Source organism: Idiomarina sp. UBA4520 (assembly GCF_002388365.1).
GTDB lineage: Bacteria > Pseudomonadota > Gammaproteobacteria > Enterobacterales > Alteromonadaceae > Idiomarina > Idiomarina zobellii.
Window position 1 is genome coordinate 173015 of sequence record NZ_DGMK01000020.1, and the last position, 114872, is coordinate 287886.

Genomic DNA, 114872 nt, shown 5'->3' on the forward strand with positions numbered 1-114872 from the left:
ATTTGGTGAATTAGCAATAACCTTTGAGTCAATGAAAGGGGCTGTGTCTGAGCGTGAACGACGTATATCTTTTCAAGCGACGCACGATCAACTGACTCGGCTGCCGAATAGAACCCAGTTTGCCGCCGATTTAGAAGGGTTGCTTAAGGCCGGCTCAGTAGGAACATTACTGTTGGTCAATATCCGTAAATTCCGAACATTGAACGATACTCTCGGCCAAGAGGTCGGGGATCTTGTGTTAAAACAAGTTGCTCAGCGGATTATAGATTTTGATGAACAGTGCCTATCAGCTCGTATCGGCGGTGATGAGTTTGCCTTGGTTTTTGAGCAGGAGTTATCAGAGAAACATAAGCTTATTCAGAAACTTTACTCATTCCTGGAAAAGCCCGTAAAAGTAGGTGAGAGTGATTATCCGGTGTCTTTTAATGTTGGTGCTGTCGAGTTTCCTCGACAAGGCAAAGCCTTCGATACGTTGTTACGCCGAGCGCAGGTGAGTGCGCAGGAAGCTAAACGACAACATGACTTTGTGTTCTTTTACACTGAAGGGCTTGATGAGCAGCACATGCGGAAGCTTGATATCCTGGAACACCTGGACTACGCGGCTGAAAATGATGAACTGACTTTGCTTCTTCAGCCAAAAATAGAAACACAAAGCGGAAAAACCATAGGCGCGGAAGCCCTATTAAGATGGAACAGTGAAAAGCTTGGTTTTGTCGGGCCTGATGAATTTATTCCACTGGCTGAACAGTCAGGGCTAATAAAAAAGCTGACGCAATGGGTATTCAGGCAGTCTGCGGATTACCTACGGCATCTTAATGCTCCAGACGGTTTTAGTTTAAGTATTAACCTTTCTGCCATTGATTTGCTTAGTGACGAAATTCTTTCTGTTATCGCTGAGCTTGAAGAAGATATGCCCGCACTGAATAGACACTTGGTCCTTGAAGTGACCGAAAGTGCCATTGTGAGTGATCCGGATGCGGCGATTGAACGATTAAACTGGCTTAGGGAGAAAGGTTATCAGGTTTCTATTGATGATTACGGAACGGGTTATTCGTCACTGGAGCAAATGCGACGTTTGCCGGTAACCGAATTAAAAATAGATAGGGCTTTTGTTCAATATCTAGTGAGCAGTCCGGTTGATCAATCAATTGTTCGGTCAACAATTCAACTTGCCCATGAACTCGGGTTAAGAGTCGTTGCGGAAGGAGTTGAAGACACTGAAAGCTGGGAATGGCTGAAAAAACAGAAATGTGATGTTCTTCAGGGTTTTTACTTTAGCAAGCCAATTTCTTTTAATGATTTTAATAACAGACTACAGGGAGAGTCTTGTGATTAAACGAGGATTATTGAGTGCAGCCGCTTTGGTACTTGCAGTGTCACCGTTAACAACTTTTGCCGATACTGGGTCAAAGCTACTGGCGACAGGCGGCGCGTCGACTATTGAGGGAGCCGGAGGTGGTGGTATTGTTCCCTGGGCGACGCTCAGCTCCTACGCAGATACTGGAGAGTGGGGAGCGACCGTTAATATCAGTGAAGTCTCTGTTGATGATTTTCGACTTAGCGTTCAGGGAGCCAGCTTCTCCTGGAGCAATCGTGTCGAACTGTCTTATGCTCAGCAGACATTCGACCTATCGACGATAGGGGGAGAGCTCGAGCAGAAGGTAGTGGGTGCAAAAGTTCGTCTATTTGGGAATCTGGTTTACGGTGACTGGCCTCAATTAAGTGTTGGAGCACAATATAAGAAAAATCAGAAATTTGCTCTACCTAGCGCGGTTGGCGCGTTAGATGACAGTGATACTGACTGGTATGTCAGTGCTGCTAAAGCTTGGTTGGATGGGCCATTTCATCGAACTTGGGTTGCTAACTTAACGGTACGTCGCACGCGCGCAAACCAGATTGGTCTATTGGGTTTTGGTGGTGATAATGAGCAGAATGCCAAGTGGGTGGCTGAAGCTTCTGTGGCCGCATTTTTAAACCGGTATTGGGCTGTCGGTGTTGAGTTCCGGGAAAAGCCCGATAACCTGAGTTTCGCTAAAGAGAACGCATGGAAAGATGTTTTTGTGGCGTACTTTCCATCAAAGGCGGTTTCTGTCGTAGGCGCATACACCGACTTAGGTTCTATTGCAGGTCTAGATGACCAAAATGGCTGGTATCTGTCATTGCAAGCAGCGTTTTAAAGGAAATAGCTATGAGAATATTAAGCTTCGTGTTTCTTCTTCTGTTATCGCCTGTAGTCTTGGGGCAAAGTCTTTATCAGCAATTAGGAGAAAAAGAAGGAATTTCTTCAATAGTTGAGGAGATGTTATACCGGGTTGGTGGTGATGAGCGTATTGTGCATCATTTCGATGGCGTTGATATTGTGCGCGTTCATAAACTCATTACTGAACAGGTTTGTGATGTGGTTGGTGGGCCATGCGACTACAGTGGGGATACCATGAAAGTATCCCATGAAGGCATGGGAGTAACTCATGCCGATTTTAACGCGTTGGTAGAACATTTGATCATTGCAATGGCAAAGCACAATATCCCTGTTTCTGCTCAAAACCAGTTACTGGCAAAACTTGCTCCAGTGTACGGGGATATAGTAGAAAAATAAAAAAAGCCGCTCAAAAGGAGCGGCTTTGAAGCAGTAGTATTACATTCTTAGACGTTAAAGCGGAAGTGTATGACGTCACCGTCTTTAACAATGTAGTCTTTGCCTTCCAGGCGCCACTTACCGGCGTCTTTTGCACCTTGCTCGCCGTTATGTTCAATGTAGTCGTCATAGCCGACGACTTCAGCGCGGATAAAGCCTTTTTCAAAATCGGTATGAATACGACCAGCGGCTTGTGGTGCTGTAGAACCGACTTTCACCGTCCACGCGCGAACCTCTTTAGGACCGGCAGTAAAGTATGTTTGCAGGTTAAGAAGCTCGTAACCAGAACGAATAACACGGTTAAGTCCAGGCTCTTCCTGACCAATCTCCGACAGGAACTCTTCTTTGTCGGCGTCGTCCAGCTCAGCAATTTCTGATTCAATGGCCGCACAAACCGGCACAACAACGGCATTCTCGGTTGCCGCTATTTTGCGAACTGTGTCCAGGTGGGGGTTATTTTCAAAGCCATCTTCATTGACGTTGGCAATGTACATAGTTGGCTTCAATGTCAGTAAGTTGTATGAGCGAATGGTTGCCCGGTCTTCTTTCGTCAACTCTACTGAACGAGCCATGTGGCCTTCGTCCAATGCCGGCTTTAGCTTTTCCAGTACGGCAATTTCAGCCTTGGCCTGAGCGTCGCCACCTTTGGCTTTCTTGCCTAAACGGTGCAAAGCTTTTTCGACGGAGTCTAAATCGGCTAATGCTAATTCGGTGTTAATTGTGTCAATGTCATCAGCAGGGTTAATTCCGCCGCTCACGTGGACGATGTTGTCATCTTCGAAACAGCGGACGACGTGTCCAATAGCGTCAGTTTCACGAATATTAGCCAGGAACTGGTTACCTAAGCCTTCACCTTTTGAGGCACCCTTTACCAGGCCTGCAATGTCAACGAACTCCATGGTCGTTGGCAGTACTTTCTCTGGGTTAACAATTGAAGCTAGTTTGTCCAGGCGAGTATCCGGAACCGGAACCACACCGGTATTAGGTTCAATTGTACAAAAAGGAAAGTTTGCTGCTTCAATGCCTGCTTTAGTCAGTGCATTGAACAAAGTGGATTTACCGACGTTGGGTAAACCAACAATACCACACCGAAATCCCATGATGAGTTAACCTTTCTGTTGAGGACGGTAGCTGTGGAGGCGTTGAAGCGCATCCGTCCAGCCTTGTTCCATTAATGTGTCAATACTGCGACTGGCTTCATCGATACAGTCATCAATGAGTCGCTGTTCAGTTGCTGGCGCTTTACCCAGCACAAAACCGGTTACTTTCGATTTGTGCCCAGGATGCCCAATGCCAATTCGCAGTCGCAGGAAGTCCTGGCTGCCAATTTGCGCGATAATATCTTTAATGCCGTTATGGCCACCCGCACCGCCGCCTTTTTTAAATTTCGCTATGCCAGGAGGTAGGTCGAGTTCGTCGTATGCGACGAGTATCGACTCTGGCGGAATTTTATAGAAATTGGCGATATGTGCGACAGAAAAGCCGCTGCGGTTCATGTAGTTCTGGGGTAGAACAATGCGCAGATCGTGAGCGCCTTGCTGATAACGACCTATTAGTGCTTTTGATTTGGTATCGGCGGATAATGTAACGCCGTGTCGTCGACAAAAGTCTTCAACTAACCAAAAACCCGCGTTATGGCGGGTTTTTTCGTATTCGGGGCCTGGATTCCCCAGGCCCACTAACAGCTTAATGCTTGTTCCCATAGCTAGGACTAGTGCTTACTCTTCGTCAGCAGCGTCGTCTTTGCTCTTCTCTGCAGGAACTTCATCCGGTGCTACTGTTTCTTCTTCGTCTTCTTCTTTCTCTACGCGAGGAGCTGAAACAGAAACAACCGCCTGGTCGTGGTCTTCACCTTTAGTCAACTCAACCAGCTCAACACCTTTAGGAAGGTTCAAGTCAGTTAGGTGAATAGTGTCACCAACGCTCAGTTCTGCGATGTCAACTTCCAGGTACTCTGGTAAGTCTTTTGGAAGAACCAGGATTTCAACGTCATTGACGTGGTGAACAACAACACCACCTTCTTCTTTAACGCCTTTCGCCGTTGTTTCATTCAAGAAGTGAAGAGGTACGTTAGTGTGCAGCTTCTGGCCTTTCTCAACACGTTGGAAGTCCAAGTGAGTCAGCTTAGGCTTGTACGGGTGACGCTGCATATCTTTTAAGATGCATTGTTCTTTTTTGCCGTCGATGTCTAACGTCAGAATGTGTGAATAGAAGGCTTCGTAGTCAGCCATGTTGTTCACTTTGTTGTGATCCATTTCTAACGCTACTGGCTCACCTTTACCACCATATAGGATGGCAGGTACTTTATCCGCATGACGCAGGCGGCGGCTCGCACCTTTCCCCTTGTCCCCACGGACACTTGCTTTAATTGTGAAATCTAATTCAGCCATGATATTGGGCTCTCATTGTTAAATGTTTTAATTTGTCAGCACTCGCGACCAAGCTGCTGACCCAGATACTCAGAAACCGACGACGAGGCCGGTTTCCAAGGGCGCGCAATACTAGCACTGAAGTCTCAAAAAAACAACTTTATCAGTACTCGAACATTGCAGAGATAGACTCTTCATTACTGACGCGACGAAGTGCTTCAGACAACATGCCGGAAAGTGTCAGTTGACTCACTTTTCCTGTCGCCTTCATTTCTTCGCTAAGTGGAATACTGTCAGTAACCACAAGTTCGTCAATCGCCGACTCTTCTATATTCTTAACAGCGTTACCGGAAAATACCGGGTGTGTTGCATAAGCAAAAACGCGTTTAGCACCATGGCTTTTAAGCGCTTCCGCTGCTTTACAAAGTGTGCCGCCAGTATCAATCATGTCATCGACAATAATGCAGTCGCGTCCTTTAACATCCCCAATAATGTGCATGACCTGAGAAACATTAGCAGAAGGGCGGCGCTTATCGATAATTGCTAAGTCGGTGTCGTCCATTAACTTGGCAAACGCGCGGGCACGAACAACGCCACCGATATCCGGAGAAACAACCACTGGGTTGTCGAATTGCTGTTGGCGCATGTGCTCAAGTAATACCGGTGTGCCAAATACGTTATCGACCGGAACATCGAAGAACCCTTGAATTTGTTCAGCATGCAAGTCAACGGTCAGAACGCGGTCAACACCAACGCTTGATAAAAAGTCAGCAACGACTTTCGCAGTAATAGGAACACGAGCAGAACGAACGCGGCGATCCTGGCGAGCGTAGCCAAAATAAGGCATTACAGCGGTAATACGGCCTGCAGATGCACGACGCAGTGCATCAACCATGACGATAAGCTCCATGAGGTTATCGTTGGTAGGTGCGCAGGTGGATTGCAAAATAAAGACATCGGAACCGCGGACATTTTCATTAATAGCGACACTGATTTCGCCATCACTGAAACGTCCAACAGACGCTTCACCCAGTTTAATGTATAAACGATCGGCGATTTTCTGCGCTAGCTCGGGGGTAGCGTTGCCAGCGAAAAGTTTCATGTCAGGCACAACATACCTCGACTTTTATTGGGTTAATGTTTGGAATAGTGGTGAACGGTTCTGGCCTTGAGCAATAAATGAACACAGTTCCTGAGGAATGTGCTTTTGAGCTTCCTCTGCCGCTTGTCTGCTCTCGAACGTCGAAAATAGACATGCTCCACTGCCAGTAAGCCGAGTCGGAGCGTATTCTAGCAAGGCATCGTGTAATTTAGCAACTTCAGGATGCAGAGCACAGACCACTGGCTCGAACACATTTTCATGGTGGCTTTGTTCCCAGACAGCGGCTTCAACCGATTTACAGTCTCGCCTTAGGTCCGGGTGATTAAAAAGTTCAGCGGTGGAAATATGGACGTTGGGTTTAACAACCAAGTACCAGGGAGTAGGCGGCTCAACATCCGTGAACTGCTCACCAATGCCTTCTGCGAAACATGACTTTCCATGGATAAATACGGGAACGTCGGCGCCTAACTCGAGGCCTATTTGTTGAAGCTGCTTGTTCGACAAGCGTTCTCCCCATAGGTAATTAAGACCAACGAGCGTTGTGGCAGCGTCCGATGAGCCGCCGCCTAAGCCTGCGCCTTGAGGTAAACGTTTCGTAACTTCAATGGTAACGCCAGGCAACTGACTAATGCCTTTATTTAGATGCTCCTGGCGCAGCCGCTCTAAAGCTTTCCAAATTAAATTGTCTTCTTTGGCAATTTGAGACTTGCTATCTATGAAATCGAACTGGTCGTCCGGCGCTGGTTGAAAACTTATGGTGTCGCCGTAGTCCAAAAATTGAAAAACAGTTTGCAGTTCGTGATAGCCGTCATTCCTGCGTCCGGTTATGTGCAAAAACAGGTTCAGTTTTGCCGGCGCTGGTAGCGTTAGTTGCTGGTCTGCCATTCGTTCATTTGTACCTTTATTTTTAATGTCGGGCTTTCAATGTGCACCTGCTCGGGGAGAGGGAGCTTTGTTTCTGCTTCTAACTTATAGAACCATCGAATACGCCACTGTTCATCATTTTGAATAACTGAAGCACTGGCTAGCGTTCCGTCGTTGTAATACGTGAGTTTTTTCAGTTGTGACGTTTTTTGACCGACAACCCATTGATGCAGATGCTCAAAAGGAATATAAACCGGCAATACATCCGCCAGAAGAGCAGGGGCACTTAACGCCGAGCGCATGGCTCCGTTAGAGTCTACTAACGTTGCCTGTTGGTTGCTAACGGTCAGCCTTGCCAGTTGACCTTTTAACGGATGTGAAAAGCGAAGTTCCTGATAAGTCGGTTGATATTGCCAATTAACATAAAATGAGTCGCGCTTGTCGAGCTCTTTCTGAATAAGCGCCATGCGACCTGACATCGACCAGCTATTTAACGTGTTCAGCTTATTTTGGTGTGCTTTGACAAGCTCAACATTGACTTGTCGGCTACTGTCCTGGTGTGACGGTGTTGGTATTGAGCAGCCTGCGGAAAGCAACACAGCCAGCAAAACCGCAAATCGAGTTAGGTATTGAATCATATTTTTCTATTGGCGTAATCGATGGATCGTTAGTTGACCAGAAAGCGCTGTGACTTTCAATGATTAGGGCTTTCACGTACAATCACTGCCACTTAATATCATGACCGCGTTGAGATAACGAGTTACACAATCCGATGACCATTTCAGCTCTGGGAATAAACCACAAAACAGCCCCCGTTGATTTGCGTGAGCAAGTTGCTTTCAATACCGAGCAGCTCGACGCCGCATTGCAGGCTGTGCGTGGTTTACAAGGCGTGCAGGAAGCGGTCATTGTCTCGACGTGTAACCGTACCGAACTTTATTGCCGTGGTAATGTATCAGACGATTTATTGCTCGGTTGGTTCACGGGTTTTCACAGCTTACCTCCCGATGCTTTGCAAAATCATCATTATCTGTTTAAAAATGATCAGGCTATCAGTCATTTAATGTCTGTTGCCAGTGGCTTAGACTCGCTAGTGCTTGGGGAGCCGCAAATACTCGGGCAAGTAAAACAGGCGTATCAAATAGCGAAACGGCAGGCGGCTGTCGGCGGTATTTTAGAGCGTTTGTTTCAGCAAACATTCCGTGTCGCAAAAACTGTCCGTAATGAAACCGCCGTTGGGCAAAATGCCGTGTCAGTGGCTTACGCCGCAGTGTCTATGGCGCGACATATCTTTTCGAACTTAGCCAAGTCTAAAGTGTTATTAATTGGGGCTGGAGATACTTCTGAACTTGTCGCCCAACACTTAAAGCAGCAAGGGGTGACGGAAATAACAGTCGCTAACAGAACCTTGCAACGCGCACGAGAGCTGGCTGAGAAAGTGGATGGTGCCGCGCACAGTTTGTCAGAACTGTCTGAACTTCTCCCTGACGCTGATATTGTGGTGAGCTCAACTGCCAGTACCTTACCAATAGTGGGTAAGGGCACGGTTGAAAAGGCATTGAAGAAACGTCGCCATAAGCCGATGCTACTGATTGATTTAGCCGTGCCCAGAGATATAGAAGAGCAGGTTAATGAGCTTGATGATGCCTATTTGTATACGGTTGACGACTTACAAAGCATTATTAGTGAAAACATAAGAAACCGAGAGCAGGCAGCAAAAGAAGCGCAGGTAATTATCCGTCAGCAGGCGCAGGAATTTACTGACTGGTTGCAGTCGCTCAACAGTGTGGAGTTGGTTCGGTCATACAGACAACACACGAAAGCTGTCGCCGATACTCATTTAGAACGAGCCTTGGCTCAACTGCAGCAAGGTAAAGCGCCGGAAGAGGTGCTGAAGCAATTTAGCCATAAACTGGTGCAGCAACTGACGCACCAACCTACCAATTTGTTAAAATCAGCAGGTGAGAACAATGATCAGTATACACTTGCGGTGTTACAGCAATTGTGGTCAGGCGACGATTCTGACCCTTTAGAAGGCAAATAAAAGAATATGTTGAATCCATCCATTGAACGAAAACTTGAAGGTTTGCTTGAGCGTTACCAGGAAGTTCAGGCGCTGCTGGGTGAACCGGATGTTATTTCCGATCAGAACCGTTTTCGCGGGCTATCGAAAGAGTATTCACAGCTTGAAGAAGTCGTGGACTGCTTTGAGAAATATAAGCAAAACCAGGAAGACCAGGTCGCTGCTAAAGACATGGTCGAAGAAGACGACCCAGAAATGCGGGAAATGGCTCAGGAAGAGCTAAAGCAGGCGAAAGAAAACGAAACTGAGTTGGAACAGCAATTGCAAATTTTGTTGCTGCCTAAAGATCCCAACGATGATCGCAATTGCTACCTGGAAATTCGAGCGGGCGCTGGTGGTGATGAAGCTTCAATTTTTGCTGGTGACCTGTTTCGTATGTACAGCCGCTACGCAGAAAAACATGGCTGGAATATCTCTGTAGTCAGTGCCAATGAAGGTGACCACGGCGGCTATAAAGAAGTTATTGCACAAATGAATGGCGATGGCGCTTATGGCCGCATGAAATTTGAGTCAGGAGGTCATCGTGTGCAGCGCGTACCTGAAACTGAGTCACAAGGTCGTATCCACACATCGGCCTGTACGGTGGCTATTCTGCCAGAAATTCCGGAAGCCGAAGCCATAGAGATTAATCCGGCGGACTTACGTGTCGATACTTTCCGCGCATCGGGCGCCGGTGGTCAGCACGTTAACCGAACGGACTCGGCCATTCGTATTACGCACTTGCCGTCAGGCGTTGTTGTTGAATGTCAGGAAGAGCGTTCACAACATAAAAACCGAGCCAAAGCGATGTCAGTTCTGCAAGCTCGATTACAGAAAATCGAGGACGAAAAACGTCAGCAAGAAGAAGCAAGCACCCGTCGTAACTTAGTGGGCAGTGGTGACCGTTCAGAGCGTATTCGAACTTATAATTACCCGCAAAGTCGTGTCACTGACCACCGTATTAACTTAACCTTATATCGGCTGGATGAAGTGTTGCAGGGCGACTTGGATTTGATTATGGATCCGATTATTACTGAGCATCAGGCGGATCAGCTGGCGGCATTGTCTGAAGGACAAGAATGACCATAGAAGAAGCGCAACAGTGGGCGCGTCAGCAGCTAGCGCATAGTGATGACGTTAGGGCTGACGTTTTTGCGTTGTTGAGCTTTGTGTTGGACAAAAACAAAACGTACATAATGACATGGCCAGAGAAAGCCTTAACAGAAGTGCAATGGGAACGCTTTCAAACCTTGGTTAGTGATAGGGTTAAAGGTAAGCCGATAGCCTATATTACTGGGCGTAAAGAGTTTTGGTCGTTAGAACTTGAAACCAATGAAAGCACATTAATACCCAGGGGAGACACAGAAACTCTGGTAGAAGCAGCCTTGAGTTTAAACCTACCCGAGAACGCAAGAGTGCTGGATTTAGGCACCGGGACTGGTGCTATTGCTTTGGCGTTAAAGTCAGAAAAGCCGAATTGGCAGGTGCTTGGTTGCGATAAGAACGGAGACGCAGTGGCTTTGGCATCTCGCAATGCTAGACGTAACAGCCTCGATGTTGAGTTTTTTCAAAGCGATTGGTTCTCTAACGTGCCAACAGATAAGCCATTCGACTTAATTGTGTCTAACCCTCCTTATATTGAAGAAGCTGACCCGCACCTTAGCCAGGGCGATGTGCGGTTTGAGCCGTTAAGTGCTTTGGTAGCAAAAGGTGATGGTTTAGACGATATTAAGAACATTGTTGTTGGTGCATCATCATATCTTGTAAATGGCGGTTGGCTATTACTTGAGCAGGGATGGCAGCAGGCCGATAGTGTCATTGAGCTACTCTCAAAAAATGGTTATAAAAAGGTTAACCGCTGGCAGGATTATGCTAGTGTAGAGCGAGTATCAGGTGGACAATACGTCACGGCGGAGAGAGACAAGTAATGAGCAACCAGTTCATGTTTGCTGATGAAGCCAGCCAGCAAAATACAAAATTACCGACAGAATACTGGAAAATTCTAATTGTCGATGACGAGCCAGAGGTGCATGCGGTCACTAAATTGGCGTTGAACGACTTTAATTTCCTGGGGCGAGGTCTGAAGTTTTATAGTGCTTTTTCCGGGGAGGAAGCGAAAAAACTTATCGACGAGCATCCAGATGCGGCAATTCTCTTGCTGGACGTTGTTATGGAAACCGATGACGCGGGGCTTCAGGTTGCTCGTTATATTCGTGAGAAAGCGGATAATCATTTTACTCGCATTATCTTGCGAACAGGCCAGCCCGGCCAGGCGCCTGAGCGCACCGTTATTGTTAATTACGATATCAACGACTACAAATCGAAGACTGAATTAACCGCGCAAAAACTCTTTACGGCAGTGATGTCCTCGTTGCGTTCCTACCGCGATATTATGTCTATAGATCAAAGCCGTCATGGCTTGGAAAAAATTATTTCAGCATCAACAAACTTATACGCACTGCAGCCTATGAATAGTTTTGTTGATGGCTTAGTTCAGCAGTTAAGCTGGGTTATTGGGGGGGCGAAGCAAACCCTTTATGCGACGGCCAATGAAGAAGGAACGTCTTATAAAGTGTTAGCCGCGCATGGTGAAGACTCTCAGGTTAGTGTCGGGCAAACTCTGCGGTCGGTTATTCCCTCAAAAGCCTTAGCCGAGCTAGAAAACGTGATTGCTAACCATGGCTCGTTTTACGGTGATGACTTTGTACTGCTGTATTGCCGCAGTCATTGCCGAGCACATGGTTCGGTTTTATTTATTGGTGGCCGTTCTCGTACGTTAACAGCCGATGACCATCACGTATTGCAATTGTTTGCGGAAAACGTGCAGCTGGCGCAGGACAATGTTGTTTGTTTAGAAGACTCTGATCATTTCTTGGCGCGCTTAGCCGACCAGTTGATGCTGCACAATGCGAATCATTTTAATAATGTGCTGGATGGAAGCAGAGAAGGGCGCATAGCTTACCGGTTGTCACAAGCGGTTAATGCTGACGAGGCGGAAGCAACAGCTTTAGCCTGGTCGTTATTTGCACAAGCTCGGCCGTTGTTAGATTGTGCTTCGACGGCTGTTGCTGCTAACGAAACGACTTGCCAGCAGCGTGTTGCTCGTTCATTAAAAGCACTGACTCATGGTCAACATGACGCTACCCAAAAAGCACATCGTGCGTTAATGGAACGGTTAGAGCGCTGGGACGGCTTAGGTCTTCCTGAAGGGAAGCAAGGTAGCGATATTGCATTAAGCACTCAGGTGTTGTTACTGACCGAGCAGCTTGTGGACTGGTTTAAAGAAGAAACCAGCGATGCGGATATCAAAACACGACTCGATGATGAAAAAGGCCGTTACTACTCACCGGAATTTCTGGAGCAGGCTCTGAAGCTACTACCCGAACTTAGAAATCTTTAATTTATTATAAAGGGGTTATACTGTGTACGTTGTTTTTAAACACCTGCATGTTTTATTTGTTTTCATTTCTATTATTTTATTTCTATTCCGCTTTGTCTTGCGGTTGTTAGATTCTCCTGCATTACAGAAAAAATGGCTAAAAATAGTTCCTCACGTTAACGACACACTTCTACTGGCGAGTGCTATTGGCATTATGGTGACTGTCGGTATGTATCCAATAGAAGTGCCTTGGTTAACCGATAAAGTCATTGGTGTTATTGGCTACATTATTTTTGGTATTTTCGCCATGAAAGGCCAGTCTGCTGTGACGCGCTGGGTTGGTTTTGTTGGTGCTTGCGGCTGGATAGCGTTTTTATTGCATGTGGCTATGTCTAAAACACCATTAATTGCCGGCTAATTGAAAGGGAGTTTGTATGTTAGCACCGGAAACTGCAGTAACAGAGACTAGCGCGCTTATTACCAACGACGGCGTTATCGTCGGTTTATTAATGGCTATTTTGGGGTTCGTTTTTTATACCAATAATAGCGACCACCCGGCGTTTAAAAAGTTTTATCGCTTTGTTCCTGCGCTGTTACTTTGTTACTTCCTGCCGTCGTTACTCAATACGTTTGGAATTGTTGACGGTAATGCGACAGCAGTAACTGATATAACAATGGACTACTTACTGCCGGCCTGTATGGTGCTGCTAACCTTAAGCCTGGATTTAAAAGCGATTCTGGGGCTGGGGTCGAAAGCGCTAATACTGTTTCTAACCGGTACGTTCGGTATCGTGATTGGCGGCCCGATTGCGCTGCTTTTGGTGTCGCTCATATTTCCTGAAATGTTGGGTGGTGCAGGGCCAGACGCTGTTTGGCGCGGCATGACAACCATTGCCGGCAGCTGGATAGGCGGCGGTGCAAACCAAGCCGCAATGAAAGAAGTGTATGAAGTCGGTGGTGATATTTTCTCTGCTATGGTGACGGTGGATATTATTGTCGCTAACTTGTGGATGGCGGTATTGCTATATATGGCGGCCAATTCCAAGAAAATTGACGAGCGTACAGGGGCGGATACCTCGGCAATTGATGCTATTCGCCATAAAGTTGAAAAGTACGAGGCTGAACACGTTCGAAATCCTAGTTTGAGAGACCTAATGCTTATCTTAGCTATTGGTTTTGGCGTGGCTGGCATAGCTCACTTGTTAGCTGACTGGATTGCCCCCGCTATTGGTGAACATTACCCCGCGCTGAGCAAGTTCAGTTTAGATAGCTTGTTCTTCTGGGTTATCGTGCTTGCAACCGCAGGTGGTATCGCGCTGTCTTTTACTCGGGCACGCTCGTTGGAAGCGGCAGGGGCCTCTAAAATTGGTTCTGTTTTCGTCTATGTACTAGTAGCCAGCATTGGGCTACACATGGATGTGACTAAAATTGTGGAAGCACCCAAATATTTCCTTATTGGCGCTATCTGGATGATTATTCATGCGTCATTAATGCTGTTTGTTGCTAAACTTTTACGCGCCCCTGTTTTTTATATGGCAGTTGGCAGCCAGGCTAACGTTGGCGGAGCCGCTTCGGCTCCGGTGGTTGCATCAGCCTTTCACCCATCGTTGGCTCCGGTTGGGGTCTTGCTGGCAGTCATGGGCTATGCCCTCGGTACCTATATGGCGTATTTCTCGGGTCAAGTACTGCGTGTTGTTGGCAGTTAATTAAAAGGAATGACCATGATTTCAAAGTTAGCGTTAAATGATATTGAAATAGCCAATGACAGTCCCTTTGTTCTGTTTGGTGGAATGAATGTGCTGGAGTCTAGAGACTTGGCACTGCGAATCGCAGAACATTATGTTGAAGTAACGGACAAGCTTGGTATTCCTTACGTTTTTAAAGCGTCTTTTGACAAAGCAAACCGTTCATCGGTGCATTCCTTTCGTGGCCCTGGACTGGAAGAAGGGCTGCGCATTTTTGAGGAAGTAAAGCAGCAATTCAATGTGCCGCTTATAACCGATGTGCACGAGCCTCATCAGGCTAAGCCAGTGTCTGAAGTTGTCGATATCCTTCAACTACCGGCGTTTTTAGCGCGTCAAACAGACCTGGTTGTTGCTATGGCTGAAACGGGCGCCATGATTAACGTGAAAAAGCCTCAATTTTTAGCGCCACATGAAATGAAGCATATTATTAGCAAGTTCGCAGAAGCCGGTAATCAAAATATCATGCTGTGCGAACGAGGCTCGTGTTTTGGTTATAACAACCTGGTGGTTGATATGCTGGGTATGGATGAAATGAAGACCATGGCCCCGGTCATTTTCGATGCGACTCACGCGTTACAGCGCCCGGGTGGCCGCAGCGACTCAGCTGACGGACGCCGTGCTCAAGCAGCACAACTAGCGCGCTCTGGCATGGCTTTGGGTATTGCGGGCTTGTTTATTGAAGCACACCCTAACCCCGATGAAGCCAAGTGTGACGGGCCATGCGCTTTGCCACTACGCGCATTAGAAGATTACTTAAAGCAAATGAAAGCCGTTGACGACTTGGTGAAGTCATTCAGCGAATTGGATACGTCTAATTAGTCATGTCGCTTCAGGCCAGCAGCTCGCTTAAGCAAACGCCGCTTGATAAACGTCAGGCGATAAAGCTTCTATTAAAAGCCGTAGGCGGATTGCTGGCGCTGCTGTCTTTGGCATTACTGGCGCCATTTGTTATGGCCGTTATTAATGCGGAAAAAGAGCAGTGGACGTATTTAACATTGGCTATCATTGGTTTTGTGATTGGCGTTGCACTTTTCCTGCAGCCGGTTGGCGACGCGAAGCTTCGGGCCCGGCAAGTCTTTCTATTAACCACCTTGTGTTGGGTGTCGGCGAGCCTTTTTGCCACGCTGCCTTTTATTTTTGCCCAACCTTATCTCGATTTTTCCAGCGCATGGTTTGAGGCCATGTCAGCAATTACCACAACGGGAGCTACCGTTATTTCGGGGCTTGATGACCTGCCATCCAGTGTACTGTTGTGGCGAGCCATGCTGCAGTGGTTAGGCGGTATTGGAATCATCGTTATGGCCATGGCCATACTACCGTTTTTGCAGGTTGGTGGTATGCGTCTGTTCCAGGCTGAATCTTCCGACATGTCGGGCAAGTTTATGCCTCGCTCAAGCCACATGGTTTTAGCCATAGGCCGTGTTTATTTAATACTGACTGTTGCTGTTATTGCCTTATATCTTTTAGGCGGTATGAAAAGCTTTGATGCCTTTGTTCATGGTATGACAACCATAGGCACAGCCGGTTTCTCTAATTATGACGCCTCTTTCGGTCACTTTTCTGACACGCCATTTTTGGTCATAACGGGCACACTATTTATGGTCGCGGGGGCATTGCCTTTTGTTCTCTACATTCGAGCGCTGAAGGGCGATTATGAACCACTTTGGAAAGATACGCAGGTACGTGCCTTCGTGACCTTTCTAATGATTGCTATTGCCCTTATCACTCTAGTGCAGGTGGTGAAAGGCCGAGAGTTTGGTGACGCCCTCATGCACACCGCATTTAATGTTGTATCTGTGGTTACCACAACAGGGTATGCGACGGAAGATTATGGCAACTGGGGCAGTTGGTCTCTGATGGTTTTCTTCTACCTTATGTTCATTGGGGGGTGTACCGGCTCTACGGCCGGAGGCATGAAGATATTCCGTTTCCAGTTGTCACAATTACTGCTCAAAAAGCAGTTTAGTCAGCTTATTCATCCAAATTTAGTCAGAGTAGAGACCTACCAGGAACGAAGAGTTAACGACTCTTTGCTTGGCTCTATGGTGGCGTTCTGCTTTATGTACTTTTTACTTATAGCGGTTATTGCGTTAGGTCTGTCATTGTTTGATCTCGATTTTCTAACCGCTATTTCTGGTGCTGCATCCGCTGTGGGGAACGTTGGTCCGGGGCTTGGCGAAATTATTGGACCCGCAGGTAACTTTTCAAGCCTGGACGGTGGTGCCAAACTATTGCTGATATTTGCTATGTTAGCGGGGCGTTTGGAAATTATGACGGTGCTTATTTTATTCCACAGACATTACTGGAAGCACTAAAATAAATTTCAGCGAACACTTGCACGCTGAAACCACATGAATTAAATTAAACGCATGTTTAAATCATGCGTTTATTTATATCATGGCAGCACGCATTACGACTCAACAAAAAATACTCAACGCCGCTGAAGCGCTGTTTGCGCGAGACGGCTTTGAACAGACCTCTTTACGGCAGATCACCCACGAGGCGGGAGTGAATCTGGCTTCCGTAAACTATCATTTCGGCTCAAAAAAGGCGCTGATACAGGCAGTCATTGCCCGTTACCTAAGTGTTTTTATGCCTGCTTTAGAGGAACAGCTAAACGAAGCTGAAGCCCAAAAAGACTTAAAAACACAGGCGTTATTTGAGCGTTTCAAACTTCCGCTTGCTAAGTTGACTCAAATCAACAAGCGCGGTCCCGATACTTTTTTACGATTACTGGGCTTTGCTTATTCTGAAATACAGGGGCACTTGCGTAAGTACACTCAGCAAGAGTACGGCAATGTATTACAACACTTACTGCAGCTTTTAAAGCGCACAAATCCGCATTTAGACGAGCAACAAATGTTTTGGCGTCTGCATTTTGTGTTGGGCTCTGTGGTCTTTGCTCAGGTATCCGGGCAAGCACTTATAGAAATAGCGCAGGCTGAGTTTAATCAGCAAATTGGCGCACAAGATGTTATTGACCAACTTATTCCGTTTGTGTCTGGCGGGCTCGAAAATTCGTAAATAAACTGTCGTAAGACTGAGATTTGACTACACTTTCATTGTGATGGTGCACTGGAGATAACCATGGAAATTCTCATTTTGTTGTTGGTTTTAGTAGTACTGGTATTTGCAGTCGGAGATATCCGTCGCAGCCTTATTACAAAACCTGTTTTTGCTATCTTTAAGCGTATTTTGCCACCAATGTCGGATACCGAGCGAGAGGCTATGGAAGCTGGTGACGTATGGTGGGATGGCGAGCTGTTTAAAGGTCGCCCAGACTGGCAGAAGCTGCTGGATATGCCCCAGCCGAAGCTTACTCAGGAAGAACAGGACTTTATCGATAACCAGTTGAATACCTTGCTGGATATGATCGATGACTTCAAAATTGTGCAGCAAGACAGAGACTTGCCAAAACAAGTATGGGACTTTCTGAGAAAAGAACGTTTCTTTGCCATGATCATTGGTAAAGAGCATGGTGGTTTAGACTTTTCTCCAGCGGCTAACTCGTACATTGTGTCGCGTATTGCCAGCCGTTCAATTAGCGCCGCAGTGTCGGTTATGGTGCCTAACTCACTAGGCCCGGGCGAATTGCTGACGCATTATGGTACTAAAGAACAAAAAGAGTATTGGTTGCCTCGTTTAGCCGATGGTACCGATATTCCATGCTTCGCCTTAACGGGCCCTGAAGCCGGGTCTGATGCAGGCTCCATTCCGGACGAAGGCATTATCTGCAAAGGTGAGCACGAGGGCGAAGAAGTTGTTGGTATTCGTCTGAACTGGTCAAAGCGTTACATTACTCTGGCTCCTTCAGCTACGGTTCTGGGTCTTGCGTTTAAATTGTACGACCCGGAAGGTTTAATGGGCGACAAAAAAGACATAGGCATTACTTGTGCGCTTATTCCAACCAGTCACAAAGGTGTGGAAATTGGTGACCGCCATTTCCCATTGAATCAGGCGTTTTTAAACGGTACGACTTACGGTAAAGACGTATTTATTCCGCTGAAATGGATTATTGGTGGTGAAGACTACGCCGGTAAAGGTTGGCGTATGCTGGTCGAATGCTTGTCAGCTGGTCGGGGCATTTCACTGCCAGCACTGGCAACGGCATCGGGTCATGTTACTCAACGAATGACAGGTGCATATGCCTACGTACGCCAACAGTTTGGTCTGCCTATTGGTATGTTTGAGGGCGTGCAGTCATCAATGGGTAAAATTGGTGGTACGAACTATATTCTTGAATCCATGCGCCGCTTAACAATTTCATCGTTGTGCCAGGGCATGAGCCCGTCAGTTGTGACGGCAATGACCAAGTATCACATGACGGAAATGGGGCGTGAAGTTATTGAACACGCAATGGATATTCATGCCGGTAAGGGCATTCAGTTGGGGCCACATAACTACCTGGGCCACAATTACATGGCAACGCCGGTTTCTATTACGGTAGAAGGAGCTAACATTCTAACCCGTAACCTGATGATTTTTGGTCAGGGGGCGACTCGTTGTCACCCTTATGTGCTCAAAGAAATGCAAGCTGCAGCCAACCCGAATGAAGACGAAGGTATGCGAGAATTTGACGGCTTGTTGATGAAGCACATTGGCTTTGCCACCAGCAACGTATTTGGAAGTCTGTGGTTGGGTCTAACAGGCGCACGTTTTGGTGAGTCTCCGGTTAGCGGTGAAACGGCTCAGTATTACCGTAAACTGGGTCGTATGAGTCGCGGTTTAGCATTAGCGTCAGATATCTCAATGCTGATGATGGGCGGTGACTTGAAGCGTAAAGAAATGATTTCTGCGCGTCTGGGTGACGTTTTAAGTCATTTATACATGGGCTCTGCGGTGTTGAAACGCTTTGAAGACGAAGGGCGTCAGGTGGCTGACTTGCCGTATGTGCACTATGCATTGCAACATCACCTGCACAGCATTGCTGAAGCGTTTTATGGCTTCTTCGATAACTTCCCGAATCGCACTGTCGCCTGGATGATGCGCTTAGTGATATTCCCGCTGGGTAATCACTTTAAGAAGCCAAAAGACGACACCTTGCAGGAAATTAGCCTAAGCATGATGGAGCCGGGCGTCACGCGTGATCGCCACACCTTCCTGTGTTACTGGAAAGACGACAAGAACGATCCGACCGGTCACATGGAAAAAGCGTTTTTATCAATGCTGGAAATGAAGTCGGTTTACAAAACGCTTCGCAAGGCTCAGAAACGCGGTGAATTGTCGGCTAACCTAAACGGTCAGGAACTTGCCGATGCCGCTTTAGAAAAGGGCTTAGTGGATAAAGAAACTGCTGAGAAGCTGGCAGAAACCGAAGAGCTGCGGTTGCTTGCTATTGGGGTCGATAGTTTCGCGCCGGGCATTCTGGAAAATAACCAGTTTTACACGGCAAAAGGTGACTTGAGAAAAGCGGCGGTCAGAGACTGACCACCGCATTTATTTCAACTTAATAAAGTGTTCGACGTTTGTCTTTTAAGTTGAACACTGGGTCCACAAAAGAGCGCTGTTGAGCGCTCTTTTTCGTTTCTGCGCTCGCACTTGCTGTTGCCGGACAACTGCCTGTTTCAATATAGCTGTATGCCGCACCGGTCAGCGGATCTTGCTCGCTTCCCCAATCCGCAATAATTTGGTCCTCAACTTCACAGGTAGGAGCCAAGCCGTCGTAATACTGGCCCTCGCCCTCAGCGTTCACTGTTTCAAAGTTAATAGCGAAAGTCACTTTGTCACACAACTGTTCAGGCTGCTGGCCGACAGGTTTACCACACGTATTTTCACCAATAGTGACAACATTCACGTAAGGTTTTAAAGAGTTAATGATAATTTCCGAAGAAGAGCAGCTGCTGCCAGTCGTTAAAACATAGACCGTATCTAAGTCGAGCTGCTGCGTGCCGTCGACTAAGCGGAACGGAAGAGTTTCGTTTTTATCGCTGTTTTGCTCATTAAAGCGGTAAGTTAAAAAGGTTTCGCCCAGTACGTTATTGCCTGCCGCCTGGCTGGAGGTTTGGTTGGCGTAACGAATGAGGCCACCACCGTTGTAGCGCACATCGATAATTAAATGATCAACGCCTTCGCTTGCGAACAAGTCAAAAGCTTCGTTTAAGTCACTGCCCGTGCGGTTAATGAAGGAGTCGAGAGTGAAGTAACCGGCAGTGTCTCCGTTATCGAGCACTGTGGTTTGTGCGCCCATGACAGTGTTGGTTTCAACTTCAACTTTGCTTAGAACATCGGTTTGCTCTGTACCGTCTGGTTTTTCCCAGGTGAGTTTCTTGCTCAGACCTTCTTCGTTTGGCCCTAAGGCATCATCAAATTCGCCGCTGGCGATTAGCTCAGCGACTGGCACATCGTCAATGGCAATTAGTTCGTCGGCGCGTTCTATGCCCGCCGTAGCAGCCGGAGAGTCGTTATAAACAAAGCGAATTTTCACGCGAGTATCGCTTATTTGCTCCATCGAAAAACCGAACCCAAAGTAGGTGGCGTTGACAAACAATTGTTCGTACTCTTCCTCGGTTAAAATGTAGCTGTAGCGGTCTTCCGGCACACGCAACTCTTCAAGAACCGCATAAACATCGTCAAAAGCTTCCGGGTCAATACTGTCCTGTAGTTGGTCAGCCCAGAAGTAGTCCTCTTTCATGTAATTGAAAAAGCGTTGGTTTTGGTCTTCGACAGAGCAGGTGGCGTAGTTTGAGTCATCAGAGCCGCCAGAACCACCAGTTCCGCCGGTATTTGAGCTGCTGTCAGAGCCCCCACAGGCTGATAACGCACCAGCCATGCTTAATAGCAATAAGGATTTATTAAAGGTCATACTGCGTCTCGAGTGTTGTAAAAATGTTAACTGACAATTTACCACAGAGAACGAAAAGATGAACACCCAGCGTGGCGCTTTTTATTGCATCGTGGCACACTGCCGACACTGACTATTGACCGTTAAACACAGACGGAGAACAACGACGTTATGGCACAAGTCATGATAGACATTGAGGGCACCGAGCTAACGCCAGAAGACAAAAAGCTTTTAGCGCAGCCTTCTGTTAATGGACTGATACTGTTTACACGCAATTTTGCGTCAGCCGAGCAGTTGGTTCGTTTAACTCAGGAAGCACGTATGGCGGCCGCTAAACCATTGCTTATTGCGGTTGACCACGAAGGCGGGCGTGTACAGCGGTTTCGCCAGGGTTTTAGTGCGATTCCGGCAATGGGGTCGTTGCGCCGCATTGAGAATGCGGACGAACGCCACCGCGCTGCACGAGACTTAGGTTGGCTCATGGCAGCAGAAGTACAGGCTGTCGGCATAGATATTAGCTTTGCGCCGGTGCTAGATGTTGATGACTGCAGCGAAGTGATTGGCGACCGGGCATTTTCTGATGTCCCTTCAGAGATTTCTGAGCTCGCCTCTGCGTTTATTGAGGGCATGCATGAAGCCGGTATGGCCTCCACCGGCAAACATTTCCCGGGGCATGGCTCGGTGCAGGCTGACTCACACATTGCTATTCCGGAAGACGACCGCACACTGGAGCAAATTCGGGCGCATGACTTAAAGCCGTTTTTGTCATTAAGCCAAAAGCTTGATGGCATAATGCCGGCACACGTTATTTACCCGAAAATTGACCCACAGCCCGCTGGCTTTAGTGAGTTTTGGCTGCAACAAATATTGCGTAATGAACTGCAATTTAACGGCACCATTTTCAGTGATGACTTGTCGATGCAGGGCGCGACTGTCGCGGGCGACATGCAGCAAAGGGCGTTGGCCGCATTGAATGCAGGCTGCGATATGATACTGGTTTGTAATGACAGAGCAGGGGCTTTACAGGTACTCGACGCAGAGCTTCCGGCAACCGAGCCAGAAAGTGCTCAGCGTGTTCAACGTATGCTGATGAGCGAGTCCGCTGTTGGTCTGGAAGAGTTGAAGCGCACCGAGCGCTGGCAACAAGCACAGCGCTGGCTTTCAGTGGCTAATTAAGCTTCGTAAGGAATGGGGTCTTCAACGCCGTTGGCAGCGAAGGCCTCTAAACGCTCCACACAGGCACCACACTTACCACAAGCTTTGTCACGACCGTTATAGCACGTCCAGGTTTGGCTGTAGTCCAGGCCCATTTTCAGGCCATCGGCTAAAATTGCGTTTTTATCGACGTCTAAATAAGGCGCATGAACAGCTACCGGTTCGTAATTGGCCATTTTACTGACCACATCCATTTGGCGCACAAACTCCGGGCGACAGTCCGGGTAAATAGCGTGGTCGCCTGAGTGAGCGCCGTAATACACCGCAGAAGCTTCCTGAGACACCGCATAACCAATGGCTAGCGACAACAAAATCATATTGCGGTTGGGTACCACCGTCGACTTCATCGACTCTTCTTCGTAGTGTCCCTCGGGAATATCAATGTCGTCGGTTAATGAACTGCCGGACAGTAGTTGGTTAATGGCAGTAATATCGACTACTTTATGCGGAATTCCATGCTGTTTACAGACGTTAGCGGCAAGTTCTAGCTCTTTCACATGGCGCTGACCGTAGTTAAACGACAGTGCCAACACCTCATTACCTTCCTGCAATGCTTTGTGCAACACCGTAAACGAGTCCATTCCACCTGAATAAATAACAACGACCTTTTGCGACATGCTGTAACTCTCCGTATAATCTGCGGTCTATCCACCTTAATAGAAGCTATTTTAACGAAAGCTATGTCTTACCGCATCAACGAAATTTTCGAGACCCTGCAGGGCGAGGGCACCTTTACCGGTGTGCCATCCATATTTGTGCGCTTGCAAGGCTGCCCAGTGGGTTGTCCGTGGTGCGACACCCAACATACCTGGGAAACCAACGACAGCGACAAAGTTAGCGTCGACGAGATGATGGCAAAAACCGCAGCCTCCTCCAAATGGGCAGAAATGACTGCCGAAGACATAGTGAAACGCTTTGAACAAGAAGGTTACGCCGCCAAACACGTGGTCATAACCGGCGGCGAGCCCGCTATGTTCGACTTGCTGCCACTAGGTGAAGCTCTAGAAGCCAAAGGCTACCAGCTGCAAATAGAAACCAGCGGCACCTTCGAGCTAAAAGTGACCAACAACACATGGGTAACAGTGTCGCCTAAGTTAGATATGCCGGGCGGCTACCTGGTGCGCCCAGACTGCATGGCGCGCGCTAACGAAATAAAACACCCGGTTGCCATGCAAAAACACATAGATGCTTTAGATTCACTGCTAAAACGTTGCCCCCCCAAAGCCGACGCTATTATTTGCCTGCAACCCATAAGCCAGCGCCCACGCGCCACCGAGCTTGCTATGCAAACCTGTATTGAACGCAACTGGCGCTTGTCCGTGCAGATGCATAAATATCTCAATATTGAGTAAGACATTGACTACTCGTGCTCTGACCCTCTGAAAGTCGATCTATACTTCCTGTCCTAACTCGCCAAGTAAGGCAAATTTTGACAGGAGGTTTTATGAAACGGAAGTCCATTTCACGCAGTCGCGGTCAGGGAATGACCGAATACATTATTATTGTTGCGCTTATTGCAGTAGCTGCAATTGGCGTCTATTCACTGTTCGGCAAAGCTATACGTAACCAAGTTGCTGGCCTGGCTCAGGAAATGACCGGGCAGTCATCTAGTCAACAACTCAACAGAGCCAGACAGTCGTCCCGCCGTGCAGGAACTGTTGCTGACACTGATGTAAACCTCGGCAATTATGACGAGGCGACCGAACAGGGCGACAACTAAAATGTTGGGCTTTCGAAAGAAGCAAACAGGGCAAACGTTGGTCATGATGACCGGCGTTTTGCTCTTGGTCGCAAGTTTACTATTTGCTGTGACCGATATGGGCAAACACGCACGCCAACAGTTTTACCTGCAAAGCGTCGCTGACAACGCTGCATATAGTGCCGCAGTAGCCATGTCGAGGCAGATGAACTTCATGGCTCTTACCAACCGAGCGCTCATAGGCAACCAAGTTGCAATTGCCCAGTGGGTTGGCCTGGCAAGTTATCTGGCCATGTTGGATCGCACCGCAGAAAACCTTGAAACCATTACCTCGTTTATTCCTTACGTAGCTCAAATAACCCGAGCTATATCGATGATTGTTGAACGCATTGAGGAGAGCTTTGCGGAAGTGGCTAGTCGGTTGGTTGCGTTTCAAACCTTTGTCATTCGGGGTATATCGTTTGCCCAAAGAGCACTGGATGCAAATTTTGTTATACAGCTACCTTTACTGATAAATGATGTGGTTTCAGAGCACTCCGAAGAATTAAATTGGAATGCTTTCCATGGTGGAGGAGTTCTACCCTTTCCCAGTTTGTGGTCGTTAAAAGCAGACTATAAGTCTACTGAAAATGAAGAAAACTCTCAGTTCCTTGAACGCCTGACTATAAAAAGCTTAGACCCTTTTAGCCTAACCAGAAGTTATGACTGGGTCGATTTATATAGCTTTAAAGTAGCTAAAAGCGGTGGAACAGAAGTAACCAGAAATAATAACGGTGGTTGGGATTGGCATGGACTTGATTCGGTGTCGCTTCATACGAGACGGTGGTTAATTGGTGGCTTCCGTGAAACGCTTCCTATGGGGTGGGGAGCAAAAGCCCAAGATCAGCGCAGATACCGTCGGTCAAATTATGGCGGAGCTTTTTCGGTTAACTCTATGTCCTCCAGTTTTGGGCTCTCTCAAATGGGATCTCTTAACGTGGAGCAGGATAGTTTTGGCTACATGAGGTTAAATAATTTACTAGTTTCTAGCATGGATTCGGTGATAGTGAAAATCGATAACGGAGAGCAAACTGCTTATGCCAAGGCGATGACCAAATTCACTAGGCCTAAGCATATATTTCCTCGCTCCGACTCAAGAGTCGAAATGGATAACTTATTTAACTCACTTTGGGAAGCTAGCTTGAAGCCTCTGAGTAGCATAGATAAGGCGGTGTTTGGTGGACAAGAGTTTATCTAGATATGTATTTGGCCAAAGTGCTACAGAATGCTTAGTGGCTCTTAGTTTACTTGTCGTTATTTTAGGATCGCTTAGTGGTTTATTAGTTCCAGCATCAGAAGACAGTGAGAAGTTGTTAAAACTATCCAGGCAGGTTGTGTGGGAGAAAGTTAGAGATCGTGAAAAAACTCAAGTAAGCGGGAACTATCGACTAAACAACTATTTGGGCAGTGTTATTGGACTTATTGATGACTTAGTTCCAGTTGAACTAGAAGGTACAAACTTAAGAATGACAAAGACAAACTATATTCCGAAGTTCGGGATGGTTCGACTGACTGATAGTTGGGAGCCTAAACATCGAGATGGCCTAGTAAAGCGTCCTGCTTCACTAGTAATTAACAACGTACTTTCTGGAGAGGTTATGGAAACAATTCAAGACGGTCTTGGAAGAGCCTTTTTAGCAAAAGAGTTAGAGTCTGACTCGTTAATATTTGGTCACATCGATCCAGATGTGGTTCCGGAAAGCTCGATAAGAGAGAGGTAGTTATGGATTTACCAGATGTATTTGATGATTGGTCGTGGAGCCAACAGTCAATCAGTTCCCTTGAAAGTATAGTTGCTTACCATCTTGAGGCTCCAAGTGAACCTAACTGGGATAAAATTGAGGCAGAATATCCTGGCTGCATAGGTGCAGAAACTTCCATGTGGATGTGCCTTCAAGAAGATTCCCATCTGACATTATTCGAGCCGACTGAGGGACGCTGGATATTGGCTTCAGTGCCATTAGTTTTCAAAGAAAACTCTATAGAAGGGCCAATGATGCCGCTGCACTTTGTGGAGCGTGACGATGAGAAAGTATGGGCCTATTACTCCCTTTTTAATATGCAAGGCACTAAATCGTTTATGCGCTTTGAGCACGGTAAAAATGTCGAGTCTGTCAAATCATCTGAAACAGAGGAAGATATTTGGTTGCTTAAAGGTGATTTGGGCAAGCTTACCTTCTCGCAGCAAGGCGAGTTAGTAATTGTTACGCATGCCGTGTCAGCTGATTCAACAGTTTACTCTGAGAACCTTCGTGATGAACAAACAGACGTTAAAAGAGACAAGCGGCCGTCCTTTTTTGATGACTGGTCATGGTCTCAAAAATCGATAAGTGCTCACGAAGAAATAATGGGGTACCACCTAGATAATCCTCAATATCCAGATTGGGAAGAAATTAGAAAAGACTATCCATGGTGTGTAGGTGGTGATGTTGTTCCTTGGATTTGCGACATCGACGGTGTGGAGTGGACTTTCTACGAAGGAAAAAATGGTCAGTGGGTGTTAGTTGCTAATAACGACTATATAGGGCCTGACGTAGTAGAAATGCCGAACATGAGGATATACCAAGAATCGAATGAAAAAGAAGATATCCGAGTGTACTTATCCCCTGGAGATATGGAGCTTTCTCAACAAGGACTGCTTTTTGTGAATAATCAAAAAATTGAGTCTTTCGAATCTTTTAAAGTAGATAACGATGTGTGGAATTTGCGGAATAACTTGGGAAGAGTAACTTTTACCCCAGCTGGAAAGTTTGTGGTAGTTGTTCATAGCGTTCCAAAAACAGCGAATTAACTTAGCGATAAAATAACGAGCAAACTAAGAGGGAACTAAGAGGGAACTTATGATTGCTGATATTCCAACAGGGTTTGATCAGTGGCAGTGGACGCAAATGCCAGTAGCAAATAATACCGGTGCGAAAGCCTACTTTTTACAAAATCCGAAAATACCAGACTGGGAACTTCTAAAAGACTTTTATCCATATTGCGACCGCAATAAGTTCGATTTTTGGTTATGCCAAATTGAGAATAAAAACTGGACCTTTTTTAAAGGAACAGATGACACATGGGTTCTTAGTAAAATTATTACTACGGATATTGAAGGGGCTAAGTTAGTTGGCCCATTTTTCGTGTTGTCGCAGACCGAACAAAATGGCAAGGAAGTTTGGGTTTATGTATCGCACTACAGTCTGGGTGATGTGCAAAAGATCTTAAAACTTAAATACAGCCAGAAGATACGTTCTTTTCGCTCCATAGAGATGCCGAATGATCTGTGGGAGTTTAAGGACGGCTTAGGTCGGTTGGTATTTTCTCAGCAAGGCGAATATGTCGTTATGGTTCATGTGATATGACTGCGTATCAACGCGGACAGGCATCGGTTGAATGGATGCTTCTTTCGATACTCGTCATGTTAGCGCTGGTTGTTGTAGAAGATAACTGGTCAGTTATTGATTATTTAATAGAGACAGGGAATAGAGTCAGGGAGTTTTACGATTTTATCTGGCGTCATTTAGTGCTCATTCCAGGAGGGGGTTCGTGAGTAAAAAAGCAAAAGGGATATTTGCAGTCATTTTTAGTTTAATTATTTCTTTAATTACTGTTTTCATGATTAATGAATACCTCAACACGGAAACTCAACGCCGTGTGGAGCAAGCATCAGCTGATACTCACTCTGTTGTGGTTTTCGCTAACGATTTAACTGCAGGAACAATTGTATCGGCAAAAGATTTGTTGGTTCGGCAATATCCTAGCCATCTAATTAATCATAATTGGTTCTTACAGAACGAAGCCGGTCTCATTATTGGTCAGGAACTTAGAGTAGATGGAAGTAAAGGAGAGCCTGTATCAAAGCGAGGTTTATTAAACCAGCAAAATACCGGTTTGTCGCGTCAGCTGCCTGATGGGCATTATGCAATTACAGTTAGCACCGATAACCTGGGGCTTCACAATGCTTTATTGAAGCCTGGAGATGTTGTTGATATCGCATTTGTGGGTGAACACTTTGAAAGCGGTATCGCGACCGAGTCGTTCGAGAATATTGAGGTGTTCGATATTCATGGGCTTAACGATGGCTATGGAAGCTACGCGTTGACTTTACTTATCAAGCCAGACGATGTTGACGAGTTTACCCGGGCTATGGGCAATGGAATGCTGGTTTGGGCAAGAAGTTCATCAAGTTCGAGAAAAGATGTTTGGAACACGGAAAGTTTAACTTCAAAGGTGATGTCATGGACGACATATTAAGGTACACACGACCGATTATTTTTCTGCTTTTAGTTTTATCGGCTTTTAATGTTTTAGCCAGTGATATTGATAACCACGTTATTGAGCTTGGTGGTTCGACTTCAATTAATATTTCGCCAGGGACTAACGTGCTCGTTAGCGACGAAAATATCATAAAAGCGAAGCTCCTCAGTAATGAGCAAATTATTCTTAAAGCGGTGAGTGTAGGCAGTACAGATGTCTGGCTTAAGCATGGTGACAAAAGCAAAAAGGTTTTAGTAACTGTCGTACCGTCGAATAAAGGGGTACTGAAAGAGCGAGTCAAAGCATTGTCTGCGGTTGAGGATGGGCTTCATCTAGAAGAGCGTAATGGTCTTATGGTCCTGTCAGGCTCTGTTTCTTCCAAAGCCTATAATCTCATTAAGGCGTTAGCTCAGGGGGAGTCGAATATAATGAATTTGACCTCTATGCAAGAGAGTGAAGAGCCGATGCTCACGTTGCGAGTAAATATACTCGAAACAAAGCGACAAGCTTTGGAAGATATTGGGATTCGCTGGCAAGGAGCATCAGAGGGACCATCTATATCAAGCGCAGTTTCTGGTTTATTTGACTGGGAGCTTGATATCGCCTCCCAGCTCATGTTTATGAAACGCCGTGGTTTAGCGAAACTTTTGGCCAACCCAACGCTTTCTACTCAGAGTGGCGAGAAAGCCAGCTTTTTGGCTGGGGGTGAGCTTCCCATTCCTCAAGTCGTTGCCCAGGGTATGCAAGATGTGACTTTCCGTGAGTATGGCATTCGGCTCATAGTTGAGCCTGTTGTTTTAAAGGATGGGCGTATTAAAACAAAGTTAAGTGCTGAACTGAGTAATATTGATCCTGCGGTTTCTGTGGCGGGAGTACCCGGTATTTTGACCAGACGTACTGAATCTGTATTTCTTTCTGAAGACGGCGACACTATGGTTTTGTCTGGCTTATTAAATGTGGATAAATCTAACCAGTCGGATGAAATGCCGGGTTTAGGAGAGCTTCCGGGGTTGAATCGAGTATTCGGGAGTCAGCAACACCGGGAGCAAACAACAGAGCTTGTGGTTATGGTTACTGCTGAAAAAATGTCATCGGCTGACAAACGACGTTTAGATAAAGAGCAAAAACGGGAAGAAAGAAATAACTGGTTCAAGGACGAGTCAGTATTACAACTAAGGGAGCTGGTTCATGAAAATACAACAAGCCATTGAAACTCTGCGAAACCGTCTTGATGTTCGCGACAGTCAAATTGAAGCATTGGACGAAACAGGGCTGCGTGAGTATGCGCGTCGCTTTCTACAAGAAGCCTCTGACTTCGAACCCAGAGTCATTGAAGACGCTATTGCTGAAGTTATTGGTTTAGGGCCTATAGAAAGGCTTTTAGCCGATGATTCCGTCAGTGAAATAATGGTCAACCGTTACGATAAAATCTTTGTCGAACGCAGCGGTAAATTACAAAAAGCGGTTGAGGTATTTACCTCAGAAGATGCACTAAGAAGAGCAATTGATCGCATTGTTTTGCCGTTAGGCCGACATATTGATGATGCTTCTCCTATGGTCGATGCCCGTTTGCCTGATGGCTCTCGTGTTAATGCTGTTATATCGCCCCTGGCGACAAAAGGTGCTTGTCTTACTGTTCGGAAATTTTCTAAACAGTCATTAGGAATTAACGATTTGGTAAACAGCGGCTCTTTGACTCAGCAAGCGGCTGACTTCTTAAAGCTGGCGGTACGTTGCAGGCAAAACATTATAGTGTCCGGGGGCACGGGAACTGGTAAAACGACGTTGCTCAATATTCTGTCGCACGAAATTCCTGAAGGGGAGCGCGTCTTAACCATTGAGGATGCTGCGGAGCTACAGTTAAATCATGACAATTTAATTGGCCTGGAGTCTCGCCCTAAGAACCAGGAAGGCACCGGCGATGTGGGTATTCGAGAATTGGTGATCAACGCTTTGCGAATGAGGCCAGATAGATTAGTGGTAGGTGAGTGTCGAGGTGCAGAAGCCTTGGATATGTTACAGGCAATGAATACCGGTCATGCTGGCTCTCTTTCCACAGTTCATGCAAATAGTGCCCGTGATGCGCTCAGACGGCTGGAAGTTATGGTTTTAATGGGTGGAATAGAGCTACCAGTCAGCGCTTTGAGGCAACAAATATCAAGTGCTGTAGATATTATCGTGCAAATTGCCCGAGCACCCGATGGACGACGGTTAGTTGTAAGCATTGATGAGCTCACGGGTATTGATGACGACGTTTTACAAATGTCGCCGTTGTTTAGTCGGGAAAGCGCAGAACATTCCCTGACCAGTAATCAAACGTTGTGTCGCTTTGCAGAGCAGCAGTCGGATGATATTCGAGAAAGCCTGTTTAAAACCCTGATGGGTGATGAATCATGTATATCGTCTTTTTAGTACTGCTTATTACTCTGACTGTATCTTGTTGGTTTTGGCTATTTTCACATGCGACACCAGACAAGTATCAGGAGTTCGAGAACAAGTTAAAGCTATCAACCGTTCGCTCTCTGGAAGACTTTTTTCTTAACCTTCCGGTTAGCTGGCTGGTTCGTGGTTACTTGCTATTGTTAGTTATTCTGCCAGTTATTGTTTGGCTTACTTCCCCGGTTTTGTGGGCTATTTGTAGTTTTGTTCTTACGCTAATTGCACCGCCTTTCATGTATCGCTTTCTTAAAAAGAAACGGTTCGAGAAGTTAGAGAAACAATTACCCGGTATGCTCATTAGCTTGAGCAACCAAATCCGCAGCGGTGCCAGTGTCAGCACTGCTTTTAAAAGCTTTAAAGGCAGTATGCAGCCTCCGCTTGGGCAAGAAGTTGATGAAATGCTTCGTCAGGAAAAAGTTGGGCGGCCTTTCATAGAGTGTCTTGATGACTGGCAACGCCGGGTCCCGATCTTTTCCGTCAAACTGGTTGCTCAAGCATTAAAGCTGGGGCTGAAAAGTGGCGGACAGCAATCCGATATATTCCTGAGGCTGGCGGAAAATATTCAACAGCAACAACATATAAAAGAGCGGCAACTGACATTAACGTCACAAGCAAGAATGCAGGCGAAGATACTCGTGTTAATGCCAGCTGGTTTGTATTTTTTATTAGGATGGATAAAGCCTAATCACACTGCTGTTTTTACTGAGTCGTTTATTGGTATGGGAATGCTCGCTGCGAGTTTGTTATTGATGATTTTAGGCGGGTGGATGGTTAAGAAAATAATGAACCCGGATGATGATTAATGTTGTTACTTTTTATATTGATATTTTTTGTCAGTACAGCGGTTTTCTTCGGTACCTATAAATTATGGAGTTACCTTCAATTAAGTTCTGTTCTGGACAGAGAAATAAACCACTTATGGCAAAGAGCACCGGATAAACTGAAAGTCGTTGTCGAACGTTATTTGGTTCTTAAGTTTGCGGGTAATAAAGCACACTTATCATTTTTTGTGTGGTTACTCCTGGCTACTATAAGTGCAGCTACTTCTATCATAAATAGAGAGCCGTTGGTGTTTATGTTTTTTGCTCTCGTTTTATTGATGGTCTTCAACAAAAGACGAACGTTATGGCTAAAACGAAATAAAACCTTAGTGAAGGAGTTACCTGACTTTTGCGACCTTATTTCTATGATGATGGCATCTGGAGTTCCGTTAATTCTTGCGTTGGAAAAAGTTGCAGACTCATGCAATGAAAGACTTTTAGCCTCTGAAATAAACGCTGTTGTACAGAGGTTACGTCGCGGCAATGGGTTTGATGCCTCAATGAAGGCTTTATCTGATGGTTGTGATGCTAAACCGATTAAAGAATGGGTAACAATGTTGGTTAAAGGGCATCAGCAGGGAGCCAGTCTTACTAAACCCTTAAGGTTTTTTGCGCACCAGCTACGTCAGGAGCTGCTTAATAGCGCTGAAAAGAGAGCTCAGGAAGCACCGGTAAAACTCTTATTTCCATTAGTGACCTGCTTTTTTCCGGTTAACTTTTTGGTCATCTTAGGACCTATTATTTTACAAATGAGCCAGGGAGGGTTCACATGACGAAAGAGCAACCAGTCATTTTATGGACTGATGTTCGAAAAATGTCGAAATTTCACCAGAGGTTAATTGGGATGTTAGGAGAGGACCAGCCAACGTCGGATATGGCTTACTGGTTCCCTTATTGCAAATCGATTCATACCTGGGGGATGAAAGAGCCTATAGACGTTATCGCGTTAGATAAACAGCAATGCATAATGGAAGTAAGACGCTTCATCTGTCCCAACGAAGTTCATTGGTTTAAAGGAGCACACAGTCTAATAGAAACGGTGGCCAGTAGTTACTGGCCGTTAGAGTCCTGGCTAGGAAAGCCTGTCATATTTAATAAAAAGCAAGGAGCGCCTCGTGAAAATTATCACTTCGATTGCAGTATTAACCTTAATTGTTAGCCTCAGTGGTTGCAGCGCAACTGTTGCAGAGCAAAAGCAAAGCTTAAAAAGCTTTGAGAACGCTAAAAGCTGGTATTTATCTGGTGATCTCGATTCAGCTGAGCATCATTTACAGTGGCTTCACAGTAAAGGGCTGGCTAGTTCCCAGAGTTGGGCTTTACTAGGAAATATCTACTTTAGGCAATACCGCTTTGAAGCCAGTGAGCAGGCATATTTGCGTTCACTTGAGTTTGATTCATCAAATAACGATATCTGGTTTAACCTTGCACTGAACCAGCTTAGGCAGACAACCAACACGTTAATGGATGCCCGGGTCCAGCTTAAAGAAACTGATGACCAATTAGATGGACTTCTGAAAGATCTTTTAGCTCTACAAAAGCTGTCTATTGAGGAGGTAGGAGCTCAATAGCTATAAATATATAAGTTGTATTTTATTGATTTAACAATTAATGAGTTGTACCTTTGGTTGATAAGTATGCTAAAGGTACAGCTCAATGAAAACGTTAAAGGCCATTTCAGAAAAACTCGTTGAAGAGCGAAAAAGACGAAACTTGTCTCAAAAGGACATGCGCCTGCTTATTGGTATGTCCCAGCAGCAATATCAGCGGGTGGAGGCAGGGCAGGATGTTCGACTGTCGACCCTGTTGCGTATATTGGCCGGGTTAGAGTTAGAGCTAGAATTTAAAGACGCTAACGAGTTAGAAGTTAAGGATCCTGATGCCAAATATAGCAAGTATGACTTTTGGGAAAAGCACCAGAAGCATTTAGAGGACTAGGCGGTTATGTCGAGCGTAAAAAGAGTCGAAAAGGTAGAAGGGCTTAGACTGACCTTGCAAGGACAAGAGGTCGGTGTGTTGGCTCATTATACAGGGGGGAAGAATATTCTGACTTTTTCCCCTGACTTTGTGGCGCTCGAAAATAGTATGAGACCAACGTTTACTCTTACGCAATTAACGCAACACGACTATTTCAATGAACCACAACTTAGTTCCCAGCGCTTATCACCAGTGCTGTCAAACTTGCTACCCGAAGGCGCTTTACGAGAATTTATTAGCCGCGAACTGAAAGTCCACTCGGAAAATGAGTTTCCGCTTATGGTTCATTTAGGTGCGAATCTTCCTGGGGCAATTAAAGCGACTCCTATCGCTGCGGGAGAGTTGCCGGCTTGGGCACTTGCTCATAGAGAGCGGGTAGAAGCTGTACAGGTTAATATCGACAAAGCCACAAGCAAGCAGTCGCTTGCAGGCATTCAAATGAAGTTTTCGTCGGTAAGAGCGCCTGACAAGCGTTTTAATATCAATGAAGAAGATAATGCCGATAGCTGGATTATCAAAGTACCGTCTAATGTTTACAAACAGGTTCCGGCGAACGAATACACAGCTATGCGCTTAGCGGAGTCAGTGGGTATCGACATACCGGAAATACAGTTAGTGAAACTGACTCAGTTGCACAACCTGCCCGACATTCGACTGCCCGATGAAGAGTATGCTTACGCGATACGACGGTTCGACCGTAGTAAAGGTAAACGAATACATACTGAGGACTTTGCCCAGGTATTTGAGCTGTATTCTCATGAGAAATATGAGAAGAAAAACTACGAGCAAATAGTTAATGCTATCTATTTACACAGCCCACAAGGTTTAAAGAATGCCAAGCAGATGGCGAAACGGTTGTTGGTGAACGTTCTACTCGCAAATGGTGATGCGCATCTTAAAAACTGGTCGTTGATATACCCAGACGGAATAACGCCTCAGTTATCGCCGGCGTACGATATTGTGTCCACCTTGCCTTATGTGAAAGGTGAAAACGGGGCAGCGCTCAATATGGCGAAAGTTAAAAATTGGTATGAAACCAATATGGAGACCTTTAAAAAGTGGGCTGAGCGAGCGGATGTACCATGGCAACCTATAGCGGTTCACTTAAGTAAAACTATGGAGCAAGCAAGAGAGTTGTGGCCAATAATGCTCAATGAGTTACCTATGCTGGAGTCCAGTAAACAGGTGCTCAAAGAGCATTGGCGTAAGTTGCATTCAGACTTTCGAATTGGCTGATGCCTTAGCTAACACCTTAACTAAAACCTTAACGCACCGAATGCTTCAGTATGCGTGACTTCTGGCGTTGCCAGTCACGTTCTTTCACGGTGTCGCGTTTGTCGTGAGACTTCTTACCTTTGGCCAGGTGTATTTCTAGCTTGGCCCAAGGGCCTTTCCAATACATGGCGGTTGCCACAATGGAGTAGCCTTCGCGCTCGGCGGCACCAATGAGTTTGTCGAGCTCACGGCGTTTTAGCAGCAATTTACGGCTACGGTCGGGCTCGCAGTATACGTGCGAAGACGCCTGGTTCAGCGGCTGTATTTCAGCGCCCAGTAAATAGGCTTCGCCGTCTTTAATAATGACGTAGCTGTCGCTTATGTTCGCTTTACCGGCGCGAATACTTTTAATTTCCCAGCCTTGCAGACTAATGCCTGCCTCGAACTTGTCTTCGAGGAAATATTCATGGCGGGCTTTTTTGTTCAGCGCAATGGTATTAGACGATTGTTTTAGTTTCTTTTTGCTCATAAGCGCTATTATACCTATGCACACTGAAAAGAAAATTGCTTTAAGGGCTTCAAAGCATATCTGGTTGCGTTATTATTGCGCAGTCAAATTTTAGCGGTAGAGAAAAACATGCCCAGTATCGAAAAAAGTGCGTTAGTTTCATACAGTGCAGAGCAAATGTTCAACTTGGTCAACGACATTGACTCGTATCCGGAGTTTGTTCCTGGATGCGCGGACTCGCGTGTGGTTGAGCAAAATGGCGACTATAAAGTAGCGTCGCTGCAAATAAGCAAAGCCGGCATTCAAAAAACTTTCACTACGCGTAATAAGTTAGTAAAACCAGAGCGCATCGACATGGAGCTGGTTGACGGTCCGTTTAAAAAGCTAACTGGCGGTTGGGTGTTTAAACCATTGTCAGACGACGCTTGTAAAGTAGAGCTTAAGTTGGACTTTGAGTTCTCTAGTCGGTTATTAGGCATGGCGTTTGGCAAAATCTTTAGTGAAGTTACGTCGAAAATGGTCGATGCCTTTGTAAAACGTGCCGAGCAGGTATACGGAAACTAATATGGCGAACACGCTGACGATTGAAGTGGCCTACGCCACACCCGAAAAGCAGCTTATTCTGACAGTGCATCCGCAAGAGGGCGCAACGGTAGAAGAGTGTATTTTACAGTCGGGTATTAAAGAGCACTTTCCGGAGATTGATCTTAGTACTCAGAAAGTGGGTATCTGGAATAAGGCGTCAAAGTTAGATGCCACGCCGCGAGACGGCGACCGCATTGAAATTTATCGCCCACTTATTGCTGACCCGAAAGCGGTACGTAAACGCCGCGCGGAAGAAGCAAAACAGTCTGGACGAGCTGACAAAGTAACCGGTGGCAGACCGGATGCTAAGCGCAAAGCGCAGGAGTCGAAACCCGAATGAAGCTGTACATAATGCGTCATGGAGAGGCTCACTATCCGAAAGGAAGCTACTCAGACAGAGAGCGTCGCCTGACTCCAGAAGGCGAGCGTGAGGTACTCACTACAACGCGATGGCTGGTTGAGCGTCACCGTGAGGTAGACTGTGTGTTTGTGAGCCCGTATTTACGAGCGCAACAAACAGCAACGGTTTTGTTTTCAGAGCTGAAAACTAAACACCGAGAGAATTGTGACGCAATTACGCCTGACGGTCACGCAGCGGCTGTGGTCAGCTGGTTAGCGGCGGAAATAGAAACTCACGGCTATGAAACTGTAGTGTTGGTGTCTCACATGCCACTGGTTAGCTACCTGGTGCATGAGCTTGATGCCAGTGTACAACCACCTATTTTTCCAACGGCAGGTATTGCGGTTATTGAATTTTCGCCAGAAACCTTAACGGGTAAATTTCAGCAGTTAATGATTGCTGAAAAATGCGCGGGTTAATTGTCATTAACGCGAAGTAACACCAGTAACGATGCGTCGCCGCCCCATTCGCGGGGAGCCTGATGAAAGGCTCTGACTAACGGGTGCTGCACCAACCAATGCGGCACCTGTTGTTTTAACTTGCCGCTACCGTGTCCATGCATAATGCAGCAACAATCAATACGTTCTTTTTCACAGGCAATAAGCAAAGCGGCGAGCTCCTGGCGGGCGGTTGCTAAGGTCATTCCGTGTAAGTCGAGCAGCAACTCTGGTGTATAGTCGCCACGCCTTAGCTGCTTGGTTAAGTAAGTCGACTCACCTTCGGCAGTAAATTGCATAGCGCCTTCGCTAAAATGTGCTTCAAAACCGTCTGAAAAATACTGGCTGGCTTCGCGGCTGGCTGCGGCTATGTCCTGAGGACTGTTGCCTTGCCTTTGTGTATTCCGTCGCTTTAATTCAGAAACTTTGGGTGGCTCTGGTGGTCGCTTGTCCTGCTCAATAGGAGCTGCACCCTGAGCTGCCTCGCGAAAAAGCGCGATATCGTCTTCTGACAGTGAGGGTGAAGAGCTTTTCTTTGCGACCATGACTAATGAAAACCGAGTGAAATTAAGGTATCTTTAACACCAATAAAGACCATCAGTATAAAACATTCGTTGTTCAGGAGACAGCCCTTGCACGTTCGAAATCGGGAACAAGCCATTGAAGAACTTCATAGTATCGATGATTTGATACGCTGGAGTGTCAGCCAACTTAACCAGTCTGACGTGTATTACGGGCATGGCACGGACAATCCTATTGATGAGACTCGCGCGCTTTTAAGCTATGCCTTGCAACTGACTACTGAGCAGTTGGCCGCTATGGGACACTGTCGTGTGCTGACAAGCGAAAAGCATGAATTCATTGAGCTGTTAAACCAGCGTATTGAGCACAAAATGCCAGCTGCGTATTTAACCCACCAAGCGTATTTTGCGGGGTTACCGTTTTACGTGGACGAGCGAGTGTTGGTGCCACGCTCACCCGTAGCCGAACTTATTGAGAACGGCTTCCAGCCTTGGTTAACCGAGCAACCTAAGCGTGTACTGGACTTGTGTACCGGCGGTGGTTGTATTGCTATTGCGTGCGCTTATGCATTTCCGGACGCAGAAGTAGACGCACTCGACGTGTCGACAGAAGCGCTGGAAGTGGCTGAATTCAACATTGAACAGCATGGTTTGTTGCATCAGGTAACGCCTATTCAGTCAGACTTATTTGAGGCTGTACAAAATGAAAAATACGACCTCATTGTGACGAACCCGCCGTATGTCGATGCAGAAGACATGGCCGACTTGCCGGATGAATATCATCACGAGCCTGAACTAGGTCTGGCAGCAGGCGAGGACGGTCTCATTTTGGTCGATAAAATGCTTATGGAAGCGGCGGACAAACTGAACGATAACGGACTCTTTGTTTGCGAAGTGGGAAACTCAATGCCAGCGCTGGCGCAAAAATATCCGCGTACTCCATTTACCTGGATAGAGTTTCAACATGGCGGCGATGGTGTATTTTTGCTGACCAAAGAGCAGCTTGAAGAACATAAGCAGCGTCAACTAAATAACTCAAAGTAGGGCTAGCGCATGCCGGGAAATTCGTTTGGACAACTGTTTAAAGTTACAACCTTTGGTGAAAGCCATGGTCCGTCATTAGGTGCGGTGGTTGATGGCTGCCCACCGGGTCTTGAGCTGTCTGAAGCGGACTTGCAAGAGGCGTTGGACAGACGTCGCCCGGGGCAAAGTCGTTATACAACAGCGCGTCGCGAAGCCGATGAAGTACGTATTCTTTCCGGTGTGTTTGAAGGCAAAACCACAGGTACGCCTATTGGCTTGCTTATTGAAAATACAGACCAACGCAGCCAGGACTATTCGAAAATTAAAGATACCTTCCGTCCCGGGCACGCAGACTATACCTACGAGCATAAATATGGCATTCGGGACTACCGTGGTGGTGGGCGTTCGTCAGCACGTGAAACGGCAATGCGCGTGGCAGCCGGTGCTATTGCAGAAAAACTTTTAGCGCAGCAGGGCATTAAGGTTCAAGCCGCGTTGACGCAAATGGGCGATATTAAAGCGAAAGACACAGACTGGCAGGAAGTGAGAAATAACGAGCTGTTTTGTGGTGACGTTAATGCCATCGAGCCTATGCAAGCGCTTATTAAACAGCTATTAAAAGAAGGTGACTCCGTGGGTGCCCGCATTCGAGTACAGGCAACTGGGGTGCCACCGGGCTGGGGAGAGCCAGTGTTTGATCGTCTGGATGCCGACTTAGCTAAAGCGCTTATGAGCATTAATGCCGTAAAAGCGGTAAGTGTCGGTGACGGCTTTGATGTGGTGACCCAAAAAGGCTCTGAGCACAGAGATGAAATGACCAAGAAGGGCTTTTTGTCGAACCATAGTGGCGGTGTTCTGGGTGGCATTTCCAGCGGTCAGCCCGTTATCGCAGACATTGCGTTGAAACCAACGTCAAGCATTTCAATCAGTGGGCAAACCATAGACAAATGGGGCAATGATCAACCCGTTGTCACAAAAGGGCGTCATGACCCTTGTGTGGGGATTCGGGCAGTACCCATTGTTGAGGCGATGACATCACTGGTATTGGTCGACCATTGGTTGCGACAGCGGGCGCAGAACGCGCAGGTAAAAACAGAAACACCCGATATCAGTCGTTAACCAGTAGCATTTAAGACGTATGCCAAACGAATTGACACATCATTATTCTCGTTTAATTGAGATATTTAACGACTGCTTTCGTACCCGTTATAACACGGTGTTGGTGGCGGGTGATGACGAGCCGTATTACGAACCGGGGAAGGGCGGCGAGCCTAATAAGATTGTATTTGCTCATGGCTTTTTTGCGTCGGCGCTGCATGAGACCGCGCACTGGTGCATTGCCGGTGAAAAGCGCCGGCAACAGTTCGATTACGGCTACTGGTACGAACCCGATGGCCGCAATGAACAGCAACAGCGCGAATTTGAACAGGTTGAACGAAAGCCTCAGGCGCTGGAGTGGCTATTTTCACTGTGTGCAGGTTTTAAGTTTGATGTGAGCGTCGACAACTTAAGTGGTGTTGAGGTCGACAGGCATGCATTTCGTGAGGCTGTCGCCAAACAGTTAGAGAGCTATCTGGCAACCGACACCTTGCCGCCCAGAGCAAAGATATTTGCAAAAGCGCTGTGTAAGGCGTTTAATTGTGAGTGGCCAAGTTGCCAAATGATTCAGGATTAACAAGGAGTTACTTATGTTTTTAAGAGCACTATTGGTTACTGTTGCTATTTTAGGGCTTAGCGCTTGTGAGACGATTGAAGGCGCAGGCCAAGACTTAGAAAAAGCCGGTGAAGCCATTCAGGACGAAGCAAACGAAGAGTAACAATGACAGTAGTAAACCGTTTAACGGTTGGCCTGGTGGTTAATCCGTACGCAGGTATTGGCGGCGCCATTGCTTTAAAAGGAAGTGATGGCGCCGATATTCGTGAAAAGGCATTAAAAGCCGGTGCAGAGCGCAAAGCAATGCAGCGTGCAGAAACCGCGTTAAAAATCCTCCAGAATTATCAAAAACAGCTCGACTTTGTCACTTGTGGTGGCGAAATGGGCGCAAATGTATTGAAGTCTCTAGGGTTTTCTTACCAAACCGTATTTAACCCAAATGCTCAGGAAACGTCATCGGACGACACCAAACAAGCCGTAAAAGCGATTATTGATAAAAACGTGGATATCCTGCTGTTTGCCGGTGGTGATGGCACCGCTCGTGATGTTTACTCTGTGGTTCCTGATAACCAATTGGTTTTAGGTATTCCGGCCGGTGTGAAAATTCACTCGGGTGTTTACGCTATTAGCCCAACGGCAGCGGGGCGTGTTATTGAGAAAATTCTCAAAGGTGAGCTTTCGAGTATTCATGAGTCTGACGTGATGGACATTGATGAAAGCGCCTTTAGAGAAGGCGTTGTCAAAGCGCGGCGTTATGGTGAAATGTCGGTGCCGGCCGAGCTTGAATATGTTCAAGCCGTGAAAATGGGCGGTAAAGAGAGCGATGAGTTGGTGCTTGATGACATAGCGGCAGAAGTTATTGAGCGAGTGGACGACGAACTGTTAGTGATGGGGTCGGGTTCGACCGTTGCTGCCATAATGGACGATATGGGTATTGAAAATACGTTATTAGGTGTCGATCTCGTTCAAAATGAAACGCTGGTTAAAAGTGACGTTACCGAGAAAGAGTTGTTTGAAGCCGTCTCTAATTCTGTAGGCTCAGTCAAACTGATTATTACGCTTATTGGCGGACAGGGACACTTGTTTGGGCGTGGTAATCAACAACTGAGTCCGCGTGTTATTCGGGCTATTGGAAAAGACAATATTTGGGTTGTTGCGACTAAGGCGAAGCTGAAGTCATTAAATAACCAACCGCTTAGAGTCGACACAGGAGACAGTGAGCTCGACAACGAATTGTCGGGAACAATTCGGGTCATTACCGGCTACCACGACGAAGTGCTTATGCCCGTGGCAGCCGTCAGTTAGTTTAAAACTGTGACTTAGGTAAATGAACGACTAAGCCGTCTAGCTCGTCAGTGACTTCAATTTGGCAGCTCAGACGGCTGTTATCCTGAGGCTCCATGACCATATCTATCATGTCTTCTTCCTGCTCAGATGGCTCAGGAATTTTATCCTGCCACTCTTTTGGAATGTAGCAATGACAAGTGGCGCATGACATAACCCCACCACACTCACCAACAATACCATCGATAAAATTATCGACAGCGGCTTCCATGACGTTGGTTCCGGCTTCGACATCGGCTTCAAATTGGTTTCCGTCGGCATCAACAAAATAAACTGTAGGCATGGTTAATTGGGTTTCCTGTAAATTATTTAAAAAGTGAACAACAAATTTTGTGCCAATTAGGATAAAATACCTGCCTTTTAACCACAACGCCAAACTTCAAGGTTTCTCATGTTGGAAAAACTGTTTTCGATAAAAGCCAGTGGCAGCTCGATAAAGTCGGAAGTCATTGGTGGCTTCACGACCTTCCTGACCATGGCTTATATTATTTTTGTGAACCCCTCCATTTTAAGTGAAACCGGAATGGATTACGGTGCGGTCTTCGTGGCGACTTGTTTAGCCGCGGCTATTGGCTGTCTAATAATGGGCTTCTGGGCAAACTATCCCGTCGCACTAGCACCAGGTATGGGTCTGAATGCGTTTTTCACCTATACCGTTGTTTTCAGCATGGGGTATACCTGGCAAACGGCGTTAGGGGCAGTGTTCTTCTCAGGCTGTATTTTCTTTTTATTGTCGGCGTTTCGTGTTAGAGAGTGGATTATTAAGTCCATTCCACCAACGCTTCGTTTAGCGATAGCTGCCGGTATTGGTGCGTTTTTGGCGTTAATTGGTTTGCAAAACGCCAATATCATCGTTGCTAATGACGCGACTATGGTGGCGTTAGGTGAATTAGGTGAACCGTCAGTATTACTTGCTGCGGCGGGTTTCTTTTTAATTATTGGTTTGGTTGCACGCGGAGTTCAGGGTGCTGCTCTAATTAGTATTTTAGCGGTCACTTTTATTGCCTGGTTGACAGGGTTAGTTGACTATAATGGCATTGTTTCTGCACCGCCGAGCTTAGCGCCAACGTTCCTGCAAATGGACTTAGCTGCCGCTTTTGACTTAGGGATGTTGTCGGTTATTTTTGCCTTCTTGTTTGTTGATTTATTCGACACGTCTGGCACGTTGTTGGCTGTTGCACAGAAGGCCGGTCTGGCGAAAGCCGACGGTCATATGCCTCGCTTAAACAAAGCACTTATGGCAGACAGTACAGCGACAGTAGCCGGTTCAATGCTGGGTACGTCGACCACCACGAGCTACATTGAATCTGCGGCTGGCGTTGCCTCTGGCGGCAAAACCGGATTAGCGGCGGTTGTGGTTGGTGTCTTATTCTTGTTGGCGATGTTTTTCGCGCCATTAGCGGGCATGATTCCAGCCTATGCAACCGCTGGGGCTATTATTTACGTAGCTGTATTAATGCTCTTCACGCTAAAAGACGTGAAGTGGGACGACATTACTGAAGCAGCTCCAGTAGCTGTGGTTTTATTAATGACGCCGTTGACGTTTTCAATAGCGGACGGTATTGCTTTAGGCTTCATCAGTTATGTGGTCGTGAAGCTTTTAGGTGGCAAATACAGTGACTTAACGCCTAGTGTGGTGCTTTTAGGTGCTTTATTTATCGCAAAATTCATTTGGTTAGGGTAGTAACATTATGGGATGGCATTCAAATCGCGAATTTTTTGTTTCTTGGGAAGAATTGCACCGTGCGACACGCGAGTTGGCGCGTCGGCAATTGCCAGCTGAACAGTATAAAGGCATTATCGCGGTAAGCCGTGGCGGTTTAGTTCCGGCTGCTATCGTGGCGCGTGAGTTGAATATCCGCGTGGTTGACTGTGTTGCTGTCAGCTCGTACGACCATGACGAACAGCGTGACGACTTGCAACTATTGAAAGACGTTACAGCCACAGGGGACGGTGAAGGCTTCCTGGTTGTTGATGACCTTGTTGATACCGGCAACACATTGAAGTTCCTGCGTGATCGCTTGCCAAAAGCCAAGTTCGTTACCGTTTATGCAAAACCAGCCGGCATGGACTTAGTCGACGACTTTGTTGCGGACTTAGAGCAAGATACCTGGATTCACTTCCCGTGGGATATGCACCTGCACTATGTTGAGCCATTGGCAGGGCAAGAATCGTAATTAGCGCTTATAAGTCGTTAAGAAACAAAAAGGCCTGATTGAATCAGGCCTTTTTAGTGTTAGGAGCTTGTGGTTGAGACTAATCGAATTGCTTAAGGACGAAATCAACGCACTGATCAAGATCGATTTTTTGCTTCTCGCCACCGGCTCGTGACTGGTATTCAACCTGGTTTTCATCAAGGTTGCGCTCACCAATAACGACTTGATGGGGTACGCCAATAAGCTCCATGTCGGTAAACATGACGCCAGGGCGCTCTTTACGGTCATCAAATAATACATCGATGCCTTTAGACCTTAATTCTTCATAAAGCTTCTCAGCGGCCGCCTGAACGCGTGCAGACTTATGCATGTTCATTGGTACAATAGCAACCTGGAACGGCGCTAATGCGTCTGGCCAGCGAATGCCTCGGTCATCGTTATGTTGCTCAATAGCCGCAGCAACAATTCGCGAAACACCAATGCCGTAACAACCCATGGTCAGCGTTTCGTGTTTGCCGGTTTCAGACAACACACCGACTTTCATCGCGTCGCTGTACTTTTTACCTAACTGGAAAATATGGCCAACTTCTATACCGCGCGCAATTTTCAACGTGCCTTTGCCACATGGGCTCGGGTCACCCTCAACAACATTGCGGATATCAACAACATCAAAATCGTTGACGTCGCGTTCCCAGTTAACGCCGGTTAACCAGTGGCCATTCTCGTTGGCGCCGCAGGCAAAGTCCGCCAGCTGTGCGGCACTTCTATCGACTAGCAGCGGCAGCTTGCTATCTACCACCCCAACGAACGCAGCTTCAATACCCGTTGCTTTCTCGGTTTGAGTTAACACTTCTATGGGTGTTGCTACCTGAGGCAATTTTTCTGCTTTCACACTGTTGAATTCATGGTCCGCGCGCAACACTAATTGAACGTACTCGGCGTCAATCTCGTCAGACGCTTTAACAATGACGGACTTAACGGCTTGCTGGCTCTCAACCGACAGGGGTTGCAATACGGCGGCTAATTCATCGCCGTGCACTTCGTGTTTAGCCATGTCTTGAGTTGCCGCAGGGCGTTCGCCTGCTGGCGCTAAAGCTTCTGCCATTTCCACGTTTGCAGCGTAGTCTGAACCGTCCGAGAAGGCGATAGCGTCCTCGCCCGAGCTTGCTAACACGTGAAACTCGTGAGAGCTATTACCACCAATAGAACCAGTATCGGCAATAACCGGACGGAAATCTAAACCTAAGCGCTCGAATATACGGCTGTACGCTTTATACATTGCGTCGTAGGTTTTTTGCAGTGACTCCTGACTTAAGTGGAACGAATAAGCGTCTTTCATGATGAATTCACGCGCACGCATAACCCCAAAGCGAGGTCGAATTTCGTCACGGAACTTTGTTTGTATTTGGAACAGAGTCAACGGCAGTTGCTTGTAACTGCTGACTTCCTTGCGCACCAACTCACTAATGATTTCTTCATGAGTTGGGCCCAGTAAAAAGTCACGTTGGTTACGGTCTTTAAGACGCAGTAGCTCGGGGCCGTAGTCATCCCAACGACCAGACTCTTGCCAGAGATCAGCAGGCTGAACCATTGGCATTAGTATTTCTAACGCATTAATGGCTTCCATTTCTTCGCGAACAACCGCTTCAACTTTACGTAAAACGCGCAAGCCTGTTGGTGTCCAGTTATAAAGCCCGGCAGCGACTTTTCGTATCATACCGGCTCTAAGCATCAACTTGTGGCTCACAATTTCAGCGTCAGACGGAGTTTCTTTTAGCGTTGATAATAAATATTGGCTACTGCGCATAGTCTGGCAATTCTCTGCAAGTTGTAGTGGTCAAAAATTAGGGCGAAGTTTAGCAGTGTCTGTTGAAGGTCAAAAGTCTTTTACAGAGTATTTTGTGCAATTTCTTCCACAAAAACCGTATTTTCTTCAACGTACCAGCGAATATTATAGTCAAAAAGCGCAGTTCCGTAGATTCTCCTGGCAGCTTTCGCCTTATGGTAGGCAGGGCGGGGGTCTTGCTGCAGTACGTCAATAATGGCTTCGCGTAGTTCTTTATTCCGGCCGGACAGTTGCTCTAGTTGCCGCGCAGCTTCTTGTGAAAACTCAACGCTAAGTTGCTCTGGCTGATTGTCGGCAAAACCTCCTTTAGCATCCTCTATGGCGTCGACATAAGGTATGTAAGGTTTAATGTCGACTATGGGCGTGCCGTCGACAATATCGGCACCACGCACTTTTAAGCACACGCAGGGCGTTGTTTCAACGCCAATAAGCTCGACGACAGACAGACCCAACTGGTTGGGGCGAAAAGGGGCTCGTGATGCGAAAACACCGACAGATTCATTGCCTCCCAGTCTCGGTGGACGCACTTTTTCCTGCCAGTCTGAATGTTGGTGAAACTCAAAAACAAGCCACAGGTGTGAGAATTGCTCAATGCCTTTTATCGCCTGGGCATGATCATAATCGCCAGCTAACTCAACTGTCGCATAAACGTTAGGCGTAAGCCGGCTTTGTCTGGGCACGCTGAATTTCTCAGGGTAGGGCGTTTTGATATATGCGATAGGTGTCAGTTTTTGTTGGCTTTTCATGGTTCACACTTTTACCTGGCGATAATAGCCAATTTGACCACATTATTGCGATTTTGCCTAACCTGAGATTTTTTAATTATTTAACTATTTGAAATTTAAAGAGTAATTATTTTGGCACGCCGATTGCTGTCTAACCGTAACCATTTGAGGTTATTACTGACTAATCATGAACTGGTGCTATCAAAAAAGGAAAAGCAAAATGATGAAGCATAAAATTTGGCCGTTAACACTGGCCTTTATTGGTTTGGTGACCCTAAGTACAGCGGCTTTTGCAAAAGAAAAGGAATTAACCGAGAGTTATATTGTTGACTTAGAAACAGAGATTCATTTGGAAGCAACGGTTGGGACAGTTGAACTAATGCCGTCAGACAAGGACGCAGTAGAAATAGAGTTGCGAGTTGAATCAGACGGAGACAGTTGGTTTACCAGTGGCGGCGATATTGATGCCGTTTTAATAAAAGGCGAAAGAAAAGGAAATAAACTCGTAGTATCGGCAACACCGGCGGACGATATGGTTCAGCATTGGGTCATTAGAGTTCCGAAAGTTAACCATTTGGACTTAGAGTTGGGCGTTGGTGAAATCAGCGGCGTATTGCCTTTTATTAACAGCGATATTGAGCTGGGCATCGGGGATATAGACTTAGACTTGAGCGCTGGAGATTACAAAGAGGTAACGGCGTCAGTTGGTGTCGGAGATACTCGTTTGGATAATTTTGATAACAGCAATAACGAGCGCATGATGGTGACTTCAGAGTCTACTTATGAAGGCACAGGGTCAGTTCGTGTTGATGTAGAAGTAGGTGTGGGTGACGTGCGCTTGAGTAAATTGAGTAACTAAGCGCTTAGTCGACCCACTGAATGGCTCGCCCGACGCAACTGACTTCGCTATAGCAAATGGAGTCTGCGTCGGGTTTTAAATTAAAGCATTGAGTTTCAATAACAGCATCGGCTTCAAAGCGAGCCGCATCTGCTCTTAAGGCCTTTAAAGCGTCTGACTCTGACGCAGGGGCAGCCTTATATTCCCGTTGGCAGCTTTCGCCATTAACAACACTGATAACCTCATAGTTAGAGCTTGGTAAGTTGCCTTGACGGTAAATGTCAGCAGAGTGTGATGACCAATTCATAGGCGAACTTGAGCCGCCCGGAAGTATAGAGCAGCCCGTCAGTGTTAGTAATGGTAAAGCTATAAATAATGGAAAGCGCAATTTGTGTCCTTGCGTTTTTGTTTTTTTATAGCCTAATCAAGCTTTAGAGTTTGTTCAACAAAAAGCGCTACTTAATTAGGAAAGACTCTAACGGCTTACCGTTATCTAAAGCTGTTTTCATTGGCTTAGGCATTCTGCCTTGGCCAGTCCAGGTTTGCCGATTACCTTCGTCGTCAGTGTATTCGTATTTAGGAGGCTTGGGCGCGCGTTTCTTCGTGGTTTTAACGATAGGCTCGCCACCCAGTTCTTGTTCGAGAATATCCGATAGTTCAATACCAGCATCGGCCATTGCTGCTTTAAACTCTTTTATTTTTTTCGCTTTCTCTTGTTGTTCACGAAGCTTTTCGGCTTCTTCTTCTCTGCGTTTTGCGACAACCGAATCGAACTTTTCTTTTATTGATTCTAACTCTTCAATTGAAAGAGACTTTAATGCCGACTTTAAACGTCTTTCGTGACGAATAATATTTAAAAACTCACTCATATTAATTTCCCTAATTCCTTTATTTAATTGCTGGGAATAATAACGCTTGATTAAAATAACAGCAATAAAATACGGCTAAAAACAGAAAAAGAGCGATAGTCGCTCTTTTTTCTCTATTTAATATCTGTGTTGCTTAAGAGATATTATTGCCGTCGTTGTTGTCATCGTCATCAGAGTCATCGTCAGAGTCGTCTTTTTTATCTTTCAGAGACTGACGCTTCTCTTTCATTTCGGCTTTGCGCTTTTCTTTTTCAGCTTTCCACTTTTCTTTTCTGTCTTTTTTATCGTGCTTTCTTTTTTCCTTTTCTAATTTATGTTCTTCTTTCTCATATTTCCGTTCTTCCTTGCGTTCTTGCATTTCGGTTTTATGCTCTTCCTTACGCTGCATCATCTCAGCCTTGTGCTCTTCGCGCATAGCTTCCATCTCGGCTTTGCGCTCTTCCTTCATTGCTTCCATGTCAGCTTTCATCTCTTTCTTGTCCTGCTTCATTTCTTTTGCTTCTTCAGACTTTTGCTGAGCAAAAGCAGTTCCGTTGAAGATTAATAAAGCAGCCACCAGTGATGTTATTCCTAAATTGACGTGTTTCATAAAAGTCACCTCATTGCATTTCTTTGTATTAGGTTTAGTTCAGAAAATTTGTTTCTACAAGCCATAAAAAAACAAAACACCCAGACATATAGCATGCCTGGATGTTTCTATCTGGTGCCTTTACAAAACAATTACATATTAGGGTAAGTTGGGCCGCCGCCACCTTCCGGAACCACCCAGGTAATATTCTGACTGGGGTCTTTAATGTCACAGGTTTTACAATGTATGCAGTTTTGAGCATTTATTTGGAAAACTTGTTTTCCGTCTTCCTCAACAACTTCATAAACTCCAGCAGGGCAATAACGTTGCGCCGGTTCAGCGTATTCCGGTAAATTAACCTTAAGCGGGATATCGTCATCTTTGAGTTTTAGATGACATGGCTGATCTTCCGCGTGGTTTGTATTGGATAAAAATACTGATGACAGACGATCAAAGGTGAGTTTGTTATCGGCTTTAGGATACTCAATAGGCTTAAAGTTATCGGCTTTACCCGTTGCTTTATAGTCTGGTGTCCACTCTTTAAATTTAAACGGCAGTTTTCCGCCAAACCAATTCTGGTCAACCATATTATAGGCGCCACCAAGCATTGTGCCGAGCTTATGAACCGCGCCACCGAAGTTTCGTGAACGATAAAGCTCGTCGTACACCCATGACGATTCAAAGCGTTCGGTGTATTGCTTCGCCTCAGTGTTTGCGTTACCGGCTTTTAGTTCGTCAAAAAGCGTTTCAGCGGCAATCATGCCAGACTTCATTGCCGTATGGTTGCCCTTAATTTTAGAGAAGTTCAATGTGCCCGCATTACAGCCAACGATTAATCCGCCGGGGAAGGTCATTTTCGGTAATGAGTAATAACCGCCTTTAGCAATAGCTCGAGCGCCATAAGAAACACGTTTGCCATTTTCAATAATTTGTTTAATGGCTGGGTGGGTTTTGAAACGCTGAAACTCCTGGAAAGGGTTCATGTATGGGTTTTCATAGTTCAGGTCGACAATAAGCCCCAGGTACACCTGACCGTCTTCTGCGTGATAAAGGTAACCACCACCGTTGGCATTGCCTTCTAAAGGCCAGCCCGCGGTATGAACCACTTTACCCGGCTCATGTAACTCTTCGGGAATATCCCATATTTCTTTAAAGCCAAGGCCGTAGTGTTGTGGTGTGGCGTCTTTGTCCAGTTCGAATTGGTTAATCAGTTGCTTGCCTAAGTGTCCGCGGCAACCTTCAGCAAATACGGTATATTTTGCTCGCAGCTCCATGCCGGGCATATAACCGTCTTTTTCACTACCGTCTTTGGCGACACCCATATCACCGGTTTGTACGCCTGCTACTGAACCGTCTTCGTTGTATAGTAGCTCGGCCGCTGAGAAGCCCGGGAAAATTTCAATGCCTAGCTGTTCTGCTTGCTCAGCCATCCAGCGACACAGGTTGCCCATGCTGGCAATATAGTTACCTTTATTGTGAAAGGTTTTAGGAACCGAAAAGTTGGGTAAGCGACTGAAGTTTTCTTCGTCTTTTAGTAACAGAATATCGTCACCGGTAACCTCTGTGTTAAGTGGGGCTCCGCGATCTTTCCAGTCTGGGAATAATTCATTTAATGCACGAGGCTCAAATACTGCACCCGATAAGATATGGGCACCAATATCAGCACCTTTTTCAACGACACAAATCATCAGCTCTTGCTCGCTCTCCTGAGCCAGCTGACCGAGTCGACACGCAGTTGCTAAGCCCGCCGGACCTGCACCAACAATGACGACATCAAATTCCATGCTTTCGCGTTCCACGTGAACCTCCACTTTATTCAGGCTATTTGTATTGGTATTAGCCCGTTGTACTGCTGTAATAATTGAGTGACTTGTTGCGCTGGAACCGGCTTACTGAATAAGAAACCTTGTCCCGTTGCACACTCTCTATGCAGCAGAAATTCAACTTGCTCTTCTGTTTCAATACCTTCAGCAACCAACTGGATATTTAGGTTGCGCGCTAAACTTATAATTGTTTGAGTAATTGTCGCATCATCTTCATTATCTGGTAAGTCTTTCACGAATGAGCGGTCAATTTTCAGCGACGTTACCGGAAAGTTCTTCAGATAAGAAAGTGACGAGTAACCTACACCAAAGTCATCAATGGCTAAGGACATACCGTACTCGCGCACGGAATGCATGAATCTTGTGTGCGACTGTATGTTTTCAATAAAGACTTGTTCGGTAAGCTCCAGTTCGACTTTATTGGGTGGTACTTTGGCTTCGTTAACTTTTTCGATGACATCGTCGGCAAAGTCGGGCAAATGCAATTGCTTACCCGAAATGTTGATAGCAATACTTAATTCGGTAAAACCAAGCTCATGCCACTGCTTTAGCTGCAAGAAGGACTCGCGCATAACGTATTCGGAAATAGGAATAATTAAGCCGGTATCTTCAGCCAGTGGAATGAATTGGTCTGGCGGAATAATAGAGCCATCTTCGTCGACCCAGCGAACCAAGGCTTCAAAGCCTGTGATACGGCGGCTACTTAACTCAACTTTCGGTTGATAGTAAACGGTGAGCTGCTGCTTATTAACGGCATGTCGCAGGCGTTTAACCAGTTCTAGTTTTTTGGTTAAGTCTTTGTGTATGGCTTTGTCGTATATTTTATAGGTGTTACGACCTTGCTCTTTTGCCTGATAAAGCGCGGTATCAGCGTTACGAATAAAGTATTCAGCGTTGAAGTCGGCGTCTTCAGCAAAGGTGATGCCAATCGAAGCGCTTATGAAGAGCTCATAAACATCGACAAAGAAGTGTGCATCTAAAGCCTGCAATAAGCGTTCTGCCAGAGCAACAACTTGCTGTCGATTTTCTGTGCACTCAATTGCGAGCAAGAATTCATCACCGCCAACACGAGCGAGCTGACTGCTGTTAGGCGCCAGTTTATTAATACGGCGAGCAACACGCCGGAGTAGTTCATCGCCTACAGTGTGTCCCAGAGCATCGTTCACTTCTTTAAAGCGGTCGAGGTCGATAAACAGCAGAGCAGAGTTGTTTTTAGCATCACTCTTCTCAAGCCATTCACCCAAAATACGTTTTAACGCATTGCGATTAATAAGGCCCGTGAGTGCATCGTGTTCTGCCAAATAAGCCATTTGTTTTTCAACGCGTTCGCGCTCATCTATTTCGCTGTAAAGCTCGATGTTAGCGTCAGCGAGTTGCTGCGCTTTGAAGCGACTTTGACCGAGAATATAAAGTACAAAAGTAAGAGCCGCAGTAATGAATAACCCGGCCAATAAAACCGCAGTAGAAACGGAACCTCTAAGATCACTCATGTGTTCAGCGGTTGGCCAAACAGCTAACTCCCAGCTGTTTCCGACAAGCTGTAAGCGGCGGTTGTGTGTCCACTCCGCTTTTAAAGATGAGTCTCCGGCAAATTCATAAAGTATGCCAGTGCCATTACTAATGCTAACCTGAAAACCTTCGCTGATATTGGTGCGAATGACATTGTTGAACATACTTTGAAGGCTGATAACAAAGCCGATAAAGCCCGGTGTGTCGGAGCGTTGAACCCGAACGAAAATGGCAATATCGCTACTGAGGCGACCAAGGTTTCCAGCGGGCCCCATCATTGCATGACGGTTATTTTGAGACTGGCCTAGTTGCGCGCCCAACGGACTGTCAGAAAATGGCGTTCCCAAAAGTTCATTTTTCTGATTTTTAGGATACAAAAACTGTATTTTTTGGGTGGCATCCAGCCAAACCACGTTTTGCACGTTGGGGTAATAAAGCGTGACAATGTCGGCGTCTGAGTCGCGGCGAGAGCTTAAGCTTATTTCGCTGCGTTCCCACTCTCTCGCAAGCAGCTCTGCTACAAATAAATGTGATACCAGACTTTGGCGGATATCGCGCTGCAGGCTATAAGCCTCAGCTTCCAAAGCCTCGTGAGCGTTTTCGTTTTCAGTGTATCGCAGATAGAAAAATGCTGTGAGAGTGACTGCCACCCCCACAACTGCCGCGATAACGGCTTGCCGCGACCCCTGAATAAACATCATTGCTTAGCGTAACTCCTCTCTGTCCCTGAAATATTCGAGTGCTTCAGGGTTCGCTAATGCGTCTGTATTCTTAACGGGCTCACCATGAACCACGTTACGCACAGCCAATTCGACAATTTTACCGCTTATAGTACGGGGTATATCGTCAACCTGCAAAATAACGGCTGGCACATGCCGCGGCGTTGCATTTGCACGAATGGTTTTGGCAATAGTTTGCTTGAGCTCGTCGGTAAGCTCAATACCTTCGCGTAATTTAACAAAAAGAACGACGCGTTCGTCGCCATCGTATTGTTGGCCAATAGCGATACTTTCAAGGACTTGGTCAACTTTTTCCACTTGGCGATAAATTTCAGCTGTGCCAATACGAACACCGCCAGGGTTAAGCACAGCGTCTGAACGGCCGTGGATTACAACGCCATTGTGATCGGTTAACTCGGCGAAGTCACCATGCGCCCATGTATTGTCAAAGCGAGCAAAGTAAGCGTTAAAGTAACGTTCCCCGTTGTCATCGCCCCAAAAGCCTACGGGCATACAAGGGAATGATTTCTCGCAAACTAACTCGCCTTTTTCGCCGCGTATCGGCTTGCCACTGTCGTCATAGATATTGACCGCCAGACCGAGGCCCCGGCACTGAAGCTCACCGCGATAAACCGGCAGAATAGGGCAGCCTAACGCAAAACATGAAATGATGTCAGTACCACCTGAGATAGAAGACAAGCAAAGATCTTTTTTGATGTCCCGATAAACGTAGTCAAAGCTTTCAGGGGGCAAAACTGACCCTGTTGTCAGAATGCTTCTTAGTTTTTCCAGTTGGTGGCTTTCTCTGGGTTTCACACCGGCTTTTTCAAGTGCCGCAAGGTATTTAGCACTGGTTCCAAAAACAGTAATGCCTTCTTCGTCAGCGACGTCCCACAAGAACTCAGGCTCTGGCGCGAACGGAGAGCCGTCAAATAAGGTTAAGGTTGCACCAACGGCTAAACCGCTGACCAACCAGTTCCACATCATCCAGCCGCAGGTGGTGAAATAGAAGAGGTTGTCTTCGGTATCGAGATCAGTGTGTAAACCGTGCTCTTTCAGGTGTTGTAGTAATGTTCCTCCGGTGCCATGCACAATGCATTTAGGAACCCCGGTTGTGCCGGATGAGAACATAATATAGAGCGGGTCGTTAAAGTCGCGCTCGACAAACTCAATTTGGGTAGCGCTACTGTCGGAAAAATCGTCCCATGAAACGACATTATCGCCGGTGAAGGTTTCTTGTTGGTCACTGAAGTTAACAATGACAGTTCTTTCAATACTAGGAATTTTTTTAACGATATCGGCGGTTTTGTCTTTAATATTGAGGTTTTTACCGTTGTAGAAATAGCCGTCGACGGTAATTAAGACTTTCGGCTCTATTTGACCAAAGCGATCCAGCACGCCTTGCACACCAAAGTCGGGAGAGCACGACGACCAAATAGCTCCTATGCTGGTGGTTGCCAACATGCCAATAATGGTTTCTATGCAGTTTGGCATCATAGCCGCAACGCGGTCGCCAGCTGTTACGCCTTGCTTACGAAGCCCGGCGGCAAGGCCTGCAACTCTTTTATACAGCTCGGCATACGTAAGTTGCTGTCGGGCACCGTTCTCACCGCGGAAAATTAACGCAATTTTATTATCTTTATGTCGCAGCAAGTTTTCCGCAAAATTAAGCTTTGCTTCGGGAAACCATTTGGCGCCAGGCATTTTTTCTTTATCGGCTACAACGGTAGAGCCTTTTTTGCCAATAACATCAAAATAGTCCCAAATCATTGACCAGAAGCTTTCATCATTATCAACAGACCACTGATAAAGGTCGTGATAATTCGCCAACGCTAAACCTTTTTCCGTGTTTACCTGTTGCAGGAAGTCGGTCATGCGGGCGTTGGCAATAGTGTCCGCTGACGGTTGCCACAATGCTTCTGAAGTCATTTTATTCCCCTCGTTTTGCTAATTCTGCAATGGCTACCTGTGAGCGAGGCCCGTGACTTAGGTGTTCACAAATACCTGCGCCCGCTGCGATTAGCTTATTTAAATCAATGCCTGTTTCTACACCCATACCGTTTAGCATGTAGACCACATCTTCGGTGGCAACATTACCACTTGCGCCTTTAGCATAAGGGCAGCCACCAAGGCCTGCAACGGCAGAGTCAATAGTCGCAACACCTAAGGGCAGGCAGGCCATAATATTGGCTAATGCTTGTCCGTAAGTATTATGGAAATGCAGGGCGAGTTTTTCCATGGGTACTTGCTCAGCTACCGCTGCCAACATTTTCTGAGCTTTAAGCGGGGTGCCTACGCCTATGGTGTCACCCAGAGACACTTCATAACATCCCATGTCATACAGGGCTTTTGCGACTTTAACCACATTATCGAGTGGCACTTCACCTTGGTATGGGCAGCCCAGCACGCAAGAAACGTAACCACGAACAGGAATGCCTTTATCTTTTGCCGCTGCAATGACAGGCTTGAACCGCTCCAGCGACTCGTCAATGCTGCAGTTAATATTCTTTTGTGTAAAGGCTTCAGAGGCAGCTCCAAATACAGCTACCTCATCCATATTAGCTGCCACTGCAGCCTCGAAGCCTTTTAGATTTGGGGTAAGGCCCGCGTAGGTGATTCCCGAGCGACGGGTCACTTTTTCCATAACCGCTGTGCTGTCAGCCATCTGTGGAACCCATTTTGGGCTGACGAAACTCGCACTCTCAATATACGAAAGACCCGCATCCGCCAGAGCTTCGATAAGAGTGACTTTAGCGTCTACAGAAACAGCGGATTCATTCTGTAAGCCGTCTCGAGGACCCACTTCAACAATTTTAATCTGCTCTGCAATAGCCATAACTACTCCGCTTCGCTAACTGCGATGAGTTCATCACCGTCGCTGACAAGATCACCGGCGGCAAAGAATATATCTGTGACTTCGCCATCGTGGCCAGCGCGTATGGTGTACTCCATTTTCATGGCTTCCATAATGACAAGCGCTTGATCTTTTTCTACGGTATCACCTTTAGTCACCAGGACTTCCATAATAGTGCCGTTCATCGGCGCAACGTGTCCGCCATGCGCTGTATCATCAGAAAGGGTATCAGCGACACGGTGACGATGGAAAGTGACAGGGCCATTGTCGGTAAAGACAGTAATTTGTTGGTCGTCGGCACTGACATAGCGCGAATAACGCATGTCACCCGCCGTTAAGGTCAGTTTGTCATCGGTCAGAGATACTTGCCAATGAATACTCTCTTCATCGATGTGTTGAGTAAACTCACCCTTTCCAGTCTCAACCAGCGCAATGGTGTAATGGTCATCATTGAATTGCAACGGAATGCTGTGCGTAGCTGCTGAATTCACTCTAAATGCGTTACCACTTTGCCACGGAGAGCTGCCACGTTGCTGTTGGCGTTGAATAATATCGAACAGCGCAGCTTCCGTCGCAATTTGCTGATAATTCACTGAGCTGTCAGGTGCCAGGGCGTCCTGGTGCTGCTGAATAAACTCAGTGGTCAAATTCGTATTCACAAACTCCGGGTGCGATGCTAAACGGTGCAAGAAGTCGACATTGGTTGTCAGCCCTGTTAACCGGTATTCGCGCAATGCTTTTTGCAGACGAAGTAGAGCGCGGCTTCTGTCGGTATCCCAGACAATTAGCTTGGCAATCATGGGATCGTAGAAAGCAGAAATTTCATCGCCTTCTTCAATGCCGGTATCGATACGTACACCGTTTATTTCAGCGGGTGTGCGCAAATGGTTGATGGTGCCGGTGCACGGTAAGAAGTCGTTGTCTGGATCTTCCGCGTAAATACGTGCTTCGAACGCATGGCCGTTAACCTGAATATCGTTTTGAGCAAGCGGTAACGGTTGACCTGAAGCGACCAATAACTGCCATTCTACTAAGTCTTGCCCAGTGATCATTTCTGTAACAGGGTGTTCAACCTGAAGCCGGGTATTCATTTCCATAAAGTAGAATTCGCCGCTTTGATCAAACAAGAACTCCACGGTGCCGGCGCCAACATAATCAATCGCCTGAGCCGCACGAATGGCAGCTTCGCCCATGTCCTTACGAGTCTTTTCCGTAAGCGCAGGTGCCGGTGCCTCTTCAAGTACCTTTTGGTGGCGGCGTTGTACAGAGCAGTCACGCTCAGCCAGATAAACGGCGTTGCCGTGTTCGTCAGTAAACACCTGAATTTCCACGTGGCGTGGATTTCGAATAAAGCGCTCCAACAGTACTTTGTCGTTACCGAAAGAGGATTTGGCTTCGCGCTTAGCTGAGCTTAAGGCTTCGTCAAACTCACCCATGTTTTCGACGACGCGCATGCCTTTACCGCCGCCACCGTATGCGGCTTTCAAAAGCAGTGGAAAGCCTACTTTTTCGGCTTCAGCCTTGAGTGTGTCAGTGTCCTGCTCGCTACCATGATACCCAGGAACTAAGGGCACTCCGGCGTCTTGCATTATGGCTTTGGCGGCGCTTTTCGAGCCCATTGCGGCGATAGAAGCAACCGGAGGCCCAACAAAGATGATGTCATTTGCCTGACATGCGTCAGCAAAGTCTTCGTTTTCTGATAAGAAGCCATAACCGGGGTGTATAGCCTCGGCACCGGTTTGTTTAGCTGCGGCAATAATTTTGTCGCTGCGCAGATAACTTTCTGTGCTAGCGGCAGGGCCAATGTGAACGGCATTGTCAGCTAACTTAACGTGGCGGGCGTTACGGTCGGCATCGGAATAAACGGCGACTGTTCGAATGCCCATTTTCTTTGCCGTTGAAATAATACGGCAAGCGATTTCACCACGGTTCGCAATCAGTAATGTGTTGATCATAATGGGACCTGTGTTTAATTCTTATTGAGCCAGGCAGCAGGGCGTTTTTCTAAAAACGAACTTAAGCCTTCCTGACCTTCATCCGATACGCGAATTTCCGCAATGGCTTTAATAGTATGTTCGCGTACGTCTTTATTAATAGGACGCGAACCAACGTTGCGAATAAGTTCCTTGCAGGCCGTTACGGCTTGAGGACTGTTGGCTAACAGCGCATCGAGTAAATTATTTAGTGGCTCTTCAAAGTCGTCGACAACGTCATTCACTAAGCCGAGTTTCTGTGCTTCGTCAGCGAAAAAGCGCTCTGCTGTGAGCATGTAACGACGAGACTGTCTTTCACCAATAGTGCGGACTACATAAGGGCTAATAACCGCTGGTATGAGTCCAATCTTTACTTCACTCAAGCAAAAGCTGCTGCGTGGTTGCGCCAGTACAATGTCACAACAAGCGGCTAAACCGACGGCACCGCCGAAAGCGGCACCCTGTACTAACGCAATACTTGGCTTGCTGAGCAAATCTAAACGCTCCATTAACAGCCCAAGCTCTCCGGCGTCTTCAACGTTTTGCTGATAGTTTTTATCCGCCATAGAGCGCATCCAGTTTAAGTCTGCGCCGGCAGAAAAGTTTTTGCCTTCAGATCGTAGTACCAGAACGCGAGCCTGTTCACTCTCTTCGACGTCTTTTAACGCCTGAAGCAATTCTGAAATCATGACGTCGTCAAAGGCGTTATGAACCTCGGGACGGTTTAATGTCAGCGTCGCAACACCTTTATCGTCAATATCAAGATTGGTGTACTTTGCCATAATAAATAACCTCCGATTACATGCGGAAGACGCCGAAACGGCTGTCTTCAATCGGTGCATTTAATGAAGCGGCAAGGCTTAGTGCCAGAACTTCGCGCGTTTGTGCCGGGTCGATAATACCGTCGTCCCATAATCGAGCAGACGCATAATACGGATGACCTTGTTTTTCGTACTGCTCAACAATCGGCTTTTTCAGCGCTTGTTCTTTTTCGTCGCTTAAGCTTTCGCCTTTACGCGCTAAATTGTCTTTGGTGACCTGCGCCATAACCCCGGCGGCTTGCTCGCCACCCATAACTGAGATACGGGCATTTGGCCACATGAACATCATGGTTGGATCATAAGCGCGACCACACATGCCGTAGTTACCGGCGCCATAGCTACCACCAATTAAGACGGTAAACTTAGGAACTTTCGCACAGGAAACGGCCATAACCATTTTCGCGCCGTGTTTGGCAATGCCTTCGGCTTCGTACTTTTTACCGACCATAAAGCCGGTAATGTTTTGTAAGAACACCAGTGGAATTTTACGCTGTGCACAAAGCTCAATGAAGTGGGCACCTTTTTGCGCCGACTCGGAGAACAAAATACCGTTATTCGCGACAATACCAACGGGGTAGCCGTCAATGCGGGCAAAACCTGTCACCAGCGTATTACCGTAGTTGGCTTTAAATTCATCAAAGTCAGAATCATCAACAATGCGCGCAATGACTTCGTGAACGTCATAAGGCTTACGCAAATCGGTACCAACAATGCCGTACAGCTCTTTGGCGTCGTAACGCGGTGGCTTTGATGGTTGGCGATCCAGCTGAGTTGGCTCGCCTCGGTTAAGGCGTGCTACCGAGCGGCGTGCTAAAGCTAAAGCATGCTCATCGTTGTGAGCAAAATGGTCGGCAACACCGGAGATGCGAGTGTGCACGTCGGCGCCACCAAGCTCTTCGGCGGAAACTTCTTCACCCGTAGCCGCTTTAACTAGCGGGGGACCGGCTAAGAAAATAGTACCTTGCTCTTTAACAATAACGCTTTCATCCGCCATCGCGGGTACGTACGCACCGCCCGCGGTACAAAGACCCATAACCACTGCAATTTGCGGAATGCCTTTGGCTGACATGTTGGCCTGATTAAAGAAAATACGCCCAAAATGTTCTTTGTCAGGAAATACTTCATCCTGACGGGGCAGGTTAGCGCCGCCAGAGTCAACTAGGTAAATACAAGGTAGGTGACAGCGCTCGGCAATTTCCTGAGCACGCAAATGTTTTTTAACGGTCAGGGGGTAGTAGGTGCCGCCTTTCACGGTGGCATCGTTGGCGATGATCATGCACTCGGTGCCTTCGACCTGACCAATACCAGCAACAACGCCGGCAGAAGGTACATAGTCCTCGTAGCAGTCCCATGCCGCAAACTGACCCACTTCTAAAAATGGCGAGCCAGCGTCCAATAATTTATTAATACGGTCACGAGGCAGTAATTTACCGCGAGATAAGTGGCGCTCCTGATACTTAGGACCACCGCCTTGGTGTATTTGTGCTGCTTTTTCCTGCAAGTCGTCAACCACAACCTGCATCGACTCGTAATTTGCAGTGTACTGCTCATCACGAGTGTTTACTTTACTCGATAAAATTGCCACAGCGCAGCCTCCCGTTATTTGGATTCGCTGAAGATTTCACGACCTATCAGCATGCGGCGAATTTCTGATGTGCCCGCGCCTATTTCGTACAGTTTTGCGTCACGTAACAAACGACCTGTTGGGTACTCATTAATGTAACCGTTACCGCCTAATAATTGAATGGCGTCTAAGGCTAATTGAGTGGCTAACTCAGCGGCGTATAAAATTGCGCCGGCTGCGTCTTTACGAGTGGTTTCACCACGATCGCAAGACTGGGCTACTGCGTAAACGTAAGCGCGAGCTGCATTAGTACGAGTGTACATATCAGCAACTTTACCCTGCACTAATTGGAACTCGCCAATTTCTTTGCCGAACTGCTTACGGTCGTGAATATAAGGGACGCAAGCGTCTAAGCATGCTTGCATAATGCCTAATGGCCCTGCTGCAAGAACTGCGCGCTCGTAGTCCAGACCGCTCATTAGTACAGCGACACCTTCGTTAAGCTCACCCAAAATGTTCTTTTCAGGAACTTCAGCGTTTTCGAATACCAGCTCACAGGTGTTTGAACCGCGCATACCAAGTTTGTCGAGCTTTTGCGCCTGGCTGAACCCAGGGGTGTCTTTTTCAACGATAAACGCAGTAATACCTCGAGAGTTTTTCTCAGGTTCCGTTTTTGCGTAAATGACGAAAACATCGGCATCCGGACCGTTAGTGATCCACATTTTGTTGCCATTCAGAACGTATTTGTCACCTTTTTTCTCAGCACGCAGCTTCATGCTGACAACATCCGAACCGGCGTTAGGTTCGCTCATAGCAAGAGCACCAACATGTTCACCGGTACACAGCTTTGGTAAGTATTTTTTCTTCTGCTCTTCGTTACCATTACGGTGAATTTGGTTCACACAAAGGTTTGAATGTGCACCGTAACTCAGACCTACTGACGCTGAAGCACGGCTAATTTCTTCCATAGCGATAACGTGCTCAAGATAGCCCATACCCGAACCACCGTACTCTTCAGCAACGGTTAAGCCAAGTAGACCCATGTCGCCAAGCTTACGCCATAAATCGCTTGGAAATTCATTTTTCTCGTCAATGTCTGCAGCGCGTGGTGCAATTTCATCACGAGCGAAAGCATTAACTTGCTCACGGATCATGTCGGCCGTTTCGCCGAGGCCAAAATTAAAAGTGGTGTATTGACTAATCATAACGACTCCTGAGAGTGAACTTTGGATGTTGACTGCTGAATGGCTTCAAGTTCGTCCTGGCAACGTTGTTCCAGACCACTGAGTTCCGTCAGCAATACATTAATATCTTCCATTTGTTGTTTGAGTGAGACTTTCTTCTCACTGATAAGCTCAAGTACCTTTTGTAACTGCGCAGCGCTGCTGTTGTCTGCGTCATAAAGCTCAAATAAGCGACGCGTTTCAGCCAAAGAAAAGCCTAAACGTTTGCCCCGTAAAATGAGTTTTAAACGGACTCTGTCTTTATTGGTATAGATGCGCTGCTGGCCCTGTCGCTTTGGTGAAAGCAGGCCTTCGTCCTCGTAAAAGCGGATGCTACGAGTGGTAATGTCAAATTGCTTTGCCAGTTCACCAATACTGTAGGTAATTTTATTGTTCATCGGTACTTGCTTTTTGGTTGCTCTGGGATCTAAGCTTAGAGGAAGTTTACGTTAACGTAAAGTGCATTTGGAGGAAAGATGTCAAGCGATTCCATCGTTATTGTGGCGGCCAACCGCACGCCAATGGGCGGTTTTCAGGGCAGTTTGAGTGATGTGTCAGCACCCAACTTGGGCGCGACAGCGATAAAAGCAGCTCTTAGTAACAGCGGTTTAACTGCCGATGATATTTCAGAAGTTATCATGGGTAATGTATTACCCGCTGGCTTAGGTCAGGCTCCGGCTCGCCAGGCGATGCTATACGCAGATTTACCTCGCTCTACAGGCGCGACTACCATTAACAAGGTGTGTGGCTCGGGCTTGAAAGCGGCAATGATGGCGCACGACTTAATTAAGGCTGGTTCGGCCGATGTCGTTGTTGCAGGTGGCATGGAAAGTATGTCAAACGCACCTTATATGCTACCAAAAGGTCGTAGCGGTTATCGTATGGGGCATGGACAGGTACTTGATCATATGATGCTTGATGGGCTGGAAGACGCTTATGAGCATAAGGCAATGGGCGTTTATGCTCAGGGTACTGCTGATGAATACGGCCTTGGCCGTGAAGCAATGGATGAGTTTGCCATTAATTCATTAACCAAGGCACAGGCAGCTATTAAAGATGGCCTATTTGACGGTGAAATTACGCCGGTGACTTATTCGACTCGCAAAGGCGAAGTCACGGTAGACACTGATGAACAACCTGGTAAAGCGCGCCTGGATAAAATTCCACAGCTTCGCGCAGCTTTCAAAAAAGACGGCACTATTACTGCGGCTAACTCCAGTTCTATTTCCGATGGTGCGGCTGCACTTATTTTAATGCGTGAAAGTGAAGCTAAAGCCAAAGGCCTGCAACCGCTGGCGCGAGTTATGGGCCACACAACACACTCGCAAGCTCCGTCTGAGTTTACTGTTGCTCCTATTGGCGCAATGAACTCTCTGCTTGGCAAGTTAGACTGGACAAAAGACGATGTCGACTTATGGGAAATTAACGAAGCCTTTGCCATGGTCACTATGTTGGCTATTCAGGAAATGAAATTAGACCCAGCTAAAGTCAACGTGCATGGCGGTGCTTGCGCATTAGGGCACCCAATTGGTGCAAGTGGTGCACGCTTATTAGTAACGCTGCTACATGCACTGAAACAAAAAGGCCAGAAGCGCGGTGTCACCTCGCTATGTATTGGTGGTGGCGAAGCCGTCGCTCTGGCAGTGGAAATGATGTAACTGGGCATACGCCTATACGAGTTAGCCGGCGGGCTTCAATTTATGAGCGCGCCCGGCTAACCAAACAGCAAGTACGATAATTAAAGCGCCACTAATAAGTCGGGTATAGTCGAAAGACTGCTCCCAAAATAAGACATTAACTAGAATTCCGGCAGGAATGAGCGCATTGTTCATGGTGGCAAGTTGCCCGGTGTTAACCCATTTGCTGGCCAGATTCCAGCCAAGGTAGCCGAGACCGGAGGCAATAATGCCCAACCAGAGCAAGATACCCCACTGAAGCTTAGTGGTTGGCAATAGGTTAAAGTCGGCGAAAAATAATACGCCAAGCCCGGCAATGACACTGGCGCCAAAGAAAAAGGCGGCAAACTGCTGACTTTGGGCGAGGGTTTTACCTGTGGGTAGACGCTTGTAAGCAACTTGACCTAAGGCAAAGCACGCATTGGCTGCTTGAATTAAAAAGAAGCCAGTGATGAAGTCATCGGACAATGGTTGATAGCGAATAACGGCAGCGCCACCGACAGAGACCGCTGCTGCTACCCACCATAGGAGGGGTAAGTGCTTGCGGTTGAGTATAAGCTCATCAATAAGAGTAATGTAGAGCGGCGTAAAAATAGTGAACAAAAGCACTTCAGCGACGCTCAAATACAAAAATGCGTGATACAAAAATAAATACATGGCGCCAATTTGCACGGCGCCAATAATGGCCAGCTTAGTCAGTTGAGGTAGCTGCCCACTTTTGGGCGATAAATGCCGCCAACGGAACAAGGGTAGAACGGTTAACAGTGCTAAAATCATGCGCACAAAAACAACAATATAACCGTCAACTTGTCCGGCAAGGTAAACGCCAATGAGAGAAAAACTGGCGGCCCAAAGCAAAGTAATCAGAATTAAGAGGGTCACGTTAAAGGCTCACTTAACTAAATTCGTTCATTATGATGTGAACAAAATAACACAACAAGAAGGTGAATTATGTCTAAGAAAGTGCCTCTGTACATAGATGGCGAATTTGTCGCCTCGAAGTCGGAACAGTGGATTCCTGTCACCAATCCAGCGACACAGGAAGTTATCGCCGAAGCGCCCGTTGCCACTCAAAGTGAAATGGAAGCAGCGGTTGAGAGCGCGCGCGAAGCGTTTAAAACCTGGAAAGAAGTACCTGTATCAGAGCGTGCTCGCGTAATGATGCGTTATCAAGCACTGCTTAAAGAGCATCAGGAAGAAATTGCTGAAATCCTGGCTCAGGAAACCGGCAAGACATTTGAAGACGCAAAAGGCGATGTCTGGCGCGGTATTGAAGTGGTTGAACACGCAGCTAATATCCCTTCGTTATTAATGGGCGAAACGGTTGAGAACGTTGCTCGCAAAATTGATTCATACAGCTATACGCAGCCGCTAGGCGTCTGCGCTGGTATTACACCGTTTAACTTCCCGGCAATGATTCCGCTTTGGATGTTCCCGTTGGCAATTGCCTGTGGCAATACCTTTATTCTTAAGCCGTCTGAGCAAGATCCTTTAACACCAACGCGTTTGGTCGAGCTGTTTGAAGAAGCGGGTGCTCCAAAGGGCGTTCTGCAGGTCTTACATGGTAATAAAGAGCAAGTCGACTTCTTGCTCGATCACCCCGATGTCCGTGCATTGTCATTTGTTGGTTCGGTACCTGTTGCTGAATACATTTACCGCCGTGGTACGGAAAACGGTAAGCGCGTTCAGGCGTTTGCGGGTGCGAAAAATCACTGCGTTATTATGCCGGATGCTAACAAACAGCAAGTTATCAATAACTTGGTTGGTTCGTCGGTTGGCGCAGCCGGTCAGCGTTGTATGGCAATTTCTGTCGCCGTGTTTGTTGGCGCTGCGAAAGAGTGGATTCCAGAAGTGGCTGAAGCTATCGCAAAAGTTCGCCCGGGCGCCTGGAATGACGAGAATGCAGCCTACGGTCCTGTCATTAGCCCACAAGCGAAAGAGCGTGTTGAAGCCTTAATTACTCAAGGTGAAAAAGAAGGCGCTAAGCTTTTAGTCGATGGACGCAACTGTGAAGTTGACGGTTTACCAAAAGGTAACTGGGTAGGGCCGACTGTGTTTTCTAGTGTCACACCGGATATGGAAGTGTATAAAACTGAGATTTTTGGTCCGGTTTTATGTACGACAGAAGTCGATAGCCTGGATGACGCGTTAGAGCTGGTTAATAACAACCCATACGGTAACGGTACGTCTATCTTTACTGCCAGCGGTGCGGCTGCTCGTAAATATCAACACGAAGTTGAAGTCGGTCAGGTGGGTATTAACATTCCAATTCCGGTACCTCTGCCATTCTTCTCGTTTACTGGTTGGAAGCGTTCATTCTTCGGTGATCTCCACGCTTATGGTAAGCAAGCGGTGCGTTTTTATAGCGAAACGAAAACTGTGACGGCGCGCTGGTTCGAGAGCGACATTGATGAAGTCGCCGGTCCAAATATGTCGATTAACCTTAGGTAGTAGGGGACAACGATGAACTTTGAACTGACAGAAGATCAACAAGCCTTTGTCGATACGGCAAAGGCGTTTGCTGAAAAAGAGCTGGCGCCGAATGCGGCAAAATGGGATGAAGAACATCATTTCCCAATTGAAGTGTTCCGTAAAGCCGGTGAAATGGGCTTTATGGGCATGTACACGCCGGAAGAAGCTGGCGGCTTCGGAATGAGCCGCTTAGACTCAGCGCTCATTTTTGAGCAACTGGCAGGTGGATGTACAGCAACAACAGCCATGATGACCATTCACAACATGGTCACCTGGATGATTGGCTCGTTCGGCCAACAGTCTGTAATTGACCAGTGGGTACCAGAGTTGGTTACCGGCGAGAAGCTGGGCTCTTACTGCCTGACAGAACCCGGTTCAGGTTCAGACGCTGCCAGCTTACGCACCAGTGCGAAAAAAGATGGTGACGAGTACGTTCTGAACGGCTCTAAAATGTTTATCTCCGGTGCCGGTGAAACTGACGTTCTGGTGGTTATGGCACGCACTGGCGAAGATGGTCCTAAAGGCATTTCTGCCTTTGCTGTACCGGCCGATGCCAAAGGTGTTATTTACGGTAAAGCCGAAGAGAAAATGGGCTGGAACGCCCAGCCAACTCGCTTAGTAACGTTTGAAGACGTTCGTATTCCGGCAGAAAACTTGCTGGGTAAAGAAGGCGAAGGCTTTAAGTTTGCCATGATGGGCTTAGACGGTGGACGCATCAACATCGCCGTTTGCTCTGTCGGTACCGCACAAGCGGCGCTGAATACCGCTAAAGCCTACATGCAGGAACGTACGCAATTTGGTAAGCCGTTGGCAGCTTTTCAGGCACTACAGTTTAAGTTAGCCGATATGGCCACTGAGCTGGTAGCAGCCCGCCAAATGGTGCGTTTGGCAGCCAGTAAAGTTGATAACAACGACGCTGACAAAACCACCTATTGCGCTATGGCGAAGCAGTTTGCGACCGATGTTGGTTTTAAGGTGTGTAACGACGCACTGCAACTGCACGGTGGTTATGGCTACATAAAAGAGTATCCATTAGAGCGCCATGTGCGTGATGTTCGTGTTCACCAGATTCTGGAAGGCACGAACGAAGTCATGCGTATGATTATTGGTCGCCGTATGTTGGCGGATAACGACCGCGAAATCTTGTAAGGAGACTCCATGCAAGACGTTGTACTTTTTGAAGAACTAAACGCCGGTGACAAAGTCATCGGCGTTGCTACATTAAATTCCGAGAAATCGTTGAATGCCTTAAGTTTGGCAATGGCTGAAAAGCTGCTGCCACAGCTCAAGAAATGGGCAGATGACGACAAAGTGGCTTGTGTCTGGTTGCAGGGCTCTGGTGAAAAAGCCTTCTGTGCCGGTGGTGACATTGTCGCTATGTACAAAGCTATGCAGGCCGAGCCAGGCAAGTTAGTGGAAGAGGTTGAAAACTTCTTTACTCAGGAATACAAGCTGGACTATCTCATTCAGACCTACCCGAAGCCTTTCATTTGCTGGGGTGACGGCATAGTGATGGGCGGCGGTATGGGTTTAATGAATGGAGCCAGCCACCGTATTGTGACCGAGCGATCTTTACTGGCCATGCCGGAAGTTACTATAGGTTTGTACCCAGACGTTGGCGCGACTTACTTCCTGAACCGTATGCCGGAAGGTTGTGGGTTATTCCTCGGAATTACCGGCGCAACCATCAATGCCAATGATGCGCTTTATTTGAACTTGGCCGATCACTTCGTTGGTCATGAGAGTAAAGACGTTATACTGACTCGTCTCAAAGAGACTGAGTGGGGCAATACAGCCGCGCTTAATAAACAAAAAGTGACTGACTTACTGAGCGCAGTAGCGAGTGACGACACAACGGCACTGCCAGCGCCTCAGGTAGAACCGCATCAGTCTCTTATTTCTGAGCTCACAGCAGGTAATGACATTGGTGACATTGCTGAGCGCATTGTTAACGATGAAACTGATGACAAATGGTTAAGCCGGGCACGGAAAAACCTGGCGAACGGTTGCCCGTTCACCTCTCATTTGGTTTGGAACCAGTTACAGCAAGGCTCTGACCTGTCGTTAGCTGACTGTTTCCGGTTAGAGTTGACACTGTCGTGTAACTGCGCGGTTCGCGGTGATTTTGCTGAAGGCATTCGAGCTTTGCTGATTGATAAAGATAAAAATCCACAATGGCAGCACCGTTCAGTGGCGGACGTACCCGCAGAAGAGGTTGATGCATTCTTTTTACCTCCGTGGGGTGACAGAACGCATCCGCTGGCCGATCTCGATAAATAAAACGAATGAACAAGAAGGAGTGCCGACATGGCAACCGTAGGATTTATTGGACTGGGTAACATGGGTGGCCCAATGGCCAGCAACCTGGCTAAAGCAGGGCACAAAGTTAAAGCGTTCGACTTGTCAGAAGAGGCGCTAAAAGCCGTTGTCGCAGATGGTGCGCAAGCCGCGAAAACCGCCGAAGAAGCTATTGATGGCGCTGAGTTTGTGGTTTCAATGTTACCGGCAGACCGTCACGTTAAAGGTGTTTATTTAGGTGACAACGGACTTATTAACAAACTGTCTAAAGACCAATTAGTTATCGATTGCAGCACCATTTCTTCAGATACAGCGATGTTTGTGGGTGAAGAACTTGAGAAAGCGGGTATCGCTTTCATTGATGCACCAGTGTCTGGTGGCGTGGGTGGCGCGAAAGCCGGTACCTTAACCTTTATTTGCGGTGGTACTGAAAGCAATGTAGACCGTGCACGCACTGTATTGAACGACATGGGCAAAAATGTGTTCCGTGCAGGCGATGTCGGAGCCGGGCAAATTGCTAAAATTTGTAACAACATGCTGCTTTCTGTATTGATGGTTGGCACGTCAGAAGCTCTGCAATTGGGCAAGGCAAATGGTCTTGACCCGAAAATTTTATCCGAAATAATGCTGGCAAGTTCAGGTCGTAACTGGACGCTGGAAGTGTATAACCCATGCCCAGGGGTTATGGAAAACGTACCTTCCAGTAACGATTATCAAGGTGGCTTTTTGGTTGACCTAATGGCGAAGGATTTAGGCTTAGCCCAGCAAACGGCCCTGGAAAGTGGTGCCGCGACGCCAATGGGCTCGCTGACGCGTAATCTATACCACAGTTGGTCTGAACAAGGCCATGGTCGTCAGGACTTTTCCAGTATCTTTAACTATGTGGCGCCTAAGTCACAGAAGTAACTTAAGAATTGAGGAAACACATGCAAATTAAAGACAGTGTGATTGTAATTACCGGTGGCGCTCAGGGGCTGGGCCTTGCAATGGCAGAAGACTTTGCCAAGCAGGGCGCTCAGTTAGCGCTTATCGACATTAACGGTGACGTGTTAGGTGACGCTCAAGAACAGTGCGAAAAACTAGGCGCAGCCAAGGTTATTGGCTATGAAGTCGATATTACTGACGAAGAGTCAGTAGAAACCGTGTTTGAGCAAATTCAGCAGGAATTTAACGGCATTGATGTATTAGTCAATAATGCCGGCTTACTGCGCGACGGTTTATTGATTAAATACAAAGACGGTGAACTGAAACAAAAAATGCCTTTGCAACAGTTCCAGTCTGTATTAGACGTTAACCTAACCGGTACCTTCCTGTGTGGTCGTGAGGCGGCAGCACAAATGGTGAAAGCCGGTAAAAAGGGCGTCATTATTAATATTTCTAGTGTAGCTCGTGCTGGCAACATGGGTCAGACCAACTATTCCGCAACGAAAGCCGGTGTAGTTGCAATGACAGTAACCTGGGCGCGGGAGCTTGGTCGTTATGGCATTCGCTGTGGAGCTATTGCCCCTGGCTTTATTGAAACGCCAATGACAGCTCAAATGAAACCCGAAGCGGTCGAGCGTGCGTTGTCTATGGTGCCGTTGAAGCGCTGGGGACAGCCCAATGAAATTGCCCACAGCGCACGTTACATTATTGAAAATGACTTTTTCAGCGGTCGAGTCGTCGAAATTGACGGTGGCGTACGACTGTAAGTCGCATTAGATAAAGTAATGTAAATAGCCGAATGAAGGGCGTCTCTGTTATAGTAGTGAGTAACTAAAAAACAGAGACGCTTTTTTGTATCGGCATGCGCAAATTACCTCCCTTAAATGCACTAAAATCTTTTGAAGTGGCCGCACGCCACCTTAGCTTCACCAAAGCAGCCGAAGAGCTGTTTGTTACCCAAGCGGCAGTGAGTCATCAGGTTAAAGCGTTAGAAGACTTCCTCGAACTTAAGCTGTTTATTCGTCGAAACCGTTCGTTATTGCTGACTGAAGAAGGTCAGGAGTACTATTTAGAGCTTCGGGAAATTTTTGAACAGTTGGCGCAAGCGACCGACAAATTGCGATTGGTATCAGAGCGCGGAGCTCTGACTGTATCGGTGCCTCCTAGTTTCGCCATTTTATGGTTTGTACCGCGGCTAAGCAGCTTTCGCGAAGCACACCCAGACATGGATATTCGTATAAAAGCAGTTGATGAAATTAGCGGTTCACTGACTGATGATGTCGACGTAGCCATTTATTACGGTGACGGTCGCTGGCCCGGAGTCAAGTCCTATCAGCTTCATGAAGAATACTTATGGCCAGTGTGTTCGCCTTTATTGTTGAATAAAGCCGACATAACAGAGCCGGCAGATTTATTTAAACAAACACTGTTACATGATGAAACGCGTAATGCCTGGAAAGACTGGTTTCAGTTAGTTGGTTTGCCACAATATAAAGGCGATAACGGCCCGGTGTTCAGTCACTCGAGCCTGGCGCTGCAAGCAGCGGTGCATGGTCAAGGGGTGGCCTTAGCCAATAACGTGTTAGTAAAGCCTGAAATTGACAGTGGTCATTTGGTGAGAATATTTCCCCAAGCGTTGCAGCGGAATAAAGCCTTTTATTTGGTTTGTCGTGACAACCAGGCCGAAATCGGTAAAATCGCGACCTTTCGGCAATGGCTGCTGGACATAGTGCAGCAGGAAGAACGGGAATTTAAAGAGTGATGCGTTATCAGCGGCAACACCCAGAGGGTGCGATGAGAGTTGTATTTTTTCATGGCTCTGGTGGAGGTCCCGACACTGCGTTTATGAATTATTTTGCTGAGCAATGTGTGGCCTTTGGCGCTGAAGTGGTTCGCCCGGACTTTCCGTACTGGGAGAAAGTAAGAGAAACCGGTAAGCCCAGGCCACCCAACAGAATGCCAACCCTTGTTGAGGCAGTCGAGTCTCTACTGCAAGACCTGCAGCAGGACAACAAACCGTTGGTTTTAATGGGGAAGTCGCTGGGCAGCCGAGTGATGTTGCGCGTGGCGGACAAGTTCAATGCTCAAGCGTCTATTGCATTAGGTTTTCCGTTCCACCCTCCGCAAAAACCAGAAAACTCGCGGTTGGATGAGTTAGCAATGAGCCGAGCTCCGGGGCTTATTTTACAGGGAACTCGAGACCCCTTTAGTAAACCGTTAATGAAGAAGAAAGAGCAGGGTGAGTGTGTAACTTTACCTGACAACTGGTCATTGCGTTGGCTGGAAGGGGCTGATCACGGCTTTGAAGCAACTAAAGCAAAATCGGCAGACACGCCCGTTATTTGGCAGCAAGCGGCTACGGCAATTAAGGAGTTTATTTAGTGAGTCAGTTATTTTTAATCGTTGCGGCATTTTTAGGCGCAACGGGTGTTATGTTAGGCGCCTTTGCTGCGCATGGTCTTAAGTCGAAATTGAGTGAGAGTTTGCTGAGTGCTTTTGAGACCGGTGTAACCTATCAGTTTTACCATACACTAGCGCTACTAGCGTTAGCCTTATGGCTTAAACAGACAACGTCTGGATGGTTTGTGGCAAGCGGTTATTTATGGATAGCCGGTGTCATTTTGTTTTCTGGTAGTCTATACGCATTAGCGCTCACCGGTATTAAGTGGTTTGGGCCCATAACACCCTTAGGTGGTTTGCTATTTATCGCAGGCTGGATAAGCTTGCTTATTGGCGCAATAAAGTTAGGAGCAGTGAGTTAATGAGCGGAATTATTTTATTGTGTCGTGCTGGTTTTGAAGGCGACTGTGCCGCTGAAATTCAGGATAAAGCGACCGAGCTTGGTATTTACGGATACTGCCAGACACAGCCGAATCAGGCTTATGTCACTTATAATTGTCAGGCTGAAGAAGCGGAGCATATTGCCAGAAAGCTTTCGTTGAAAGACTTGGTGTTCGCACGCGAAATGTTCGCTTTGCTTAGCCCAATTAAACTGGCTGGCGTTGAAGACCGAGCCAGTGAGGTGATAAAAGCGTTAAAGCCGCATCAGGAAACCTTCGGCTTGGCCGGCGAGCTCCGGGTGGAAACACCTGATACAAACGAAGCTAATCAGTTATCAAAGTTTTGTCGGAAGTTCAGTGTTCCGCTTCGTCAGGCTTTGCGAAAAGAAGAGTTGTTAAGTAATAAACCGTTGGCAAAGCGTCCTTTACTGCATGTACTCTTTGTTAATTCAGCACATGCCCTGACCGGGTATTCATACAGTTATAACCAGACACCTTATGACGGCGGTATTTTACGTCTAAGAATGCCAAAAGACGGGCCTAGCCGTTCGACGTTGAAGCTCGATGAGGCTTTTCAAGTGTTTGTTCCTGAAAGTGAGCAGGAAAAACGCATACATCCCGGTATGAAGGCCGTCGACTTAGGTGCTGCGCCAGGTGGCTGGACGTATCAGTTAGTGCGTCGGGGTATGATGGTACAGGCTGTTGATAACGGCCCTATGGCTGAGGCGTTAATGGAAACCGGGCAGGTTCAGCATATAAAAGAAGATGGCTTTAAGTTTCGCCCAAAACGCAAAAACATTCACTGGTTAGTTTGTGACATGGTTGAAAAGCCAGCCCGAGTCGGTGAGTTAATGACAAGCTGGTTGCTTGAAGGCGACTGTCAGGAAGCTATTTTTAACCTGAAGTTACCCATGCGTCAGCGCTATGCTGCGGTGAAAGAGTATCTGGAGCAAATAAAAGACCAGCTACAGACACAGGGCACGAAGCCATTCGAAATTCAGGCCAAGCACCTGTATCACGATCGTGAAGAAATAACAGTTCACTTGCGCTGGCTACCGAAGCAGTAATTCTAAAGCAATCCTCAAAGCGGTATGGCTTTCAGTTTATGGCTATACCGCTTTATCCATTTTACCTTCCTGTTTGTAATACGTTCTATCTTAAAGAAATTGACGACATTACGTGTTCTGAAAAGTAGTCCTTCGGCTCTATAATGACTTTCTTTATTTTGTTGTTAGTATATCTTTAACGGTATATACTTTTAAGGGTGTTTTGGAGTCATCATGGATTGGATGATACTCGTCACGGATGAATATGAAAAGTGGTTCTTTTCATTAAGTGATGCTGAACAGGTAGATGTTCAGGCAATGGTTGATGTGCTGGAAATTAAAGGACCGAACCTGGGGCGCCCTCAGGCGGATACTCTAAAAGGTACAAAGTATCTTAAAAACTTGAAAGAGTTGCGGATAAGTCATGCTGGAAGTCCATATAGAGTATTTTATGCATTTGACCCTAAGCGACAGGCCGTCTTGTTATGTGGTGGTCGTAAAAATGGCAGTAAAGATAAGGCCTTTTATCGGAAAATGATTCCTCTTGCTGAGCAGTTATTTTTGGACTATTTGAAAATCGGCAATGATTAATTAGAGGTTAGTTATGGTGAAACCACTTAGCGAAATGAAAAAGCGAATCAAGCCGGAAGTGAAAGCGAAAGCACGAGCTAAGGCTGTGGATGTTATCGCTGAAATGACATTAGCGGAAGTTAGGAAAGCGCGTGGATTGAATCAAACGACCGTAGCAAAAGCTTTGGAGCTTGCTCAGTCAAACATATCGAAAATTGAATCTCGTCCCGATGCAATGCTAAGTACTTTGAAACACTACATTGAGGCTCTAGGAGGGACGTTAGAGTTACATGCTAAATTTCCCGACGGGCAGGACGTAGAAATAACTCAATTCAAATAAGAAGCAGGCTTTCACCGGGAAAGCCTGCTGTAAACTGATTACAGACGGTCAATAACCGCTTGTGTAAAGTCTGTTGTGCCGTGCGAACCACCGAGATCGCGGGTGGTGCGATCACCGGACTCAATAACGTCCGCCAGAGCTTTGGTGATTTTTTCAGCTTTGTCGGCCATGCCTAAGTATTCCAGCATTTGAATAGAAGCCAGAATAACAGAGCTTGGGTTAGCCAGATTTTTACCCGCAATGTCTGGTGCAGAGCCGTGAACCGCTTCAAAAATAGCGCAGTCTTTACCAATGTTAGCGCCTGGCGCCATGCCCAAACCACCGACTAAACCTGCGCAAAGGTCAGACAGTATGTCGCCAAACAGGTTGGTAGTGACAATAACGTCGAACTCTTCCGGGTTCATAACCAAGCGCATACACGCCGCATCGACAATCATCTCAGCAGATTCGATATCTGGGTATTCTTCGGCAATTTCGCGAGCTACTTTCAGGAATAAACCAGAAGTGGATTTCAAAATATTGGCTTTATGTACTGCCGTTACTTTTTTACGGCCTTCGCGACGGGCTGTTTCGTAAGCAAAACGCACGATACGCTCAGCACCTTCACGCGTGATTTTGCTCATAGCCTCGGCTTCGTTACCGTCTTCTGAGACTTTCTGACCAAGACCTGAGTACATGCCTTCGGTGTTCTCGCGGATAGTAATGATATCAATATTTTCGTAGCGTGCCTGAGTGCCTTTGAACGACAATACGGGACGCATATTTGCGTATAGCCCGAAGTGCTTGCGAAGGCTGACATTAATCGAGGTAAAGCCTTCGCCAACGGGGGTCGTTAATGGACCTTTTAAAGTAACACCGTTACGAGCGATAGCATCAAGTGTATTCTGTGGCAGAAGCTCGCCAGTTTTTTCTAAAGCGGTTAAACCGGCTTCTACATATTCGTATTCAAAGTCGCAACCTGCTTTGTCGAGAATGGCTGTTGCCGACTTAACAATATCGGGACCAATACCATCGCCTGGAATAACTGTGATTGTCTTGCTCATTTAAAGAGTTCCTTCAAACCGTGTTACAACTAAATACAGGCAGTAATTCTACCACCCCTACAGTTTATGTGACTAGAAAAGCATTATTCACCAAGTGAATAGGTGCTATAAGGGAGAGTGACAATGACTCTCAAACGCTGCTATCTGCTGCACTTTTTGAGCACTCGTTGGTGTTGCGCCTAATGCTTCATAGCAAGAGTCTAGCAGCTTCTGAGCCGAATCGCTTAATTCTGCTTGTGGGTGATACACCTTAACCGCCAGAAAATGGGCAACGTAGAATAGGGCGGTTAACTTTTTGTCAGTTGTTTGTTCTGGATCAAGTAGTAAGTTTGTCTTCTCGGGCAGTTGCCAGCGAGCAACCAACTGACGACTGCGTCTAAAGTCAGCCGGATCTAACGCTGAGCCGACCCAGCTACTGCAATAAAAGTGCTCGATAACCGATACTTTTGGCCATTTAGATGACTTTAATAAATCCGGATGGCGGAACAGGTCGGCACCTGACAATAATGCTAATAGCGGAGCGGGCGTGGGAAGTTTAATACCGCTACTTTGGCTGAGCTTTTCCAGTAAGGTACACAGCAGGTTAATGCGTTGCATGAGCGCTTTATGCAACGGTATGCTATTTAGCGAAAATTGGTGCTGCAAAAAAGCCGTCGCAAGAATGACGGAAGCGCGCTTGGCGCCCAACCATAGATAGGCCTGCTTAATATCCATTTTAGCGGCTTCATCATTGTTGATCCGTTCATTTTCTATGACGGACTGATGCACCGACTCGCTTAAATAGGGCACTTTTCTAATTTGCTGTATCACCGCATTGAGTGAACCAGACGCATTAGCGTATCGATTAATGGCTGTAAGCAATGCTTTCGGTGTTTGCAAAGTAGAGGGTCTGGCCTCAAGTAAAAAGTCCCGATGTTTCACCAATGACTCGAGAATGTCTGAGGCTGTTGGTTCGTTAGTTGGCTGCCACTGCTCTAGCTGCTCTGCACTCACATAAAATGGCGTATGCAGCTTATGAGGAAATGCCAATAAAAACTGACCTTTCTGATAATCCATCAGTAGTGCGGAACGCGACTTTTTAGTGTGCTTAAAGCGTTGGCCCGTGAAATAACGACAAAAGCCGGCGCTTTGCTTCATTAATGGCCAGAACTTGTATCGGAAAACACTGTTTAGTTGAGGTGCGAACTCAACTTCCGGAGGCACACGCTGTTGCTGAACCCGCGATATGAGCGCCACCCAATGCCGATAAAACGCAATATCATGAGAGTTAAAACTCAAGGGCTTCAATGCTTCTAACCAAAGCGCCTGGCGCAGTTGCTTAGAGCGCCAGTAATCCACACTCTCATTAATACAGGCACTCAGACAAGCGGCTGCTAACACCCGCCGGTAATGGGTGTGCAAAGCCAGAGTTTTTCCTAACTTTAATGCGTTAACAGCCTGAGCAAGGAACTCAACGAGCTTATCGTTATTTTCGAAACGGGCCTGAGCGTAGCAGGGAAGTAATTCAGGCCAGCGATACTCTTGAAACTCTTCATCAAGCGACTTCACAAATTGATACAGCTGGCGAATGTCATGCTTGTCCATTAGCCCGTAAGCTTTAGCACAACAGTTAGCGAGCTTGTTCATTGTCGCCTCTGAGTGTTCTGGTAGTCTTGGTAAGAGTCATTACCCCAGGCAATAAGTTCATTATCTTTGAACACCAAAGGGGTGCATTCGTCTTTGGTTGTAATGCCGTCAGAAGTAACATGATGGGTACGGTAAAACAGGACTTGCATGTCGCCTTGCTCAGACGATTTAGCTTCGTTGATATCGGGAGAGCCCAATATTCGAATAACACTGTCTTTCGACATGCCTAAGTCGAGTTGACCAATTTGACGTGCATTATAGGTTTCACGTTCCTGCCATTTAAGATCGGCCGGATCAGCCTGATACAACATCAGGACTAATCCGACAATTGCCAAGTAGCTAACAGCGCCTATGGCTAAAATGACAAAAACCTTGTTCTTCATAACCCGCTTAATCAGTAACGACTTTATAGCAAGGATAGTACACCGAACCCGGTAACTTCATACGGCCTTGTTCGACGAACGCTTGCAATAATACGTCCAGTCGCTTCATTAACTGGGTTTCACCGTGAATGGTGAATACGCCTTTTTCACGAATGCGGCGAATACCGTCGTCTTTCACATTACCGGCAACAATAGATGAGAAGGCGCGACGCAAGTCAGCGGCTAACTCTTCTTTTGGCTGGTCAGGGTGCAAGTTCAACGCGGCCACATTGTCGTGTGTTGGTACAAATGGACGCTGGAAATTGTCGTCAATAAACAGTGTCCAGTTGAAGTAATAGGCATCGCCCGAGTCGCGGCGATACTGCTTCACCGAAGCCATACCGGCACTCATATGCTGAGCGACACTGGCCGGGTCTGCAATAATAATTCGGTACAGTTGACGAGCTTCTTCACCCAATGTCTCGATAATGAATTCATCTAAGGCTTCGAAATAGTCACGTGAACTTTCAGGCCCGGTTAAAATGACCGGTAAGCTTTGCTGCTGGTTTTTCGGGTGCATTAAAATGCCCAGTAAATAAAGCAGCTCTTCGGCAGTGCCTGCGCCACCGGGGAATATAACAATGCCGTGTGCACAACGAATAAAGGCTTCCAGACGCTTTTCAATGTCCGGTAAAATGACGAGTTCGTTGACAATAGGGTTAGGTGGCTCAGCGGCAATGATGCCTGGCTCTGTTAACCCTAAATACCGACCGCCACTGATGCGCTGCTTAGCGTGACCAATAGTCGCGCCTTTCATAGGACCTTTCATAGCGCCGGGGCCGCAACCTGTACAGATATTCAAACCACGAAGGCCCAGCTGATAACCTACTTCCTTAGTATACTTGTACTCTTCTTCACTAATTGAGTGACCACCCCAGCATACCACCATGTCAGGCTCTTGCATGGCCTGAACGGTACGAGCGTTGCGCAGAATATCGAAAACGACATGGGTTAGGGTGGCGCTATCTGCGTCTTTAAGCTCTTCTTCTGAATAACGCTCGCCGGTAAATAGAATGTCCCTAAGCACAGACTCCAGTAACTCGCGAATACCAACAATAAGCTCACCGTCGACAAACGCCTCTTCCGGCGGCTCAATAAGTTCGATTTTTATGCCGCGCTCTTTGCGAATGATATTAACGGAGAAATCTTGGTACTTGTCGTAAATTTCTGCGCTGCTGTCGGTTTTACTACCGGCATTCAGTACGGCAAGGCAGCAGTTTCTGAAAAGCTTATAGAGTTGGCTGTTTGAAGATTTTTTTAGTCGTTCTATTTCTAGTTGTGACAACAGAGACATTGTGCCTCTGGGAGAAATACTTGCTCTCATTATTATTTAATACTCCTTTACAAAGGGTGACCCTTGTCACCTTATATGGCACCTCATCATTAGTATCCGTCCGGTGCCAGAATAACGTTGTTTCGTCCGTTTTCTTTTGCTTGATACAGTGCTTTGTCAGCACGTTCAAAAACAGACACTGTGGTGTCGTTGTTATTTTTAAAAGACGCCACGCCTGCCGATACAGTAATGCGAATATCGTCAGTTTTAAACTTAAATGGGATATTAGCGACTTTTTCTCGGGCTAATTCCATCTTCTCTTTCACTTGATTCTCATCAAGACAAAAGATAATAGCAAATTCTTCACCGCCATAGCGACACACAAAACCATCATTTTTTAGTGTTTTGTTTAAGGTGCCGGCAATGACCTGTAGAGTTTTATCACCCGCAATATGTCCGAAGTTGTCATTGACGTCTTTAAAAAAGTCGACATCAGCAATGGCGATGGTGAGGGCGGTTTGCCCTTTTTGCCAACGTGCAAACTCCATATTCAGTCGTTCTTCAAACGCAGAGCGGTTAGGCAACTTTGTTAACGCATCCTGTAAACTGCGGAATTTTTGTTGTGCCAGCTCCCGCTTGTAACGCTCAACTTCCGCTTCTGTCTGGCGTAATTTATCTTCAAGCTCACTAGTATTTTTAGTGAAATTTTCACGCTCATGGTTTTGCAGCAAAATATGCTGCTCCAACGTAGCACCTAGTTGCTTTAACTTGCTGCCAACCGTTTCCTTCAGCTCGAAAACTTCTGAAGCACCATGAACACAGTCAGAAATATCAGATACGCCCAACTTTAGCTTTTCATTAAGGACGTCGCGCTGTTCTGCAAAATAGCCCGACGCGCCTACCGTATTGCCCAGTATGTTATTGACTGATTCGAGTGACGCATTGAGTTGCTGTAAAAAGCTCTGAGCCGACTTACGTTCTTCATTCACGCTGTTGAAAATAAGTCGCATAACTTTGAGGCTGATGGTCATCAGGGTGTCGAGGCTTTGAGGTTTTTGCAGCGCAGTTTTAACTTGTTGTAATGCTTCTGCGGAGTTACCGCTAAATTCAACTTCGCTTAACAGATCAAATAATTGAGCTTGATAGGTCTCAGTAGCAACGGCATCTGCTTTGGGTTCGTTTTTAGTGACAGCGCATTGGTGTGATAAATTCAATAAGCGATTAACCAGCGGCAAATAGTGGGTAAGCGCCATGGTCGGTTTTTCAAACGCTTTTTCAATGCTGGCCAGTTCTTTTTCAGCTTGCTTTGTTGAGGGTTCGAGTTTCGCCAAAGCGTTTGAGATAGTGTCAGTGGTTTGCTTAGTTTGCTGCTGAAATTTAATGGTGTAATTAGCAATGGCGTCACTGAGTTTTTCAATCAGCGGGTCAAGTATTGCCGCCGATGCATTTTGCTGAATTTGGCTACGAAGTTGGTGAATAATGGAGTCTAAATCGTTGTCAACACCATTAAGTGCCAGACACAACTGATTAACAAACTCAGAGTAACGTTCTGAGTCCCGACGATAATCGTCCTCAATCTGCTTTCTGGACTGAATGCTTTGCTGCAACTTCTTGCTTAGATGCTGCACCTGCTCTTGCGGTGTTTCAGGTATTGACACTACTCACCTTCTTACTTTCTTACTGACAACTCATACTAATACGAGTCTTAGGGTGACAAAGTTTATCGGTTTCTGCATTAAATACTATTCACAGATTGTGGTAGTCTTTGCATTTATTTCCTAACAAAAAAGTCGAAAATAGCGGGGACGTACTGTGCGTAAAAGCGTATTAGCATTATCGATTCTATTAACATCTTCAGCGGCCTGGGCAGATACTGAGTATAAAATTGATCTGACTCAACCGGAGCACCAGCGAGGGGACGTTAGTATCACCTTTCCTGAAACTAATGAGCAGTTTCTGGACATTAAAATGCCTGCCTGGCGCACGGGGTATTACCGTATTTTAAATTTGGCCAATGGGGTTAGGGACTTTACCGCGAAAACTAACGGACAGAACCTGCGCTGGGAAAAAGTGGATAAAAGTACCTGGCGTATCCACTTACCGAAAAACGCGGGTGAAGTGACGGTTAATTATGAAATCTATGCTGATCAGCTGGGCCGCAGAAGCCGTCATATTGACGACAGCCACGCCTACTTAGATGCATCAGCGGTATTTATGTACGCTGATAAATGGCGTAACGACCCGGTCAAAGTTTCCTTAGACGTACCTTCTGAGTGGCGCAGCTATTCCGGTATGGATCGCGAGGGAGATCACAGATTTGTCGCCGATAACTGGGATGTATTGGTCGACTCGCCAATAGAAACGGGTATTAATAAGCACTTTGCCTTTGAGCAGGGCGGGCGTGACTACGAAGTGGTGTTTTGGGGCGAAGGCAACTACGACGCTGAACAGACAGTTGCAGACCTGGAAAAATTAGTAGCTACCGGTGACTCTATTTGGAGTAGTTACCCTTTTGAGCGCTACGTTTTTATGATTCACGCAACCTCCGGGGCTGGTGGTGCAACGGAACACAAAAACTCCACGGTTATTCAACGCCCACGTTATAGCTTTGCCAGTCGAGATGATTATTTGTCGTTTATGTCGACAGCCTCTCACGAATTTGTACATACCTGGAACGTGAAGGCTTATCGACCAGACGGTCTGGTGCCTTACGACTACCAAAAAGAGAACTATACAGATTTATTCTGGATAGCCGAAGGCTCAACAAGCTACTTCCAAAACCACTTACTGCTACATGCGGGAGTTATGGAACCTGACGAATACTTCGAGCGCTTGGCTAGTGGTATTGACCGTTATAAAGCTAAGCCTGGCCGCGAGGTTATGTCAGTGGCAGAGGCTTCTTTTGAAGCCTGGATTGATCAGTATGGCGACCGTGCTCACAACGACTCAGTAAGTATTTATTCGGAAGGTGCGTTAGTCTCCTGGATGCTCGATAATGCGTTACTTGAGGCAACGGACGGTGAAGTTAGTTATCGCGATGTACACAACGAACTTTACAAGCGCTTTGATGCCGACGAAAAGGGCTTTAAGGCCAGCGATGTGCTCGCAATTCTTAATGACTTAACTGGTGACTCGTGGCAGCAATGGTGGCAGAACAATGTTGAAGCACCAGCAGCCGATATTCCATTTGAGAAAATGCTGAACGATGCGGGCTTAGAGCTGGTCTACGAAGAAAATGATGAGCCAGAAAACTGGACAGGTTGGCGTGCATCGAAAGTAGACGGTGGCATGGAGTTGACTCAAGTCAGCCGCGGTAGCCCGGCATGGGAAGCCGGTTTTAGACCGGATGATGTCATTGTTGCGTACGACGGTCATACGGTTATGCAGGGTCGTTTTGAGGAAGCGCTTCAGGAGTATGAAGCGGGTGATGAAGTTAAGGTCACGTTCTTCCGTCGTAATCAATTGCATGAAAAAACGCTGAAGCTCGAGCAGGCACCGGCAACCGATGCCTCGATTGAGCCAGTAGACGCGCCTACTGCACAACAGAAAGCGCGTTTCTTACAATGGCTGCAAATTCCGCATCCAAACGCGTAATTTGCTGAAATTTTACTGACGGGCCATGCGTTGCATTTGCGGCGCTGGCTCGAAGTTGGAGCGAAATGGGTTGATGTCCAGCCCGCCTCGTCGTGTGTAGCGTGCGTAAACACTCAGCTTCTTAACACCAAGAGCGAGTATGTCCTGAAAAATTCGCTCGACACATTGTTCATGAAACTCATTGTGGCCGCGAAAAGACACCAAATAAGCTAACAAGGCAGCTCTGTCGATTTTAGACCCTTGATAATGAATGAAGACTGAACCCCAATCAGGCTGGTTGGTGATTAAGCAGTTTGATTTTAGTAGGTGGCTATGCAGCTTTTCTTCGACCTCTTTAGCATTGTCTTCAAGCTTCAACAGCTCCGGGCGATAATCATAATGTTCAATATCGATATCCTGCGAGTCTATACATTCGCCCTGAAAGTCAGCAATAGCTTCATGAGCCACACGACTTAATGGGGTCAGCTGGACAGACACGGAGTCGCCCGCACAGGCCGATAAATCTTTTTTCATAATGCTTTGAACGTCGTCCCAAGTGTCGAAACGGCTGTCATTAAAGCTGTTAAGGTATAACTTGAAAGACTTTGATTCGACCAGGTTAGGGCTGGCAGCAGGCACTTCAAAATAGCCGATAGCTACTTGCGGTAAGCCTTTGCCATTTAGCCATGAAAGTTCATAACCGGTCCATTGGTCAACCCCGCTAAAGGGTAGTTCACCTGAAATGCCTATTGGCTCCCGGTTCAATGAGCGCGGAACAGCCTGCAACTGATTTGAGTCGTATTGGCTTGGGTATTCGGTTTGCTGGCCAAGGCTTAAATGGCCGAGTGCATCCTTTTTTGGCATTTGTGTCACTCCGTACGTACAATGACGCCATTGTAAAATGTCTGAGTGAGCAGTACCAGATGCAGAATTTAGAAAGTGTGTTAGATAACCTCATTGCAAGTTATGTCGAGAAATTGCCGGTTCGTTATACCGAGTATGTTTCGGAGTGGGATAGTCCTATTTATGGCACTGTAATAGATGATGACACGGTAGAGTGGAGTCCCGTTAAGCAGGCGTCGCCGTTGTCTTTTGAGGACTTAGAAAAGGCTCTTGAAACAACTTTCCATGACAGTATAAAAACCGTCTTTGGACGTTGGTTTGCCGGTGATTTAGCGCTGGAATACGACGGGCATCCGGTGACTTTATTACAAGTGCAAAGCCCTGAGGACGGTGAGCGACTATTGGCAAATCTGACCGGTCATATCCTTATGAAGCGTCGTTTAAAACAACCTGAAACGGTGTTTATTGGTTTAGGTGTTGAGAATGATGACTTGTTGGTGTCTATCGATAATTCGACCGGGCAAGTTGGTTTAGAGTGGGTTGGCAAAGAGCAACATGAGTGCCTTGCTGACTCTCTGGAAGACTGGCTGATAAAGTGCCAACCAAAGGACCCTTCTTCTGCAATTGAGTGACTCGACAGTCTGTTAAAAAAAGGTTAGCTTGATGTTTATCAAGAATAACAAAGAGGTTGTCCGGGATGCAGGGGCTAACAGAGGCTACAGAGCAGGAAATACAACACGCAAGTGAACAAAGCAGTGGCGAGGTGCAGGGGGAGTTGACCTATCTGGTTGCTGAAGACCTGAAGGTTGCAGCCTCGTTACTTTTTCAGACTTACTATGACGACGAGCTGTTGCAAAAGATTTTTCGCGCCGACAAATCGGACTATGATAAACGGTTAAGAGCCGCTATTCGGGAAGATCTCACCTCATTTTGGGAAAGCGGGCAGTCAATTATCGGCATTAGAGATGGTGGTACCTTACTGGGCGTAGCCTGCCTGACCCGACCGGGAAAAAGCTTTGGCCCCGGGCGCTTTTGGCATTGGCGCATAAGCATGTTGTTGACGGCGGGCTTTTTAAGTACTAAACAAGTCATGGAAAAAGAGCGCCGTATTCAGGAAGCGATGCCCGATGTTCCGTACCATATGCTGGCGTTTATTGCGGTGGCGCCACAGTATCAACAGCAGGGCATTGGTCATTTATTGGTGGAGGCTGCTAAGTCAGCTTTTCAGGAAGACCCGGAGTCTCAGGGAATTGCAGTCTTTGTGACTCGTGCAGACTATCAGGCCTTTTTCAAAAAGCGTGGGTATCGTCTGCAAGCGCAAATCGAATTTGAAGCACTGTCCGGTGAGTTGCTGTTTTATCCAAAGGAGGAGGCTGAATAATGAGCTACTCCAGTTTTAAAGAGTTTTACCCTTACTACTTACAGGAGCATTCCGACACGCGTTGCCGAGCCTTACATTATATGGCCAGCACTCTGGTACTCATTGTACTTGCCTATGCGCTCTTTACTCAAAGCTACTGGTGGTTGTTGGCTGTGCCGGTTATTGGTTATGGCTTTGCCTGGCTGGGCCACTTTATTTTTGAGAAAAACAAACCGGCGACCTTCAAATACCCACTGTACAGCCTGATGGGCGACTGGGTTATGTACAAAGACGCTTGGGTTAACTTACTGACCGGGCACTCTAAAGGGCGGTAACTCCACACCAATTAACCGCTGATTGTGTAGTGTTAAATCGCCCTCGTAGCGGGTTTCACCGTCACTGGAAAAGCCCAGTTTAAAGGTACTGCGCCAACCTGGTTGACTGCCTTTAAACGACCAGTGCGTTTTATCTCGCCGAATGTCTAAGAACTGCAAACCTTGTTGCTTACAATAATAAACGGCGTGTTTTTGAGCGCTTTCCGATTGTTGTCGGTGTTGCCAAAACACCCAAACCGCAAGCAGTAAAACCAGAAAGACTATGACATCGAGTAAATTCATGCGGTTACTTCACCTGCGACTTTAAACGGTTCAGTGCCTGTTGTACCGGCTCTGAAAGTTGCTGTTGCGCAATGAGAGACAGTAACTGTGGACGCACAGTTGGCAGTGCGATGATGTCCTGGAAAAGCGCATCGAATAAGGTGACGTCCAGTTTAGCAATAGCGTTGAGGTAGCTATTTAGGATTGTAGGCTCTGCCAAAACACGCCATAAACGAGCCGCAATAACGACCAGTTGGTCCGCATTGGCGGTCTCAATCAGTGACGCAACTTGTTTTTGCACTCTTGGCTCATCTGACGCGCTTGCCAATGCTCTCAACGCGTCTGTTGTGAGCTCTGAATCTTCTGTGTTTATCAGCTCCAGTAACGCGTTGCGTAAGTGCGCCGGTATAGACTGATGCTCGAGCGCTGCGGCCAGAGGCGAACGCACACCGTTGGGGTAGCTCGCAAAGTGTTCAGCAATGGCCGTGCTAATATCGTTACGCTGCATTAAACGTGCAGCCACATCATGAAGCCCTTGTAAGCCGATATTTTGCCAATTCTGACTGCCATTTGGTTTTAGCAAATAAGCTTCAGCCGCTTCAAAGTGGATAGACGGTGATAAGTTATGTTGGCATTGAACATGAGCGTGCAAAGCTGCTCGCTGTGTTTCTGACGGTGTTAGCAAATAGGGGTTCTGCTGCAACTGCTCTTGCTGTTCCTCAGTGAGCTCGCCGGTAATCTCGTGCCCCAGCGCGTTAATCACATACTCGAGGTATTGATTTCGTGCTGCCAGGTTAAGTAGACCACGCTCATCTAATGGAAACTGAAGAAACCATAAATAGGGTGGTTGTTTAGCGCTTTTGTGTTGGAACAGAACGGCAATTTGAGCCTGACGGGCAATTGGATAAGGATATGGCTGTTGCTGATGCTCAACAGCGTCGAAATGCTCCTGTGTAAGCTCGGTTAAGCAACGGCCAATGTCAAAAACCTGATACTCGGTTTGGCCTGCTTTTAGAAAATCACCCAGGGTTGTAATGCTCTGCTCTGACACAAAAACTCCATTTCACTTGAATTTTGGAACGTATTAAACCACTATTGCGCCATTATAACGATTAATAACCTCATGTGGTAACGGAGTCTGATATGGAGCAGTATCAGAAAGCGGCTCGATTATTAGATAGGATTGAACGCGAGCTCAATAGTTTAGGTCTTTGGCAGTCTCACCAACCGCCGGTTCAGGCACTCGAAAGTCAGCAACCTTTTGCGGTTGATACCCTGGAATTTCATCAGTGGCTGCAATTTATCATGATACCTAAAATGTGGTCACTCATTGACGGGCAGCGGCCGCTCCCAGAAGGCACTTCTATAAGCCCCATGGCGGCTCACACCTACCGTAATGAACTCGAACAATATGAGCAACTCATAGGGCTTATTCGCGAGTTCGATGTTCTGCTAAGTGGCACTGACCCTTTGCAGGATGACCTTTAATGCGACCACCTCTGGATATTGTTTATCAGGACGATGATTTAGCCGTTATTAACAAGCCCAGTGGCTTATTGGTTCACCGTAGCCGCATTGCTAGTGAGGCCCGGGAATTTGCCATGCAAATGCTGCGCGACCAAATTGGCCAGCATGTTTACCCTGTACACCGCCTCGACAGGCCTACCTCCGGACTTTTAATCTTTGCTCTCAGCAGCGAAATTGCGACCAAAATGTCGGAAAGCTTTGCCACTAGCCAGGTAGAAAAACAATATCATGCGGTTGTCCGTGGCTATTTACCTGAGGAAGGAACTGTCGATTATCCGCTAAAAGAAGAGCTTGATAAAATTGCTGACGCAAAGGCGGATAAAGACAAAGAGGCACAGGAGGCTGTGACGCATTTTCGCTGCCTGGAAAAAGTGGAATTACCCTTTAAAGTCAGCAAAAAGCACGATACAACGCGTTATTCGTTAGTTGAGTTAACGCCTGAAACAGGGCGCAAGCATCAGCTCCGTAGGCACATGGCGCACCTTCGTCATCCTATTATTGGTGACACGAACCATGGTGACGGTCGCCATAACCGGTTCTTTCGGGAACATTTTGACAGCCATAGGTTGCTGTTAGCGGCAACGGGAGTGGAATTTAAACACCCGGTAAGTGGCGAAACCATTTCATTAACAGTGCCACTTCCGGATGAGTTTCTTAAGGCCTTTCAGGCAGATTAAGCCTATTGTTGTTTATTCAGCGCCTCGAAGTAGGGCGTTGATACCCACTTTGGCGCGCGTTTTCGCATCAACACGCTTAACGATAATAGCGGCATAAAGACTATGAGTCCCATCTGCTGCAGGCAGTGAGCCCGGTACAACAACGGCACCGGCTGGAACACGGCCGTACAGAATACGGTCATTCTCCCTGTCATAAATGCGGGTGCTTTGGCCAATGTAAACTCCCATTGAAATAACCGCACCTTCTTCCACGATAACGCCTTCAACGATCTCAGAGCGCGCACCAATAAAGCAGTTGTCTTCAATAATGGTTGGGTTTGCCTGTAATGGCTCTAATACACCACCAATGCCGACGCCACCCGACAAATGCACGTTTTTACCGATTTGCGCACAAGAGCCGACGGTAGCCCAGGTATCAACCATGCTGCCTTCACCAACGTAGGCACCGATGTTGACATAAGATGGCATGACAACAACGTTGCGACCGATATAAGCGCCTTTGCGCACCATAGCGGGCGGCACGACACGCATACCCTCAGCACGGAAGCGGGCACTGTCGTAGTCAGCAAACTTCGCAGGCACCTTGTCCCAGAAGCGAGTTTCGCCGCCTTCAATTAAATCGTTGTCGTTCAAGCGAAAAGACAACAGAACCGCCTTTTTAAGCCATTGGTGTACGACCCATTCGCCTGACACTTTTTCGGCAACGCGCAGTTCACCGCGATCGATTTCGTCAATGACGTAGCGTACAGCTTCACGCAGCTCATCGTCGTCAGTGTTGGCGTTGATTTGGTCGCGGTTGTCGAAAGCATCAGTAATTAATTGTTTAATGTGTTCCATGGTTCTAATTTAAAACTCCAAGTCTTCGATAATCTGTTGTTTAAGCGCTTGTTTTTGTTGCTCATCCAGCGACGTGTTGTCTTCCGAGGTTACAATGAACAAATCTTCTGCCTGCTCACCAATGGTGGTGATTTTTGCGGCCAACAAGGTGACGTTTTGCTGTTGTAAAATAGCCGCCAGTTTAGCAATAAGTCCCGGCCTGTCTAGTGTTATCAGCTCAAAAGTCGTTCGTCCCTGATGCTTGCTTGGTATAAAAGACACTTCGGTTTTTACCGAGAAATTTTTCATACGGCGGGACAACGGGCGATTGGTTTTAGGGACAGGAACGCGTTTATGCAGTACGTCCAGTAACTGCTGCTTCACTTCTTCAATGCGTTGCGGCTCTGTTAACGGTTTGCCGTCTCGCTGCAAAACAATGAAGGTATCCATGACAAAGCCGTCGCGTGTTGCCAGTATTTGTGCATCCAGAATGCTGAGTTGCTGACTGTCCAGAACGCCGGCAACAGATGCAAATAAATGGCTTTCCTCATGATGATAGATAAACAACTCGGTGGTGCCATAGTTGTTTTCATCGCCAATCAGAATAAGCGGCAGCTGGTCGGTCGGCAAATTCAGAATGTGCTGCGAATGCCAGCTAATTTGCTCAGCGGTATGGCGAAAGAAGTAATCTGCTGTAAAGCGTCCCCAAAGCGCGTTAATGTCGCTTTTATCAAAGCCGGCGCTTAATAAAAGCGCCATAGCATTAGCTTTGTTTTCTTTTATTTTCTCCCGCACATCCAGTGTGGGTTGGCTGCTGTCTTGTTGCAGCAAATAAGCGGTCGCATTGTAGAGTTCTTCTAGCAGCGTCGCTTTCCAGTTGTTCCAAAGCGATTGATTGGTGGCTCGAATATCAGCAACCGTCAGGCAATAGAGAAAGTCTAACCGTTCTACCGTTTGTACCTGATTAGCGAATTCCTGAATCACTTCCGGGTCGTGAATGTCTCGCTTTTGTGCGGTGACTGACATGGTCAAGTGGTGTCGAACCAACCAGGCGACCAGCTCTGCATCGTCTTCGGAATATCCGTGCTGATGACAGAAGTTGCGAGCATCCATTTCACCCAGCTCTGAATGGTCGCCACCGCGGCCTTTGGCAATATCGTGAAAGATACCGGCTAAATATAGGCAGTACTTACGTTCCATTTGCTGCACAATTTTTTCGCACAGCGGAAATTGTTCGGCGTATTTCTCGTCGCTATAGCGATACAAGTTTCTGACTAAGCGGAAGGTGTGCTCGTCTACTGTGTATGCATGGAAAAGATCGAACTGCATTTGCCCGACAATTTGCTGCCACTGTGGCAAGTAGCTGGCCAATACACTGTGATGATGCATTAACGAAAATGCCAAACCGCATCCACGCTTATGCTGAATAAGCTGGTTAAACTTATTTCGACAGTCTGGGTTGTGACTGAGTGGCTCGGTCAATTGCGCACGGGCGTTACGAATCAGCCTGATAGTATTCGAGTGAATGCCGGTTATTTGCGGGTACTCGGCAATACAAACAAAGGCTCGAATTAAGTTAACCGGGTTGTCAAAAACCTCGTCATGACGTGCCGTTAAAAGTGTATTCGAGATAGCAAAGTCGCGGTCAATGAGCTCAGCATCCTGAAGGTCTTGCGTGCCCAAAATTGCCTGATGAAAGAACTGCAATAACATTTGGTTGAGTTCACTGACTCGAAGAACCACTTTGAAGTAATCCTTCATCATTGTTTCGACGGACGACTTACCTTCGTTTCCATAACCTAACCGGACCGCCACTCCAGGTTGGAAGTCGAATAGTAGGCGATCTTCACGTTTTCCAGCTTCGATATGCAGTGCAAAGCGTATCCGCCAAAGCCAGTTCATACAGTCTCTTAACTCAACAAACTCGTCAGCGGTCATGTAACCATATTCAACCAGGTTTTCATCGGAATGAGTCTGAAAGTGACGCTTCGCAATCCAGCCTATGGTCTGAATATCACGTAGCCCACCCGGGCTCGACTTAATATTGGGTTCGAGGTTATAAGACGTACTGTGGTATTGCTGATGCCGCTGCCGCTGCTCATCCAGCTTTGCCTGATAAAAATCGCGGCTGCTCCAGGGAAAGTCATTAATTAGGTGTTGATGAAACTCGTTGAATAGTTCCTCTGAGCCAGTGAGAAATCGGCTTTCAATGAGGTTGGTTGCAACGGTAATATCATCATCGGCCTGCTGAAAACACTCATCTATGGAGCGAACAGAATGACCAATATCCAGGTGCAAATCCCATAAAAAGGTAATGAGTCGACTGAGCTTGTCTTCAACCACGCGAAGGCTATCGCTCTTTTCATCAACCAGTATCAGTAGATCGATATCAGAGCCAGGGTGCAGAGTTTCCCGACCATAGCCGCCTACCGCAATTAACGTGGCGGATTCCTCATTCAGTTCAAATTGCGACCACAATTGTTCGAGTAACTGATCAAAAAAGTTGGCTCGGTGATGAACCAGTTCGTCAATATCAGCGGTAACAAAACGGGTGGCTGACCAGTTTTGGTAACTGGTCAGTAACTCTTTATAGTCTTTTGTTTCAGGTGGGCTGTTCCGGCTGGGCCAATGGCCGTGAAAGTCTTTATCATTGTCAGCATTGGCCATAAGCGTACACCTTTAGTCGTTGTGTTCAATGACGCGTTGTAAGTCAGTCTCATCGTTACGTAACGTAAGCACTTCAACGCCGTTGTCAGTCACCAGTAACGTATGTTCCCACTGCGCACTTAAGCTGCGGTCTTTCGTTAGCACTGTCCAGCCGTCTTTCATGAGTTTCGTTTGGCGTTTTCCGGCGTTGACCATAGGCTCTATAGTAAAGCACATGCCGGGTTTTAACTCCTCACCAGTACCCGCTTTGCCGTAATGCAGAACTTGAGGATCTTCGTGGAAAACTGCACCAATGCCGTGCCCGCAATATTCACGAACGATTGAATAGCCGTGTCCTTCCGCATGTTTCTGAATGACTTCAGCAAAGTCTCCAAGACGAATACCCGGCTTAACCATTTCAATGGCTTTATACAGAGACTCCTGGGTTACTCGGATAAGGCGCTCAGCTAAAATGGAAGGTTTACCAACGACGAACATTTTTGATGTATCACCGTGATAGCCATCGAGTTTCACTGTGACATCGATATTCATGATATCGCCGTCTTTAAGCTTCTTCGGTCCCGGAATACCATGGCAGACACAATGGTTAACTGATGTACAAATAGACTTGGGGAAACCATGATAATTAAGCGGTGCAGGGTAGGCACCGTGGTCGGTAATGTATTTGTGGCAAATATCATCAAGCTCTTCAGTGGTTACGCCAGGCTTTACATGCTCACCTATCATTTCCAGTACACTGGCGGCGAGCTTGCCCGCTGCGCGCATCTTTTCAATTTCTTCCGGAGTCTTAATAGATATGCTCATTTTGTTATTCGTCCATACCGCTCATAAAAAACGACAGTTTAACAGCCGCAGCAAAACTTCGCTATGTTCACTCACTAAGGGCTTATAAAAACACGATTTAAGTGGTTTTTAGTTGTTGTTGCAGCGGCTTTATGGTATAAAACGCACGCTTTTTCGGTTGGCCGGATATTCTCTTAATAAATGGTCGCCGCAAATAGCAACTCAATAAACAATTGTATAATCCACACATACACCGGCACATAAGGCGGGGTGCTTAGCTAGACTAAGTCGGCTTATGGGGTGTATGGAGGCTTAACCCCTTACAAAAGGAAAATATTATGGCTAACGTGTCAATGCGTGACATGCTGAAAGCAGGTGTCCACTTCGGTCACCAAACTCGTTTCTGGAACCCGAAAATGAAACCTTACATTTTCGGCGCTCGTAACAAGATTCATATCATTAACCTCGAAAAGACTGTGCCAATGTTCAACGATGCGTTGAGCTACATGCAGCACGTTGCTTCAAACAAAGGTAAAATCCTGTTTGTTGGTACTAAGCGCGCAGCGTCTGAAGCGGTTAAAGAAGCAGCTAACAACTGTGGTCAGTACTACGTTAACCACCGTTGGTTAGGCGGTATGCTGACTAACTGGAAAACAGTACGTCAGTCTATCAAGCGTTTGAAAGACCTTGAAACAATGAGCCAAGACGGCACTTTCGACAAGCTGACTAAGAAAGAAGCGTTGGTTAACACCCGCGAAATGGAAAAGCTTGAGAAAGGTTTAGGCGGTATCAAGAACATGGGCGGTTTGCCTGACGTTCTTTTCGTTATCGATGCTGACCACGAGCACATTGCAATTAAAGAAGCGAATAACCTGGGGATTCCTGTTGTTTCTGTTGTTGATACCAACTCAGATCCAGACGGCGTTGACTACATTGTTCCAGGTAACGATGACGCAATCCGTGCGGTACAGTTATACCTGAACTCAGCTGCTGATGCGATTAAAGAAGCACGCGTAGCACAGGTTGAAGCGAAAGACTCTGACGACTTCGTCGAAGCAAGTGAATAATCGAGGATAGAGATCATGGCAATTACAGCAGCTCAAGTTAAAGAACTGCGCGAGCGCACAGGCGCTGGCATGATGGACTGCAAAAAAGCATTGCAGGAAGTCGACGGCGATATGGAAGCCGCAATTGAACTGATGCGTAAAAGTGGTCAGGCTAAAGCCGCTAAGAAAGCGGGCCGTGTTGCCGCTGAAGGTGTTATTTTAGTTAAGTCTGAAGGCAGCCAGGCAACATTAGTTGAACTGAACTGTGAAACTGACTTCGTTGCTCGTGACGAAAACTTCTTAGGCTTCGGTGAGAAAGTTATCAACGCTGCGTTTGCAAACAAAGAAAACGACGTTGAAAAACTGAAAGCAACCGACATTGGTGGCGAAACAGTTGAGAAAACTCGCGAAGACTTAGTGGCTAAAATCGGCGAGAACATGAATGTTCGTCGCGTTCAAACGATTGAAGCTGGCGACGTTGTTGCAACTTACACGCACGGTGCTCGCATCGGTGTTGCTGTTGCATTAACCGGCGGCGACGAAGACTTAGCTCGTGACCTGTGTATGCACGTTGCAGCAAGCAGCCCTCAGTTTGTTAAGCCTGAAGACGTAGACGCAGAAGTTGTTGAAAAAGAGCGTTCTATTCAGGTTGATATCGCTATGCAAAGCGGTAAACCTAAAGAAATCGCTGAGAAAATGGTTGAAGGCCGTATGCGTAAGTTTACCGGCGAAATCAGCCTGACGGGTCAGCCTTTCGTTAAAGATCCATCAATGACTGTTGGTGAATTATTGAAGAAAGCTGGCGCAGACGTTGTTACTTTCGTACGCTTTGAAGTGGGCGAAGGCATTGAGCGTAAAGAAGAAGACTTTGCTTCTGAAGTTCAGGCTCAAGTGGCAGCAGCGAACAAAGGTTAATCTAGTGGTTTCGACCAACTTGATAACATAAAATACAACCGCGTCTTGAGCGTTCAGGACGCGGTTTTTTTTAACCTAAAAAAGAGTAGAGGCAATAATGACTACCCATCCTAAACCCAGTTATCGACGCATATTGTTAAAGCTCAGCGGTGAAGCGCTTATGGGCGATGAGCCATTCGGTATTGACGCCAAGGTCTTAGACCGTATGGCGCAAGAAATTAAAGAACTGGTTGAACTTGGGGTTCAGGTCGGTTTGGTCATTGGTGGTGGTAATCTATTCCGCGGAGAAGGCCTTGCTAAAGCCGGTATGAACCGGGTTGTCGGCGACCACATGGGTATGTTGGCAACGGTCATGAATGGTCTTGCTATGCGTGATGCATTGCACCGAGCTTTCGTTAACGCTCGCCTTATGTCAGCAATTGAATTGACTGGCGTATGCGATAGCTACAACTGGGCAGAAGCCATTAGTTTGCTTAAATCAGGCCGCGTTGTTATTTTCTCGGCGGGTACGGGAAATCCGTTTTTCACCACAGATTCCGCAGCATGTTTACGCGGTATCGAAATAGAAGCTGAAATGGTTCTTAAGGGAACCAAAGTTGATGGTGTCTATTCAGATGATCCGGTGAGTAACCCGGACGCCACATTATATAAGCACATAAGCTACAATGATGTGCTGGAAAAACAACTGAAAGTCATGGATTTAGCGGCATTTACGCTAGCCAGGGACCACGGCTTGCCAATTCGGGTATTCAACATGAATAAGCCGGGCTCTTTACGATCAGTGATTCTTGGTGAAGAAGAAGGTACACTGATCAGTCACGATGCAGAATGAAGACAGATTCTAAGATTAAAGGGTATAAACAGTGATAAAAGAAATTATTGAAGATGCAAAATCGCGCATGGAGAAGAGTGTAGAATCGCTGCGCAGTCAAATGTCAAAAGTACGCACAGGTCGTGCTCACCCAAGTATTCTTGATAGTGTCATGGTTAATTATTACGGTACTGACACGCCGCTTAAACAGTTGGCAAATATCACGACTGAAGACTCTAGAACTCTGGCTTTGACTGTATTTGATAAATCATCATCGCAGGCCGTAGAAAAAGCGATTATGGATTCAGATTTAGGCTTGAACCCAGCCTCGGCTGGCGCTGTCATTCGCATTCCGTTGCCGCCGCTAACAGAAGAGCGCCGTAAGGATCTAGTGAAAATTGTGCGCGCTGAAGCTGAACAAGGGCGTGTAGCGGTACGTAACATTCGCCGTGACGCAAACGGCGATATTAAAGATTTGCTGAAAGAAAAAGAAATAACAGAAGACGAAGAGCGTCAGGCGGAAGATGAAATTCAAAAGCTGACTGATAAATACGTGAAGCAAATTGACGAAGCACTGAAAGCGAAAGAAGAAGACTTGATGGAAATATAATCATCAGGTGATGACTTCATTGGTGTATGACGCCGTGTCAGGTATACTCGCACGGCGTTTTTTAATGTTCATGGCTGATACATGAAAGAGCTACCGTCAATAAAACAGTTAGTACCCAAACACGTCGCTATTATAATGGACGGTAATGGGCGTTGGGCGAAACAACGTGGCAAAGCACGGACATCGGGTCACAAGGCCGGAGCTGAAGCGGTGCGTCGCGCGGTTGCCTTTGCAAGGCGTAATGGCATAGAGTCGTTGACGCTTTTTGCATTCAGTAGTGAGAACTGGAACAGACCTGCGACAGAAGTTTCTCTGTTAATGGAGTTGTTTATGTCGGTGCTCAAAAAAGAAGTGGTGAAGCTGGACGAGAATAATATTCAGCTGCGCATCATTGGTGATAAAAGCCGCTTCTCGAAAAGGTTGCAAAAGCAAATTGCGCAAGCAGAAGAAAAAACAGCAGGGAACGACCAATTAACTCTGAACATTGCCGCCAACTACGGCGGGCAATGGGATATTACCCAAGCCTGCAGGACATTGGCCAAAAAAGTTGAAGATGGCGACTTACCCGCAGAAGAAATAGCAGAAGAGGCGCTGGCAGATAATTTAATGTTGTCTGACCAAGCCACACCTGACTTATTGATTCGCACAGGTGGCGAGCACCGCATCAGCAATTTTCTGTTATGGCAACTGGCGTATGCGGAGCTGTTCTTTACGCCGGTATTATGGCCAGATTTTGACGATACAACCTTTGCAGAGGCCATTAACGATTTTGCGCAGCGTGAACGTCGGTTTGGGCTGACAAGTGAACAGCTAACTATGCTAATGCAAGACATAGATACTCGAACAGAGGAATAACACTTGCTAAAACAACGAATTATAACGGCATTATTACTCATTCCAATTGCGCTTTATTGCGTCTTTTTGCTCCCGCTTTGGGGCTTTTCATTGTTTATTCAGGCCGTCATTATGATGGGCGCCTGGGAATGGTCTCCGCTAATGGGGGTACGTCGTAAATCGGCAAGAATTGCGTATGTTGCCTTTATAGGGGCCATAATTGGTGTGTTGTCTTGGCTGGTTCCCTTAGGCGATTTATGGGGAGATGACGGCGCATTAAACAGCGTGACTTATTACACGATAGTATTTGGCGGTGTTTGGTGGGTGATAGCACTGGCGTTAATCGTTAACTACCCATCAAGTCGTCGTGTCTGGTCCCGAACTCGTGCAATTGTTGGCGTGTTTGGAGTGCTTATTTTCATTCCGACCTGGGCAGCCTTAATGACTGTTCGCTCAATTAACTTTGAAGACAATCCTTATTTTGGTGGTTGGGTCGTTCTGTTTATTCTCTTACTGGTGTGGGCGGCTGACGTAGGCGCTTATTTTGCCGGTGTGCGTTATGGTCGTAATAAGATGATGCCCGCGGTCAGCCCAGGCAAGACAATGGAAGGCCTTTGCGGTGGCGTGACTTTAGCTTTTGTCGTCATGATGGTTGTTGCGCATTGGACAAAAGTGCCGGCTGATCAGTTTACGGGCTATTACCTCACGGGACTTTTTACTGTGGTTGCCTCAGTGTTTGGTGACTTAAATGAAAGTATGTTCAAACGTAGTGCCGGTGTGAAAGATAGTGGCTCAATTTTACCCGGACACGGTGGAATTTTAGACCGAATAGACAGTCTTACCGCTGCGGTTCCTGTATTTACTTTAGCTTACCTGGAGTTTTTGCACTAATTCTATGCGCACAATAACCATACTTGGAGCAACCGGCTCTATCGGTCAGAACACGCTGGACGTTTTGTCGCGGCATCCGGGAGACTTTTCGGTATACGCACTGACGGCGCACAGTCAGGTTTCTGCTATGGCTGAATTGTGCCTTACTCACCAACCCAAGTACGCTGTAATGGGGTCCAGTCAGGCTGCTAATGACTTGAAAGAACAACTTAGCGGTAAAGTTTCAACCGTTGTTTTACACGGACTAGAAGCTCTAATTGAAGTCAGTCAAAGCAGCGATGTTGACACGGTAATGGCTGCTATTGTCGGTGCAGCTGGCTTGAAACCAACCTTAGCAGCCATAGATGCGGGTAAAACCGTTCTCTTAGCCAACAAAGAAGCCTTAGTTATGAGCGGGCAGCTGTTTATTGACCACGCGCAGCGTTCTGGCGCAAAAATACTGCCCGTCGATAGCGAACACAACGCTATTTTCCAGTGTTTGCCTGAAGCCGCCCAGGAGCAAGTTGGCGCAATGAGCCTTAACGAGCACGGCGTTGACTACTTATTATTGACCGGCTCGGGGGGACCTTTTCGTGATTTACCCGTCGATAAATTGGAGCAGCAGACACCAAAAGCGGCGTGTAACCATCCAAACTGGTCAATGGGACAGAAAATATCTGTGGACTCGGCAACCATGCTGAACAAAGGGCTTGAATATATTGAAGCACGCTGGCTATTCAATTGTACCGAGCCAGAGTTAAAGGTGGTTATTCATCCGCAAAGCGTGATTCACTCAATGGTTCAGTTCACCGACGGTTCGGTTTTAGCACAAATGGGACAACCGGATATGCGTACACCCATTGCGCACACTCTCGGGTACCCAGAGCGGCTCAAAAGCGGCGTCGGCGGCTTAGATTTCACGACGCTTAATGAGCTTACTTTCAGGCAGCCAGACTATGCTCGTTATCCTTGCTTGAAGTTGGCTATTCAGGCGTGCTGGGACGGTCAGTGGGCGACCACAACGTTAAATGCAGCTAATGAAATTGCTGTACAGGCGTTTTTAGATGGACATATTCAATTTACGGATATCGCCAAAGTGTGTGACTCGGTATTGCAGAACAGCACTCCAGTTTCTGCTGAAAGCCTTGAAGTGCTTTTCAATTTAGATACCCAGTCTCGTGAGAAAGCGTCACAGTGGGTGAAGGAGTACGGTTCATGTTAGATATTTTGTGGTATGCCTTATCCTTCGTTGTTACGCTTGGAATTCTTGTTGCTTTTCATGAGTTTGGACACTTTTGGGTCGCTCGGCGCTGTGGTGTGAAGGTCCTTACATTCTCTATCGGTTTCGGGCGTCCTCTTTGGCAGAGACAAGCGAAAGATGGCACCGTTTATCAGGTAAGTGTCATACCGTTAGGGGGTTATGTTCGCATGCTTGATGAGCGTGTCGATGACGTCCCGGAGGCTTTAAAAAGTGTGAGTTTTAATGCCCAGTCGGTTTATAAGCGATTTGCTATTGTGGCGGCGGGCCCCATTGCTAACTTTGTCTTAGCTGTGGCTGTATTGTGGTTAATGTTTGGTATGGGAGTGCCAACTGTTAAGCCTGTCGTGGGTGAGGTTGAACCAGGTTCGATAGCGGCCGAGGCTGGCATTCAGTCAGGCAGTGAAATACTCTATGTCGATGACGTCGAAGCTTATGACTGGCAGCAGGTTCAGTTAGGCCTGATGTCGGCGATAGGTAATGAGCAGGCAACCATAAAGTTGCGCACGAGTGATCAGCAGGAAGTTAGCCGAACCTTAAATATTGAAAACTGGACATTCGATCCGGAGACTGAATCGACTTTTGGAAGCTTAGGTATTTCGGTCTATCAACCAGAAGTGTATACCGCTTTAGCTCGGGTCGAAGCGGACTCTCCGGCGTCTCGGGCAGGGTTGCAGGAAGGTGATGAGATTCTTGAAATTGATGGTCGAGCGATTGATAACTGGCAGTCGTTGCAGCAGCAAATTGCCGAGTCTCCGGGAACATCGCTGGATATGCTGATTCTACGAAACGGGGAAAAAACAACCATCCCCGTTAAAATTGGGGAACGTGATACTGAAAATGGTGTCATAGGCTATCTTGGCGTTGCTCCAAAAACGGACCCATTGCCGGACGGGTATATATACAACCACCAGTACGGCTTGTTTAGCGGACTCTCTAAGGGTATTGAAAAAACTTGGGAGTTAATGGTTGTTAGCGTCAAAATGATAGGTAAACTGCTGACCGGTGATGTGTCAGTTAAAAATTTAGCAGGGCCATTAAGTATTGCTGAAGGGGCTGGCGTTAGTGCGAGCAACGGATTTGTTTACTTTTTGAGTTTTTTAGCTCTGCTCAGTGTCAATTTGGGGATTATAAATTTATTACCGTTGCCGGTTCTCGACGGTGGTCATTTGATGTTTTATTGCATTGAATGGTTTAAAGGGAAGCCGGTATCCGAAAGAGTGCAAGATATTTGCTATAGGATAGGCGGGGTGTTGGTATTCGCGCTGATGGCGTTGGCAATATCAAATGATATCATCCGTTTTGCATTCTAAATCACGAATTAAACAATAAGTAGCTAGTGATAATGACGTTTAAAAAGCTGTTAGTAAGTGCAATGATAGCGAGCGCTGTTGCTCCGGCTTATGCACAAGACGAATTTGTTGTAGAAGATATTGAAGTTAAAGGGTTACAGCGTGTCGCTTTAGGGGCTGCGTTAACCTATATTCCGGTTCGGGTCGGTGATGAAGTCAGCGAGCTGCAAATTCGCAGCGCAATTCGTTCACTGTATTCCTCCACGCACTTTGATTATATCGATGCTCGACGTGACGATAATACGCTTATCTTCTCTGTCAGTGAGCGGCCCACTATTGCAGATATTACCTTTGACGGTAACAGCGACATAAAAGACGAACAGCTGCAAGGCAGCTTAACCGACAACAACATTATTGTTGGCGAGCCGCTCGACAGAACGACCATTGCAGGCATTGAAAAAGGTCTTGAAGACTTTTACCACAGCGTCGGTAAATACAATGCCTCGGTTGAGGTTCAGGTGGTTGACTTACCGCGTAACCGGGTTGAGCTGCGTATGACTTTTGAAGAAGGTGATGCCGCAGAAATTGCTCAAATTAATATCGTCGGTAATAAGGCGTTCTCTGACGCTCAGCTACTGGATACGTTCGAGTTGCGTGATGACTTACCCTGGTGGAACGTTATTGGTGAAAAACGTTATCAGAAGCAACAGCTTAGTGGCGACCTTGAAACCCTTGAGTCCTTTTATCGTGACCGCGGTTATTTGCGTTTTCAGATTGAGTCTGTACAGGTTTCAATGACGCCAGATCGTGAGGGTGTATACATCACTCTTAACGTCGATGAAGGCGACAAATACAATGTCAGCGAAACGGATGTTATTGGTGACTTAAAGAGTCACGAGGAGATGATTACGCGTATCGCTCAGATTGAAGAGGGAACGCTTTATAACGCGGCGCAAATCACTTACATCGAAGACATGATAAGCCGTTTTTATGGTCGCTACGGTTATGCATATCCTGAAGTCCGTGCTATTCCCGAACATAACGAAGACGATAAAACGGTAAAAATCACGTTTTCAGTGAATCCGGGTAAGCGTGTTTACGTGCGCCGTATTAAGTTTGAAGGCAATAGCGCAACCCAAGACCGCGTACTGCGTCGTGAAATGCGTCAATTAGAAGGCGCCTGGCTGTCAGACAATAACGTAGAGCAGGGTAAAGTGCGCCTTGAGCGCTTAGGGTTCTTTGAAACTGTTGAAACGTCAACAGAGCGTGTTGAAGGCAGCGATGACGAAGTAGATATTACTTATAAAGTTAAAGAGCAGCCTTCAGGCTCATTTAATGCCGGTATTGGTTACGGAGACTACTCGGGGCTTCAATTAAACGCAGGCGTTCAACAGAATAACTTCTTGGGAACGGGTAACCGGGTTGGTTTTAATATTAGCACCAGCCGCTTTAATAAAAATGCCAATGTTTCATATACCGACCCGTACTTTACAATTAACGGCGTTAGCTTGTCGGGTCAGATTTTCATGAGTGAATTTGACGCAGGCCGTGCGGAAAACTTGGTTCAGTACAACCAGAAGACTTACGGTGTTTCAACGGGTTTGAGCTTCCCAATTGATGAAATTAATCGCCTGAACTTTGGTGTTGGTTATAAGAACCAAGAAGTGGCGGCAGCGAATACTGACTCTTACGAACAAATTAGTAATTTTTTCCAACCGTTTTTAGACCCAACAGCGCCGGACGAAGCCGTTGGTTTTGATATTTATGAAGTGAACGCCGGTTGGTCACGAGTGACCCTGAACCGAGGCACTTTCCCAACAAGCGGTTCATCGCAACGCTTTGGTGTAGAAGTTGCAACGCCATTGAGTGATGTGCAGTACTTCCGCTTTAATTACGATTATAAACATTACTTTCCAATTACCCGCGACCAGCAATGGACATTCCTAACTCGCCTGAATTTAGGCTATGGTAATGGTTATGGCGAAAGTGATGACGGTAACGAATTTTTACTGCCTTTCTGGGAAAATTTCCGTGTAGCAGGTCAAGGTGACTTACGAGGCTTTGAACCTAACACAGTAGGCCCTAGAGCCGTTCAGCTTGGCGGCGGCATGGCGACGCCTCCAGGTGTCGATGGTAGTCCCGGTGGTATTCCGTCGACGAATGAGAGTGTTTTTGTCAGTCAATATGCTGTGGGCGGTAACGCAAAAGTTGTCGGTGGTCTGGAGCTTATTGTACCGACACCGTTTATCGACGAAGGTATGCGTAATAGTGTAAGAACCAGCGTCTTTGTTGACTTTGGTATGGTTTGGGATACAGAATTCAATTACGATACCTATAAAGATCTACCGATGAGCCCAAACAGTCGCTATGAATTAAGTGATTATAGCTCACCGGGAGACTTCAGAGCTTCTGCTGGTGTTTCAGTACAGTGGATTTCGCCGATGGGACCATTAACGTTCTCGTTAGGTCGAGCGCTTAAAGAAGTGGAAGGCGATGAAACTCAGGTGTTCTCGTTTAACATTGGTACGACATTCTAATAATAAAGCTAAAATAGCAATTTGAAGGAGTAATATTTTGAAAAAGTTAATGAAATCAACAGCAGCAGCTGTCGCTATTTCAACCTCACTGTTTGCAGGTGCCGCTCAAGCGCAGCAGAAAATAGGTGTTGTTGACATGATGAACGTGTTTCAGCAACTGCCACAGCGTGAGCAAATTTCTGAAAAACTACAAAATGAGTTTCAGGATCGCTTTGAAGAAATGCGTCAGCTAGAGCAAAAAGTTCAGGAGCTTCGTCAGAAGCAAGAGCGTGATGCTTCAATTATGTCAGAAGCTGAAAAAACTCAGCTGGCTCGCGAACTTGAGCAAACAATTTCTCAAGCACAGCTTAAGAGCAAAGCGCTGCAGGAAGACACGCGCGCTCGTCAAAACGAAGAGCGTAACAAGCTGCTAGCCAAAGTTCAGGGTGTTATTACTGACGTTGCAGAAGAAGAAGGCTATGACATTGTTTTAGAAAGCAACGCTGTTGCATACATGAAAGCTGATAACGATTTGTCAGACGAAGTTGTCGAGAAAATGTCTTCAGGAAATTAATATGTCCGAATACACATTGCAGCAGTTGGCTGACCATGTGGGTGGGGAGGTGCGAGGAAACTCGCAGCTCCCCATTTTGCGCGTGGCAACCTTGCAATCAGCGAGCTCCGATGCCATAGCGTTTTTGGCAAACAGCCGCTATAAAAAACAGTTAGAAACCACTCAGGCCGGGGCGGTTTTAGTCAGTCCGAAAGATGACAGCGACGAGGTGGATAACGCCATTATCGTTAATAATCCGTATGCGGCATTTGCTCACATAGCTCAATTACTCGATACCACCCCAAAACCGGCAGAAGGCATTGCGGAAACAGCCGTCATCGCAGACTCTGCTCATATTGGCAAAAACGTGAGTATTGGTGAGTATGCAGTAATTGAAGAAGGAGCTTATATTGGTGATAACACCAGTATTGGGCCACACTGTTATGTCGGGCGCGAAACCACTATTGGCTCGGACTGTACTTTGTGGTCCGGAGTTAAGGTTTACCACCAGTGTGTCATTGGTAACAACTGCTTATTCCATTCTGGGGCCGTTATTGGCGCCGATGGTTTTGGTTGGGCGCCAGAAGGCGGTAAATGGGTTAAAATACCTCAGTTGGGTCGAGTAATCATTAAAGACAATGTCGATATTGGCGCCAGCACGACTATCGATAGAGGCGCGTTAGATGACACCATCATAAGCTCTGGCTGTATTATCGATAATCAGTGCCAAATTGCTCATAATGTCTTTATTGATGAAGATACGGCCATTGCTGGTTGTACAGTATTGGCAGGAAGTTGCCGTATCGGTAAGCGCTGCATGATTGGTGGAGCTTCGGCGATTAACGGACATATCAGTATTTGTGATGATGTGCAGATAATGGGCTTTGCTATGGTGATAAAAGAAATCACTGAACCGGGTGTTTATGCGTCAGGCATACCGGCTGCCAGCCACCGTGAGTGGCGGCGCAACGGTGCTCGCTTTAGACAGCTTGATGACTTATTCAAGCGTGTAAAAGAGCTCGAGAAAAAAGCAGATTAACTTTCAAGGTGAATGATTTGAAAATAAAGGACTCAGGATTTGATATTCAGGGCGTACTTGAGTTACTCCCGCATCGCTATCCATTTTTGCTCATTGACAGAGTTATTGAAACGAACTCAAAAGACTCGTTACATGCTATAAAAAATGTCAGCTTTAACGAGCCAATGTTTAATGGACACTTCCCGGAAAAACCAATTTTCCCGGGCGTTTTGCTGTTAGAAGCAATAGCGCAAGCCTGTGGTCTACTGGGGTTCAAAATTACCGAAAGTAAGAAAAACGCCAACGATTTATACCTTTTTGCTGGTATTGATAACGCGCGGTTTAAACGCCAGGTCGTGCCCGGTGATACAATCGATTTTTACGTTACTTTTGAGAAAGAGCGTCGTGGTATTTGGAAGTTTAGTGGTCGTGCAGAAGTTGATGGTGAAGTGGCGTGTACGGCTGAAATTATCTGCGCAAGAAGAGAAGTGTAGTGATTCACGAAACAGCAATTATCGACCCTAAAGCACGTATTGGCGAGAACGTCAGCGTTGGTCCTTGGACGGTTATTGGCCCTGACGTTGTTATTGGCGACAACTGCGACATTCGCTCGCATGTTGTCGTTAAAGGTCCGACGACGATAGGGAAAGGCAATACTATTTATCAGTTTGCGTCCGTTGGAGAGGATTGCCAGGATAAAAAGTACGCAGGTGAGCCGACTGAGTTAATCATTGGTGATAACAATGTTATTCGTGAATCGGTCACTATTCACAGAGGTACCGTTCAGGATAACTCTCTGACTAAAATTGGCGACAATAACTTGTTCATGGCCTATGTGCATGTGGCGCACGACTGCATGATTGGCGACAACAATATTTTTGCTAACCAGGTGAGTTTAGCGGGGCATGTGCATATTGGTGACTGGGTTATTCTTGGCGGTATGACAGGCGTACATCAGTTCTGCCATATTGGTTCTCATGCTTTTGCGGCGGTAAACTCCATCGTTGTTCAAGATATTCCTCCTTTTGTTATGGCGCAGGGGCATAACGCCCGTCCCCGTACTATCAATGCAGAAGGGCTAAAGCGCCGTGGCTTTACCACAGAACAAATTCAAAATATCCGCCGGGCTTATAAGTTGCTGTACCGCGCCGGACACACAACTGAAGAAGCGTTAGAGCATATTGAAGCGCTGGGCGAACCGGCGTTGGATGGCTTTACTGACTTTGTTCGTCATAGCAGCCGTGGAATCATTCGCGGCTAAATAGTCCAGTTGAATAGTCTTTAGTTAGCGAGCCCGTAATGACAAAAAGCATTAAAGTTGCCTTGGTTGCCGGCGAGCATTCCGGTGACCTACTGGGAGCCGGCCTTATTAAAGCGCTAAAACAGCGCCACACCAACATCGAGTTCATTGGTGTTGGTGGGCCGCTCATGCAAGAGCAGGGGCTCAAGTCATTTTTCCCAATGGATGATCTTGCCGTTATGGGCATTGCAGAAGTGCTTAAGCAGCTTCCTAAACTGCTTAAGCACCGAAAGCAGCTGGTTCAGTACCTTATTGGCGAACAGCCCGATGTCATGGTGGGAATAGACGCTCCAGACTTTAACCTTACGGTCGAAAAACGCTTAAAGAAAGCTGGTATTCCTACCATACATTACGTTAGTCCGTCGGTTTGGGCCTGGCGTGAAAGCCGTATAAAAGGCATTAAGCAGTCGGTTAACCATGTATTGTGTTTGCTACCGTTCGAAAAAGACTTTTACGATAAGCATCAACTGCCGGCCACCTTTGTTGGTCACCCCCTGGCTGATGATATTCCTCTTGAATGGAGCAAAAACGACGCAAGAAATGAGCTGAACATAGAGCCACACGGAAAGTATTTAGCTATTTTACCGGGGAGCCGTTCTGGCGAAATTGAGCGCATGGCTCCGCTATTTCTAAATGTGGCTAAGCGCCTCTTTGCAAAATTCCCAGAGCTTAAGTTCGTCGCCCCGATGATAAGCGAACAAAGAGCAGAGCAGTTTAATCACCTGGTGAAGCAGCATGCGCCGGAGCTGACAATTAATACACCTATCGGTAACAGCCGTCTGACTATGGCAGCATCCGATTACTTGCTGTTAACCTCCGGCACTGTTGCATTAGAAGCGTTATTAATAAAAAGGCCTATGGTCGTTGCTTACCGTTTTCATTGGTTGAGCTACCAAATTATTAAGCGTCTTTTCCACGCACCATTTTTCTCTCTGCCTAATTTATTGGCAGGTCGTAAAATTGTCCCTGAACTGGCTCAAGCACAGGCGTCAGAGAATAACATTGAGCAAGAGCTGTCTGTGTTTATCGAATCGGACAATCATGCGCTTTTAGAGCAGTTCACTCAAATACATCAGCAGCTTAAAGTCACGGCCAGCGAAAAAGCCGCAGACGTTGTTGACTCCTTTCTATAATTTAGAATCTTAGCGTCGATAATCTAAACTCTTCTTTTGCTGTAATAACTTCTATTATTAGCGTATCGCTTTTTAAAGGAGTTTATTATGGGTTTATTAGTCGATGGCCAGTGGCACGATAAGTGGTACGACACCAAAAAACATGGTGGTCGTTTTGTTCGTAGTGAGTCACAGTTTCGCTCGACCATAGAGAAGGGCGGTGAGTTTGAGCCTGAATCAGGGCGTTATCACCTTTATGTATCTTATGCGTGCCCGTGGGCGCATCGAGCGCTCATTTTTCGCAAATTAAAAGGCCTAGAGCCTCATATTGACGTATCGGTCGTTAAGCCACTGATGGTGGAAAATGGTTGGGAGTTTGGCGAAGCACCGCTGAATGAGCCTTTGTATGGACTCGACTTTATGTTCGAGCTGTATTTGAAAGCGGATAGCAACTACAGCGGCCGTGTCACAGTGCCTGTGTTGTGGGACAAAAAAACGCAAACCATTGTAAATAACGAGTCTGCGGAAATTATCCGCATCTTCAATTCAAGCTTTAATGAGTTGACCGGTAATACAGAAGACTTTTACCCACAAGACTTACGTAGTGAAATCGATGATGTTAACGAATGGGTGTATAACAGCATTAATAATGGCGTATATAAGAGCGGTTTCGCAACGACGCAAGATGCCTACGAAGAAGCTTTCGATGAGCTTTTCACCGCGCTTGATCGCGTTGAACGTATTCTATCTAAACAACGCTACCTGGCAGGAAACCAACTCACAGAAGCCGATTGGCGATTATTTACCACATTAGTGCGTTTTGATGCGGTCTATTTTGGGCACTTTAAAACCAATAAAAAGCGCATTGTTGACTATCCTGCTATGTGGAATTACCTGCTGGAGTTGTATCAGTATCCGGGCGTTAAAGAGACGGTCGTCATGGACCATATTAAAACGCATTACTATGCCAGCCATAAAACCATTAACCCAACACAGGTTGTGCCCAAGGGACCGGATATCGATTTTGAACAGCCACATGACCGGGAGGCTTTAAAATGAGTGTTATTAAGAGCAGACATCGCGGTATGCCGGCGCAGGATGGCGCCGGTGTTAAGCTGACTCGAGTCATTAACCAGCCTGGCTTGCGGCATCAGGACCCGTTCCTGATGCTGGATGAATTTAGGTCTGACAACCCGGACGATTATATTGCCGGCTTTCCTCCGCATCCGCATCGTGGTTTTTGCACGCTGACCTACATGTTGGCGGGCACTATGGAGCATAAAGACTCAGTGGGGAATACGGGTGAAGTGGAAGCCGGTGGTGTACAATGGATGAGGGCGGCAAAAGGCATTATTCATGCCGAAATGCCAAAACAGGTAGAAGGCCTTATGTGGGGTTTTCAGCTGTGGGTCAACTTACCTGCCTCGGAAAAAATGACCGACCCTGAGTGGTTTGACTTTCCTTCAGCGGAAATACCTGAAGTGCACACCGGTAATACAACACTTCGCTTAATAGCGGGGAACTACGCTAAAGAGAAAGGACCGGTACTCTTGTCGGGGCGCGATTTTTTCATGGCGGACGTTAAACTCAGTGGCGAATTTGAGTTAAAGTCACAGCAACAGGAAAAGCGTTTAGCCTATGTCTACGAGGGAGAGCTGGAATTAAACGGTGAAGCAGTGTCTCGTGGTGAGCTGCTGCAACTCGACAGTAGCACAGATTTAGCGCTTAAAAGCGATGCAGGTGCAGGGGTTATTGTGTTGGCCGCAAAACCTATTAACGAGCCTATCGCACAGTATGGCCCATTTGTGATGAACACGTCTGAGGAACTGGATGTGGCAATTAAGGACTATCAAAGCGGAACGCTGGCAGCGAATCAGAAGCTTTAGCGCAAACCCAGCTCTTCGGTTTCCTCTAACAACTGCTCGTAACGTTGTGTGTGGCTATCGGAGAGCTGCAATCCTTCAAGTACCTTAAAGCATTGCTCGCATTCTTTTTTCAGAGAGTTTGTATTGGTGGCTTTAGGGTTTTCTTCTGTATAACGAACAGCAGCCTGAATGAAGTTCAAGGCGGCACCGCTATTTAGTGGTGCCAGCTCCATTGACTGACGAAAGTCATTTAGCGCCTGTTGGTAAATGCCTGCTTGATAGGCTTCAGCACCTTGTCGATGAATTTTAAAGAATTCGTCCTGCTGTTTTTGAGCAGCCGCCATGCGGGATTTGAGGATTTTCAGCGTGTAACTGTCAAGTTTCACTTTTTCTGCTTGTTGGCCGGCAAGCATATTCGCTTTTTCGTATTCACCAACATCGAGTAAAACGGCAATAACGTCCGGTAAAAGGTTCCGATCGATTTCACGGTTGTTGGCCAGGTCATCGCCGACGACTTCATTCAAACGATGCTGAGCCTCTCGTAAGCGCCCGTTGAATGAGTCAATGCGAGACAGAAGAACAGCTTCGAGATCTTCAAAAGAAATGTCGGCGTGCAGCAAGTGCTCGTCGTAGCGAGCGCGCTGAAGCTCCATGGTGGCTTCAGTTTGATACTTACTAATTTGTTGCGGGGTATCACTGTTTTCAGCGGCATCGAGAATACTGCGCAGGTAGTTACACAGGTGCTCTGCGTTACGAAATACTGACTTACGCGCTATTTGTAACACGTTATTCATGGCTTGCTTTGCTAAGTCAAAGTCGCCGTTTTCGCGAGCAATGTGAGCCAGTCGAGTTTGTCTGTCGATTGAAAATGGCGCCATAGTAATGGCGTCGCGAGCGCTGTTTAACGCTTCTTCAAGCTGCTGCTGTTGTAGATAGCACTCGGTTTTTAAATCCTGAGCCTCTATCGCATGGGGCATGCGTTTGAGAATATGATTAATAATGTTCAGTGCTTCTTCCGGCGAATTTTGCAACAGTCGGGTTTCGGCTAGCTTCAAAAATACCCAGCTGTGTGAGTTATCTTCCAACAGTTCTTTTATCGCCTTCTCTGCTTCGTGCAGCTGGCCCGTCTTATTGTAGAGCTCTATTTGTAGCTTACGGCAGTAGTTACTGTAGCGGCTGTTCGTCGCAATGTGTTTTTCGCACGCTTTGATACAGGCTTCGTAATTATGAGAGGTGAGTGCCTGAAACACATCTTTTAGCCACATTCGGCGCTTGTAGGCGCGAGTAAGGCGCGAGCGGAGCACCCGATGCGAGAATGGCTTCATTAAATAGTCATCGGGCTGAAGCTCAAGAGCACTCAGCACCATTGGTCGAGAGTTGTCACCGGTAATAATAAAAAACAGAGTATGCGGTTTCATCAGCCCGCGCACTTGTAGCTCTTCTAAAACCTGACGGCCGTTTTTACCAGAGCCGAGATTATAGTCAACCAACAGAATATCGTGAGGGTTCTTCACGTAGGCGGCAATACCCGCTTCACCAGTGCTTTTTACCTGAACCTCTTTTGCACCCAAATTGAGCAGGGAGCCTTTAAGCATGACTTGAAAGGGCTTCTGATCATCAATTAGCAGCACACGCTTATTATTGAGCTCCAGAGTTTTATCCATTCTTGCGGCAAGCACTCTTTAATTAAAGACTTAGCAACAGCATACTGTCTAAATTCAATAATGTTAAGCAGCAACAGGATGATATATGCAAGCTTTACAACTGTCTGAAGGAAAAATGCGCTGGTCTGAAATCAACTCATTGCCAAATCCCTCTGCCAATGAGGTTACCGTAAAAGTGTCAGCTGCCGGTGTGAACCGGGCAGACTTAATGCAAATAGCCGGCAAGTATCCACCGCCACCGGGGGCATCTGACATACCCGGTTTAGAAGTAGCAGGCATTGTCGCAGAGGTTGGCAGCGGTGTGGCTGGCCCGCAAAAAGGGCAACGGGTTGCTGCCTTGCTGGCAGGCGGAGGCTTTGCTGAATACGTTAATGTGCCAGCTGAACAAGTACTCCCTGTACCTGATAACTGGACTGACGAAATGGCTGCGGGGTGGTTAGAAACCTTCGCTACGGCTTATTTAAATGTATTTATGCTGGCAAACCTGCAGCCGCAAGAGTCCGTTCTTACACATGCAGGGGCCAGCGGGGTGGGGTCTTCACTTATTCAGCTATGTAGGGGAAGTGGCAATCCAATAACGGCTGTTGTCGGCAGCTCTGACAAGGAAAGTTTTTGTAAAGAGCTTGGCGCCACAGACACCATAAATCGTTATCAGCAGGATATTATTGAAACGATGAAAGGTATTGGCGGTGTCGATGTGGTGCTGAACCCGGTAGCAGGTGACTCCATAGGAAAAGATCAGCACTACTTAAACCAAGACGGTCGTATTATTCTTATCGGCCTAATGGGTGGTCGCGAGGGCACGATCGACTTTGGACGCATGCTTATGAAGCGCCAACGCATTATTGGCTCTACGCTGCGTTCTTTAGTGCCGGAGCGTAAAGGTGAAATACTCACACAAATGTGGCAGCAGTTTGGCTCTCAGTTTTCGAGCGGCGCCATACAACCCATTATTGATAAAACCTTTGAGCAGGAAGATATTCAGCAGGCATTCGATTATGTTGCTGCTAATAAAACGCAAGGGAAAGTCGTTGTGAAAATTGACGGGTAACGTCAAGAAAAGTGGTGGAGGGGGCAGGATTCGAACCTGCGAAGGCTGAGCCGTCAGATTTACAGTCTGATCCCTTTGGCCACTCGGGAACCCCTCCACTCAAGAGGCGCGTATAATAACAGTCAGAACTGAGCTGTAAAGAGAAAACTTAAACTTTCCTGACTTTGGACGATAACAAGAACATCTAAGGTTATTTTCCAGGGTCGGTATGAGCCAAGTTCAGTCGGTTCAGCAAAGAGCATCAGACATTTTTGAGCAGCACGCGAGTGAAGCCGTTAATCATGGCTTCGCGGGTGAGTTTGCTTATTGGGTGTCAGCACTGGGTGCTGATCCGGTTATTGATGATAACCAATATGACCAAACTAATTGGCAAAGAGCTATAGGTGCTGCAAGAGCTCGACCGTTAGAACCGGCAGAAAATGTTGTTTTAGCGAGCGGTGTTTATAAGTCAGTCAGCCAACTGTCTGACTTTAAGCTGCAAGATGCTACACACCCTCAACCGCTCGTGCCTGATGCAAGTCCCGACCGCTTGCCTATTGAGTTGCTTCATAATTTAGACTGGCGTGTACGTCAACGTGTCGAAAAGAAAAAATCGAAGCAAGAAGAGCCAGAGCTTAATGATTACCGTAAACGAGGTCCGGCGGGACTTTACGATGTGTTACAAAAATTAGGTATTACGCACTAAGCATTTCATCGTTTCTCCGCTTCGGGCATAATGGCCTTGATGTTTCGCAACCAATAGTCTTGCAGCCACATGAAGCAATTACCTCCAGAAGATGAAGAGCGTATTGATGCGTTTACTGAGCATTTATGGCTGCACCATGGCTCCAGTGAAAATACCCAGGCGGCGTACCGTAGTGACTTACGTCGATTCTGTGAGTACCTGCTTCCCCAAAAAACTCCGTTACTTGAGGTTGATGAGTTAATTCTTCAAGACTACCTACTGTGGCGCCGGACTCAGGGTTTGTCTCCTCGAAGTACCTCTCGCTTTTTAAGTTCTGCGAAAAAATTTTTCCAGTTTGCGGTGAAGCAGAAGTGGCTTGCTCATGACCCGACCGCCAAGCTGAAGCGTCCGAAGCTCCCGCAAAGCATTCCGCACTCATTAAGCGAAGCCGATGTTGAAAACCTACTGCAAGCTCCGGAAACGGACACTCCAATTGGCCTGCGTGATCGCACCATGCTGGAAGTGCTGTACGCAACCGGTCTGCGCGTTACCGAATTGGTTCGCTTGCAGTATGACCAAGTCAGCCGGCAACAGGGCTTGGTGCGAGTGGTTGGTAAAGGCGATAAAGAGCGACTGGTTCCGTTAGGTGAAGAAGCGCTGGAATGGCTGGAGCGTTATTTAAAGCATGGGCGTCCGGCATTGACAGACAAACAAAGTCCTTGGGTGTTTGTGACTAAGCGAGGCTCATTATTGACCCGTCAGGCGTTCTGGTATCGGTTACGACATTATGCTGAAACCGCAGGCATATACGCTCATTTATCGCCACATACGTTACGCCATGCGTTTGCTACTCACCTACTGAACCATGGCGCCGATTTAAGAGTCTTACAGCTACTTTTAGGTCACAGTGACTTATCGACTACGCAAATTTATACGCAGGTCGCAAGAGAGCGTTTACAAGCCCTGCATGCCCAGCATCACCCGCGCGGATAATTGCATTTTAAGCGGTAACAGGGTAGGGTTCGCTCATCAATAATAAGAGGTATTTATGCAGTATTTGACGACGTTATTGGCTGTATCGGCTTTAGGTTTTTCGCTATTTTCAGCGCCCATTTCCGCTGACGAATTAAATACCAAGCATTTGAACAAAATAGGTATTGAGGTTATTTCAACCGAGCCGGGCGAAATTGACGGCTATGTTCGTGCGGTCACAAACCAGGGCATGTTCTATGTGTCAGAAGACGGTAAAAAGCTGATTAGCGGTAATGTCTTTGATATTACAAATTCAGCGCCTGAGAACCTGACAGAAATGGGTATGGCAGCGGTTCGCAAAGAAATGCTGATGGACTATACGGACGATATGATTGTCTATACAGCGGACGATGAAAAGTACAAAGTCACTGTATTCACGGACACGACTTGTGGTTACTGCCAACGTCTGCATGAAAACCTCGACAGCTACTTAAGTGCCGGTATTACTATTCGGTACTTAGCATTCCCGCGTGGCGGTCTGGATAGTAAAGGCGGACAGGAGCTGCAAGCAGTTTGGTGTGCAGACGACAAAAAAGCTGCGATAAGTGCTTTTAAAGACGAAGAAAGCTATCGTGGCAACAGTTCGTGCAGCAACCCCGTCGAGCAACATTACTCGCTGGGTAAGTCGTTCGGCGTTACCGGAACGCCTGCAATTATTTTACCCGATGGTAGTTTAATTCCGGGGGCGGTTCCGGCACGTCGCCTGTTGTCTGAATTAAGAAAGTAGTTCAGCAGCTGCAATGACAGATTATACAATACGCCGCTACCCAACGGTCAGTGACGAGTTTTTGCCGCAAAATGTTCCGCCATTGTTGCGGCAAATTTATGCGCGCCGTGGTGTCAGTGATGAACGAGAGTTGTCCTTAAAAGCGGCCGGTCTGACACACTTTTCAAGTTTAAAAGATATTGACGCTGCGGTCGAAATACTGGCGGATGCGCTGGATAAGCAGTGGCCTGTGTGTATTTGCGGCGACTTCGACGCTGATGGTGCGACTAGTTCAGCGCTTATGGTGTCGGCCTTAACGGCTTTCGGTTTCTCGAATGTCGGGTATCGTGTTCCCAATAGAATGACTGACGGCTATGGGTTGTCGGTATCTATGGTAGAAGAGCTCGCCGCTAAAGACATTAAAGTGATTGTCACTGTTGATAATGGCATAGCGGCTCACGAGGCCATTGAACGAGCCAATGAACTGAATATCAAAGTGATTGTTACCGATCACCATTTACCTGCGCAGACTCTGCCTAATGCAGACGCTATTGTGAACCCAAACCAGCCCGACTGCTCGTTTCCCAGCAAAAACTTAGCCGGTGTTGGCGTTGCCTTTTACGTACTGCTGGCTTTGCGCGCCCATTTAAGAGAAAAGCAACCCACACCGAATTTAGCTGACTGGCTTGATTTAGTTGCGCTCGGCACCGTGGCAGATGTTGTGCCACTGGACTACAACAACCGAATTTTGGTTCATCAGGGGCTCGCACGAATAAAGCAGGGACTTTGCCGTCCGGGCATTCAGGCTCTGCTGGACGTGTCTAACCGCAATGCCGCGCAGCTTAATGCCAGTGATTTGGGGTTTGCCCTGGCTCCCCGAATTAATGCGGCTGGGCGACTGGATGACATAAGCTTAGGCATTGAGTGTCTGCTCGCTGAAAAAGAGCATGCACAGCGGTTGGCGCAGCAATTGAACGAACTGAACCTGCAACGTAGAAATATCGAGTCTGATATGCGCGAACACGCTGAGGCTGCCGTTGCAAAATTGCAGTTCGATACTGGCCAGGTTCCAGACTTAGTGACCTTGTACCAATCCGACTGGCATGCCGGGGTTATCGGTATTGTAGCAGGTCGGGTGAAAGAACAGGTGAATCGTCCGGTTATTGCGCTGGCGCATGAAGATGACGATATACTGAAAGGTTCTGCACGCTCTGTCAGTGGTTTACACATGCGAGATTTGCTTGAACGCGTTCATACCCTCGAGCCTAATATTATGGAACGCTTTGGTGGCCACGCGATGGCAGCAGGCTTAACCTTAAAGAAGGCTAATTTAGAACGGTTTTCAGAACTGGCTCAACAAGTTGCCGGGGAGTGGCTGACGGAAGAGCAAAAGCAACGTGTCTATTGGTCTGATGGCGAACTGACCTTACCGGAGCTATCGATAAGTCACGTCGAGATGCTGCAAAACGCAGGTCCTTGGGGACAGCATTTTCCGGAGCCGATGTTTGACGGTGAGTTTGACATTGTCGACCAGCGTATTGTTGGCGAGAAGCACTTAAAATGTGTGCTTAGGCACCCACAGGGCGATGTGTTAGATGCTATTGCATTTAATGTTGATACCAACGAATGGCCAAATAATAGCGCTCAGCGGGTTGAGTTGTTATACAAGCCGCAATTAAATCACTTTCGCGGTAAAACTTCTGTGCAGTTGCTGGTAGAGCAAATTCGCGCAATACGTTAAACTACGCCCCTTTAAAAATTCAAAGAATTAGGTAGTCGAATGTTTGAGACCAACGCAACCTACAACAACATAAAAGAAATGCGTGAGCGCAGCGATGCGCTTAGGGGGTATCTTTGACTATGATGCTAAAGTAGAGCGTCTGGAAGAAGTTACTCGTGAAATGGAGCAGCCCGATGTCTGGGATGATCCGCAAAAAGCGCAAGCTCTGGGGAAAGAGCGAGCCAGTCTTGAACAAGTGGTCGAAACCTTAGACAAGTTACAGCAAGGTCTGGATGACGTAGAAGGCTTAGTCGATTTAGCGGTAGAAGCTGAAGACGAAGATACCTTCAATGAAGCTCAGGATGAATTGTCTGGCCTGTTAAAGCAGTTGGAAACGTTAGAGTTTCGCCGGATGTTCTCGAAAGATAATGACAGTGCCGACTGCTACCTGGATATACAGTCGGGCTCTGGCGGCACTGAGGCTCAGGATTGGGCCAATATGTTATTGCGGATGTATCTGCGCTGGGCAGAAGCTCATGACTTTAAAGCAGAAATTACCGAGCTGTCAGAGGGTGATGTTGCCGGAATAAAATCAGCAACGGTGCGCGTGGCAGGTGAGTATGCTTACGGCTGGTTACGTACCGAAACAGGCGTACACCGTCTGGTTCGTAAGTCTCCGTTTGACTCGGGAAACCGTCGTCATACATCGTTCGCTTCTGTGTTTGTTTACCCGGAAGTAGATGACGACATCGATATTGAAATCGATCCGTCAGATTTACGGGTTGATACCTATCGGGCTTCGGGTGCGGGTGGTCAGCACGTAAACCGGACAGACTCGGCGGTTCGTATTACTCACGAGCCCACGGGCATTGTAGTGCAATGTCAAAGTGACCGTTCGCAACACAAGAACCGTGACTCGGCAATGAAGCAGTTAAAAGCGAAGTTGTATGAGTTTGAGTTACAGAAGCAAAACGAAGAGAAACAAGCGCTGGAAGACTCTAAAGCGGACATTGGCTGGGGCAGCCAAATTCGTTCGTATGTATTAGACGACGCACGTATTAAAGACTTACGCACCGGCGTTGAAAATCGTAATACACAAGCCGTGTTAGACGGCGCTTTAGACCCATTTATTGAAGCCAGCCTGAAAAGCGGGCTGTAAGTTTAATTTAAGTATCCCGACAGAGGAAAATCGATAATGACTGATAAATCGCAAGCACCCGAAGTAGATGTAAACGAACAGATCGCGCAACGAAAGGCGAAACTGTCGGCGCTTCGCGATAAGGGCATCGCATTCCCGAACGATTTCCGTCGGGACTCGCTGGCAGCAGATTTACACGCAGACTACGACAACGTCAGCAAAGATGAGCTGGCAGAGAAAGGTATTCGTGTCAAAGTTGCCGGCCGTATGATGACCCGCCGTATTATGGGTAAAGCGAGCTTTGCCACCATTCAGGATATGAGTGGCAAAATTCAATTGTACGTTGCTCGCGACAACCTACCTGAAGGCTTTTATAACAGCGAATTTAAGAAGTGGGACTTAGGCGACATTATTGGTGCGTCGGGAACACTGTTCATTACAGGTACCGGTGAGCTAAGTGTGCAGGTTGACGATATTCGCCTGTTAACCAAAGCACTGCGTCCACTGCCGGACAAATTCCATGGTTTGGCCGACCAGGAAACGCGTTATCGCCAACGCTATTTAGACCTGATTACTAACGACGAGTCGCGTAATACCTTTATGGTTCGCTCGAAAGTTATCGATTACATCCGCCGCTTCTTAAGCGAGCGTCAGTTCCTGGAAGTTGAAACGCCAATGATGCAGGCAATTCCGGGCGGAGCTTCGGCACGTCCATTCAGCACGCATCACAATGCGTTAGACATGGAGCTATTCCTGCGTATTGCGCCAGAGCTTTACTTAAAACGTTTAGTGGTTGGTGGTTTCGAAAAGGTCTTTGAAATTAATCGTAACTTCCGTAATGAAGGTTTGTCGACCCGCCATAACCCAGAGTTCACTATGCTGGAGTTCTACTGGGGCTATGCGGACTATCACGACCTTATGGACTTAACCGAGCAAATGCTGCGTGGTGCGGCAGAAGCGGTACTTGGCTCTGCTCAGTTTACCAGTCAAGGGGTTGATTATGACTTTGGTAAGTCGTTTGAACGCATGACCGTGCTGGAAGCT

General features: G+C 46.9%; 119 protein-coding genes and 1 tRNA gene (2 of these 120 running past the window's edge). 81 read left to right on the forward strand and 39 right to left on the reverse strand.

The features are described from left to right. The 3 genes in view from B3850_RS09155 to B3850_RS09165 are tightly spaced (at most 11 nt apart) and all read left to right on the forward strand, a layout consistent with a single transcriptional unit that may run on beyond the window. Positions 1-1336, forward strand: partial view of a putative bifunctional diguanylate cyclase/phosphodiesterase gene (locus B3850_RS09155; RefSeq protein WP_286911667.1) — the 3' portion only. Its footprint begins 926 nt before the window's first position; 1336 of the gene's 2262 nt are visible here — the last part of the coding sequence; the start codon falls outside the window, past its left edge; its stop codon occupies positions 1334-1336. Next, positions 1332-2177: a DUF3034 family protein gene (locus tag B3850_RS09160; protein WP_414654256.1), complete on the forward strand. Its 846-nt coding sequence runs from the start codon at positions 1332-1334 to the stop codon at positions 2175-2177. The genes B3850_RS09155 and B3850_RS09160 overlap by 5 nt, the downstream gene beginning before the upstream one ends. A gap of 11 nt (positions 2178-2188) precedes the next feature. After that, entirely contained in the window at positions 2189-2596 is a 408-nt protein-coding gene (locus tag B3850_RS09165) for a group I truncated hemoglobin (RefSeq protein WP_286874861.1), read from the forward strand. A gap of 47 nt (positions 2597-2643) precedes the next feature. Here the strand turns inward: B3850_RS09165 and ychF are convergent, their stop codons facing one another. From ychF to lolB, 6 genes are all read right to left on the reverse strand, one after another. Continuing rightward, complete coding sequence (gene ychF / locus B3850_RS09170) at positions 2644-3735, reverse strand: redox-regulated ATPase YchF (protein ID WP_126751039.1); 1092 nt, start codon at positions 3733-3735, stop codon at positions 2644-2646. Between the two features lie 6 nt (positions 3736-3741). Continuing rightward, positions 3742-4338 carry an aminoacyl-tRNA hydrolase gene (gene pth, locus B3850_RS09175; RefSeq protein ID WP_053952778.1) on the reverse strand — a complete coding sequence of 199 codons (597 nt, stop codon included), beginning with the start codon at positions 4336-4338 and terminating at the stop codon, positions 3742-3744. Positions 4339-4353: 15 nt separating this feature from the next. Continuing rightward, positions 4354-5025: a 50S ribosomal protein L25/general stress protein Ctc gene (locus B3850_RS09180; RefSeq protein WP_286911669.1), complete on the reverse strand. Its 672-nt coding sequence runs from the start codon at positions 5023-5025 to the stop codon at positions 4354-4356. 142 nt (positions 5026-5167) lie between these two features. Further along, a complete protein-coding gene (locus tag B3850_RS09185; protein ID WP_053952776.1) occupies positions 5168-6115 on the reverse strand; it encodes a ribose-phosphate pyrophosphokinase in 948 nt (315 codons plus the stop codon). Between the two features lie 15 nt (positions 6116-6130). Beyond that, positions 6131-6991 carry a 4-(cytidine 5'-diphospho)-2-C-methyl-D-erythritol kinase gene (ispE, locus tag B3850_RS09190; protein WP_286911670.1) on the reverse strand — a complete coding sequence of 287 codons (861 nt, stop codon included), beginning with the start codon at positions 6989-6991 and terminating at the stop codon, positions 6131-6133. Continuing rightward, positions 6973-7608 (reverse strand): lipoprotein insertase outer membrane protein LolB, encoded by a 636-nt coding sequence (gene lolB, locus B3850_RS09195; RefSeq protein ID WP_053952774.1) that lies wholly within the window; start codon positions 7606-7608, stop codon positions 6973-6975. Before lolB ends, ispE begins: the two co-directional genes overlap by 19 nt. A 134-nt stretch (positions 7609-7742) precedes the next feature. Between lolB and hemA the strand changes: the two genes are divergently transcribed. The 10 genes from hemA to B3850_RS09245 all read left to right on the forward strand — a co-directional run bounded on the left by hemA (position 7743) and on the right by B3850_RS09245 (position 19583). Next, entirely contained in the window at positions 7743-9014 is a 1272-nt protein-coding gene (gene hemA, locus B3850_RS09200) for a glutamyl-tRNA reductase (protein ID WP_286911671.1), read from the forward strand. A gap of 6 nt (positions 9015-9020) precedes the next feature. Beyond that, the gene (gene prfA / locus B3850_RS09205) at positions 9021-10115 is read left to right on the forward strand and encodes a peptide chain release factor 1 (RefSeq protein ID WP_414654255.1); all 1095 of its coding nucleotides are present in this window, start codon (positions 9021-9023) and stop codon (positions 10113-10115) included. After that, entirely contained in the window at positions 10112-10960 is an 849-nt protein-coding gene (gene prmC, locus B3850_RS09210) for a peptide chain release factor N(5)-glutamine methyltransferase (protein WP_286911672.1), read from the forward strand. Before prfA ends, prmC begins: the two co-directional genes overlap by 4 nt. Continuing rightward, positions 10960-12432 carry a DUF3369 domain-containing protein gene (locus B3850_RS09215; RefSeq protein ID WP_053952770.1) on the forward strand — a complete coding sequence of 491 codons (1473 nt, stop codon included), beginning with the start codon at positions 10960-10962 and terminating at the stop codon, positions 12430-12432. Before prmC ends, B3850_RS09215 begins: the two co-directional genes overlap by 1 nt. Positions 12433-12454: 22 nt before the next feature. After that, a complete protein-coding gene (locus tag B3850_RS09220) occupies positions 12455-12829 on the forward strand; it encodes a SirB2 family protein (RefSeq protein ID WP_053952769.1) in 375 nt (124 codons plus the stop codon). A 16-nt stretch (positions 12830-12845) separates the two neighbouring features. Beyond that, positions 12846-14117, forward strand: a complete 1272-nt coding sequence (locus tag B3850_RS09225; RefSeq protein ID WP_053952768.1) for a DUF819 domain-containing protein — start codon at positions 12846-12848, stop codon at positions 14115-14117. 15 nt (positions 14118-14132) lie between these two features. Then, positions 14133-14975, forward strand: coding sequence for a 3-deoxy-8-phosphooctulonate synthase (kdsA, locus tag B3850_RS09230; RefSeq protein ID WP_053952767.1), 843 nt, complete (start codon positions 14133-14135; stop codon positions 14973-14975). A gap of 2 nt (positions 14976-14977) precedes the next feature. Further along, positions 14978-16471 (forward strand): TrkH family potassium uptake protein, encoded by a 1494-nt coding sequence (locus B3850_RS09235; protein ID WP_053952766.1) that lies wholly within the window; start codon positions 14978-14980, stop codon positions 16469-16471. An 82-nt stretch (positions 16472-16553) separates the two neighbouring features. Then, a complete protein-coding gene (locus tag B3850_RS09240) occupies positions 16554-17180 on the forward strand; it encodes a TetR/AcrR family transcriptional regulator (RefSeq protein ID WP_053952765.1) in 627 nt (208 codons plus the stop codon). 63 nt (positions 17181-17243) lie between these two features. Beyond that, positions 17244-19583 carry an acyl-CoA dehydrogenase gene (locus tag B3850_RS09245; RefSeq protein ID WP_286911673.1) on the forward strand — a complete coding sequence of 780 codons (2340 nt, stop codon included), beginning with the start codon at positions 17244-17246 and terminating at the stop codon, positions 19581-19583. Positions 19584-19602: 19 nt separating this feature from the next. Here the strand turns inward: B3850_RS09245 and B3850_RS09250 are convergent, their stop codons facing one another. Beyond that, complete coding sequence (locus B3850_RS09250) at positions 19603-20958, reverse strand: S41 family peptidase (protein ID WP_286874847.1); 1356 nt, start codon at positions 20956-20958, stop codon at positions 19603-19605. A gap of 150 nt (positions 20959-21108) precedes the next feature. On the opposite strand from B3850_RS09250, the gene nagZ reads away from it, so the two are divergent. Beyond that, positions 21109-22113 carry a beta-N-acetylhexosaminidase gene (gene nagZ / locus B3850_RS09255; RefSeq protein ID WP_286874849.1) on the forward strand — a complete coding sequence of 335 codons (1005 nt, stop codon included), beginning with the start codon at positions 21109-21111 and terminating at the stop codon, positions 22111-22113. Here nagZ and queC read toward each other — a convergent pair. Further along, positions 22110-22769: a 7-cyano-7-deazaguanine synthase QueC gene (gene queC / locus B3850_RS09260; RefSeq protein WP_058579378.1), complete on the reverse strand. Its 660-nt coding sequence runs from the start codon at positions 22767-22769 to the stop codon at positions 22110-22112. The genes nagZ and queC overlap by 4 nt on opposite strands. A 63-nt stretch (positions 22770-22832) precedes the next feature. Between queC and queE the strand changes: the two genes are divergently transcribed. The 15 genes from queE to B3850_RS09335 all read left to right on the forward strand — a co-directional run bounded on the left by queE (position 22833) and on the right by B3850_RS09335 (position 34602). Next, positions 22833-23504 (forward strand): 7-carboxy-7-deazaguanine synthase QueE, encoded by a 672-nt coding sequence (gene queE, locus B3850_RS09265; protein WP_058579377.1) that lies wholly within the window; start codon positions 22833-22835, stop codon positions 23502-23504. A 92-nt stretch (positions 23505-23596) separates the two neighbouring features. Beyond that, positions 23597-23872 carry a Flp family type IVb pilin gene (locus tag B3850_RS09270; RefSeq protein WP_058579376.1) on the forward strand — a complete coding sequence of 92 codons (276 nt, stop codon included), beginning with the start codon at positions 23597-23599 and terminating at the stop codon, positions 23870-23872. Position 23873: 1 nt separating this feature from the next. Beyond that, a complete protein-coding gene (locus B3850_RS09275; protein WP_286911674.1) occupies positions 23874-25088 on the forward strand; it encodes a TadE/TadG family type IV pilus assembly protein in 1215 nt (404 codons plus the stop codon). Further along, positions 25069-25611, forward strand: coding sequence for a hypothetical protein (locus tag B3850_RS09280; RefSeq protein WP_053952757.1), 543 nt, complete (start codon positions 25069-25071; stop codon positions 25609-25611). The genes B3850_RS09275 and B3850_RS09280 overlap by 20 nt, the downstream gene beginning before the upstream one ends. A 2-nt stretch (positions 25612-25613) precedes the next feature. Further along, positions 25614-26681: a hypothetical protein gene (locus B3850_RS09285; RefSeq protein ID WP_053952756.1), complete on the forward strand. Its 1068-nt coding sequence runs from the start codon at positions 25614-25616 to the stop codon at positions 26679-26681. Positions 26682-26730: 49 nt separating this feature from the next. Beyond that, on the forward strand, positions 26731-27237 hold the full coding sequence (locus B3850_RS09290; protein WP_053952755.1) for a hypothetical protein: 507 nt from the start codon (positions 26731-26733) through the stop codon (positions 27235-27237). 184 nt (positions 27238-27421) lie between these two features. Then, complete coding sequence (gene cpaB / locus B3850_RS09295; protein ID WP_286911675.1) at positions 27422-28129, forward strand: Flp pilus assembly protein CpaB; 708 nt, start codon at positions 27422-27424, stop codon at positions 28127-28129. Further along, positions 28114-29343, forward strand: a complete 1230-nt coding sequence (locus B3850_RS09300) for a type II and III secretion system protein family protein (protein ID WP_286875144.1) — start codon at positions 28114-28116, stop codon at positions 29341-29343. The genes cpaB and B3850_RS09300 overlap by 16 nt, the downstream gene beginning before the upstream one ends. Continuing rightward, positions 29321-30544, forward strand: a complete 1224-nt coding sequence (locus B3850_RS09305; protein ID WP_286875145.1) for a CpaF family protein — start codon at positions 29321-29323, stop codon at positions 30542-30544. Before B3850_RS09300 ends, B3850_RS09305 begins: the two co-directional genes overlap by 23 nt. Further along, the gene (locus B3850_RS09310) at positions 30526-31374 is read left to right on the forward strand and encodes a type II secretion system F family protein (protein ID WP_053952750.1); all 849 of its coding nucleotides are present in this window, start codon (positions 30526-30528) and stop codon (positions 31372-31374) included. The genes B3850_RS09305 and B3850_RS09310 overlap by 19 nt, the downstream gene beginning before the upstream one ends. Continuing rightward, positions 31374-32165 (forward strand): type II secretion system F family protein, encoded by a 792-nt coding sequence (locus B3850_RS09315; RefSeq protein WP_286911676.1) that lies wholly within the window; start codon positions 31374-31376, stop codon positions 32163-32165. The genes B3850_RS09310 and B3850_RS09315 overlap by 1 nt, the downstream gene beginning before the upstream one ends. Continuing rightward, the gene (locus tag B3850_RS09320) at positions 32162-32551 is read left to right on the forward strand and encodes a DUF192 domain-containing protein (RefSeq protein ID WP_058579367.1); all 390 of its coding nucleotides are present in this window, start codon (positions 32162-32164) and stop codon (positions 32549-32551) included. The genes B3850_RS09315 and B3850_RS09320 overlap by 4 nt, the downstream gene beginning before the upstream one ends. After that, positions 32508-32960 carry a hypothetical protein gene (locus B3850_RS09325; RefSeq protein WP_286875152.1) on the forward strand — a complete coding sequence of 151 codons (453 nt, stop codon included), beginning with the start codon at positions 32508-32510 and terminating at the stop codon, positions 32958-32960. The genes B3850_RS09320 and B3850_RS09325 overlap by 44 nt, the downstream gene beginning before the upstream one ends. 85 nt (positions 32961-33045) lie before the next feature. Further along, the gene (locus B3850_RS09330; protein WP_286875155.1) at positions 33046-33327 is read left to right on the forward strand and encodes a helix-turn-helix domain-containing protein; all 282 of its coding nucleotides are present in this window, start codon (positions 33046-33048) and stop codon (positions 33325-33327) included. A gap of 6 nt (positions 33328-33333) precedes the next feature. After that, positions 33334-34602 (forward strand): type II toxin-antitoxin system HipA family toxin, encoded by a 1269-nt coding sequence (locus tag B3850_RS09335; protein ID WP_286911677.1) that lies wholly within the window; start codon positions 33334-33336, stop codon positions 34600-34602. Positions 34603-34630: 28 nt separating this feature from the next. On the opposite strand, the gene smpB is transcribed toward B3850_RS09335, so the two are convergent. After that, positions 34631-35110, reverse strand: a complete 480-nt coding sequence (gene smpB, locus B3850_RS09340) for an SsrA-binding protein SmpB (RefSeq protein WP_053952746.1) — start codon at positions 35108-35110, stop codon at positions 34631-34633. 108 nt (positions 35111-35218) lie between these two features. Here smpB and B3850_RS09345 point away from each other — a divergent pair, with 108 nt between their 5' ends. Genes B3850_RS09345 through sixA form a run of 3 tightly spaced genes read left to right on the forward strand, consistent with a single transcriptional unit; the run spans position 35219 to position 36493 of the window. Continuing rightward, positions 35219-35653, forward strand: coding sequence for a type II toxin-antitoxin system RatA family toxin (locus B3850_RS09345; protein ID WP_273269696.1), 435 nt, complete (start codon positions 35219-35221; stop codon positions 35651-35653). Position 35654: 1 nt separating this feature from the next. Beyond that, entirely contained in the window at positions 35655-36014 is a 360-nt protein-coding gene (locus tag B3850_RS09350) for an RnfH family protein (protein WP_053952744.1), read from the forward strand. Then, positions 36011-36493 (forward strand): phosphohistidine phosphatase SixA, encoded by a 483-nt coding sequence (gene sixA / locus B3850_RS09355; protein WP_126751073.1) that lies wholly within the window; start codon positions 36011-36013, stop codon positions 36491-36493. Before B3850_RS09350 ends, sixA begins: the two co-directional genes overlap by 4 nt. Here sixA and smrB read toward each other — a convergent pair. After that, a complete protein-coding gene (smrB, locus tag B3850_RS09360; RefSeq protein WP_286911678.1) occupies positions 36490-37056 on the reverse strand; it encodes an endonuclease SmrB in 567 nt (188 codons plus the stop codon). The two genes, sixA and smrB, sit on opposite strands and share 4 nt — an antisense overlap. An 87-nt stretch (positions 37057-37143) precedes the next feature. Between smrB and prmB the strand changes: the two genes are divergently transcribed. From prmB to B3850_RS09385, 5 genes are read left to right on the forward strand one after another with little or no spacing between them, the layout of a single operon-like run. Further along, entirely contained in the window at positions 37144-38076 is a 933-nt protein-coding gene (gene prmB / locus B3850_RS09365) for a 50S ribosomal protein L3 N(5)-glutamine methyltransferase (RefSeq protein ID WP_286875169.1), read from the forward strand. 9 nt (positions 38077-38085) lie between these two features. Further along, positions 38086-39174 (forward strand): chorismate synthase, encoded by a 1089-nt coding sequence (aroC, locus tag B3850_RS09370; RefSeq protein ID WP_286875171.1) that lies wholly within the window; start codon positions 38086-38088, stop codon positions 39172-39174. 19 nt (positions 39175-39193) lie between these two features. Then, positions 39194-39730, forward strand: coding sequence for an elongation factor P hydroxylase (locus B3850_RS09375; protein WP_058579360.1), 537 nt, complete (start codon positions 39194-39196; stop codon positions 39728-39730). Between the two features lie 13 nt (positions 39731-39743). Further along, positions 39744-39872 carry an entericidin A/B family lipoprotein gene (locus B3850_RS09380; protein ID WP_074668867.1) on the forward strand — a complete coding sequence of 43 codons (129 nt, stop codon included), beginning with the start codon at positions 39744-39746 and terminating at the stop codon, positions 39870-39872. A gap of 2 nt (positions 39873-39874) precedes the next feature. Then, a complete protein-coding gene (locus B3850_RS09385) occupies positions 39875-41014 on the forward strand; it encodes an ATP-NAD kinase family protein (protein WP_286911679.1) in 1140 nt (379 codons plus the stop codon). A 1-nt stretch (position 41015) separates the two neighbouring features. Here the strand turns inward: B3850_RS09385 and B3850_RS09390 are convergent, their stop codons facing one another. Next, positions 41016-41336, reverse strand: coding sequence for a 2Fe-2S iron-sulfur cluster-binding protein (locus B3850_RS09390; RefSeq protein ID WP_053952997.1), 321 nt, complete (start codon positions 41334-41336; stop codon positions 41016-41018). 108 nt (positions 41337-41444) lie between these two features. On the opposite strand from B3850_RS09390, the gene B3850_RS09395 reads away from it, so the two are divergent. Continuing rightward, complete coding sequence (locus B3850_RS09395; protein ID WP_286875176.1) at positions 41445-42737, forward strand: NCS2 family permease; 1293 nt, start codon at positions 41445-41447, stop codon at positions 42735-42737. Positions 42738-42744: 7 nt separating this feature from the next. Continuing rightward, positions 42745-43230: a xanthine phosphoribosyltransferase gene (gene gpt / locus B3850_RS09400; RefSeq protein WP_053952736.1), complete on the forward strand. Its 486-nt coding sequence runs from the start codon at positions 42745-42747 to the stop codon at positions 43228-43230. A gap of 79 nt (positions 43231-43309) precedes the next feature. Here gpt and B3850_RS09405 read toward each other — a convergent pair whose 3' ends face one another. After that, complete coding sequence (locus B3850_RS09405) at positions 43310-45016, reverse strand: proline--tRNA ligase (protein WP_286911680.1); 1707 nt, start codon at positions 45014-45016, stop codon at positions 43310-43312. A gap of 80 nt (positions 45017-45096) precedes the next feature. Continuing rightward, entirely contained in the window at positions 45097-45801 is a 705-nt protein-coding gene (gene tsaA, locus B3850_RS09410; RefSeq protein WP_053952734.1) for a tRNA (N6-threonylcarbamoyladenosine(37)-N6)-methyltransferase TrmO, read from the reverse strand. A gap of 199 nt (positions 45802-46000) precedes the next feature. On the opposite strand from tsaA, the gene B3850_RS09415 reads away from it, so the two are divergent. Continuing rightward, a complete protein-coding gene (locus B3850_RS09415) occupies positions 46001-46639 on the forward strand; it encodes a hypothetical protein (protein WP_286875606.1) in 639 nt (212 codons plus the stop codon). A 4-nt stretch (positions 46640-46643) separates the two neighbouring features. Here the strand turns inward: B3850_RS09415 and rcsF are convergent, their stop codons facing one another. The 12 genes from rcsF to B3850_RS09475 form a co-directional block, all read right to left on the reverse strand. Continuing rightward, entirely contained in the window at positions 46644-46925 is a 282-nt protein-coding gene (gene rcsF, locus B3850_RS09420) for an Rcs stress response system protein RcsF (RefSeq protein ID WP_053952996.1), read from the reverse strand. A gap of 148 nt (positions 46926-47073) precedes the next feature. After that, positions 47074-47487 carry an H-NS family nucleoid-associated regulatory protein gene (locus tag B3850_RS09425; RefSeq protein WP_053952732.1) on the reverse strand — a complete coding sequence of 138 codons (414 nt, stop codon included), beginning with the start codon at positions 47485-47487 and terminating at the stop codon, positions 47074-47076. Positions 47488-47620: 133 nt separating this feature from the next. Next, positions 47621-48076 carry a hypothetical protein gene (locus B3850_RS09430; protein WP_286875600.1) on the reverse strand — a complete coding sequence of 152 codons (456 nt, stop codon included), beginning with the start codon at positions 48074-48076 and terminating at the stop codon, positions 47621-47623. A 131-nt stretch (positions 48077-48207) separates the two neighbouring features. Beyond that, a complete protein-coding gene (locus B3850_RS09435) occupies positions 48208-49854 on the reverse strand; it encodes an electron transfer flavoprotein-ubiquinone oxidoreductase (protein WP_286911681.1) in 1647 nt (548 codons plus the stop codon). A gap of 17 nt (positions 49855-49871) precedes the next feature. Next, complete coding sequence (locus B3850_RS09440; RefSeq protein ID WP_286875594.1) at positions 49872-52088, reverse strand: putative bifunctional diguanylate cyclase/phosphodiesterase; 2217 nt, start codon at positions 52086-52088, stop codon at positions 49872-49874. Positions 52089-52091: 3 nt separating this feature from the next. Beyond that, on the reverse strand, positions 52092-54035 hold the full coding sequence (locus tag B3850_RS09445) for an acetoacetate--CoA ligase (protein WP_286911682.1): 1944 nt from the start codon (positions 54033-54035) through the stop codon (positions 52092-52094). Between the two features lies 1 nt (position 54036). Further along, the gene (locus B3850_RS09450; protein WP_286872944.1) at positions 54037-54942 is read right to left on the reverse strand and encodes a hydroxymethylglutaryl-CoA lyase; all 906 of its coding nucleotides are present in this window, start codon (positions 54940-54942) and stop codon (positions 54037-54039) included. Positions 54943-54944: 2 nt separating this feature from the next. After that, positions 54945-56915, reverse strand: a complete 1971-nt coding sequence (locus B3850_RS09455; protein ID WP_286872947.1) for an acetyl/propionyl/methylcrotonyl-CoA carboxylase subunit alpha — start codon at positions 56913-56915, stop codon at positions 54945-54947. 14 nt (positions 56916-56929) lie between these two features. Further along, entirely contained in the window at positions 56930-57715 is a 786-nt protein-coding gene (locus B3850_RS09460) for an enoyl-CoA hydratase-related protein (protein ID WP_286911683.1), read from the reverse strand. A gap of 16 nt (positions 57716-57731) precedes the next feature. Further along, complete coding sequence (locus B3850_RS09465; protein ID WP_286872953.1) at positions 57732-59339, reverse strand: carboxyl transferase domain-containing protein; 1608 nt, start codon at positions 59337-59339, stop codon at positions 57732-57734. A 14-nt stretch (positions 59340-59353) separates the two neighbouring features. Continuing rightward, the gene (locus tag B3850_RS09470; protein WP_058579346.1) at positions 59354-60523 is read right to left on the reverse strand and encodes an isovaleryl-CoA dehydrogenase; all 1170 of its coding nucleotides are present in this window, start codon (positions 60521-60523) and stop codon (positions 59354-59356) included. Further along, positions 60520-60939: a MerR family transcriptional regulator gene (locus tag B3850_RS09475; protein ID WP_053952722.1), complete on the reverse strand. Its 420-nt coding sequence runs from the start codon at positions 60937-60939 to the stop codon at positions 60520-60522. The genes B3850_RS09470 and B3850_RS09475 overlap by 4 nt, the downstream gene beginning before the upstream one ends. Before the next feature lie 78 nt (positions 60940-61017). Here B3850_RS09475 and B3850_RS09480 point away from each other — a divergent pair, with 78 nt between their 5' ends. After that, positions 61018-62199 (forward strand): acetyl-CoA C-acyltransferase, encoded by a 1182-nt coding sequence (locus B3850_RS09480; protein ID WP_286872959.1) that lies wholly within the window; start codon positions 61018-61020, stop codon positions 62197-62199. 21 nt (positions 62200-62220) lie between these two features. Here the strand turns inward: B3850_RS09480 and B3850_RS09485 are convergent, their stop codons facing one another. Beyond that, positions 62221-63099, reverse strand: a complete 879-nt coding sequence (locus B3850_RS09485; RefSeq protein WP_286872962.1) for an EamA family transporter — start codon at positions 63097-63099, stop codon at positions 62221-62223. 69 nt (positions 63100-63168) lie between these two features. Between B3850_RS09485 and B3850_RS09490 the strand changes: the two genes are divergently transcribed. From B3850_RS09490 to B3850_RS09540, 11 genes are all read left to right on the forward strand, one after another. Beyond that, positions 63169-64668: a CoA-acylating methylmalonate-semialdehyde dehydrogenase gene (locus B3850_RS09490; protein WP_053952719.1), complete on the forward strand. Its 1500-nt coding sequence runs from the start codon at positions 63169-63171 to the stop codon at positions 64666-64668. Positions 64669-64680: 12 nt separating this feature from the next. Then, positions 64681-65838 carry an acyl-CoA dehydrogenase family protein gene (locus B3850_RS09495; RefSeq protein WP_286872968.1) on the forward strand — a complete coding sequence of 386 codons (1158 nt, stop codon included), beginning with the start codon at positions 64681-64683 and terminating at the stop codon, positions 65836-65838. 9 nt (positions 65839-65847) lie between these two features. After that, positions 65848-66969: an enoyl-CoA hydratase/isomerase family protein gene (locus B3850_RS09500; RefSeq protein WP_286872971.1), complete on the forward strand. Its 1122-nt coding sequence runs from the start codon at positions 65848-65850 to the stop codon at positions 66967-66969. 27 nt (positions 66970-66996) lie between these two features. Beyond that, the gene (gene mmsB, locus B3850_RS09505; RefSeq protein ID WP_058579343.1) at positions 66997-67893 is read left to right on the forward strand and encodes a 3-hydroxyisobutyrate dehydrogenase; all 897 of its coding nucleotides are present in this window, start codon (positions 66997-66999) and stop codon (positions 67891-67893) included. A gap of 20 nt (positions 67894-67913) precedes the next feature. Further along, on the forward strand, positions 67914-68678 hold the full coding sequence (locus B3850_RS09510) for an SDR family oxidoreductase (protein ID WP_053952715.1): 765 nt from the start codon (positions 67914-67916) through the stop codon (positions 68676-68678). Positions 68679-68773: 95 nt separating this feature from the next. Next, a complete protein-coding gene (locus tag B3850_RS09515) occupies positions 68774-69673 on the forward strand; it encodes a transcriptional regulator GcvA (RefSeq protein ID WP_053952714.1) in 900 nt (299 codons plus the stop codon). Between the two features lie 32 nt (positions 69674-69705). Beyond that, positions 69706-70293: an alpha/beta fold hydrolase gene (locus tag B3850_RS09520; RefSeq protein ID WP_286872977.1), complete on the forward strand. Its 588-nt coding sequence runs from the start codon at positions 69706-69708 to the stop codon at positions 70291-70293. Then, on the forward strand, positions 70293-70673 hold the full coding sequence (locus B3850_RS09525) for a DUF423 domain-containing protein (protein WP_053952712.1): 381 nt from the start codon (positions 70293-70295) through the stop codon (positions 70671-70673). The genes B3850_RS09520 and B3850_RS09525 overlap by 1 nt, the downstream gene beginning before the upstream one ends. Continuing rightward, positions 70673-71758 (forward strand): 23S rRNA (cytidine(2498)-2'-O)-methyltransferase RlmM, encoded by a 1086-nt coding sequence (gene rlmM / locus B3850_RS09530; RefSeq protein ID WP_058579340.1) that lies wholly within the window; start codon positions 70673-70675, stop codon positions 71756-71758. Before B3850_RS09525 ends, rlmM begins: the two co-directional genes overlap by 1 nt. Positions 71759-71971: 213 nt before the next feature. Next, complete coding sequence (locus B3850_RS09535; protein WP_286872982.1) at positions 71972-72328, forward strand: type II toxin-antitoxin system RelE/ParE family toxin; 357 nt, start codon at positions 71972-71974, stop codon at positions 72326-72328. A 13-nt stretch (positions 72329-72341) separates the two neighbouring features. Then, positions 72342-72647: a helix-turn-helix domain-containing protein gene (locus B3850_RS09540; protein ID WP_286911684.1), complete on the forward strand. Its 306-nt coding sequence runs from the start codon at positions 72342-72344 to the stop codon at positions 72645-72647. Positions 72648-72685: 38 nt separating this feature from the next. Here B3850_RS09540 and B3850_RS09545 read toward each other — a convergent pair whose 3' ends face one another. From B3850_RS09545 to B3850_RS09565, 5 genes are all read right to left on the reverse strand, one after another. Beyond that, positions 72686-73690: an isocitrate dehydrogenase gene (locus tag B3850_RS09545; RefSeq protein ID WP_058579339.1), complete on the reverse strand. Its 1005-nt coding sequence runs from the start codon at positions 73688-73690 to the stop codon at positions 72686-72688. 105 nt (positions 73691-73795) lie between these two features. Next, positions 73796-75316, reverse strand: a complete 1521-nt coding sequence (locus tag B3850_RS09550; RefSeq protein WP_058579338.1) for a hypothetical protein — start codon at positions 75314-75316, stop codon at positions 73796-73798. Next, positions 75313-75699: a DUF3192 domain-containing protein gene (locus tag B3850_RS09555; RefSeq protein WP_053952708.1), complete on the reverse strand. Its 387-nt coding sequence runs from the start codon at positions 75697-75699 to the stop codon at positions 75313-75315. Before B3850_RS09555 ends, B3850_RS09550 begins: the two co-directional genes overlap by 4 nt. A 7-nt stretch (positions 75700-75706) precedes the next feature. Further along, positions 75707-77062 carry a nucleotide 5'-monophosphate nucleosidase PpnN gene (gene ppnN / locus B3850_RS09560; protein WP_053952707.1) on the reverse strand — a complete coding sequence of 452 codons (1356 nt, stop codon included), beginning with the start codon at positions 77060-77062 and terminating at the stop codon, positions 75707-75709. Positions 77063-77121: 59 nt separating this feature from the next. Beyond that, positions 77122-78669 carry a GGDEF domain-containing protein gene (locus tag B3850_RS09565; RefSeq protein WP_053952706.1) on the reverse strand — a complete coding sequence of 516 codons (1548 nt, stop codon included), beginning with the start codon at positions 78667-78669 and terminating at the stop codon, positions 77122-77124. A gap of 154 nt (positions 78670-78823) precedes the next feature. Here B3850_RS09565 and B3850_RS09570 point away from each other — a divergent pair, with 154 nt between their 5' ends. Next, positions 78824-80605, forward strand: a complete 1782-nt coding sequence (locus B3850_RS09570; RefSeq protein ID WP_286911685.1) for a M61 family metallopeptidase — start codon at positions 78824-78826, stop codon at positions 80603-80605. A 12-nt stretch (positions 80606-80617) separates the two neighbouring features. Here B3850_RS09570 and queF read toward each other — a convergent pair whose 3' ends face one another. Next, entirely contained in the window at positions 80618-81448 is an 831-nt protein-coding gene (gene queF, locus B3850_RS09575) for an NADPH-dependent 7-cyano-7-deazaguanine reductase QueF (RefSeq protein ID WP_286911686.1), read from the reverse strand. 59 nt (positions 81449-81507) lie between these two features. Between queF and syd the strand changes: the two genes are divergently transcribed. From syd to B3850_RS09590, 3 genes are all read left to right on the forward strand, one after another. Next, complete coding sequence (gene syd / locus B3850_RS09580; RefSeq protein ID WP_286873001.1) at positions 81508-82059, forward strand: SecY-interacting protein; 552 nt, start codon at positions 81508-81510, stop codon at positions 82057-82059. Between the two features lie 65 nt (positions 82060-82124). After that, a complete protein-coding gene (locus B3850_RS09585; RefSeq protein ID WP_286911687.1) occupies positions 82125-82808 on the forward strand; it encodes a GNAT family N-acetyltransferase in 684 nt (227 codons plus the stop codon). Beyond that, positions 82808-83122: an Mpo1-like protein gene (locus B3850_RS09590; protein WP_286911688.1), complete on the forward strand. Its 315-nt coding sequence runs from the start codon at positions 82808-82810 to the stop codon at positions 83120-83122. The genes B3850_RS09585 and B3850_RS09590 overlap by 1 nt, the downstream gene beginning before the upstream one ends. Here B3850_RS09590 and B3850_RS09595 read toward each other — a convergent pair. Both B3850_RS09595 and B3850_RS09600 read right to left on the reverse strand, forming a co-directional pair. Beyond that, the gene (locus B3850_RS09595) at positions 83093-83404 is read right to left on the reverse strand and encodes a DUF3301 domain-containing protein (protein WP_286873011.1); all 312 of its coding nucleotides are present in this window, start codon (positions 83402-83404) and stop codon (positions 83093-83095) included. The two genes, B3850_RS09590 and B3850_RS09595, sit on opposite strands and share 30 nt — an antisense overlap. A 4-nt stretch (positions 83405-83408) precedes the next feature. After that, the gene (locus B3850_RS09600) at positions 83409-84434 is read right to left on the reverse strand and encodes a DUF3549 family protein (RefSeq protein WP_286873014.1); all 1026 of its coding nucleotides are present in this window, start codon (positions 84432-84434) and stop codon (positions 83409-83411) included. Positions 84435-84526: 92 nt separating this feature from the next. Here B3850_RS09600 and B3850_RS09605 point away from each other — a divergent pair, with 92 nt between their 5' ends. Both B3850_RS09605 and truC read left to right on the forward strand, forming a co-directional pair. Further along, on the forward strand, positions 84527-84871 hold the full coding sequence (locus tag B3850_RS09605) for a YqcC family protein (RefSeq protein WP_053952698.1): 345 nt from the start codon (positions 84527-84529) through the stop codon (positions 84869-84871). Beyond that, the gene (truC, locus tag B3850_RS09610) at positions 84871-85587 is read left to right on the forward strand and encodes a tRNA pseudouridine(65) synthase TruC (RefSeq protein WP_286911689.1); all 717 of its coding nucleotides are present in this window, start codon (positions 84871-84873) and stop codon (positions 85585-85587) included. The genes B3850_RS09605 and truC overlap by 1 nt, the downstream gene beginning before the upstream one ends. A 12-nt stretch (positions 85588-85599) precedes the next feature. On the opposite strand, the gene dapD is transcribed toward truC, so the two are convergent. From dapD to map, 3 genes are read right to left on the reverse strand one after another with little or no spacing between them, the layout of a single operon-like run. Then, on the reverse strand, positions 85600-86424 hold the full coding sequence (gene dapD, locus B3850_RS09615) for a 2,3,4,5-tetrahydropyridine-2,6-dicarboxylate N-succinyltransferase (RefSeq protein WP_058579330.1): 825 nt from the start codon (positions 86422-86424) through the stop codon (positions 85600-85602). A gap of 9 nt (positions 86425-86433) precedes the next feature. Next, positions 86434-89070 (reverse strand): [protein-PII] uridylyltransferase, encoded by a 2637-nt coding sequence (glnD, locus tag B3850_RS09620; protein WP_053952695.1) that lies wholly within the window; start codon positions 89068-89070, stop codon positions 86434-86436. Positions 89071-89082: 12 nt separating this feature from the next. Further along, the gene (gene map / locus B3850_RS09625; RefSeq protein ID WP_053952694.1) at positions 89083-89874 is read right to left on the reverse strand and encodes a type I methionyl aminopeptidase; all 792 of its coding nucleotides are present in this window, start codon (positions 89872-89874) and stop codon (positions 89083-89085) included. 317 nt (positions 89875-90191) lie between these two features. Here map and rpsB point away from each other — a divergent pair, with 317 nt between their 5' ends. The 16 genes from rpsB (at position 90192) to B3850_RS09705 (ending at position 105874) form a co-directional block, all read left to right on the forward strand. Then, positions 90192-90920, forward strand: a complete 729-nt coding sequence (gene rpsB, locus B3850_RS09630; RefSeq protein ID WP_053952693.1) for a 30S ribosomal protein S2 — start codon at positions 90192-90194, stop codon at positions 90918-90920. A gap of 15 nt (positions 90921-90935) precedes the next feature. Next, positions 90936-91814, forward strand: a complete 879-nt coding sequence (gene tsf / locus B3850_RS09635) for a translation elongation factor Ts (protein ID WP_053952692.1) — start codon at positions 90936-90938, stop codon at positions 91812-91814. Between the two features lie 97 nt (positions 91815-91911). Then, positions 91912-92646, forward strand: a complete 735-nt coding sequence (gene pyrH, locus B3850_RS09640; RefSeq protein ID WP_053952691.1) for a UMP kinase — start codon at positions 91912-91914, stop codon at positions 92644-92646. Between the two features lie 31 nt (positions 92647-92677). Continuing rightward, positions 92678-93235, forward strand: coding sequence for a ribosome recycling factor (gene frr / locus B3850_RS09645; RefSeq protein ID WP_053952690.1), 558 nt, complete (start codon positions 92678-92680; stop codon positions 93233-93235). A gap of 81 nt (positions 93236-93316) precedes the next feature. Further along, on the forward strand, positions 93317-94090 hold the full coding sequence (uppS, locus tag B3850_RS09650; RefSeq protein ID WP_286911690.1) for a polyprenyl diphosphate synthase: 774 nt from the start codon (positions 93317-93319) through the stop codon (positions 94088-94090). Between the two features lie 3 nt (positions 94091-94093). After that, complete coding sequence (locus B3850_RS09655) at positions 94094-94960, forward strand: phosphatidate cytidylyltransferase (protein ID WP_053952688.1); 867 nt, start codon at positions 94094-94096, stop codon at positions 94958-94960. Between the two features lie 4 nt (positions 94961-94964). Continuing rightward, positions 94965-96161: a 1-deoxy-D-xylulose-5-phosphate reductoisomerase gene (gene ispC, locus B3850_RS09660; RefSeq protein ID WP_286911691.1), complete on the forward strand. Its 1197-nt coding sequence runs from the start codon at positions 94965-94967 to the stop codon at positions 96159-96161. Continuing rightward, complete coding sequence (gene rseP / locus B3850_RS09665; RefSeq protein ID WP_286872206.1) at positions 96155-97510, forward strand: sigma E protease regulator RseP; 1356 nt, start codon at positions 96155-96157, stop codon at positions 97508-97510. Before ispC ends, rseP begins: the two co-directional genes overlap by 7 nt. A 32-nt stretch (positions 97511-97542) precedes the next feature. Next, the gene (gene bamA, locus B3850_RS09670) at positions 97543-100026 is read left to right on the forward strand and encodes an outer membrane protein assembly factor BamA (RefSeq protein WP_286911692.1); all 2484 of its coding nucleotides are present in this window, start codon (positions 97543-97545) and stop codon (positions 100024-100026) included. A 37-nt stretch (positions 100027-100063) separates the two neighbouring features. After that, positions 100064-100579: an OmpH family outer membrane protein gene (locus B3850_RS09675; protein WP_286872199.1), complete on the forward strand. Its 516-nt coding sequence runs from the start codon at positions 100064-100066 to the stop codon at positions 100577-100579. Between the two features lies 1 nt (position 100580). Next, positions 100581-101597, forward strand: coding sequence for a UDP-3-O-(3-hydroxymyristoyl)glucosamine N-acyltransferase (lpxD, locus tag B3850_RS09680; RefSeq protein WP_286872196.1), 1017 nt, complete (start codon positions 100581-100583; stop codon positions 101595-101597). Positions 101598-101614: 17 nt separating this feature from the next. Then, positions 101615-102070 (forward strand): 3-hydroxyacyl-ACP dehydratase FabZ, encoded by a 456-nt coding sequence (gene fabZ, locus B3850_RS09685; protein ID WP_058579586.1) that lies wholly within the window; start codon positions 101615-101617, stop codon positions 102068-102070. Further along, complete coding sequence (gene lpxA / locus B3850_RS09690) at positions 102070-102837, forward strand: acyl-ACP--UDP-N-acetylglucosamine O-acyltransferase (protein ID WP_286872192.1); 768 nt, start codon at positions 102070-102072, stop codon at positions 102835-102837. The genes fabZ and lpxA overlap by 1 nt, the downstream gene beginning before the upstream one ends. Before the next feature lie 38 nt (positions 102838-102875). Continuing rightward, positions 102876-104009 carry a lipid-A-disaccharide synthase gene (lpxB, locus tag B3850_RS09695; RefSeq protein ID WP_286872190.1) on the forward strand — a complete coding sequence of 378 codons (1134 nt, stop codon included), beginning with the start codon at positions 102876-102878 and terminating at the stop codon, positions 104007-104009. 87 nt (positions 104010-104096) lie between these two features. Next, on the forward strand, positions 104097-105047 hold the full coding sequence (locus B3850_RS09700) for a glutathione S-transferase family protein (protein WP_286872187.1): 951 nt from the start codon (positions 104097-104099) through the stop codon (positions 105045-105047). After that, positions 105044-105874, forward strand: coding sequence for a pirin family protein (locus B3850_RS09705; RefSeq protein WP_286911693.1), 831 nt, complete (start codon positions 105044-105046; stop codon positions 105872-105874). Before B3850_RS09700 ends, B3850_RS09705 begins: the two co-directional genes overlap by 4 nt. On the opposite strand, the gene B3850_RS09710 is transcribed toward B3850_RS09705, so the two are convergent. Next, positions 105871-107517 (reverse strand): tetratricopeptide repeat-containing response regulator, encoded by a 1647-nt coding sequence (locus B3850_RS09710; protein WP_286872180.1) that lies wholly within the window; start codon positions 107515-107517, stop codon positions 105871-105873. The genes B3850_RS09705 and B3850_RS09710 overlap by 4 nt on opposite strands. Positions 107518-107602: 85 nt before the next feature. Here B3850_RS09710 and B3850_RS09715 point away from each other — a divergent pair, with 85 nt between their 5' ends. After that, positions 107603-108568: an NAD(P)H-quinone oxidoreductase gene (locus B3850_RS09715; RefSeq protein WP_286911694.1), complete on the forward strand. Its 966-nt coding sequence runs from the start codon at positions 107603-107605 to the stop codon at positions 108566-108568. Between the two features lie 12 nt (positions 108569-108580). Here the strand turns inward: B3850_RS09715 and B3850_RS09720 are convergent. Beyond that, positions 108581-108665 (reverse strand) — tRNA-Tyr (locus B3850_RS09720). A gap of 111 nt (positions 108666-108776) precedes the next feature. Between B3850_RS09720 and B3850_RS09725 the strand changes: the two genes are divergently transcribed. From B3850_RS09725 to lysS, 6 genes are all read left to right on the forward strand, one after another. Continuing rightward, positions 108777-109253 (forward strand): VC2046/SO_2500 family protein, encoded by a 477-nt coding sequence (locus B3850_RS09725; protein WP_053952676.1) that lies wholly within the window; start codon positions 108777-108779, stop codon positions 109251-109253. Between the two features lie 69 nt (positions 109254-109322). Then, positions 109323-110225, forward strand: a complete 903-nt coding sequence (gene xerD / locus B3850_RS09730; RefSeq protein ID WP_286872154.1) for a site-specific tyrosine recombinase XerD — start codon at positions 109323-109325, stop codon at positions 110223-110225. Between the two features lie 55 nt (positions 110226-110280). Continuing rightward, the gene (locus B3850_RS09735; RefSeq protein WP_286872152.1) at positions 110281-110991 is read left to right on the forward strand and encodes a thioredoxin fold domain-containing protein; all 711 of its coding nucleotides are present in this window, start codon (positions 110281-110283) and stop codon (positions 110989-110991) included. Between the two features lie 13 nt (positions 110992-111004). Further along, positions 111005-112711 (forward strand): single-stranded-DNA-specific exonuclease RecJ, encoded by a 1707-nt coding sequence (gene recJ, locus B3850_RS09740; RefSeq protein WP_286872150.1) that lies wholly within the window; start codon positions 111005-111007, stop codon positions 112709-112711. A gap of 39 nt (positions 112712-112750) precedes the next feature. Then, a protein-coding gene (gene prfB, locus B3850_RS09745) for a peptide chain release factor 2 (protein WP_100690320.1) occupies positions 112751-113849 on the forward strand; the annotation gives its coding sequence in 2 pieces (ribosomal slippage) (positions 112751-112825 and positions 112827-113849; 1098 coding nt in all). Between the two features lie 36 nt (positions 113850-113885). Then, positions 113886-114872, forward strand: the 5' portion of a protein-coding gene (lysS, locus tag B3850_RS09750; RefSeq protein WP_286911695.1) for a lysine--tRNA ligase. 525 nt of this gene lie beyond the right edge of the window; the window shows 987 of its 1512 coding nt (coding positions 1-987); its start codon is at positions 113886-113888; its stop codon lies beyond the right edge, outside the window.

Excerpts from the sequence above, each read along its gene's own strand:
- B3850_RS09215 (WP_053952770.1), top strand. The coding sequence starts at position 10,960 with ATGAGCAACCAGTTCATGTTTGCTGATGAAGCCAGCCAGCAAAATACA.
- B3850_RS09310 (WP_053952750.1), top strand. The coding sequence starts at position 30,526 with ATGTATATCGTCTTTTTAGTACTGCTTATTACTCTGACTGTATCTTGT.
- B3850_RS09550 (WP_058579338.1), bottom strand. The coding sequence starts at position 75,316 with ATGAACAAGCTCGCTAACTGTTGTGCTAAAGCTTACGGGCTAATGGAC.
- B3850_RS09415 (WP_286875606.1), top strand. The coding sequence starts at position 46,001 with ATGATGAAGCATAAAATTTGGCCGTTAACACTGGCCTTTATTGGTTTG.
- B3850_RS09470 (WP_058579346.1), bottom strand. The coding sequence starts at position 60,523 with ATGATTAGTCAATACACCACTTTTAATTTTGGCCTCGGCGAAACGGCC.
- queE (WP_058579377.1), top strand. The coding sequence starts at position 22,833 with ATGTCTTACCGCATCAACGAAATTTTCGAGACCCTGCAGGGCGAGGGC.
- kdsA (WP_053952767.1), top strand. The coding sequence starts at position 14,133 with ATGATTTCAAAGTTAGCGTTAAATGATATTGAAATAGCCAATGACAGT.
- ispE (WP_286911670.1), bottom strand. The coding sequence starts at position 6,991 with ATGGCAGACCAGCAACTAACGCTACCAGCGCCGGCAAAACTGAACCTG.
- ychF (WP_126751039.1), bottom strand. The coding sequence starts at position 3,735 with ATGGGATTTCGGTGTGGTATTGTTGGTTTACCCAACGTCGGTAAATCC.
- B3850_RS09515 (WP_053952714.1), top strand. The coding sequence starts at position 68,774 with ATGCGCAAATTACCTCCCTTAAATGCACTAAAATCTTTTGAAGTGGCC.
- B3850_RS09305 (WP_286875145.1), top strand. The coding sequence starts at position 29,321 with ATGAAAATACAACAAGCCATTGAAACTCTGCGAAACCGTCTTGATGTT.
- B3850_RS09590 (WP_286911688.1), top strand. The coding sequence starts at position 82,808 with ATGAGCTACTCCAGTTTTAAAGAGTTTTACCCTTACTACTTACAGGAG.
- B3850_RS09520 (WP_286872977.1), top strand. The coding sequence starts at position 69,706 with ATGAGAGTTGTATTTTTTCATGGCTCTGGTGGAGGTCCCGACACTGCG.
- B3850_RS09450 (WP_286872944.1), bottom strand. The coding sequence starts at position 54,942 with ATGGCTATTGCAGAGCAGATTAAAATTGTTGAAGTGGGTCCTCGAGAC.
- B3850_RS09460 (WP_286911683.1), bottom strand. The coding sequence starts at position 57,715 with ATGGCAAAGTACACCAATCTTGATATTGACGATAAAGGTGTTGCGACG.
- lolB (WP_053952774.1), bottom strand. The coding sequence starts at position 7,608 with ATGATTCAATACCTAACTCGATTTGCGGTTTTGCTGGCTGTGTTGCTT.
- gpt (WP_053952736.1), top strand. The coding sequence starts at position 42,745 with ATGGGATGGCATTCAAATCGCGAATTTTTTGTTTCTTGGGAAGAATTG.
- ispC (WP_286911691.1), top strand. The coding sequence starts at position 94,965 with ATGCGCACAATAACCATACTTGGAGCAACCGGCTCTATCGGTCAGAAC.
- B3850_RS09240 (WP_053952765.1), top strand. The coding sequence starts at position 16,554 with ATGGCAGCACGCATTACGACTCAACAAAAAATACTCAACGCCGCTGAA.
- B3850_RS09315 (WP_286911676.1), top strand. The coding sequence starts at position 31,374 with ATGTTGTTACTTTTTATATTGATATTTTTTGTCAGTACAGCGGTTTTC.
- B3850_RS09165 (WP_286874861.1), top strand. The coding sequence starts at position 2,189 with ATGAGAATATTAAGCTTCGTGTTTCTTCTTCTGTTATCGCCTGTAGTC.
- B3850_RS09270 (WP_058579376.1), top strand. The coding sequence starts at position 23,597 with ATGAAACGGAAGTCCATTTCACGCAGTCGCGGTCAGGGAATGACCGAA.
- rpsB (WP_053952693.1), top strand. The coding sequence starts at position 90,192 with ATGGCTAACGTGTCAATGCGTGACATGCTGAAAGCAGGTGTCCACTTC.
- rseP (WP_286872206.1), top strand. The coding sequence starts at position 96,155 with ATGTTAGATATTTTGTGGTATGCCTTATCCTTCGTTGTTACGCTTGGA.
- B3850_RS09490 (WP_053952719.1), top strand. The coding sequence starts at position 63,169 with ATGTCTAAGAAAGTGCCTCTGTACATAGATGGCGAATTTGTCGCCTCG.
- sixA (WP_126751073.1), top strand. The coding sequence starts at position 36,011 with ATGAAGCTGTACATAATGCGTCATGGAGAGGCTCACTATCCGAAAGGA.
- B3850_RS09705 (WP_286911693.1), top strand. The coding sequence starts at position 105,044 with ATGAGTGTTATTAAGAGCAGACATCGCGGTATGCCGGCGCAGGATGGC.
- B3850_RS09395 (WP_286875176.1), top strand. The coding sequence starts at position 41,445 with ATGTTGGAAAAACTGTTTTCGATAAAAGCCAGTGGCAGCTCGATAAAG.
- B3850_RS09510 (WP_053952715.1), top strand. The coding sequence starts at position 67,914 with ATGCAAATTAAAGACAGTGTGATTGTAATTACCGGTGGCGCTCAGGGG.
- tsf (WP_053952692.1), top strand. The coding sequence starts at position 90,936 with ATGGCAATTACAGCAGCTCAAGTTAAAGAACTGCGCGAGCGCACAGGC.
- B3850_RS09710 (WP_286872180.1), bottom strand. The coding sequence starts at position 107,517 with ATGGATAAAACTCTGGAGCTCAATAATAAGCGTGTGCTGCTAATTGAT.
- recJ (WP_286872150.1), top strand. The coding sequence starts at position 111,005 with ATGACAGATTATACAATACGCCGCTACCCAACGGTCAGTGACGAGTTT.
- syd (WP_286873001.1), top strand. The coding sequence starts at position 81,508 with ATGCAGAATTTAGAAAGTGTGTTAGATAACCTCATTGCAAGTTATGTC.
- B3850_RS09380 (WP_074668867.1), top strand. The coding sequence starts at position 39,744 with ATGTTTTTAAGAGCACTATTGGTTACTGTTGCTATTTTAGGGCTTAGC.
- map (WP_053952694.1), bottom strand. The coding sequence starts at position 89,874 with ATGAGCATATCTATTAAGACTCCGGAAGAAATTGAAAAGATGCGCGCA.
- rcsF (WP_053952996.1), bottom strand. The coding sequence starts at position 46,925 with ATGAATTGGTCATCACACTCTGCTGACATTTACCGTCAAGGCAACTTA.
- bamA (WP_286911692.1), top strand. The coding sequence starts at position 97,543 with ATGACGTTTAAAAAGCTGTTAGTAAGTGCAATGATAGCGAGCGCTGTT.
- tsaA (WP_053952734.1), bottom strand. The coding sequence starts at position 45,801 with ATGAAAAGCCAACAAAAACTGACACCTATCGCATATATCAAAACGCCC.
- B3850_RS09245 (WP_286911673.1), top strand. The coding sequence starts at position 17,244 with ATGGAAATTCTCATTTTGTTGTTGGTTTTAGTAGTACTGGTATTTGCA.
- B3850_RS09350 (WP_053952744.1), top strand. The coding sequence starts at position 35,655 with ATGGCGAACACGCTGACGATTGAAGTGGCCTACGCCACACCCGAAAAG.
- B3850_RS09715 (WP_286911694.1), top strand. The coding sequence starts at position 107,603 with ATGCAAGCTTTACAACTGTCTGAAGGAAAAATGCGCTGGTCTGAAATC.
- rlmM (WP_058579340.1), top strand. The coding sequence starts at position 70,673 with ATGAGCGGAATTATTTTATTGTGTCGTGCTGGTTTTGAAGGCGACTGT.
- lpxD (WP_286872196.1), top strand. The coding sequence starts at position 100,581 with ATGTCCGAATACACATTGCAGCAGTTGGCTGACCATGTGGGTGGGGAG.
- B3850_RS09595 (WP_286873011.1), bottom strand. The coding sequence starts at position 83,404 with ATGAATTTACTCGATGTCATAGTCTTTCTGGTTTTACTGCTTGCGGTT.
- B3850_RS09480 (WP_286872959.1), top strand. The coding sequence starts at position 61,018 with ATGTCAAGCGATTCCATCGTTATTGTGGCGGCCAACCGCACGCCAATG.
- B3850_RS09250 (WP_286874847.1), bottom strand. The coding sequence starts at position 20,958 with ATGACCTTTAATAAATCCTTATTGCTATTAAGCATGGCTGGTGCGTTA.
- B3850_RS09330 (WP_286875155.1), top strand. The coding sequence starts at position 33,046 with ATGAAAACGTTAAAGGCCATTTCAGAAAAACTCGTTGAAGAGCGAAAA.
- B3850_RS09385 (WP_286911679.1), top strand. The coding sequence starts at position 39,875 with ATGACAGTAGTAAACCGTTTAACGGTTGGCCTGGTGGTTAATCCGTAC.
- B3850_RS09375 (WP_058579360.1), top strand. The coding sequence starts at position 39,194 with ATGCCAAACGAATTGACACATCATTATTCTCGTTTAATTGAGATATTT.
- truC (WP_286911689.1), top strand. The coding sequence starts at position 84,871 with ATGCGACCACCTCTGGATATTGTTTATCAGGACGATGATTTAGCCGTT.
- B3850_RS09585 (WP_286911687.1), top strand. The coding sequence starts at position 82,125 with ATGCAGGGGCTAACAGAGGCTACAGAGCAGGAAATACAACACGCAAGT.
- B3850_RS09430 (WP_286875600.1), bottom strand. The coding sequence starts at position 48,076 with ATGAAACACGTCAATTTAGGAATAACATCACTGGTGGCTGCTTTATTA.
- B3850_RS09275 (WP_286911674.1), top strand. The coding sequence starts at position 23,874 with ATGTTGGGCTTTCGAAAGAAGCAAACAGGGCAAACGTTGGTCATGATG.
- B3850_RS09735 (WP_286872152.1), top strand. The coding sequence starts at position 110,281 with ATGCAGTATTTGACGACGTTATTGGCTGTATCGGCTTTAGGTTTTTCG.
- queC (WP_058579378.1), bottom strand. The coding sequence starts at position 22,769 with ATGTCGCAAAAGGTCGTTGTTATTTATTCAGGTGGAATGGACTCGTTT.
- prmC (WP_286911672.1), top strand. The coding sequence starts at position 10,112 with ATGACCATAGAAGAAGCGCAACAGTGGGCGCGTCAGCAGCTAGCGCAT.
- B3850_RS09535 (WP_286872982.1), top strand. The coding sequence starts at position 71,972 with ATGGATTGGATGATACTCGTCACGGATGAATATGAAAAGTGGTTCTTT.
- pth (WP_053952778.1), bottom strand. The coding sequence starts at position 4,338 with ATGGGAACAAGCATTAAGCTGTTAGTGGGCCTGGGGAATCCAGGCCCC.
- B3850_RS09345 (WP_273269696.1), top strand. The coding sequence starts at position 35,219 with ATGCCCAGTATCGAAAAAAGTGCGTTAGTTTCATACAGTGCAGAGCAA.
- B3850_RS09180 (WP_286911669.1), bottom strand. The coding sequence starts at position 5,025 with ATGGCTGAATTAGATTTCACAATTAAAGCAAGTGTCCGTGGGGACAAG.
- pyrH (WP_053952691.1), top strand. The coding sequence starts at position 91,912 with ATGACTACCCATCCTAAACCCAGTTATCGACGCATATTGTTAAAGCTC.
- queF (WP_286911686.1), bottom strand. The coding sequence starts at position 81,448 with ATGCCAAAAAAGGATGCACTCGGCCATTTAAGCCTTGGCCAGCAAACC.
- B3850_RS09440 (WP_286875594.1), bottom strand. The coding sequence starts at position 52,088 with ATGATGTTTATTCAGGGGTCGCGGCAAGCCGTTATCGCGGCAGTTGTG.
- uppS (WP_286911690.1), top strand. The coding sequence starts at position 93,317 with ATGAAAGAGCTACCGTCAATAAAACAGTTAGTACCCAAACACGTCGCT.
- B3850_RS09555 (WP_053952708.1), bottom strand. The coding sequence starts at position 75,699 with ATGAAGAACAAGGTTTTTGTCATTTTAGCCATAGGCGCTGTTAGCTAC.
- hemA (WP_286911671.1), top strand. The coding sequence starts at position 7,743 with ATGACCATTTCAGCTCTGGGAATAAACCACAAAACAGCCCCCGTTGAT.
- xerD (WP_286872154.1), top strand. The coding sequence starts at position 109,323 with ATGAAGCAATTACCTCCAGAAGATGAAGAGCGTATTGATGCGTTTACT.
- glnD (WP_053952695.1), bottom strand. The coding sequence starts at position 89,070 with ATGGCCAATGCTGACAATGATAAAGACTTTCACGGCCATTGGCCCAGC.
- prfA (WP_414654255.1), top strand. The coding sequence starts at position 9,021 with ATGTTGAATCCATCCATTGAACGAAAACTTGAAGGTTTGCTTGAGCGT.
- B3850_RS09545 (WP_058579339.1), bottom strand. The coding sequence starts at position 73,690 with ATGAGCAAGACAATCACAGTTATTCCAGGCGATGGTATTGGTCCCGAT.
- mmsB (WP_058579343.1), top strand. The coding sequence starts at position 66,997 with ATGGCAACCGTAGGATTTATTGGACTGGGTAACATGGGTGGCCCAATG.
- B3850_RS09425 (WP_053952732.1), bottom strand. The coding sequence starts at position 47,487 with ATGAGTGAGTTTTTAAATATTATTCGTCACGAAAGACGTTTAAAGTCG.
- B3850_RS09405 (WP_286911680.1), bottom strand. The coding sequence starts at position 45,016 with ATGCGCAGTAGCCAATATTTATTATCAACGCTAAAAGAAACTCCGTCT.
- B3850_RS09605 (WP_053952698.1), top strand. The coding sequence starts at position 84,527 with ATGGAGCAGTATCAGAAAGCGGCTCGATTATTAGATAGGATTGAACGC.
- B3850_RS09495 (WP_286872968.1), top strand. The coding sequence starts at position 64,681 with ATGAACTTTGAACTGACAGAAGATCAACAAGCCTTTGTCGATACGGCA.
- B3850_RS09320 (WP_058579367.1), top strand. The coding sequence starts at position 32,162 with ATGACGAAAGAGCAACCAGTCATTTTATGGACTGATGTTCGAAAAATG.
- B3850_RS09455 (WP_286872947.1), bottom strand. The coding sequence starts at position 56,915 with ATGATCAACACATTACTGATTGCGAACCGTGGTGAAATCGCTTGCCGT.
- B3850_RS09285 (WP_053952756.1), top strand. The coding sequence starts at position 25,614 with ATGGATTTACCAGATGTATTTGATGATTGGTCGTGGAGCCAACAGTCA.
- B3850_RS09475 (WP_053952722.1), bottom strand. The coding sequence starts at position 60,939 with ATGAACAATAAAATTACCTACAGTATTGGTGAACTGGCAAAGCAATTT.
- B3850_RS09725 (WP_053952676.1), top strand. The coding sequence starts at position 108,777 with ATGAGCCAAGTTCAGTCGGTTCAGCAAAGAGCATCAGACATTTTTGAG.
- dapD (WP_058579330.1), bottom strand. The coding sequence starts at position 86,424 with ATGGAACACATTAAACAATTAATTACTGATGCTTTCGACAACCGCGAC.
- smrB (WP_286911678.1), bottom strand. The coding sequence starts at position 37,056 with ATGGTCGCAAAGAAAAGCTCTTCACCCTCACTGTCAGAAGACGATATC.
- B3850_RS09445 (WP_286911682.1), bottom strand. The coding sequence starts at position 54,035 with ATGACTTCAGAAGCATTGTGGCAACCGTCAGCGGACACTATTGCCAAC.
- B3850_RS09500 (WP_286872971.1), top strand. The coding sequence starts at position 65,848 with ATGCAAGACGTTGTACTTTTTGAAGAACTAAACGCCGGTGACAAAGTC.
- B3850_RS09225 (WP_053952768.1), top strand. The coding sequence starts at position 12,846 with ATGTTAGCACCGGAAACTGCAGTAACAGAGACTAGCGCGCTTATTACC.
- B3850_RS09235 (WP_053952766.1), top strand. The coding sequence starts at position 14,978 with ATGTCGCTTCAGGCCAGCAGCTCGCTTAAGCAAACGCCGCTTGATAAA.
- B3850_RS09390 (WP_053952997.1), bottom strand. The coding sequence starts at position 41,336 with ATGCCTACAGTTTATTTTGTTGATGCCGACGGAAACCAATTTGAAGCC.
- B3850_RS09290 (WP_053952755.1), top strand. The coding sequence starts at position 26,731 with ATGATTGCTGATATTCCAACAGGGTTTGATCAGTGGCAGTGGACGCAA.
- aroC (WP_286875171.1), top strand. The coding sequence starts at position 38,086 with ATGCCGGGAAATTCGTTTGGACAACTGTTTAAAGTTACAACCTTTGGT.
- B3850_RS09335 (WP_286911677.1), top strand. The coding sequence starts at position 33,334 with ATGTCGAGCGTAAAAAGAGTCGAAAAGGTAGAAGGGCTTAGACTGACC.
- B3850_RS09700 (WP_286872187.1), top strand. The coding sequence starts at position 104,097 with ATGGGTTTATTAGTCGATGGCCAGTGGCACGATAAGTGGTACGACACC.
- B3850_RS09540 (WP_286911684.1), top strand. The coding sequence starts at position 72,342 with ATGGTGAAACCACTTAGCGAAATGAAAAAGCGAATCAAGCCGGAAGTG.
- lpxB (WP_286872190.1), top strand. The coding sequence starts at position 102,876 with ATGACAAAAAGCATTAAAGTTGCCTTGGTTGCCGGCGAGCATTCCGGT.
- nagZ (WP_286874849.1), top strand. The coding sequence starts at position 21,109 with ATGGCACAAGTCATGATAGACATTGAGGGCACCGAGCTAACGCCAGAA.
- ppnN (WP_053952707.1), bottom strand. The coding sequence starts at position 77,062 with ATGAGAGCAAGTATTTCTCCCAGAGGCACAATGTCTCTGTTGTCACAA.
- smpB (WP_053952746.1), bottom strand. The coding sequence starts at position 35,110 with ATGAGCAAAAAGAAACTAAAACAATCGTCTAATACCATTGCGCTGAAC.
- B3850_RS09300 (WP_286875144.1), top strand. The coding sequence starts at position 28,114 with ATGGACGACATATTAAGGTACACACGACCGATTATTTTTCTGCTTTTA.